The 115,343-nt window shown below is 70.8% G+C and carries 96 protein-coding genes, 2 pseudogenes and 1 riboswitch (1 of these 99 running past the window's edge); of the genes and pseudogenes, 50 read left to right on the forward strand and 48 right to left on the reverse strand.

Annotation, left to right across the window (positions count from 1 at the left end; genetic code table 11):
• Nucleotides 1–942: the end of a BTAD domain-containing putative transcriptional regulator gene (locus KBX00_RS05415; protein ID WP_210823866.1), read on the forward strand. It extends 2,157 nt beyond the left edge of the window; the window shows 942 of its 3,099 coding nt (coding positions 2,158–3,099); the start codon falls outside the window, past its left edge; its stop codon occupies nt 940–942.
• 35 nt (nt 943–977) lie between these two features.
• Here KBX00_RS05415 and KBX00_RS05420 read toward each other — a convergent pair whose 3' ends face one another.
• Together KBX00_RS05420 and KBX00_RS05425 are read right to left on the reverse strand one after the other, a co-directional pair.
• On the reverse strand, nt 978–1,964 hold the full coding sequence (locus KBX00_RS05420; RefSeq protein ID WP_210823868.1) for a hypothetical protein: 987 nt from the start codon (nt 1,962–1,964) through the stop codon (nt 978–980).
• A 155-nt stretch (nt 1,965–2,119) separates the two neighbouring features.
• Nucleotides 2,120–2,986: a hypothetical protein gene (locus tag KBX00_RS05425; RefSeq protein WP_210823870.1), complete on the reverse strand. Its 867-nt coding sequence runs from the start codon at nt 2,984–2,986 to the stop codon at nt 2,120–2,122.
• A 190-nt stretch (nt 2,987–3,176) separates the two neighbouring features.
• Here KBX00_RS05425 and KBX00_RS05430 point away from each other — a divergent pair, with 190 nt between their 5' ends.
• Complete coding sequence (locus KBX00_RS05430; RefSeq protein WP_210823872.1) at nt 3,177–3,980, forward strand: hypothetical protein; 804 nt, start codon at nt 3,177–3,179, stop codon at nt 3,978–3,980.
• Nucleotides 3,981–4,008: 28 nt separating this feature from the next.
• On the opposite strand, the gene KBX00_RS05435 is transcribed toward KBX00_RS05430, so the two are convergent.
• The 4 genes from KBX00_RS05435 to KBX00_RS05450 all read right to left on the reverse strand — a co-directional run bounded on the left by KBX00_RS05435 (nt 4,009) and on the right by KBX00_RS05450 (nt 8,469).
• Nucleotides 4,009–4,617, reverse strand: coding sequence for an LUD domain-containing protein (locus KBX00_RS05435; RefSeq protein ID WP_307868117.1), 609 nt, complete (start codon nt 4,615–4,617; stop codon nt 4,009–4,011).
• The gene (locus KBX00_RS05440; protein ID WP_210824183.1) at nt 4,602–6,011 is read right to left on the reverse strand and encodes a lactate utilization protein B; all 1,410 of its coding nucleotides are present in this window, start codon (nt 6,009–6,011) and stop codon (nt 4,602–4,604) included. The genes KBX00_RS05435 and KBX00_RS05440 overlap by 16 nt, the downstream gene beginning before the upstream one ends.
• 17 nt (nt 6,012–6,028) lie before the next feature.
• Entirely contained in the window at nt 6,029–6,802 is a 774-nt protein-coding gene (locus KBX00_RS05445; RefSeq protein WP_210823876.1) for a (Fe-S)-binding protein, read from the reverse strand.
• Between the two features lie 254 nt (nt 6,803–7,056).
• Entirely contained in the window at nt 7,057–8,469 is a 1,413-nt protein-coding gene (locus KBX00_RS05450; protein WP_210823878.1) for a PLP-dependent aminotransferase family protein, read from the reverse strand.
• Between the two features lie 231 nt (nt 8,470–8,700).
• On the opposite strand from KBX00_RS05450, the gene KBX00_RS05455 reads away from it, so the two are divergent.
• The 3 genes from KBX00_RS05455 to KBX00_RS05465 are packed head-to-tail and all read left to right on the forward strand — an operon-like array spanning nt 8,701 to nt 10,254.
• On the forward strand, nt 8,701–9,315 hold the full coding sequence (locus KBX00_RS05455) for a dihydrofolate reductase family protein (RefSeq protein WP_210823879.1): 615 nt from the start codon (nt 8,701–8,703) through the stop codon (nt 9,313–9,315).
• A 22-nt stretch (nt 9,316–9,337) separates the two neighbouring features.
• On the forward strand, nt 9,338–9,787 hold the full coding sequence (locus tag KBX00_RS05460; RefSeq protein ID WP_210823880.1) for a hypothetical protein: 450 nt from the start codon (nt 9,338–9,340) through the stop codon (nt 9,785–9,787).
• Nucleotides 9,781–10,254: a hypothetical protein gene (locus tag KBX00_RS05465; protein WP_210823881.1), complete on the forward strand. Its 474-nt coding sequence runs from the start codon at nt 9,781–9,783 to the stop codon at nt 10,252–10,254. Before KBX00_RS05460 ends, KBX00_RS05465 begins: the two co-directional genes overlap by 7 nt.
• Before the next feature lie 131 nt (nt 10,255–10,385).
• On the opposite strand, the gene metE is transcribed toward KBX00_RS05465, so the two are convergent.
• The 3 genes from metE to KBX00_RS05480 all read right to left on the reverse strand — a co-directional run bounded on the left by metE (nt 10,386) and on the right by KBX00_RS05480 (nt 15,084).
• Complete coding sequence (gene metE, locus KBX00_RS05470; RefSeq protein ID WP_210823882.1) at nt 10,386–12,623, reverse strand: 5-methyltetrahydropteroyltriglutamate--homocysteine S-methyltransferase; 2,238 nt, start codon at nt 12,621–12,623, stop codon at nt 10,386–10,388.
• A 111-nt stretch (nt 12,624–12,734) separates the two neighbouring features.
• A riboswitch (cobalamin riboswitch) is annotated at nt 12,735–12,946 on the reverse strand.
• Between the two features lie 154 nt (nt 12,947–13,100).
• Complete coding sequence (locus KBX00_RS05475; RefSeq protein ID WP_210823883.1) at nt 13,101–14,522, reverse strand: NAD(P)/FAD-dependent oxidoreductase; 1,422 nt, start codon at nt 14,520–14,522, stop codon at nt 13,101–13,103.
• 1 nt (nt 14,523) lies between these two features.
• The gene (locus KBX00_RS05480) at nt 14,524–15,084 is read right to left on the reverse strand and encodes a hypothetical protein (RefSeq protein WP_210823884.1); all 561 of its coding nucleotides are present in this window, start codon (nt 15,082–15,084) and stop codon (nt 14,524–14,526) included.
• 169 nt (nt 15,085–15,253) lie between these two features.
• On the opposite strand from KBX00_RS05480, the gene KBX00_RS05485 reads away from it, so the two are divergent.
• Nucleotides 15,254–15,838 (forward strand): TetR/AcrR family transcriptional regulator, encoded by a 585-nt coding sequence (locus KBX00_RS05485; protein ID WP_210823886.1) that lies wholly within the window; start codon nt 15,254–15,256, stop codon nt 15,836–15,838.
• On the opposite strand, the gene KBX00_RS05490 is transcribed toward KBX00_RS05485, so the two are convergent.
• Entirely contained in the window at nt 15,835–16,569 is a 735-nt protein-coding gene (locus KBX00_RS05490) for an alpha/beta hydrolase (RefSeq protein WP_210823889.1), read from the reverse strand. The genes KBX00_RS05485 and KBX00_RS05490 overlap by 4 nt on opposite strands.
• 190 nt (nt 16,570–16,759) lie before the next feature.
• Nucleotides 16,760–18,019 (reverse strand): MFS transporter, encoded by a 1,260-nt coding sequence (locus tag KBX00_RS05495; RefSeq protein WP_210823896.1) that lies wholly within the window; start codon nt 18,017–18,019, stop codon nt 16,760–16,762.
• 86 nt (nt 18,020–18,105) lie between these two features.
• On the opposite strand from KBX00_RS05495, the gene KBX00_RS05500 reads away from it, so the two are divergent.
• Entirely contained in the window at nt 18,106–21,138 is a 3,033-nt protein-coding gene (locus KBX00_RS05500; protein WP_210823898.1) for an AAA family ATPase, read from the forward strand.
• A gap of 3 nt (nt 21,139–21,141) precedes the next feature.
• Here the strand turns inward: KBX00_RS05500 and KBX00_RS05505 are convergent, their stop codons facing one another.
• The 3 genes from KBX00_RS05505 to KBX00_RS05515 are packed head-to-tail and all read right to left on the reverse strand — an operon-like array spanning nt 21,142 to nt 24,834.
• Nucleotides 21,142–22,497: a ferric reductase-like transmembrane domain-containing protein gene (locus KBX00_RS05505; RefSeq protein ID WP_210823901.1), complete on the reverse strand. Its 1,356-nt coding sequence runs from the start codon at nt 22,495–22,497 to the stop codon at nt 21,142–21,144.
• A gap of 55 nt (nt 22,498–22,552) precedes the next feature.
• Nucleotides 22,553–23,827: a hypothetical protein gene (locus tag KBX00_RS05510; RefSeq protein ID WP_210823903.1), complete on the reverse strand. Its 1,275-nt coding sequence runs from the start codon at nt 23,825–23,827 to the stop codon at nt 22,553–22,555.
• Nucleotides 23,824–24,834 (reverse strand): hypothetical protein, encoded by a 1,011-nt coding sequence (locus KBX00_RS05515; protein WP_210823905.1) that lies wholly within the window; start codon nt 24,832–24,834, stop codon nt 23,824–23,826. Before KBX00_RS05515 ends, KBX00_RS05510 begins: the two co-directional genes overlap by 4 nt.
• 127 nt (nt 24,835–24,961) lie before the next feature.
• Here KBX00_RS05515 and KBX00_RS05520 point away from each other — a divergent pair, with 127 nt between their 5' ends.
• Nucleotides 24,962–25,249, forward strand: a complete 288-nt coding sequence (locus tag KBX00_RS05520; protein ID WP_210823906.1) for a hypothetical protein — start codon at nt 24,962–24,964, stop codon at nt 25,247–25,249.
• Nucleotides 25,246–25,848 (forward strand): hypothetical protein, encoded by a 603-nt coding sequence (locus KBX00_RS05525; RefSeq protein WP_210823908.1) that lies wholly within the window; start codon nt 25,246–25,248, stop codon nt 25,846–25,848. The genes KBX00_RS05520 and KBX00_RS05525 overlap by 4 nt, the downstream gene beginning before the upstream one ends.
• A gap of 62 nt (nt 25,849–25,910) precedes the next feature.
• On the opposite strand, the gene KBX00_RS05530 is transcribed toward KBX00_RS05525, so the two are convergent.
• The 4 genes from KBX00_RS05530 to KBX00_RS05545 form a co-directional block, all read right to left on the reverse strand.
• Nucleotides 25,911–30,263, reverse strand: coding sequence for an FtsK/SpoIIIE domain-containing protein (locus KBX00_RS05530; protein WP_210823910.1), 4,353 nt, complete (start codon nt 30,261–30,263; stop codon nt 25,911–25,913).
• Between the two features lie 84 nt (nt 30,264–30,347).
• Nucleotides 30,348–30,641: a WXG100 family type VII secretion target gene (locus tag KBX00_RS05535; RefSeq protein WP_093402533.1), complete on the reverse strand. Its 294-nt coding sequence runs from the start codon at nt 30,639–30,641 to the stop codon at nt 30,348–30,350.
• A 52-nt stretch (nt 30,642–30,693) separates the two neighbouring features.
• Nucleotides 30,694–32,985 carry a hypothetical protein gene (locus tag KBX00_RS05540; RefSeq protein WP_210823912.1) on the reverse strand — a complete coding sequence of 764 codons (2,292 nt, stop codon included), beginning with the start codon at nt 32,983–32,985 and terminating at the stop codon, nt 30,694–30,696.
• On the reverse strand, nt 32,982–33,470 hold the full coding sequence (locus KBX00_RS05545; RefSeq protein ID WP_307868125.1) for a sigma-70 family RNA polymerase sigma factor: 489 nt from the start codon (nt 33,468–33,470) through the stop codon (nt 32,982–32,984). Before KBX00_RS05545 ends, KBX00_RS05540 begins: the two co-directional genes overlap by 4 nt.
• A 488-nt stretch (nt 33,471–33,958) precedes the next feature.
• On the opposite strand from KBX00_RS05545, the gene KBX00_RS05550 reads away from it, so the two are divergent.
• Genes KBX00_RS05550 through KBX00_RS05565 form a run of 4 tightly spaced genes read left to right on the forward strand, consistent with a single transcriptional unit; the run spans nt 33,959 to nt 41,576 of the window.
• Complete coding sequence (locus tag KBX00_RS05550; RefSeq protein ID WP_210823914.1) at nt 33,959–34,891, forward strand: ABC transporter ATP-binding protein; 933 nt, start codon at nt 33,959–33,961, stop codon at nt 34,889–34,891.
• 16 nt (nt 34,892–34,907) lie between these two features.
• A complete protein-coding gene (locus KBX00_RS05555; RefSeq protein ID WP_210823916.1) occupies nt 34,908–35,627 on the forward strand; it encodes an ABC transporter ATP-binding protein in 720 nt (239 codons plus the stop codon).
• 7 nt (nt 35,628–35,634) lie between these two features.
• Nucleotides 35,635–38,805, forward strand: coding sequence for an FtsX-like permease family protein (locus tag KBX00_RS05560; RefSeq protein WP_210823917.1), 3,171 nt, complete (start codon nt 35,635–35,637; stop codon nt 38,803–38,805).
• Nucleotides 38,802–41,576 carry an ABC transporter permease gene (locus KBX00_RS05565; protein ID WP_210823918.1) on the forward strand — a complete coding sequence of 925 codons (2,775 nt, stop codon included), beginning with the start codon at nt 38,802–38,804 and terminating at the stop codon, nt 41,574–41,576. The genes KBX00_RS05560 and KBX00_RS05565 overlap by 4 nt, the downstream gene beginning before the upstream one ends.
• Nucleotides 41,577–41,655: 79 nt before the next feature.
• Here the strand turns inward: KBX00_RS05565 and KBX00_RS05570 are convergent, their stop codons facing one another.
• Nucleotides 41,656–42,453 carry a hypothetical protein gene (locus tag KBX00_RS05570; RefSeq protein ID WP_210823919.1) on the reverse strand — a complete coding sequence of 266 codons (798 nt, stop codon included), beginning with the start codon at nt 42,451–42,453 and terminating at the stop codon, nt 41,656–41,658.
• Between the two features lie 191 nt (nt 42,454–42,644).
• Between KBX00_RS05570 and KBX00_RS05575 the strand changes: the two genes are divergently transcribed.
• The 3 genes from KBX00_RS05575 to KBX00_RS05585 all read left to right on the forward strand — a co-directional run bounded on the left by KBX00_RS05575 (nt 42,645) and on the right by KBX00_RS05585 (nt 47,432).
• Entirely contained in the window at nt 42,645–45,707 is a 3,063-nt protein-coding gene (locus KBX00_RS05575) for a tetratricopeptide repeat protein (RefSeq protein ID WP_210823920.1), read from the forward strand.
• 109 nt (nt 45,708–45,816) lie between these two features.
• Nucleotides 45,817–46,371 carry an RNA polymerase sigma factor gene (locus tag KBX00_RS05580; RefSeq protein WP_210823921.1) on the forward strand — a complete coding sequence of 185 codons (555 nt, stop codon included), beginning with the start codon at nt 45,817–45,819 and terminating at the stop codon, nt 46,369–46,371.
• Nucleotides 46,368–47,432 carry a hypothetical protein gene (locus KBX00_RS05585; RefSeq protein ID WP_210823923.1) on the forward strand — a complete coding sequence of 355 codons (1,065 nt, stop codon included), beginning with the start codon at nt 46,368–46,370 and terminating at the stop codon, nt 47,430–47,432. Before KBX00_RS05580 ends, KBX00_RS05585 begins: the two co-directional genes overlap by 4 nt.
• A gap of 209 nt (nt 47,433–47,641) precedes the next feature.
• Here KBX00_RS05585 and KBX00_RS05590 read toward each other — a convergent pair whose 3' ends face one another.
• Complete coding sequence (locus KBX00_RS05590; protein ID WP_210823925.1) at nt 47,642–48,853, reverse strand: hypothetical protein; 1,212 nt, start codon at nt 48,851–48,853, stop codon at nt 47,642–47,644.
• A 319-nt stretch (nt 48,854–49,172) separates the two neighbouring features.
• On the opposite strand from KBX00_RS05590, the gene KBX00_RS05595 reads away from it, so the two are divergent.
• Nucleotides 49,173–50,681, forward strand: coding sequence for an endo-1,4-beta-xylanase (locus KBX00_RS05595; RefSeq protein ID WP_210823927.1), 1,509 nt, complete (start codon nt 49,173–49,175; stop codon nt 50,679–50,681).
• Between the two features lie 209 nt (nt 50,682–50,890).
• Here the strand turns inward: KBX00_RS05595 and KBX00_RS05600 are convergent, their stop codons facing one another.
• Nucleotides 50,891–51,769 carry a hypothetical protein gene (locus KBX00_RS05600; RefSeq protein ID WP_210823929.1) on the reverse strand — a complete coding sequence of 293 codons (879 nt, stop codon included), beginning with the start codon at nt 51,767–51,769 and terminating at the stop codon, nt 50,891–50,893.
• Between the two features lie 182 nt (nt 51,770–51,951).
• Here KBX00_RS05600 and KBX00_RS05605 point away from each other — a divergent pair, with 182 nt between their 5' ends.
• From KBX00_RS05605 to KBX00_RS05615, 3 genes are all read left to right on the forward strand, one after another.
• On the forward strand, nt 51,952–56,556 hold the full coding sequence (locus tag KBX00_RS05605) for a hypothetical protein (protein ID WP_210823930.1): 4,605 nt from the start codon (nt 51,952–51,954) through the stop codon (nt 56,554–56,556).
• 90 nt (nt 56,557–56,646) lie between these two features.
• The gene (locus KBX00_RS05610) at nt 56,647–57,147 is read left to right on the forward strand and encodes a hypothetical protein (RefSeq protein ID WP_210823931.1); all 501 of its coding nucleotides are present in this window, start codon (nt 56,647–56,649) and stop codon (nt 57,145–57,147) included.
• A 91-nt stretch (nt 57,148–57,238) separates the two neighbouring features.
• A complete protein-coding gene (locus KBX00_RS05615) occupies nt 57,239–57,622 on the forward strand; it encodes a hypothetical protein (protein ID WP_210823932.1) in 384 nt (127 codons plus the stop codon).
• 66 nt (nt 57,623–57,688) lie between these two features.
• Here the strand turns inward: KBX00_RS05615 and KBX00_RS05620 are convergent, their stop codons facing one another.
• Entirely contained in the window at nt 57,689–58,582 is an 894-nt protein-coding gene (locus KBX00_RS05620; RefSeq protein WP_210823933.1) for an anti-sigma factor, read from the reverse strand.
• The gene (locus KBX00_RS05625) at nt 58,579–59,277 is read right to left on the reverse strand and encodes an RNA polymerase sigma factor (RefSeq protein ID WP_210823934.1); all 699 of its coding nucleotides are present in this window, start codon (nt 59,275–59,277) and stop codon (nt 58,579–58,581) included. Before KBX00_RS05625 ends, KBX00_RS05620 begins: the two co-directional genes overlap by 4 nt.
• A gap of 92 nt (nt 59,278–59,369) precedes the next feature.
• On the opposite strand from KBX00_RS05625, the gene KBX00_RS05630 reads away from it, so the two are divergent.
• The 4 genes from KBX00_RS05630 to KBX00_RS05645 all read left to right on the forward strand — a co-directional run bounded on the left by KBX00_RS05630 (nt 59,370) and on the right by KBX00_RS05645 (nt 66,670).
• Nucleotides 59,370–63,755 carry an FtsK/SpoIIIE domain-containing protein gene (locus KBX00_RS05630; RefSeq protein WP_210823935.1) on the forward strand — a complete coding sequence of 1,462 codons (4,386 nt, stop codon included), beginning with the start codon at nt 59,370–59,372 and terminating at the stop codon, nt 63,753–63,755.
• Entirely contained in the window at nt 63,752–64,399 is a 648-nt protein-coding gene (locus KBX00_RS05635; protein WP_210823936.1) for a hypothetical protein, read from the forward strand. Before KBX00_RS05630 ends, KBX00_RS05635 begins: the two co-directional genes overlap by 4 nt.
• Nucleotides 64,375–65,664 carry a hypothetical protein gene (locus KBX00_RS05640; protein WP_210823938.1) on the forward strand — a complete coding sequence of 430 codons (1,290 nt, stop codon included), beginning with the start codon at nt 64,375–64,377 and terminating at the stop codon, nt 65,662–65,664. The genes KBX00_RS05635 and KBX00_RS05640 overlap by 25 nt, the downstream gene beginning before the upstream one ends.
• Nucleotides 65,665–65,836: 172 nt before the next feature.
• Nucleotides 65,837–66,670, forward strand: coding sequence for an SAM-dependent methyltransferase (locus KBX00_RS05645; RefSeq protein WP_301547439.1), 834 nt, complete (start codon nt 65,837–65,839; stop codon nt 66,668–66,670).
• 16 nt (nt 66,671–66,686) lie between these two features.
• Here the strand turns inward: KBX00_RS05645 and KBX00_RS05650 are convergent, their stop codons facing one another.
• From KBX00_RS05650 to KBX00_RS05670, 5 genes are all read right to left on the reverse strand, one after another.
• Nucleotides 66,687–70,331 carry a CHAT domain-containing protein gene (locus tag KBX00_RS05650; protein ID WP_210823943.1) on the reverse strand — a complete coding sequence of 1,215 codons (3,645 nt, stop codon included), beginning with the start codon at nt 70,329–70,331 and terminating at the stop codon, nt 66,687–66,689.
• Nucleotides 70,332–70,335: 4 nt separating this feature from the next.
• Entirely contained in the window at nt 70,336–71,421 is a 1,086-nt protein-coding gene (locus tag KBX00_RS05655; RefSeq protein ID WP_210823945.1) for a hypothetical protein, read from the reverse strand.
• A gap of 190 nt (nt 71,422–71,611) precedes the next feature.
• Nucleotides 71,612–72,430 (reverse strand): ABC transporter ATP-binding protein, encoded by an 819-nt coding sequence (locus KBX00_RS05660; protein WP_210823947.1) that lies wholly within the window; start codon nt 72,428–72,430, stop codon nt 71,612–71,614.
• On the reverse strand, nt 72,427–73,290 hold the full coding sequence (locus tag KBX00_RS05665; protein WP_210823949.1) for an ABC transporter permease: 864 nt from the start codon (nt 73,288–73,290) through the stop codon (nt 72,427–72,429). The genes KBX00_RS05660 and KBX00_RS05665 overlap by 4 nt, the downstream gene beginning before the upstream one ends.
• The gene (locus tag KBX00_RS05670) at nt 73,287–74,291 is read right to left on the reverse strand and encodes an ABC transporter substrate-binding protein (RefSeq protein ID WP_210823952.1); all 1,005 of its coding nucleotides are present in this window, start codon (nt 74,289–74,291) and stop codon (nt 73,287–73,289) included. The genes KBX00_RS05665 and KBX00_RS05670 overlap by 4 nt, the downstream gene beginning before the upstream one ends.
• Nucleotides 74,292–74,443: 152 nt before the next feature.
• Between KBX00_RS05670 and KBX00_RS05675 the strand changes: the two genes are divergently transcribed.
• A complete protein-coding gene (locus KBX00_RS05675; RefSeq protein ID WP_210823954.1) occupies nt 74,444–75,148 on the forward strand; it encodes a GntR family transcriptional regulator in 705 nt (234 codons plus the stop codon).
• A gap of 92 nt (nt 75,149–75,240) precedes the next feature.
• Here the strand turns inward: KBX00_RS05675 and KBX00_RS05680 are convergent, their stop codons facing one another.
• The 4 genes from KBX00_RS05680 to KBX00_RS05695 form a co-directional block, all read right to left on the reverse strand.
• Complete coding sequence (locus KBX00_RS05680) at nt 75,241–75,636, reverse strand: VOC family protein (RefSeq protein WP_210823956.1); 396 nt, start codon at nt 75,634–75,636, stop codon at nt 75,241–75,243.
• 179 nt (nt 75,637–75,815) lie between these two features.
• Nucleotides 75,816–76,637, reverse strand: a complete 822-nt coding sequence (locus KBX00_RS05685) for an alpha/beta fold hydrolase (RefSeq protein ID WP_210823958.1) — start codon at nt 76,635–76,637, stop codon at nt 75,816–75,818.
• Between the two features lie 19 nt (nt 76,638–76,656).
• Complete coding sequence (locus KBX00_RS05690; protein ID WP_210823960.1) at nt 76,657–77,226, reverse strand: DJ-1/PfpI family protein; 570 nt, start codon at nt 77,224–77,226, stop codon at nt 76,657–76,659.
• A gap of 83 nt (nt 77,227–77,309) precedes the next feature.
• Nucleotides 77,310–78,053 carry a GntR family transcriptional regulator gene (locus tag KBX00_RS05695; RefSeq protein WP_210823961.1) on the reverse strand — a complete coding sequence of 248 codons (744 nt, stop codon included), beginning with the start codon at nt 78,051–78,053 and terminating at the stop codon, nt 77,310–77,312.
• Between the two features lie 446 nt (nt 78,054–78,499).
• On the opposite strand from KBX00_RS05695, the gene KBX00_RS05700 reads away from it, so the two are divergent.
• From KBX00_RS05700 to KBX00_RS05740, 9 genes are all read left to right on the forward strand, one after another.
• Nucleotides 78,500–79,861: an extracellular solute-binding protein gene (locus KBX00_RS05700; protein ID WP_301547397.1), complete on the forward strand. Its 1,362-nt coding sequence runs from the start codon at nt 78,500–78,502 to the stop codon at nt 79,859–79,861.
• Complete coding sequence (locus KBX00_RS05705) at nt 79,858–80,805, forward strand: carbohydrate ABC transporter permease (RefSeq protein ID WP_210823965.1); 948 nt, start codon at nt 79,858–79,860, stop codon at nt 80,803–80,805. The genes KBX00_RS05700 and KBX00_RS05705 overlap by 4 nt, the downstream gene beginning before the upstream one ends.
• On the forward strand, nt 80,805–81,716 hold the full coding sequence (locus KBX00_RS05710) for a carbohydrate ABC transporter permease (RefSeq protein WP_210823967.1): 912 nt from the start codon (nt 80,805–80,807) through the stop codon (nt 81,714–81,716). Before KBX00_RS05705 ends, KBX00_RS05710 begins: the two co-directional genes overlap by 1 nt.
• A complete protein-coding gene (locus tag KBX00_RS05715; protein WP_210823969.1) occupies nt 81,716–82,783 on the forward strand; it encodes an ABC transporter ATP-binding protein in 1,068 nt (355 codons plus the stop codon). Before KBX00_RS05710 ends, KBX00_RS05715 begins: the two co-directional genes overlap by 1 nt.
• Nucleotides 82,783–83,859, forward strand: a complete 1,077-nt coding sequence (locus tag KBX00_RS05720) for an ABC transporter ATP-binding protein (protein WP_210823970.1) — start codon at nt 82,783–82,785, stop codon at nt 83,857–83,859. The genes KBX00_RS05715 and KBX00_RS05720 overlap by 1 nt, the downstream gene beginning before the upstream one ends.
• A gap of 277 nt (nt 83,860–84,136) precedes the next feature.
• Nucleotides 84,137–85,597, forward strand: a complete 1,461-nt coding sequence (locus KBX00_RS05725) for an NAD-dependent succinate-semialdehyde dehydrogenase (RefSeq protein ID WP_210823971.1) — start codon at nt 84,137–84,139, stop codon at nt 85,595–85,597.
• Nucleotides 85,598–85,760: 163 nt separating this feature from the next.
• Nucleotides 85,761–86,987: an iron-containing alcohol dehydrogenase gene (locus KBX00_RS05730; RefSeq protein ID WP_210823972.1), complete on the forward strand. Its 1,227-nt coding sequence runs from the start codon at nt 85,761–85,763 to the stop codon at nt 86,985–86,987.
• A gap of 118 nt (nt 86,988–87,105) precedes the next feature.
• A complete protein-coding gene (locus tag KBX00_RS05735; protein WP_210823973.1) occupies nt 87,106–87,960 on the forward strand; it encodes a hypothetical protein in 855 nt (284 codons plus the stop codon).
• A 247-nt stretch (nt 87,961–88,207) separates the two neighbouring features.
• Nucleotides 88,208–88,735 carry a hypothetical protein gene (locus KBX00_RS05740; protein ID WP_210823974.1) on the forward strand — a complete coding sequence of 176 codons (528 nt, stop codon included), beginning with the start codon at nt 88,208–88,210 and terminating at the stop codon, nt 88,733–88,735.
• A gap of 73 nt (nt 88,736–88,808) precedes the next feature.
• Here KBX00_RS05740 and KBX00_RS05745 read toward each other — a convergent pair whose 3' ends face one another.
• A complete protein-coding gene (locus tag KBX00_RS05745) occupies nt 88,809–89,141 on the reverse strand; it encodes a helix-turn-helix domain-containing protein (RefSeq protein ID WP_210823975.1) in 333 nt (110 codons plus the stop codon).
• Between the two features lie 212 nt (nt 89,142–89,353).
• Between KBX00_RS05745 and KBX00_RS05750 the strand changes: the two genes are divergently transcribed.
• The gene (locus tag KBX00_RS05750; protein ID WP_307868133.1) at nt 89,354–90,259 is read left to right on the forward strand and encodes an alpha/beta hydrolase; all 906 of its coding nucleotides are present in this window, start codon (nt 89,354–89,356) and stop codon (nt 90,257–90,259) included.
• Between the two features lie 134 nt (nt 90,260–90,393).
• Here the strand turns inward: KBX00_RS05750 and KBX00_RS05755 are convergent, their stop codons facing one another.
• A complete protein-coding gene (locus tag KBX00_RS05755; RefSeq protein ID WP_210823978.1) occupies nt 90,394–91,299 on the reverse strand; it encodes an oxidoreductase in 906 nt (301 codons plus the stop codon).
• A gap of 131 nt (nt 91,300–91,430) precedes the next feature.
• Here KBX00_RS05755 and KBX00_RS05760 point away from each other — a divergent pair, with 131 nt between their 5' ends.
• Nucleotides 91,431–92,333, forward strand: a complete 903-nt coding sequence (locus KBX00_RS05760) for a helix-turn-helix domain-containing protein (protein ID WP_210823980.1) — start codon at nt 91,431–91,433, stop codon at nt 92,331–92,333.
• Nucleotides 92,334–92,509: 176 nt separating this feature from the next.
• Here the strand turns inward: KBX00_RS05760 and KBX00_RS05765 are convergent, their stop codons facing one another.
• Nucleotides 92,510–94,132: a bifunctional NAD(P)/FAD-dependent oxidoreductase/class I SAM-dependent methyltransferase gene (locus KBX00_RS05765; RefSeq protein WP_210823982.1), complete on the reverse strand. Its 1,623-nt coding sequence runs from the start codon at nt 94,130–94,132 to the stop codon at nt 92,510–92,512.
• Between the two features lie 76 nt (nt 94,133–94,208).
• Between KBX00_RS05765 and KBX00_RS05770 the strand changes: the two genes are divergently transcribed.
• Nucleotides 94,209–94,766: a helix-turn-helix domain-containing protein gene (locus KBX00_RS05770; RefSeq protein WP_210823983.1), complete on the forward strand. Its 558-nt coding sequence runs from the start codon at nt 94,209–94,211 to the stop codon at nt 94,764–94,766.
• Nucleotides 94,767–94,884: 118 nt separating this feature from the next.
• Here KBX00_RS05770 and KBX00_RS05775 read toward each other — a convergent pair whose 3' ends face one another.
• Nucleotides 94,885–95,412 (reverse strand): hypothetical protein, encoded by a 528-nt coding sequence (locus KBX00_RS05775; protein WP_210823985.1) that lies wholly within the window; start codon nt 95,410–95,412, stop codon nt 94,885–94,887.
• Nucleotides 95,413–95,546: 134 nt separating this feature from the next.
• Here KBX00_RS05775 and lepB point away from each other — a divergent pair, with 134 nt between their 5' ends.
• On the forward strand, nt 95,547–96,038 hold the full coding sequence (gene lepB, locus KBX00_RS05780; RefSeq protein ID WP_301547444.1) for a signal peptidase I: 492 nt from the start codon (nt 95,547–95,549) through the stop codon (nt 96,036–96,038).
• Between the two features lie 92 nt (nt 96,039–96,130).
• Here lepB and KBX00_RS05785 read toward each other — a convergent pair whose 3' ends face one another.
• Both KBX00_RS05785 and KBX00_RS05790 read right to left on the reverse strand, forming a co-directional pair.
• A complete protein-coding gene (locus KBX00_RS05785) occupies nt 96,131–96,541 on the reverse strand; it encodes an SMI1/KNR4 family protein (RefSeq protein ID WP_210823989.1) in 411 nt (136 codons plus the stop codon).
• Nucleotides 96,542–96,614: 73 nt separating this feature from the next.
• A complete protein-coding gene (locus tag KBX00_RS05790; protein WP_210823992.1) occupies nt 96,615–97,124 on the reverse strand; it encodes an O-acetyl-ADP-ribose deacetylase in 510 nt (169 codons plus the stop codon).
• 283 nt (nt 97,125–97,407) lie between these two features.
• On the opposite strand from KBX00_RS05790, the gene KBX00_RS05795 reads away from it, so the two are divergent.
• Complete coding sequence (locus KBX00_RS05795; protein WP_210823994.1) at nt 97,408–98,124, forward strand: hypothetical protein; 717 nt, start codon at nt 97,408–97,410, stop codon at nt 98,122–98,124.
• 172 nt (nt 98,125–98,296) lie between these two features.
• Complete coding sequence (locus KBX00_RS05800; RefSeq protein WP_307868135.1) at nt 98,297–99,292, forward strand: DUF1152 domain-containing protein; 996 nt, start codon at nt 98,297–98,299, stop codon at nt 99,290–99,292.
• Between the two features lie 127 nt (nt 99,293–99,419).
• Here KBX00_RS05800 and KBX00_RS05805 read toward each other — a convergent pair whose 3' ends face one another.
• Nucleotides 99,420–99,908, reverse strand: a complete 489-nt coding sequence (locus KBX00_RS05805) for an SRPBCC domain-containing protein (RefSeq protein ID WP_210823996.1) — start codon at nt 99,906–99,908, stop codon at nt 99,420–99,422.
• Nucleotides 99,909–100,052: 144 nt separating this feature from the next.
• Between KBX00_RS05805 and KBX00_RS05810 the strand changes: the two genes are divergently transcribed.
• A complete protein-coding gene (locus KBX00_RS05810; RefSeq protein WP_210823998.1) occupies nt 100,053–100,478 on the forward strand; it encodes a helix-turn-helix domain-containing protein in 426 nt (141 codons plus the stop codon).
• 121 nt (nt 100,479–100,599) lie between these two features.
• Nucleotides 100,600–101,358: an alpha/beta hydrolase gene (locus KBX00_RS05815; RefSeq protein WP_307868136.1), complete on the forward strand. Its 759-nt coding sequence runs from the start codon at nt 100,600–100,602 to the stop codon at nt 101,356–101,358.
• A 32-nt stretch (nt 101,359–101,390) separates the two neighbouring features.
• Here KBX00_RS05815 and KBX00_RS05820 read toward each other — a convergent pair whose 3' ends face one another.
• On the reverse strand, nt 101,391–101,585 hold the full coding sequence (locus KBX00_RS05820) for a DNA-binding protein (RefSeq protein ID WP_210823999.1): 195 nt from the start codon (nt 101,583–101,585) through the stop codon (nt 101,391–101,393).
• A 229-nt stretch (nt 101,586–101,814) separates the two neighbouring features.
• Between KBX00_RS05820 and KBX00_RS05825 the strand changes: the two genes are divergently transcribed.
• Nucleotides 101,815–102,087 (forward strand): hypothetical protein, encoded by a 273-nt coding sequence (locus KBX00_RS05825; RefSeq protein WP_210824000.1) that lies wholly within the window; start codon nt 101,815–101,817, stop codon nt 102,085–102,087.
• A 101-nt stretch (nt 102,088–102,188) separates the two neighbouring features.
• Here KBX00_RS05825 and KBX00_RS05830 read toward each other — a convergent pair whose 3' ends face one another.
• Nucleotides 102,189–103,190 carry a YafY family protein gene (locus KBX00_RS05830; protein WP_210824001.1) on the reverse strand — a complete coding sequence of 334 codons (1,002 nt, stop codon included), beginning with the start codon at nt 103,188–103,190 and terminating at the stop codon, nt 102,189–102,191.
• Between the two features lie 9 nt (nt 103,191–103,199).
• On the opposite strand from KBX00_RS05830, the gene KBX00_RS05835 reads away from it, so the two are divergent.
• Both KBX00_RS05835 and KBX00_RS05840 read left to right on the forward strand, forming a co-directional pair.
• Nucleotides 103,200–104,237, forward strand: a complete 1,038-nt coding sequence (locus KBX00_RS05835) for an alpha/beta fold hydrolase (protein ID WP_301547398.1) — start codon at nt 103,200–103,202, stop codon at nt 104,235–104,237.
• 117 nt (nt 104,238–104,354) lie between these two features.
• Nucleotides 104,355–104,981: a histidine phosphatase family protein gene (locus KBX00_RS05840; protein WP_210824002.1), complete on the forward strand. Its 627-nt coding sequence runs from the start codon at nt 104,355–104,357 to the stop codon at nt 104,979–104,981.
• Between the two features lie 113 nt (nt 104,982–105,094).
• Here KBX00_RS05840 and KBX00_RS05845 read toward each other — a convergent pair whose 3' ends face one another.
• Nucleotides 105,095–105,688 (reverse strand): TetR/AcrR family transcriptional regulator, encoded by a 594-nt coding sequence (locus tag KBX00_RS05845; protein WP_210824003.1) that lies wholly within the window; start codon nt 105,686–105,688, stop codon nt 105,095–105,097.
• A gap of 76 nt (nt 105,689–105,764) precedes the next feature.
• Here KBX00_RS05845 and KBX00_RS05850 point away from each other — a divergent pair, with 76 nt between their 5' ends.
• On the forward strand, nt 105,765–106,136 hold the full coding sequence (locus tag KBX00_RS05850; RefSeq protein ID WP_210824004.1) for a nuclear transport factor 2 family protein: 372 nt from the start codon (nt 105,765–105,767) through the stop codon (nt 106,134–106,136).
• Nucleotides 106,137–106,288: 152 nt separating this feature from the next.
• On the opposite strand, the pseudogene KBX00_RS05855 reads toward KBX00_RS05850, so the two are convergent.
• Together KBX00_RS05855 and KBX00_RS05860 are read right to left on the reverse strand one after the other, a co-directional pair.
• Nucleotides 106,289–107,164, reverse strand: a pseudogene (locus KBX00_RS05855) (NAD(P)-dependent oxidoreductase); the annotation flags it as partial.
• Between the two features lie 67 nt (nt 107,165–107,231).
• Nucleotides 107,232–107,357 (reverse strand): annotated as a pseudogene (locus KBX00_RS05860) (short-chain dehydrogenase); the annotation flags it as partial.
• A 108-nt stretch (nt 107,358–107,465) separates the two neighbouring features.
• Here KBX00_RS05860 and KBX00_RS05865 point away from each other — a divergent pair.
• Complete coding sequence (locus KBX00_RS05865; RefSeq protein ID WP_210824009.1) at nt 107,466–108,404, forward strand: AraC family transcriptional regulator; 939 nt, start codon at nt 107,466–107,468, stop codon at nt 108,402–108,404.
• A gap of 78 nt (nt 108,405–108,482) precedes the next feature.
• On the opposite strand, the gene KBX00_RS05870 is transcribed toward KBX00_RS05865, so the two are convergent.
• Nucleotides 108,483–109,313 (reverse strand): alpha/beta fold hydrolase, encoded by an 831-nt coding sequence (locus KBX00_RS05870; protein WP_210824011.1) that lies wholly within the window; start codon nt 109,311–109,313, stop codon nt 108,483–108,485.
• 77 nt (nt 109,314–109,390) lie between these two features.
• Between KBX00_RS05870 and KBX00_RS05875 the strand changes: the two genes are divergently transcribed.
• Nucleotides 109,391–110,446, forward strand: a complete 1,056-nt coding sequence (locus tag KBX00_RS05875; protein WP_307868137.1) for a sigma-70 family RNA polymerase sigma factor — start codon at nt 109,391–109,393, stop codon at nt 110,444–110,446.
• 153 nt (nt 110,447–110,599) lie between these two features.
• Here the strand turns inward: KBX00_RS05875 and cpt are convergent, their stop codons facing one another.
• Together cpt and KBX00_RS05885 are read right to left on the reverse strand one after the other, a co-directional pair.
• Nucleotides 110,600–111,127 carry a chloramphenicol phosphotransferase CPT gene (cpt, locus tag KBX00_RS05880; protein ID WP_210824013.1) on the reverse strand — a complete coding sequence of 176 codons (528 nt, stop codon included), beginning with the start codon at nt 111,125–111,127 and terminating at the stop codon, nt 110,600–110,602.
• 115 nt (nt 111,128–111,242) lie between these two features.
• Nucleotides 111,243–111,878: a TetR/AcrR family transcriptional regulator gene (locus KBX00_RS05885; protein WP_210824015.1), complete on the reverse strand. Its 636-nt coding sequence runs from the start codon at nt 111,876–111,878 to the stop codon at nt 111,243–111,245.
• Nucleotides 111,879–112,007: 129 nt separating this feature from the next.
• Between KBX00_RS05885 and KBX00_RS05890 the strand changes: the two genes are divergently transcribed.
• Both KBX00_RS05890 and KBX00_RS05895 read left to right on the forward strand, forming a co-directional pair.
• Nucleotides 112,008–112,787, forward strand: a complete 780-nt coding sequence (locus KBX00_RS05890; RefSeq protein ID WP_210824017.1) for an SDR family NAD(P)-dependent oxidoreductase — start codon at nt 112,008–112,010, stop codon at nt 112,785–112,787.
• Complete coding sequence (locus KBX00_RS05895; RefSeq protein ID WP_210824019.1) at nt 112,784–113,245, forward strand: nitroreductase/quinone reductase family protein; 462 nt, start codon at nt 112,784–112,786, stop codon at nt 113,243–113,245. The genes KBX00_RS05890 and KBX00_RS05895 overlap by 4 nt, the downstream gene beginning before the upstream one ends.
• Nucleotides 113,246–113,315: 70 nt before the next feature.
• Here the strand turns inward: KBX00_RS05895 and KBX00_RS05900 are convergent, their stop codons facing one another.
• Nucleotides 113,316–115,148: an ABC transporter permease gene (locus KBX00_RS05900; RefSeq protein ID WP_307868140.1), complete on the reverse strand. Its 1,833-nt coding sequence runs from the start codon at nt 115,146–115,148 to the stop codon at nt 113,316–113,318.
• Nucleotides 115,149–115,343 lie beyond the last annotated feature (195 nt).

The raw sequence follows: 115,343 nt of genomic DNA on the forward strand, positions 1-115,343 counted from the left end.
CTGGCACTGAGCCGGCTGCCGGGTGCCACCGCCGACGACCGCTTCGCCGCGCTGCTGGCCACCGAGCGCCTCGCCGCCGGCGGCGTCACGATCGACCCGGAGGAGACGTCGGCGGACCGACCGGCCGCCGGCCGACCGTCCACCGGTGTCGGTCGCGTCGGTGTCCTGGTTCGCACCCTCGGCCGGTTCGAGGTGCGGGTGGCCGGCGCCGCGGTGCCGCCGTCGGCCTGGCAGTCGCGACGGGCGCGGGACCTGCTGCGGATCCTGGTGGTACGCCGAGGTCGGCCGGTGCCCCGGGGCGAGCTGTGCGAACTGCTCTGGCCCGACGACGATCCGAGCCGGACCGGGCACCGGCTGTCGGTGTTGCTGTCGATCGTGCGTGGGGTGCTCGACCCGGACCGGGTCTTCGCCTCGGACCATTTCCTCGTCACCGACGCGGCGAGCGTCGCGCTGGACGTCACCCACCTGCGGGTCGACGTGATGGAGTTTCTCGGTGCGGTGACCCACGGCCGTCGGTTGCTGGCTCGCGGCGCTCGGGCGGAAGCCCGCACCATCCTCGCGGCGGCCGTTAGGGACTACCGGGCCGACGTGTTCTCCGACGAGCCGTACGCCGACTGGGCGTCGGCGCTGCGAGAACAGGCACGGGCCGCCTACGTCGCCGCGTTGCGGATGCTGGCCGAGGCGCACCGGTCGGCGGGAAGCGGCGGCGCCGCCGTGGACTGCCTGCTCCGCCTGCTGGAGCAGGACCCGTACGACGAGCCGGCGCACCGGATGCTGGTGCGCACCCTGGTGACGGGTGGGCAGCACGGCGAGGCGCGGCGGGCGTTCGCCCGCTACCGGGCGGCGATGCGCGCCATCGGAGTACGGCCGCCCGACGAGATCATCCTGGCACCACGGGCCGGGGTAGCGCCGCCGGCGACGGTCGTACCCCGGCCCGGGTGAGGGCGCGGGCGGTCCCGTTGCCCTCGCCCTGCTGCTCAGTAGATGTCGTGGTCGGTGCTGTACCCGGTGACCGACCACTTCGGGTCGTCGTCGGCCGAGTACCGGTTGATCGACCGCAGACCGCTGCCCGCCGCCGCAGCGCCACCGGCGACGGACCGGCCCGTCACGGTGCCGGCCCGTTGCACCGCCGCGACGGTCGCGCGGGTTCCGTCGTCGTTGGGCATCATCGCGTCGATGAAGATGTCGGTCCTGGCGATCGGGAACGGGTCGGCGGGGTCGGGCAGCACGGTGACCTCACCGCCGACGCCGGACAGTGACGGGACCTCCCACTCCCACTCGCTCTGCACGGTCACCGTCCTCGGCGACGAGGTACCTACCGGGCTGGTCGCGGCGAACCGCTTGTAGTGCGGTCCGACGCCGCCCCACGAGGCCCGGTAGCCGTCCACGCAGACCGCGTAGGCGACCGGGCTGGCGCCGATCAAGGTGAGGGCGGTGCGAACTGTCACGCTCGCGCCGTCGACGTCGGGGACGAGTCCGGCCAGCGGCACACCGGCGGGCAGGTCGAACCCGGTGCCGCTGAGCACCAGGCCGGCGGGGCAGCTCGCGGTTCGTGACCCGGCCGGGGAGACCTCGACGACCCGCGTCCGACCGTCGTCGGACTCGCAGATGGCGGCGGCGAGCACCGACCAGGGTTCCGCGTGGTCCGGGTACGCCTCGCCGCGTACCACCACCGAGGTCGCGCCCGGCACGATCGCGGCCAGCCGGACCCCACCGTTTCCGTTCCTGATCCGGCCACCGGCGCCGATGAGCACCTCGCCGGACCCGCACGTCGCGGTCACGCTCTTGGGCGACGTGGTGTCGTGGGCGCTCTCCGCCCGGTGCCGGTACGCGGCGTGGGCCGCTCCGGGTAGGACGAGGGTCGCCGCGACCGCGACCACCACGGCGGTTGCCGCGACGGCCCACCGCGCCCGGGTGCGGGTGCGGGTGCGGGTGCGGGTGCCGAGTGTCGTGCCTGTGCTCATGACAAGTGTCCTTTCCTGCTGGTGGGTTGCTGCCCGGTATCCTCGGCGCCCGCGTCACGGTGGCGTCATGGCGGCGCACGACACGTCGTGAAACAACCCCCGCGCCTGGTCACGCCGACCGACGTGACCAGGCGCTGCCCTCGGATGACAGACCGTCACGGACCCCAGCAGATGGCGTGGCTCTCCAGGTCCCACGGCGGCAGGTAGACACCGTCCTCTGTGGCGATCGCCTGGGCGTTGTTCTGGGCGACGGTCGCCGTGACCCGGGTGAGCAGGACGTTGCCGGTGGCGGTGGCGGCGACCGTGGCGCCGACGCCGGTGGCGAGCGCGCCGGCCGGGCAGCCGGCGGACGCCTGGCCCTTGGGGCTGGCGCTGTTGGCCGCCCCGGTCAGGCTGACCAGCGTGCCGGCGAGGTTGGCGGGCAGGGTGGCGCAGATGGCGTACCCGACGAGTTCCCACGGCCCGGCGAACCCGCCGGCCGCGCCCGCAGTCACCACCCCGGCGGTGAGCGCCGCGTTCGGCTCGATCCGCTGGTAGAACGCCTCCCCGTTGGCGGTGCGCAGCTCCGCGCCGAGCCCGAGCAGGTCGGTGCCGGCCGGACAGGCGGCCACCTGGTTCTTGATCGGGTCGCCGTTGCTGCCGCTGGCCGACGTGATCCGCTGGTAGTTGGCCGGAGGCGCGCCCGGCACGCAGATCGCCTGCGCCACGAGGGTGTACGCCCCGGCTGCCCCGCCCGGGTTGGTGTGCGCCCAGACCGTCACCGACTGGGTGGCCAGGTTCGGGATGATGTCGGTCAACGTGACGTCGCCGCCACCACCGTCGACGGAGCCACCGCCGCCGGCGAGAAACTCGCCGGCCGGGCAGGTGGCCACGGCGGACTGGTTGGGGAAGGCGCCCGCCACGCTGACGTTTACCACTGTCGCCTGCGCCGGCCCCGCACCGGTGGCCACGGCCACGGCGGTGCTGGCCAGCAGCAGGGTCGCTGCGCCCGAGAGTCGGGCGAGCCTGGATCGAGTTGGCATCGTGCACTCCACTTCGTACCTGCCGCGAGACCTTTACGCCCCGGCGGGACGGCGCGGCAGGTATCCCACGGTCCAGGGCGGCCTCATGGCTGCCTCAGCGCCGTGTCACGGTGGACGAACCGGCGCACCGGCGACGAGGACGCGCTCCGCGTCGCGCTCGACCGTGGCCGGCGCGGCGCAGAATGAGACAATGGAGACGACCCGGGTCATCCTCTACCGCTTCCAGATCCCGCTGCCGCGCGGCGACAAGATCGTCAGCCAGGAGGGCCGGACGACGGTCATCCGATGGGACAACGAGCCGGTCGCGCTGCTGACGGCCGTGTGGGTCGACGACGATTCCCGACACCGCTACTTCATCGACCGCGATCTGGCCCACCGGTTCGGCCTGCGCCCCGCCGAGCGGGACTGGCTGTTCCTGTCGGTGGACCTCGACCCGGCGACGGCCGAGCAGTGGCGGGCGGCGGCGGAGAGCTACCTGACCGCGATCCAGGCCGCCGAACGCGCCCGGCACGCGGCCCGCGATCACCCACCGTGGTTTCGGCGCAGAGCCGCCGCCGAGCGTGCCCGGGCCCGGCACCGCGCGGCGCTCGACGCCGCCGACGACGCCTACGCTCCGGTGCGGGAGGCGGCCTCGCGGTTGCTCGACGAGATGTACGCCCCGATCGCCGCCCGGGAGAAGGCCATCGCGGCAATCATCGGCAGACCGATCTGGCGGTACGTGCGCAAGGGCGAGATCGCTCATGTGCACGCGGCCGAGTCGCGCGGGTCAACTGCCGAGCAGCTCATCTCGGCGATCACACGGCAGAAGGGGATCACCGCGTTCCGGTGGGAACCCGACGCCGTGGCGAAGGCCGTGGAGTTGCTCGGTGAAGAAGGATTCGAGGTGTGGTGGCACCGGTTCGCCGGGAATTGGCAGTACCGGCTCCAGCAGAAGGAGGAACCACGGCGGGCCGGCGGCACCGGCCTCGCCGGCACCGGCGGCTTCGGAATCTGAGACTCCTGCTGGCGACCTGCTGGCGCACTCAGGGCAGCAGGATGAGGTGCAGGGTGCGGGGGCCGTGGACGCCTTCGACCCGGTTGAGCTCGATGTCGCTTGTGGCGGACGGGCCGCTGATCCAGGTCAGGGGTCGGTGCGGGGTGAGGCGGCTCAGCGCCTGGGGCACGTTGGCGACGACCTGGGCGGTGCGGATCACGCAGATGTGCAGATCGGGTAGGAGGCTGAGCACCCGCCGGCCCTGGTCGGGTGAGCCGTCGAGGATGACGGTGCCGGTGTCGGCGATGGCGACGGCAGCGGCGGTGATCACGCCGTCGGCGGCGGCGATCGTGGTGTGGTCGAGGTCGTCGTCGGATCGGGCGGTCACCGTCGCCGGTAGCCAGGCCGGTGGCAGTGCCGGTGGCACGACGACGGTCGCGCCGGCCGGCAGGATGGCGGCGACCGTGTCGGCGACGGCCGGCTCGGCGACCCGGTGCACGTGGGCGCGATAGTCGGTCAGCCGGTCGACCAACCGGTCGAGGTCGACAGGGGCGTCGCGCCGGTACTCGCGGGGCGCCTCGACCGGCGCCGGCGCGGGAGCGAGGGCGGCGCGGAGCCGGGCGAGGATGATCTCCCGGGTGGTCACCGGCTCGCCCACCACTGCCGGAAGGTCTGCGCCGGGGGCTCGGGCAGGTCACGGTCGGCGGTCCAGCCGGACAGCGGCGGTGGCAGGCCCCGACCACGCCGGCCGGTCAGCCGGCTCAGCCGGGTCGCGCGCTGCGCCGCCGCGTACAGCGCCGGGTGGTCCATGGCGTACGCGGCGGCGGCCATCGCGGCCGACTCACCGCGCGGATGCGGCGCCTGGTCGCGCAGGTGCACCAGCAGCTCCGGAATGTTGATTTTCACCGGGCAGGCGTCGTAGCAGGCTCCGCAGAGCGACGACGCGTACGGCAGCGACGCATTGTCGGCCACCCCGGTCAACTGCGGCGACAGCACCGCACCGATCGGACCCGGATACACCGACCCGTACGCGTGCCCACCGGTGCGCTCGTACACCGGACACACGTTGAGGCAGGCCGAGCAGCGGATGCAGTGCAACGCCTGCCGGCCCACCTCGTCGGCGAGCACCGCACTGCGACCGTTGTCCAACAACACCAGATGAAACTCCTGGGGCCCGTCACCCGGGCTCACCCCGGTCCACATCGACGTGTACGGGTTCATCCGCTCCCCGGTCGAGGCCCGGGGCAACAGTTGCAGGAACACCTCCAGGTCCCGCCACGTCGGCACCACCTTCTCCACACCCATCACCGTGATCAACGTGCGCGGCAGGGTCAGACACATCCGACCGTTGCCCTCGGACTCCACCACCGCCAGGGTGCCGGTCTCCGCCACCGCGAAGTTCGCCCCGGACACCGCCACCGGCGTGGACAGGAACGTCTGCCGCAGAAACCGACGCGCCGCCGCCGCCAGCACCGCGGGCTCGTCGGTCAACCCCGGATCCACCCCCGGCATCGCCCGCAGGAAGATCTCCCGAATCTCGGCCCGGTTGCGGTGGATCGCCGGCACCAGGATGTGACTCGGCCGATCCTCACCGAGCTGCACGATCAGCTCCGCCAGATCCGTCTCCACCGGCGCGATCCCGGCCGCCTCGAGGGCCTCGTTGAGGCCGATCTCCTGCGTCACCATCGACTTGACCTTGATCACCCGGTCGCTGCCGGTGGCCCGGACCAGGTCGACGACGATGGCGTTGGCCTCGTTGGCGTCGGCGGCCCAGTGCACCACTCCCCCGGCGTCCGTCACCCGCTGCTCAAGCTGCTCCAGCAGCTCCGGCAACCGGGCCATGGCATCGGCCTTGATCGCGCTACCGGCCGCCCGCAACTGCTCCCAGTCCGGCACCTCGGCGACCACGGCGCCGGACTTCGCCCGGATCGTCGCCGTGGCGTGCCCGAGGTTACGGCGCAACTGCGCATCGCTCAGCGCCCGCCGGGCAGCAGCCGGGAACGGCTCCGCACCCCGCAGGTGCCCGACGCCCTTCGGCGCGGTCGTCGGCATGCCGAGAAAGGTTCGACTCACGATCGCACCACCAGGTCGCTCCGCTCACCGCCGGCACGGTCGGGCTCGGTCGGGGCCAGGATCTCGGCCAGGTGCACCGTACGCACCGCAGACCCCGACCGGGACAGGCCGCCACCGATGTGCATCAGACACGACGCATCCCCCGCCGCACAGACATCAGCGCCGGTGGACAGCACATGGCGCAGCTTGTCCGCCAACATCGCCGACGAGGTGTCCGCGTTCTTCACCGCGAACGTCCCCCCGAACCCGCAACACTGCTCCGCCGCCGGCAACTCCACCAACTCCAGCCCCCGCACCGCCCGCAGCAACCGCACCGGCCGGTCGGCCACCCGCAGCATCCGCAACGAATGACACGTCGGGTGGTACGTCACCCGATGCGGGAAGAACGCTCCCACATCGGTCACCCCCAACACGTCCACCAACAGCTCCGACAACTCGAACGTCCGCGCCGCCACCGACTCCGCCCGCGACGCCAACCGGACATCACCGGCCCGCCGCGCCACCATCGCGTGCTGATGCCGCACCGACCCCACACACGACCCCGACGGCGCCACGACCACGTCGTAGGGATCGAACACCCGCACATGCCGGCGCACCAGCGAGACCGCCTGCGCCTGATAACCGGTGTTCACGTGCATCTGCCCACAACACGTCTGCCCCGCCGGGAACACCACCTCATGACCCAACCGCTCCAACAACCGCACCGTCGCCTTCGCCGCCTCCGGAAACACGGTGTCGGCCAGACACGTCACGAACAACGCGATCCGCACGTCACACCCCCAACCGCCCTTCGCCGGCCCGCGCCGCCAACGCCTCACACCAGGTGTAAGGCATGATCCGCTGAGTCTGCCCCACCAGCCGCCGCAGCGCAGCAAGGTCACCACCGACCATGCCGGCGGTCCCGGGGCCAGACGGCGGTGCCGGCAGGCGGTGGGAGGCGCAAACCGCGACGACCTCGCCGGGCGCGAGGCAGGACAGCCAGTCCTCGACACGGCCGCCGTCCGCTGCTGCCGGGCCTGACAGGTCAGCCCAGGCAACGGTCCAGCAGGCGGATCGCCTGCGCGATGTCGACGGTGTCGAGCGCTCCGAACCCCAGGACGATGCCGGCCTGCGGCTCACCGTGTTGGTAGGTCAGCCGGAGCGAGGACAGGCGCAGTCCACGCCTGGCCGCCCGTTCGATCAGTTCGTCGTCGTCTGGTGCATCCGGGGCGAGCAGTGTCATGTGCAGGCCGACCTGACTCGGGATAACGGTCAGGCGGGACCTGGACAGCGACGACAACGCCGTACGGATGGCGTGGTGGCGTTCGGCGTAGACCTTTCGGGACCGACGTAGGTGGCGGTCGAAATGCCCCTGCTCGATGAAGACGTTTAGCGCTTCGGTGATCAGCGGAGGCGGGCCGGCATCGACAACCTGCCGAACGGTGGTGATCGCCGGAACAAGCCCGGGTGGGACGACGGCGAAACCTGTCCGAAGTGTCGGGCTGAGGGTCTTGCTGAAGGTGCCGACGTAGATGACCCGACCGTCCCGGTCGAGTCGGTGCAACGGCTCCAACGGTCGGGTCGTGTAGCGGAACTCGCTGTCGTAGTCGTCCTCCATGACGGCAGCGCCGTGACGACTGGCCCAGTGCAACAGCGCCAGCCGGCGTTGCCTGCTGAGGACTACGCCGAGCGGATATTGGTGTGAGGGTGTCACGTGGACGAGCCGGGCGGTGGCGGGCAGCGCATCGACGATCAGACCGTGGTCGTCGACCGGGACGCCGACGACGGTGATGCCGAGCGAACGTAGCAGGTTCGTGACTGGCGGGTAGCCGGGCTCCTCGACGGCGGCGACGTCACCGGGCCGTAGCAGGACCCGCGCCAGGAGGTCGACCGCGTGTCCGGCGCCATGGGTCACCACGATGCTCTCCGGGGTTGCGGCGACTCCGCGTGACCGGGCCAGCCAGTGGGTCAGCGTACCGCGCAGTGCGATGCTTCCGGCGGGGTCGCCATAGTGCCCGTAGTGTCGGGCGAGTCTGGTGACGGCGCGGTTGCTGCTGCGCCGCCAGTCGGCGACCGGAAACAGGCGGGTGTCAACCTGTCCCGCCCGAAGGTCGAATCCCGCGTGTGGTTGCCAGTCGGTGCCGTAGCGGCGTACCGCGGCGGCTTGCGCGGTGGGCGTCAGCGCGGTCCGGGCGGCGGCCTGCGCCGGGCGGGGGAAGGCGTGACCGACGACGACGCTACCGCCGCCGCGGCGTCCCGCGATGTGTCCCTCGGCGGCCAACCTCGTATAGGCGTCCGTGACGGTGGATCGCGCGACACCGAGATCCTTCGCGGCGGCGCGGCTCGGCTGCAGGCGCCCGCCCGGCGGCAGCCGCCCGTCGGCGATCGCCTCCCTGATCTGGTCGTACAGCTGCATGCTCAGGCTGCGGTGGTCACTGGGGTCGAGGAACAACTCCATCGGCGATCCCGGATGACGACGATTTGGTCTGCTCATTTCACACAGAGTTGGACCTGTCGAGCCTACCAACGTGATGCGTAGCGTCGGAGACCGAGCGGGGACTTCCGAGAAGGCCGGCAAAGATCAGCTGTCACGGTCCTGGTGCGACAGCCGCCCTTCTGGTGGCGCCTTTCACGGCGCGGTGCCGCGCACCTGCGGCGCCGAATCAACGCGACGAGAAGAAGGAGAGCAGTGGGTACGGTAATCATGCACAGCGTGGTCTCGATCGACGGGTTCATCGCCGACGATGACGATGATGTCGGGCCTTTACACGACTGGTACTTCAGCGGCGACACCCCGATCAGGGAGTCCCGTACCTCAGCCTTCGATCATTCCGGCATCGGGGTTGCATTCAAGGCTTCCTCGACATCGGCCGAGTACGTACGGTCCATGTGGGAATCGGTCGGTGCCATAGTGATGGGGCGTCGCCTGTTCGACCTGGTGAACGGATGGGAAGGCGATCCACCCACCGGTGATCACGTGGTCGTGGTGTCCCACCGTCCAAAACCCGAGGGCTGGCACCCGGAGGCGTCCTACCACTTCGTCGACAACGTGACAGCCGCAATCGGCACGGCGCGGGAGCTGGCCGGTGACCGCACCGTCTCCGTGAACGCCGGCGAGGTTGGCGGGCAGATGCTCGCGGCCGGACTGGTGGACGAGGTGGCCATGGACGTGGTGCCTGTCGTCTTCGGATCAGGGAGACGGTTCTTCGGCAGCCTCTGCTCCCGGCACGTGCTCAAGGATCCGCACGTTGTCCTGCGCGGAGACCGGGTTCTGCATCTGCGGTTCAGCGTGGACCACGGTTGAATCGAATCACCCTGGAGGAACAATGAGACCCATTCGCTGGAGATCGCAAACGGTCGCGGCCGCAATCGCCGCCTTGCTGCTGGCCATGCCCGTCAGCGCCACAGCCGCCGAGATGGTTCCGCAGCCCACCGCCGCCGAGTCGTTGAAGGGCTACATCTACAACGCCGACAAGAACCGACTGGGCATCGGAATCGGCGTCATCTCTTCGTTTGACGGCGACTACACCCATGGGAGGTACGATGCGGTCCTTCCCGTATTCCGTCGCACGGACACTCTGTGGGGGTGGAACCGTGCGGAGGCCTTCTACATCGGGGCACCCTACTGTGGCAGAGCGGAGTACTACGCTGGGGGCAAATGGCGGCTCCTGCTCCGGAAGTTCTCGCCTGGTATCCACTACCTTCCGCCCATCGACGGTGAAAAGATCGCGCGCTATCAGGTGACCGTCTACCGGCAGGCGGGCGACGCATGCTGACAGCGCGAGACGGTCGACGGATCGAGACATGGCGGCTCGGGACCGCGATCGCTGCCCTCTCGGTGGTCGTCGCCGTGATGCTGCCGGCACCGGCGATGGCGACGTCGACGGAAGAAGCGGCGGCCAGCCAAGCGGCAGCAGATGAGCTGCGCAGCTACATCTACAACCGTGATGCCTGGATCCCCGGCGGGTACGGGATCGGGATCGGCGTCATCTCGGAGTTCGACGGGCGGTACGTGCACGGTAGCTACGACGCGGTGCTCCCCGCCAAGCGGCGGACCGACACCTGGTGGGGCTGGCCGCGTGCCGAGGGCGTCTACGTCGGCCCCGGCTGGTGCGTCAACGTAACGCAGTGGAAGGGCGGCCGATGGTCGATCGTGGGCACCAAGTACCCGGGTATCCACTACCTCGGGCCCATCGGCGGTGAAAAGGTCGCCCGGTACATGATCGACGCGCTCCGCTGCTGACGGTGCTCACCCCACTCGCCGTCCGGGGCGCTTGATCACCACGTACCCGGTCGGGCTGATCAGTGTTGCCGGGCGGTACCGACCACGAGCCGGGCGGTCGCGTGTGGTCGGTACCGCCCGGCTCGGTGCGGTCAGTTCCCGCGTACCTCGGCGGCGGCGGCGACCAGGTGCCGCAGGGACGCCTCGACCTCCGGATAGCCCCGCGTCTTCAGGCCGCAGTCCGGATTCACCCACAACCGGCGGGCCGGTACGGCCGCGACGGCCCGACGCAGCGCCTCGATCACCTCGTCGCGCGGCGGCACCCGGGGCGAGTGGATGTCCCACACCCCCGGGCCGACACCCCGGCCGTAGCCGATCGCGGCCAGGTCGTCGAGCACCTCCATCTTCGACCGGGACGCCTCGATGCTTGTGACGTCGGCGTCGAGGGCGTCGATGGATTCGATCACCTCACCGAACTCCGAATAGCACAGGTGGGTGTGGATCTGGGTGTCGTCGGCGACGCCGCCGGTGGCCAGCCGGAACGCCTTGACGGCCCAGTCCAGGTATGCCTTCTGGGCGGCCCGGCGCAGCGGCAGTGTCTCCCGTAGCGCCGGTTCGTCGACCTGGATGACCCGGATCCCGGCGGACTCCAGATCCCGGCACTCGTCACGCAACGCCAGCGCGACCTGGTCGGCGGTGTCCGCGAGGGTCTGGTCGGTACGGACGAACGACCAGGCCAGGATGGTGACCGGCCCGGTGAGCATGCCCTTGACCGGTTTGCTGGTCAGCGACTGCGCGTAGGTGGACCACTCGACGGTCATCGGTGCCTTGCGGGACACGTCGCCGTAGATGATCGGCGGGCGTACGCAGCGCGAGCCGTACGACTGCACCCAGCCGTGCCGCGTGGCGGCGAAGCCGTCGAGTTGCTCGCCGAAGTACTGCACCATGTCGTTGCGTTCCGGTTCCCCGTGCACCAGCACGTCCAGACCCAACTGTTCCTGCAACCGGATGACCTGCGCCACCTCCGCGCGCATCCGGTCGGCGTAGCCGGCGTTGTCGAGGCTGCCGGCCCGATGCGCGGCGCGGGCCCTACGCAGCTCGGCGGTCTGCGGGAACGACCCGATCGTGGTGGTCGGCAGCTCCGGCAGCCCCAGTCGCTCCTGCTGGCGGGTAGCCCGGGTGGAGTAGTCGCCGCGCTGCCGGTCGGTGGGGCGCAGCGCGGCGAGGCGGCCGCGTACGTCGTCGTGACGCCAGGCCGCCGGGGTGGCCGGCAGGGGCGCGGGCAGCGCGGTGGTGCCGTCACGCAGCGCCCGGCCGAGCAGGACGATCTCGTCGACCTTCTGCCGGGCGAACGCCAGCCGTTCGGACAACCGGGGATCGAGGTGCGTCTCGGCGGACAGGTCGACCGGGACGTGCAGCAGCGAGCAGGACGAGGAGACGGCGACGTGGTCGGCAAGCCCGGCGACCGTCGCGCCGGCCGCGACGGCGGCCCGCAGGTCGGTACGCCAGATGTTCCGGCCGTCGACCAGGCCGGCGACGATGGTCTTGCCACCGAGTGGTCCGGCGGCGGCGAGCCGGTCGAGGTTGCCCGGCCCGGCGACCAGGTCCAGACCGACGGCGTCGACCGGGGTGTCCAGCAGAGCCGGCAGCGCGTCGCCGAGATCACCGAAGTAGGTCGCCACGAAGATCCGCGGCCGGTGCGTGAGGTCACCGAGGCGGGTGTAGACGCGGCACAGGGCGTCGATCTCGGCCGGGCTGCGGTCGGCGACGTAGGCGGGCTCGTCCAGCTGCACCCAGCCGACGCCCGCGTCCGCCAGCTCGGCGAGAATCCGGGCGTACGTCTGGACCAGGTCGTCGAGCCGAGCGAACGGCTCGTCGCCCTTGGCCAGCAGCAGGAACGTGGCCGGTCCGACGAACACCGGCCGGGTGGTGATGCCCAGGTGCCGGGCCTCGGCGTACTCGGCCAGCGCCTTCGCCGGGTTGGCGGTGAAGACGGTGTCCGGTGCGATTTCCGGCACCAGGTAGTGGTAGTTGGTGTCGAACCACTTCGTCAGCTCCAACGCCGGCTCGGTGTCGACACCACGGGCCATGGCGAAGTAGGTGTCCAGCGCCGACAGGCCCAGCCGGGTGAACCGGGTCGGGACCGCGCCGACGGCGACGGCCGTGTCGAGCATCTGGTCGTAGTAGGAAAAGACGTTCGACGGGATCGCGTCGAGACGGCCGTCGCGTAGCGTCCGCCACACCTGCGCCCGCAGCCCGGCGCCGGTGCGCTCCAGAGTCTCGGCGTCGATGGTGCCGGCCCAGTACGCCTCGACGGCCTTCTTCAGCTCACGGTTGGCGCCGATGCGTGGGTAGCCGAGCACTGTGCTCTGCCCGAATGCGGTACTCACCAAGGGGGTCCTTCCCTCGAAGTGTCCGGCGGACACGGGAGGGAAGACGGGTACACCTCAGGCACCGGCTTCCGCCCTGGCCCTCCCGAGAGGCCGCCGGCGGCGCACACCGGCGGCGTGCGCAGCACTGGCAGGTCTTCGGACTCGCGGGCATGACACCAGGTCGCCTACTGGCCGTCGCTTCCCGGACCGCACGGTCCAGTGCTTCGTTGACGGCGGTCGTTCCCACTCACCGCTGCGGGGCAGTCCCGGACTCGCACCGGGTTCCCTCTTACGACGCCCCACCCACCCGGACGGGACGAACCAGCACCACCGGCCATCGTACGGGCCACACCGCCGGCCGCGTCCGGAGTGCCCGGCCTACGGGACGGCGAGCAGGCCGGGCACGGGTGACCGCGCCCGACCGCTGCGAGCCGTCGGAGGCGCGAGTCACGTCGATCCGACATGGACCGCGACAGAGGATCACCCGACCTGCGGTCAGCGGCCGTACGTCTCCAGCAGGCGCAACCAGACCTCACTTACCGTCGGGTACGCCGGCACCGCGTGCCACAGCCGGTCCAGCGGGACCTCACCGACGATGGCGATCGTCGCGGCGTGGATCAGTTCCGCGACGTCCGGACCGGCGAGGGTGAATCCGACGATCACCTTCCGGTCCTCGTCGACAACCATCCGGGCATGTCCCTGGTAGCCGTCGGCGTGCAGGCTGGCCCCGGCGACGGTTGCCAGGTCGTAGTCCACGACCCGGATCCGCAGTCCGGCCGCCTCTGCCGTAGCCGCGGTCAGCCCCACCGATGCGATCTCCGGGTCGCTGAACACCACCTGCGGCACCGCACGCTCATCGGCGGTCGCGGCGTGCCGGCCCCACCGGCCGTCATCGACCTTCTCACCCTTCGCCCGGGCAACGATCGCGTCGCCCACCGCGCGCGCCTGATACTTGCCCTGATGGGTCAGCAGCACCCGCCGGTTCACATCACCCACGGCATACAGCCACCCGCCGCCGCCGACCACGCGCAGCGTGTCGTCGACCGTCAGCCAGGCACCCGGCACCAGTCCCACGCGGTCGAGGCCGATGTCCTGGGTGTTCGGCGTCCGGCCGATCGCCACCAGCACCTCGTCCGCCTCGGCCCGCTCGCCGTCGGCGGTTGCGATGTGGACGATGCCGCTGTCGTCGCGATGGACGGACACCGCCTCCGCGCCGAGGCGTACCGACACACCGGACTCGCGCAGCGACTCCGTGACCAACTCGCCGGCGAACGGCTCCGCCGACGGCAGCAGACCGTCGCGGGCGAGCACCTCCACCGAAGACCCCAGAGCGGCGTACGCGGTCGCCATCTCGGTCGCCACCACGCCGCCACCGATGATGGCGAGTCGACGGGGCACCGACCCGGCCGAGGCGGCCTCGCGGCTGGACCACGGCGCCGCCGCGCGCAGACCCGGGATGTCGGGCAACAGGGCGCTGCTGCCGGTCGCCACGACCACCGCGTGCCGCGCGGTCAGCCGGGTCGTGACACCGTCCACGCCGGTCACCTCGACAACTCGGGCGGAAGCGATCCGCCCCTGGCCACGGTGCAGGGCGACACCAGCCGACTCCAGCCAGGAAACCTGCCCGTCGTCCCGCCAGTGGGACGCGAAGGAGTCGCGCCGGCCGAGCACCGCAGCGGCGTCCAGGTCGCCCGTCAACGCCTCACGCGCACCCGGCAGCCGACGAGCCGCCCGCAACGCGGACGCGCTGCGTAGCAACGCCTTGGTGGGCATGCAGGCCCAGTACGAGCACTCCCCACCGACCAGTTCCCGCTCGACGATGGCGGCGGTCAGCCCGCCCTGCACGACCCGGTCGGCAACGTTCTCCCCGACCGGACCGGCACCGATCACGACGACGTCGTACTCAGGTGAGGTCATGTCAGTTGCCCTTCGCGGCACGGCCGAGACGGACGGCCGCGATCAGGAAGAAGATGGCGCCGGGAATGGCGTAGCCGGCCGCGTTGATCAGCGACGGGTCATTCGCGGAGGCGGCGACGATGAAGGACCCACCAGCCAGCACCGAGATGCCACCGCTGATGATCATCGGCCACTGGCCGCCCATCCGCCGACGGGTGACACCGACGATCAACTGGATCAGACCGGCGACGATCGCCCAGGCACCCCAGACCCGCAGGACAGCGGGAACACCGGACGCGCCGGCGACACCCACCCCGACCGCCGTGACGAGGCTCACCGCGATGTTCACATACAGCAGGGCCGGCGAGCCGGTGGCCCTTGCCGAACGAAGATCGTAGATGGCGGCGCCCACGTCGAACAGCGGGTAGAGCACGAACAGCGCCACCGCGAGCGGTCCGATCTCCTTGGCGGAGGCGATCGTCACGCCGGCCCACACAATGGCGAACGCGAAGCGGATGAAGTACAACCGCCGCAAGGCGGAGGCAGCCGCGGAGATTCCGGGCGAAGCGGCAATGGTGGCCACGGGTGACCCTTTCAACGGAGGAGTGAGAGACCGAACGTTCTGTCTCTATCAGCATGCCAGGGGTGGCCCGTACCGTCAAGACCGAACGTTCTGCCCATGGCGACGGAGCGGAGCTGGACCCTGAGGTCGCTTCCATCAGACCGAACGTTCTGTTCGTTAGGATGGTGGTATGACCCGCGGCAAACCCGACACTCGGCCCTCTGAGGCGCGCCTCAGGCTTCTCGCCACGGCAACCAGGATCTTCTACGCGGAGGGCATCCACTCCGTCGGTGTCGACCGGATCATCGCCGAGGCGAAGGTGACCCGGGCGACCTTCTACCGGCACTTCCCGAGCAAGGACGACCTCATTCTCGCCTACCTGCGCGAGGTCCACGAGCTGGAGCGCGGCACGGTCGACGCGGCCATCGCCGACAATTCGTCACCGGTCGACCCGCTCCTGGCCATTGCCGGCTCCATCGCCAAGAACATCCAGTCCCCCGGTTTCCGTGGCTGCGCCTTTCTGAACGCGGCAGCGGAGTATCCCGACACGGAACATCCCGTCCGCCAGGAGATCATCGGCCACCGGCAGTGGTTCCTGGACACGCTCAGCAAGCTGATGTCGCAGGTTCACCCGGAAACGGCGGACCCGGCCGCGCGCCGTTTCGTCATGCTCCGCGACGGCGCCATGGCAGCCGGATGCCTCTTCGACCCCGCGTTGGTGTCCGAGACGTTCCTGCACGGCGTCGAGGACCTTCTTCAGACCGACGCCCACTAGCGTAGGTGCCGGGCGAAGAACTCGGCCGCGCCCTCCCCTGCGTACCAGGGAACACCCGTGTGTCCGCCCATGTTGGCGTGCAGCGTCTTCTCCTTGGAGCCGAAGGCGTCGAACAGATTCAGGGCCGCCTGTCGATCGTTCCCTTCGTCATCCCACTGCAACAGCACGTGCAGCGGAATGGTGACCTGTCGGGCCTGCTCGAACATGAGGCGCGGCACGAAACTCCCGGCGAAGAGGCCGGCCGCCACGATACGGGGCTCCACCACCGCGAGCCGGATGCCGACGGAGATCACTCCCCCCGAGTACCCGACCGGGCCGCCGATCTCGGGCAGCGACAGGAGGGCATCCAGAGCAGCCTGCGATTCCGGGACCGCCTTGTCGACGAGCGGCAGGACGAGGGCGTCGATGATGTCGTCGTTGACCGGTTCGCCGGCCTCCAGCGCCCGGCGCAGGTCGACCCGGGCCCGTTCGACAGCGGCCAGAGGAGGCCGATCGCCGCTGCCGGGCAACTCGATGGCAGCTGCGGCGAAACCGTCCGCCACGGCCCGCCGGGCCCGCGCCACCAGACGGGGATACATCCTGCCCAGCCCGAGTGGAGGGTGGCCGAGCAGGATCAGCGGGACGGGTGCTGTCGCAGAAGCGGGCGTCCACAGGACGCCGGGGATCTCGTCGAGAGCGAACTCGCGTTCGAGGAGGCCGTCATCGAGGTGTCGTTCAGAGGTGAATCGCATGGTGGTGCCCTTCGGGAGTGCTCGTGGACGGCGCTCCCGGACGATCTATCGCCCGACCGTGACACCAGGGAGAGCACCCATGTCGTAAACGTTCACGGGTATCACCTCCCTGGTCTTCCGCACGGCCGCCGGCCAAACTAGCAGCGGGCCGCCGCGGGCCGCCACGCAGTTTTCTGCGCCGGCTTCGCGATCACCGGATGCCGCGGATGCGTAGCATCAGCAGCCCGGATGCCACCGCGCACAGGGATCCGAAGGCGAACAGCGCCGGATAGCCGCCGAACCAGGTGATCAACGCACCGGCCACCGCCCCGGCCAGCAGCTGGGGCAGGCCGGTGGCCACCTGCAGGATGCCCAGGTCACGGCCCTCGCTGTCGGCATCGGGCAGGACCAGGGACATGACTGCCAGGTCGACCGCGAAGTAGGTGCCGATCGAGGCGCCCAGGCAGGCAGCGTAGATCAGCATTCCGGTCCAGGTCGGCATCGCCAGGGGGATGGCCATCGACGCGGCGACGCCCAGGGCGCTCACCCCGACGACCATCTTCCGGCGATCCACCTTGTCCGCGATCCAGCCGGTGAGGCCGGCCACCACCACCCACACCAAGATGCTCAGCGTCAGCATGGTGGTCACCGCCGCGGCCACATCGCCGCCGGGCACGTTCTCGGAGCCGATGTAGTCCTGCAATGTGTAGAAGAGGTAGCCGCTGACCACGTAGTAGGACGCGAAGAGCATGAACCGGCTCGCGAATGCCAGCCGAAAGTCACGGGCCGCGAAGGCGGTGAAGAACGACCGCAGCAGATCACCGAGACGCCTGCGCTCACGCACGACGAGCGGCAGGTCCCGCGCCGACTCCTCCCGGGCTCCGAACAACAGCAGCGCGGTGGTGACCAGCAGTACCCCGGCGATGACGGCATAGGCGGTCAGCTGGTTCACCCGGCTGGCGATCTGAACGCCCAGAACGACGCCGGCCGGCGTGCCCATCCCGATGACTCCGGCCGCCAGGCCACGGCGGTCGTCGGGAACCCGGTCGGGCAGGATCGCGGTGATCGCACCGGAGTAGAGGTTCGCCGCGAACCACAACACCATTGTGGTCGCGACCAGCCCCAGCAGGCTATCGGCCAGGCCCATGAGGATGCAGGCGACAGCCGAGACCACCGCGGCCCCGGCGATCCACGGCGTTCGACGTCCGAACCGGGAACGCGTGCGGTCGGACAGCGCACCACCAACGGGAATCGCGACCATGGTCGCGACGGCGGCGAGGGTGTTGAGCAGGGCGAGGTTGCCGACCTTCGACGCCGGGTCCACCGCCTCGACCTGCGCCGGGAGGATGACCGCCGAGATGCCGTTGAAAAGCGCGTACATGGCCGCCGTGGCCGGAAAGAGCAGGACCAGCAGGCGGCCGACACGTGGTCGTGACGCCGACACGTGCGAAGGGCGGCGTACGTCAGTCATGAGGTCTCCGGTCAGGTCGAGCGGAGTAAGGATCATGCCATCAGTCGCCTGGCCGGCTTCGACGGCGTGGATGGTATCGTCCGCCTGTGGAAGGAGCTCCGTACCGTTTCGACGGGTTCGAGCTTGACACCTCCCTCTACGAACTCCGGCTCGCGGGCAAGCGAGTCCCGCTGGAGCCACGGGCGTTCGACGTCCTTCTGCACCTGATGAGGAATCGTGACCGAGTCGTCTCCAAGGAGGAGCTTCTCGACTCGGTCTGGGGCGACCGTTTCGTGACCGACGCCGCGGTCACCACGGTGCTCCGGGCCGTCCGGCTGGCGATCGGCGACGCCGGCAAGGAACAGCGGCTGATCCGTACCGTCTATCGCCGGGGCTACCAGTTCATCGGGCCCGTCACACAGACGCCGGCCAGCTCGGCGGCAGGGGATGCCGCGGCGCTACCCGCTCGGTTGGCGATGTCGTCAGGTCTCGGATTCACCGGACGGCAGCACGAGCGTGCGGCACTCGCGGACGCGTGGAAGGAGGTACACGCCTCGCGGCAGCGTCGGTTGGTGCTGCTGAGCGGCGAGGCGGGGATAGGTAAGACGACGCTGTGTTCGGTGTTCGCGGCCTCGGTACAGCACGAGGCGGTGGTGCTGTACGGGCGTTGCGACGAGGAACTGTCGATTCCCTATCAGCCATGGCGGGAAGTGCTGACGAGTCTCGACCGCGACGCCCACGATGTCGTCGCCGGTCGCCGCGACGGGCTCGCACCGCTGCTGGGTGGTGCGAGCGCGGTGAGCCTGGAATCGGATTCGGCTCGGTTCGCGCTCTACAACTCGGTCCTCGACGTACTCGGTGCCGTCTCGGTGCGCGGTCGACCGGCGCTCATCGTGCTCGACGATCTGCACTGGGCGGACATGCAGACGCTCGCTCTGCTGCGGCACGTCGCCGAGCGGGCCTTGACGACACCGGTCCTGGTCGTCGCGACGTTCCGCGATTCCGACTTCGACGCGTCGCATCCGCTGAACGCGCTGCTGGCCGCCACCCATCGCGAGCCCGGGACGATCCGGCTGGCCCTACGTGGTCTCGACGACAGCGAGGTGCTCGGCCTGCTGGAGACGATCGCCGGCCACGAGATGGACCGCAACGGGCGCACACTGCGGGATCTGTTGCGCGCGGAGACGGAAGGCAACCCGTTCTTCGTCACCGAGATTCTGCGTCATCTCGCCGAGACCGGGGCGATCAGCCGCCAGCAGGATGGCCGCTGGACGGCTCCGACGCGGCTGCTGGCCCGGGGGCTGCCCGTCAGCGTCCGGGAGGTCGTGGGCCGCCGCGTCCAGCGACTCGGATCCGACACCCGCCGCGCGTTGGACATCGCGTCGGTCCTCGGCCGGGACTTCGAACTCGACCTGCTCTCGGAATTGCTCAGCGAAGGACCACTGCGAACGTTCGAGCGGCTGGCGCCGGCGGTCGACAACGCGCTCGTCACGGACGCCCTCGGACGGTTCGCCTTCACGCACGCCATCGTCGCCCACACGCTGTACGCCGAGTTGAACCCCACCGCGCGGGCGTTCATCCACCAGGCGATCGCGACGGCCATGGAGCGACGGATCGGCGATGACGCGGGCGAGCGGGCGGCCGAGATCGCCCACCACTGGATCCATGCCGTCGCACCGGCGAACCGCGCCAAGGCAGCGGAATATTCGCAGCAGGCGGGCAGCTACGCGCTGACCCACGTGGCACCCGACGAGGCGGTCATCTGGTATCGCCACGCCCTTGAGCTGATTCCCGCCGGTCCCACGGTGCAACGCTGTGAGTGCCTCGTCGGTCTCGGCACCGCGCAGCGTCAATCCGGTGACCCCGCGCACCGTGAGACGCTGCTCGAAGCCGGTCGCCTCGCGATCCAACTCCACCACGACGACCTTCTCGTCCGTGCCGCACTCGCCAACAACCGTGGCGACGTCAGCGGATTCGGGACGACAGACGACGACCGGGTCCAGATCCTGCGCCGGGCGATCGCCGCGCAGCCCGACCCGGCGGACGGTGCGCTGCTGCACGCGATTCTCGCCATCGAGATCCATGCCACCGCCGCCGAGGATCTGGAAGAGGCCGCCGCCCGGGCGGTGACGCTCGCCCACGAGGCCGGCGACGACCATGTCCTCGCGCACGTCGTGCGGCTCACCGAAAGCGCCCTGCGTACGCTGGACGCCCTTGATCGTCGCGAACAGTTGCTGCAGGCGGGCATCACGGCCGCAGAGCGAACCGGTGACGCGCGGTTGCGCGGCATCCTCTCGATGTCCCACCACGAGATCGCGCTCGAGCGCGGCGACCGCGAGGTGATGAACCGGGAGAAGGGCATCCGCGACGCGTTCGCCCAGCGCAGTCCGGAACCTTTCGTCCGCTGGACCAATGCGCAGACGTCGTCGATGCACCATTTCCTGGACGGCGACCTGGCCGGAGCCGAAGCCGCCGCGAACACAGCCCTCGAACTCGGCGTCGCAACCGGCCAGCCCGAGGCGTTCTTCGGCTACGCGGGCCAACTCTTTCAGATCCGCCGGGCCCAGGACCGACTGGCAGAGGTGGCCGAGGCCATGGAACAGGTTCTCGAAAAGAACCCCACGCTGCAGGTGTTCCAGGCGGGCATGGCCTACGTGTGGTGCGAGCTCGGCCGGGAAGCCGACGCCCGTACGCTCACCGACTCCCTCGACGTCTCCGCCGGGGGCGCGCCCCAGTTCTGGTCCACCGCCCTGATGCTGTGGGCCGAGGTCTGCCACCGGCTCGTCCTGCCCGCATCCGCCTCCCGCCTCGTGCCGCTCCTCGACGGTTGGCGCGACCGGGTCGCCAGCACCGGCGCGACCACCGAAGGTTCGATCGCCTACGGGCTCGGCCTCGCACTGGCCACGGTCGGCCGAAGCGATGATGCACGAGCCGCCTACGACCTGGCCCTGACCGTGAACCGGCGGCTGCGGTCCCCCCTGTTCGTCGCCCGCACCCAGGTCGCCTATGCCGAGCTGCTCGCCGGGACCGAACCCGATCGGGCGCACACGCTCGTCACCGACGCGCGAGCGGCTGCCAGGCACTTCGGTTTCGCATTCGTCGACCGGCGCGCCCAGCAACTCCTCGACCGTCTCGGATGAGGGTCACACGCCCAACCGAAACGCCTCGATGTGCCGCTGACGGGCCGGCACCCGCAGCGCGCGGAGGCTGCGCTGCACGGTGCTGGCCATTGCCGGAGGGCCGCACAGGTAGACGTCCCGCTCGGCGATGTCCGGAACCAGGCCCCGCAGGCTCTCCGGACTGAACGGCTGGCTGCCGTCGGTGGTGCGCCCGGTCAACAGATGCAGGCGGGCGCCGCGGGCCTGCACGAGATCACGCAGTTCACCGATGAGCACCGCGTCGGCGGGTGTGCGGGCCCGGTAGAGGACCACGACGTCTCCGGTCAGTTCCGGATCCTCGAGCAGCGCCCGGATCGGGGTGATGCCGATGCCGCCGGCGATCAGCAGGGTGTTCTCCCGGGTGCGGCGGGCGGTGGTGAGGGCACCGTACGGGCCCTCGGCGTACACCCGGGTGCCCACCGGCAACTGCCGCAGCCCGGCGCTGGTGGAACCGATCGCCTTTGCGGTCAGCCGCAGGGTGCGGCCGTCGGGTGCCGCCGACAGCGACCACGGGTTGACCTGCCACCAGGAGGTGTGTCCGGGGAAGCGCCACCAGAAGAATTGGCCGGGACGGGCGCGCAGCCGGTCGAGGCGGTTGCCGCCGATGTAGACGGACACGGCGTTGTCGGTCTCCGGCACCACCGCGACGACCCGAAGCCGGTGCCGGGCGTTGCGCACCAGCGGCACGAACAGGCGGTTGACCAGCAACGAACCGACCGCGAAGGCCCACAACCCCCACCAGTACGCCTTGGTGACGTCGCTGTTGGCGAACGAGGCGCCCTCGTAGATCTGGTGGATCACCGAGAGCACGATCACCACGTACACCACCAGGTGGATGGCGTGCCAGGTCTCGTACGGCATGCGGCGGCGGGCCATCCGTACCGAGGTGAGCGCCATGACGCCGATCAGGACTGCGGCGATCATGCCGAGTAGTACCGGCATCTGCTTGGCCAGGTTCGGGATCTCGGCGAAGAACGAGATCCGGTCGAGCTGTGCGTAGCCGAGCATCACGAAGGTCGGATGCAGCAGGACCAGCCAGAAGATCGCGAACCCGGTCCAGCGGTGCCAGTTGGTGAGTTTGTCCATGCCGATCCGCCGTTCCAGGAACGGCACCCGACCGATCAGCAGCAGTTGCAGCGCCATCACGAAACCCAGGTGCAGGCCGAGGAAACGGCCGATCCCGGTCAGGGTGTTGGGCACCGGCCGGCTCGGATGGGCGAACATGACCTGGAGGATCACCAGGTTGACCAGGAGAAAGGTCCAGAGCAGCAGGTACGCGACCCGGGCCTGGCTGCGGCGCACCGGTGCTGCTGCGGTGGCGGTGAATGTAGTGGTGGACATCGCGAGCCTTCCTGGAGCGGCCCCGGTCGGGCCGGCGTGCGATTTCATCGATGGCCTAGCGGGACGGCGCGGTCGCCGTCACACCGATCTCCGGCAGGCGGACCTTTCCGTCCGCCTCAGCGTGCCAGCGCCAGCGCGCGCCCGGAAGATCGCCGAGCACGATCGCGACCTGCCCGGTGCCGGGCCCGCAGGCGGCGAGCAGATGCGCTGCTTCCTCGGCCGACGGCGTCTCGCCGATCACCGCCACGGCGGTGAGAGCACGCCGGTGGGCGGCGAGGCGCACCATCCCGTCGTCGGTCTCCGGGCCGGAGTCACTTGTCCGCAGCTCAGTGATTGATCGCAGGCGTACCGCGGACTGCGGCAGGCCGGGTGGCCGGCCGCCGAGCCCCGGCAACGACAGCACCGGCAGTTCCGGACGGAAGCGGGTCAGGTCGGCCATGAGGTTGGCCAGGACGTCGATGGCGACCCCGGCCGATCCGCCGATCGCCAGCACGCCGTCGAGCCAGGTCAGATCCACGAACAGGGTTCCGTTGTCGTCGCCGCCGACCCGCACCAGGCACGGCGCGACTGTGTCATGCCGGGTGGGCCGTCCGGCGGCGGCGTCGGCGGGGCGCGTCCACACGCCGTCGGTCTCGGCCAGCCAGGGCGTTCGGGGGGTGTGATCGGCGGTGACCCAGGCGGTCACCGCCTGTGTGTCGACGCGCAGCGCGTACGCCTCGACCTCTTCGGCGGTCAGCTCGGCGGACGCCTGCCAGGCCAGCGCGGGACGATCCTGGTCGGCGGCGAACTCGGCGGACAGCTGCGCGCGCGTACGCATCCGTTCCTGGATCTGGCGGTGCCAGCGGGCGTTGTCGGCGTAGGCGCGGTAGCGGCCGCGAAGCCGAGCCGTGATCCGGCGGCGGAAGACCACCAGGAGGCTGAGCAGAGCCAGCATCACCGCGCCGAGCAGCGCGGCGGCGACCTTCCAGGTGAGCAGGGGCGCACTCTCGGCGGCGGCGGCAGAAATCCGTCCGAGCCGGACGTCGGGCCCCGTCGCGTCGGCCGGCAGCAGCAGCACCCAGCCAGGGCGCACCTCACCGGAGTTGGTGAGGGCGCCGCCGTCGCTCTGCGGGCGGCCCTGGTTCAGGTCGAGGATCTCGGCGGCGCGGGCCGGGTCACCGAGCGTTCGCTGAGCGATCTGGGCCAGGGAATCGGGGCGCCCGTCGTTCTGTCCGGGGCTTCGCACCACGGCTACCTTGACCACGTCGTCGGGAGCGGCCGAGGCGGTCACCGGCGCGGCCAGGACGGCGGTGAGCACCGCGAGCAGCAGCACGACGGCACGGCGGATCATCGGGCCGCCGTCCAGCCCTGGGTGGCGGCGCTGGCGATGATCGTGTCGGTGCTCTTGTCGGCGACGTTGCGGTAGAGCGGAGACCCGTCCAACGTCACCTGTTTGGTCCCGTCCTTGCGGCTCAGCCACCAGACCCGACCCTCGTCGATGCCCTTGAGCTTCACCTTGCCGCCGTTCCTGGCGACCACGGGCTGCCACAGAGCGGCGCACACGCCGGTGCAGTTGCTTGCCGGCGGGTCGGTGTCGTCCCCGTCGAAACGGTAGACCGTCGCGCCGTCGTCGTCGACGACGATCGGGCCGTCCCTGCCTTCCTTCGCGGTCAGCGTGCTGGTGCGGTCCGGCTTCGCGGCCTTCAGCTCCGCCGTCGTGATCAGTGCGTCGATGGCCTTTCCGTCGGACCCGAAGGCGAACCAGGCGTTGTCGACGCTCTGTCCATTGAGGTCGCCGGGCACCGTGTCGCCGCCGAAGCGGTAGGCCGGCCGGCCGGCGATGGTGACCTGCACACCGCCATCGGGTCGCCGGATCGCCCCGATGTCGTCGGTCTTCAACCCGTCGACGAAGACCCGGCCGCCGGCCTGGATCAGTACCGGTGGCCAGCTCTCGGCGCACGTGCCGGTGCATGCCGAGGCGGGCGGCTCGGCCGGGTCGTCGGCGAAGCTGTAGAGGGTGAACCCGGTCACGTCGGTCACCGTCTCCCCGATGGTGGCCTTGTTGGTGGAGAGCTGGACCCACTTGGCCGGTGCGGGCACGGCGGCGACCGTCGCACCCGGCGTCGGGGACTTCGTGCCGGCCGCCGGAGATGCCGTGCTGGCTGACGTAGCGGCGTCGTCACCGCGGCCGTCGCCGGTCAGGCCGGCGCTGGCGGCCGGCGCGTCCACCAACTGGATCTCTCCACCGGCGAGAACGGGCGCCGCCGCCGGCTCGGCGGTCTCGTTACCGGCGCAGCCCGCCAGGAGCAGGGCCGCGGCAAGTGGGGCGGTCAGAGCGCGGGCCGGGGTCCGGGCCACGATGACACCTCCGTTCGATCGGGCTCGACAGGTGCGGTCTTCACGACCCGGCCACCGATCCGGTTCGAGGCTTGTGTTCCAGGTCACATTCGCCGAACCGTTGCGGGATGTCCGGCGTGACGGGCTCATGGCCAGATCAGACATCGTCATCCCGGGCGAAGATCTTCAACAGGCAGCGGACGCGATGCGCCAGGTGCTGCGGACCATCAACATCAAACGCAGCTCGGCCGACTTCAACCGGACCGTCGGACCGCCGGTCCGCGACGCGGCGGAGAACTTCGAGGACCGCTGGGACGCCGGCCGCAAGCAGCTGCGCAACGAGTGCGACGACATCATTGAGGCGATCGACGTGATTCTCGACGCCTTCACCGCCGTCGACGACCAGAGTGGCAACAGCCTCGGTGGTGGCCGGTGACCGCCCCCGTACCCACCCCTGGATCATTCACCTTCGAGGTGCCGGAGGGGTGGCTCGACTACGACCTGGCGGGGCAGGACTTCAGCCGGCAACAACGCGAGCTACGGGCTGCGGTGACCACCGCCGAGCAGCGCAGCGCGGTCGACGACGCGCTGCGTCAGGCACGCCGCCTGCTGCGGGCGGCTCGTCAGCAGGGCGCTGCGGCCGCGGCCGGCATGATCGCCCGCGACGACGACGGCGGGCTGCTGATGGCGTTCGTGGCGGCCTTCGGGATCACCGTCCCGGACGGTACGCAACCGTCGGTGGCCGACATCGCCCAGCAACTGACTCGTCCCGCCGGGATCAACGGCCACGGGGACCGCACCGTCACCTCGGCCACCCTGCCCACGATCGGCACCGTCGCCCGGATCACCGGAACCGAGGTCGTCGAACTGACCGAGAGCACGTCCGCGGTGATGGTCGCCATGCACACGATCATTCCGGTGCCGGGACAGCCCGGTTCGTACCTCGTGGTCACCGGCATGAGTCCGAATCTGCCGCTCGCCGACGCGCTGTACGACGTCTTCGACGCGATCACCGGGACGCTGCGCTTCACCTGACCAGCCGCACGACCACCACGGGATCCGGCGACGCCGAGCCGGCGCCACCGGATCCCGCGCTGTCAATCCGTCGTCGGCACCTGCACAGCCGTCAGCACCCCGTCGCCCAGATGCAGGTAGGCACGCCCTGGCCGGGCGGCCTGCCCGACGATCCCCCGTGGGATCCGCATCCCGATCAACTCGCCGTCGGTGATGCTCTGCGGCGCGATCAACAGACCGGCCCGGTTGCGTTTGAGCTGGGTCAGCCAGCCCGCCAGGCCGAGACTGAGCGCCTCGGCGTTGCCCGCGACCACCAGGCCCCACCCATTGCCTGCCGCACCCCGGGCCAGGGTGTTGAGGTCCCCGTCGATGTCCGACTGGGCGAGCAGTTCGGCGTCGTCGATGACCACCGTCCCGGTGTCCTCCGGAATGCTCTTCAGGAGATTCCGGAAGTCCATCGCGGCGATGCCCGCGTCGGTCACCACCGCGGCCACCCCGGGCTGCCCGGCCAGGTCACGCAGTGGCGAGCGGCGCGGTGCCACCACGAGCAGCCCGGTGCCGTTGGCCAGCAGCGTCCGTGCCACCGACAGCAGCGCGGTGCTCCGGCCGGAACGCGGTGGCCCGCCGATGGCAAAGGTCGGAATGTCGGCGAGGTCCGGGCCGAGCGGGACGACCTCGTCGCCGCCGACCCCGACGATCGCGGTCAGCGCCCGGCCCGGCTGCGGCAGCATCCGGCGTACCTCGGCGTACCCGACCAGGTCGGGCAGCGCCGCGAACCGGCGCGGCCGGGCCGCCGCCGGCACCGCGGCGTCACGTACGGTGATCTGCCTGGCGACGTCGGTCAATGCCGCCGCCTGGCCCTGCCCGCTGAGGTCCGGGCCGAGGACCGCGATCTGCGCCTCCGCGTGGTCGGCCAGCCGGATCGCCCGGCCCGGTGCCTGCTCCGGTGGTACGTCGCGCAGGTTGAGACCCAGCAGGGAGTAGTCGCTGCGGTCGTTGAGGCGCAACACCAGCTTCTCCTCGGTGGCACCGGCGAACCGGCCCGAGCCGAGCACCTTGTCACCGGCCAGCACGACGTGGACGCCGACGCCGGCACCGTCACGCAGCAGGCGGGTCAGCCGTTCCAGATAGCTGCCGTTGTCGTACGTGGCGAAGTCACGCTCGAACACCTCGAAACGATCCACCAGCAGTACCACGTGTGGCAGTCGCCGATCCGCGGCGGCGGAGCGCCGCTGCTCCGGCAGGTCCGCGACGCCCTGCTCACCGAAGCGCGCCTGCCGTCTGGTCAACTCGGCGTTCAACCAGGTCAGCAGGCGATCCAGGCGCTCGGTCTGCAGCCGGTCCACCACCGCGCCGCAGTGCGGCAACCCGACCAGCGGCAGCAGCGCGCCGTTGCCGCAGTCGACGGCGTACAGGTGCAGGTCGGCGCTGGAGTGCCGGGTGGTCAACGCGACCGCCAGGGTGCGCAGCGCCTGCGAACGGCCGCTGCGGCCGGATCCGATGAAGAACACGTGCCCGGTACGGTCGGCGTCGAACAGCAGCGGCTCGCGGCTCTGCGAAGCGGGCAGATCGACGATGCCGTAGGCGACCGCGCCCACATCGCCCGGGATCGTGGCCGGGGGCGGCTGAGGAAGATCCGCCCACTGTGCCACCTCGGTGAGCGCCGGCAGCCACGGGCTCGGCTGCCGCGGCACCCCGAGCCTGTCGGTCGCCGCGACGACAGCCGCGACCAGTTCCCGCAGGTCGGTGTCGGCCGGGCCACCAGACGTGGCAGTCGACGAGCGGCGGGCCGGAACCGGGTCACCCAGCCGCGACCAGTTCACGTGGGTGACCTCGACGCGCACCTCGTCGGCCCGGTCCCCCAGCACCGGCCGTTTGCCGCCGATGCGGCCGGCCTGGAACGGCAGCAGCGCGGCGTACCCCAGCCGGGCGTACGCCCGACCCGGCGTGCGCGGCGACAGTTCACCCGCATCGGGTGCGTCGATGATGTCCCGACTCTCGCCCTGGTCGGTGGTGCGCAGAGCGATCCGCAGATTCGTGTTCGCCCGGATGTCCGGGGTCACCGCTCCGGACGGCCGCTGCGTGGCCAGGACCAGGTGGATCCCAAGAGATCTGCCCCGCTGCGCGATGTTGACCAGACCGGTGACGAAGTCCGGCAACTCGCGCACCATCGACGCGAACTCGTCGATGACAAGTACCAGCCGCGGCATCGCGGGCATGCTCGCGTCACGGGCGCGTCGCTCCTGATACCGGACGATGTCGGCGGCGCCGGCCGCGGCCAGCACGTGCTCGCGACGACGCAACTCCGCGCCGAGCGAGGTGAGCGCCCGCTCGACCAGGTGGGTGTCCAGGTCGGTCACCATGCCGACGGTGTGCGGCAGCTGTTCACACTCGGCGAAGGCACTACCGCCCTTGTAGTCGACAAGCACGAAGGTCATCTCGTCCGGCCGGTTCGCCACCGCCAACGTGGCCACCAGGGTCTGCAACAACTCCGACTTGCCGGCTCCGGTGGTGCCCGCGATCAGGGCGTGCGGCCCGTCGCGTACCAGGTCGATCGCGAACCGGCCGTCCAGCCCGACGCCGAGCACCGCCTCGGTGCTGCGCGGCCGGACCGCCCAGCCCGCCGCGATCCGGTCCGGCGTCGGCGGCTCCAGGTCGAGGACGTCGAGCAGGCGTGCCGACTGCGGCAGCACCATCTCGTCACCATCCCCGGACACACTCAACGGCGCCATCCGCCGGGCAGCCCGCTCGTACCATCCGGCGTCCGGTTCGTCGGCGCGGATACCGGCGACCAGCGGCGTCTTGGCGGTCCGCAACGACGCACCGCCCGCACCGGACACCACCACCGCCCGGCACTCCTCGGGCAGCAGCCGCTCCTGCGGCTCCAGGCACATCACGTACACGCCAACTGCGGGACCGTCACGCAACAGCGTGACCGCGCCGGGCATCGACCGCAGTCGCCGCGCGCCGTCGAACACCACCAGGATGTCCGGATCGCCGGCGGCACCGCCCCGTTCCGCCCCGCTCGACCGGTCACCGGCCGACCGCGCCGCGATCAACCGGTTGAGTTCGGCGATGCGCCGCGACACCGACTCGGCGCTGGTGCCGACGCGGATGTACGCCTCCTCACCGTCGGCACGGGCATGCGGCAGCCAGCGCAGCCACGACCAGCGCTTCTCACCGGCGGCATCGGTGAGCACACAGATGCGCAGATCGTCGGGGCTGTGCAGCACGGCCGCCTGTGCCACCAGCCAGGGAGCCAGCCGGTCCAGGCGGTCGCCGGCGACACCGACCACACCGTTGTCGCGCACATCCACGGCCACCGGCACCTGGCCCAGCTCGGGCACGGTGATCCGCCGGTGCTCGTCCAGCGCCGGATCCTCCACCCGCACCGCCGACGGCATCGAACAGGTGCCGACCCGCAATGCGAGAAAGTCCTCGTCACGCCAACGGCGCTCCCACAGTCGCTCGCCCGGAAGGGTCGCGATCCGGCCGGTGAACGCCGGATCCGGGTAGGCGTACCGGCGGGCCCGCTGCTCCTCCAGCACCGCTTCGTCGATGTCGGCACGGACCCGGCTGAGCTTCTCCTCGTACTCCTGCGTCCGCTCGGCCAGGCTCTTCCGGCCGCGTCGCTTGGCACCGAACTGGGTCAGCAACGCACCGAGCGGCGAGACAAGCGCGAGGAAGATGAACCGCCAGTTGCCCGTCGCGAGAATGCCCACCAGCGCCCCGATGGCCGGGGCCAACAGCAGCGTCACCAGCCCGATCGGGTTTCGGTCGGGTTCGGTCGGCGCGGTGGGAAGCCGGAACTGTCCACCCGGGACGTTCGGGAAGAACCGCGGCGGCCGGTTGAATTCCCAGGTGAAACCGTCCGCCGCACGGCTCAACGGAGCCCGTACCGGCACGCCGGTAGCCAATTCCAGCAGGATGCCGCCGAGCGCCAGTTGCCGGCCGGCCGGCCATTCAGCGCTGCCGTCCAGCGCAACGCCATCCAGCTCGGCAGCGGTCACCGCGGTCACCGTGACCGTACGATCCACGGTGACCAGCAGCCGGGCTGCGACCGGCGGCACGTCGCCGCCAAGGCGTACCCGGCACGTGGGCGCGCTGCCCACCTCGTACTCCCCGGGCGGGAGGAGCACGATCCCCCCGGCTCCCGGGCCGCCCACCAGGCGCACCTCCACCGCACCCGCCCGGCCGGCCATCGGCCGGGCCGGACGATTCAGGCCCAACTCGGCGCCGGCACCCAGCCGCGCCTCGGCCAGCGAGAGTCCCGGGTCCAGGGGCTGTGCACCGTGGAACAGCGTGCCGGGACGGCCGCCGACAGCCTCGGCCAGTTCGGTGGCGAACGTCCCCACCGACGTCCCCGGTTCAGCCTCCACGACCAGCGGCTCCGCCGCAGGTGAGGCGTCGGAGACCAGACTGACGTTGAGCCGCATCTCGACCCTCCTCCTTTCCTCTCAAGCGGACACGCCCGGCGCTTGCGCACGCCGGGCGGGTCCGGTTCGTTACTGGAACGCCTGTCAGCCGAGACGCGAGCCGAGGTCCTGGTCCGTGGAGGCGAACGCCTCACCGACCGAACGGACGTAGTTGCCGATGCCCTGCAAGCCCTGGTTCACCTGGTCGAACCCCTTGGCGAACTCGTCGAAGAACGGCTGGAACTTCTGCTGGGCCGCCGGGGTGCGATAGCCCTGCGCGAGCAGGTTCTGCACCTTGCCACGCACCTCGACCAGCTTGTCCTGAAGCTGGGAGAAGTCGTTGAGCAGCGCCGCCGAGGTCTGGGCCGTCTCTTCACTGTTGACCGCGAAATCGGGCATGGTGGTACTCCTTGATCTCTTGACCACCGCCGGCAGGCAGCCGGCGGACCCCTTACCTGCGGAACTTCCTGGTGATGCCGGTGTCGTCGGAGGCTGAGGCGTCCGTGGCCGCGTCGGCTGCACCCAACACGAAACCCGCCTTGACGGCCGCCTCGACAAGCGCGTCGGCCGGCGAATCCTCGGCTTCCTCCTTCTCGATGGCGGCCGATGTCGCATCGCTTGCCCCGCTGGCGACGATCCCCGTCACCGCCTCACCCGCGCGCTCCTCGACGGAGTCCTCGCGGGCCGACTCGTTGTCGGCCTTGCGAACGTCCGGTGCGTCCTCGCTCGTCGGGGGCGCGTCCGGCGGCTCCGTGAGGTGGTCCGATCCGTCATCGGCGTCCGGTCCCGGGCGGGCAGCGCTGGGACCGGCATCAGACGCGGATCCGGCATCGGCCGGCGTACGCGGCGGCGGGCCATCCGCGGCACCCACACCGGATGGGCTGGCGGCCGCCGGTGCGTCCGGATCCGCCTGCGCCGGACCGGCGCCCACCGGGCCTGGCTCCGGGTCGGTGACCGCCTCACGCTGATCCGTCCTGGGTGGCGCATCGGCCGAGTCACCGGCAGTCACCGGTCCCTGCGACGTCACTCCGCCGGCGGCCGGTCCACCTCCGGCGGGTGCCTGGGGCGCAGGTCCGCCGGTGCCCGAATTCGACGCCGTCGGGAAACCAGTCTCGGACCCGGAACCCTGCGTAGCCGGGCCCGACCCCGCCGGCGCACCCGACCCCGCCGACGCGCCCGACCCCACCGGCGCACCCGACCCCACCGGCGCACCCGACCCCACCGGCGCACCCGACCCCACCGGCGCACCCGACCCCACCGGCGCGCCCGACCCCACCGGCGCACCCGACCCCGCCGGCGGTGTCGGAGCAGTAGCAACGGTGGCCGGATCGGCAACGCCGGTGGAACCACCGGCCGCCGGTGCCTCACCGGCCAGCGGTGCGGAGGTTCCCTGTGGTGGAGCAGCGGGCGGTGCCGGGACGGTGCCGGCAGAGCCGTCGCCTCCTGGGGTCGGCGACGGTGCCGGGCTGGCCGGTGTGTCGGTGGACGTGGATCCGCCCGACGGCCCGTTGCCCACCGCGCCAGCGTCGACAGACACGTCGCCGGCGGGTGCCCCGTCACCACCACGGGCGGTGTTCGCCCCCGAAAAGCCGTCGGCGCCACCACCAGGGAGATCGAACTCGGTGCCGCCGGAGAAGCCCTTCCGGAAGCCGTCGACGGCTCCTCCGGCGGCGGCGCCCGCCGCCGCGCCGCCGAAGATCGAGGCGGCGTTGAATTCTGCGCCCTTGGCGTTTCCGAGCTTGTTGAGGCCGACGGTCGCGACCTCCTCCACCACACCCTTACCGAAGTCCGTGACGACCTGTTTGCCGAAGCCACCACCACGGCCACCGAACCGGAGCAGGCCACTGATCACGGTGTTGTTCCGGCCGAACTGGCCGAATGCCGCAGCTCCGCTGCCAACCGTCTTGACCAGGCCGGGCGCTACCGCTTTCGCCCCTCGCACGAACGGACCGAACAGCTTCGCTCCGGGCACGAGCGCCACCAGGCCCACCACGAGCGTGCCCAACTCGAAGTTCCCGTTCGCCGCCTGGACCGCCACCGTCACCACGAGGGCTACCGCGGCGAGCACGATGCCGACCACCGGCAGCAGCACCCCGACGACGGCGATCGCGATGTCGATGATCAGGCGGAGGATCGGGTTGTTCCTGAAGAAGTCGCCGATGCGCTGGAAGAAGTTGCGCCGTGGCGGTGGCTTGATGGCCTTCGAGGCGGCGTCGTCGAGCGCCCGATTGCATCGCGCGGACGCGGCCTCCCGCAGTCGGCGGGCGTCGGCGGCCAGCCGTTGCGCGGCCGAGAGCTGGTCCCGTGCGCCGGCGATCTGGTCTGCCGACGCCCTCGCCGCCGACGCCTGCTCCGGTGTGGCGTCGACGGCGACCCGCGGCGCGGCAAGCCGTACCACCTGCACGGCCTCGGTCGCCTGATCCATCGCGGTGTCGATGCGGGTCTGCTGCTCGCGCAGCGCCCGGCTGTAGCTGCGGTAGGCCTGGGCCGCCGTGTCGAAGGAGTCGACCGCCTGCTGCAACTTGCGCGGCAGGCTGTCGAGCATGTCCCGCAGCTTCTCCATCGATTCGCCGCGCGCTCTCGACAACGATCCGCCCCGACCGAGGACGCGCACGCCGGTCTGGGCGTCGTCGCGGATCTCCTCGTAGAAGCGGGCCAGCTGGTCGATCTGATCCGGATCTCCGGGGGTCGGATCCCGCTCCATGCCGAGGATGCCGAATCCGGAGGTGTGCCGCCGGCTCATGAAGGGCTTCCCGATCCGGACGAAGCCGCCGACACCAGCTCGGCCCGCAATGCCCGGACGGCATAGTGAGCCCGGGACTTGACTGTTCCCGGCGGTATGCCGATGGATCTCGCGGCCTCGGTCACCGTACTGCGACGGTAGTAGAGCTCGAAGATCACGTCACGGTGCTCCGCGGTCAGCCGGCGTAGCGCCGGCATGAGACAGGCAGCGGTCACGACGGCATCGGCATGGTCAGGAACCGGCTGCTGGATGCTGTCCCAGATCTCAGCGCCCACCGGCTGCGACCGTCGTCCCCGCAGCTGGTCCACGGCGGCGTTGTGCGCGACCGTGTACAGCCAACTCCTGATCGAGCCCTCCCGGCCGACCAACCTCTGCCGGTGACGCCACGCCCGCAGCAGGGTCTCCTGATAGACGTCCTCGGCGATCGTCTGGTTGCGGGTCAGACGGAGCAGGTACGCGCGAACGGACGCGCCGTTCTGTGCCACCAGGTCGGTGTAGACCTGCTCGGCCGTCGCTGACTGAGCCGGGGCACGCCCGACGTCCGGTGACCGACGTCCGCCCCGGCCCACCGTGTCACAGCTGTTCCGGACGGTCTCTCCGGATCTCTTTCGCCAGGCACGTCGGCCCTGTCCCTGCAGACCGCCCTGACCCATGCCAACGGCATCGGCGGTGCTATGACCCGTGGTCACTGCGGCAGCTCTCCCTCTGCTCCGGGGCCGCCGGTGCGGACCCGGTTCAGAGCCTGCGGGAAGAGCCGCGCCGAACCTTCTCGATTGTCTGAGGACTTTCTGAGGACACCGGAAGGATGCCGCCGATTGCGAAACTGCTTCAATTGCGTCAGCGTCGGCAATCAGGGCTCTTGACGCATCGGGCAACCATGCGTGCCGGCCAGGCGACACCACGTGCCCGATCGGTGGGCCGGGCCGCCACCGATGTCGGCTCGACGTCGACACGTCCTGGACGGAGGTGAGGAATGGCCAGCACACCGCTGTCCCTGCCGCAGCCGTCCGCGCGGGCGCCCGAGTTCGGCCGGGACGCCCTCATCGTCTGCGAGAACCTGGTGCGGATCTACCAGACCGGTTCGATCGAGGTGCAGGCCCTGCAGGGACTGGACCTGGCTGTGGCCGGCGGTGAGCTGGTCGCGGTCGTCGGCGCCTCCGGGTCGGGCAAGTCGACGCTGCTGTCCATCCTGGCTGGCATCGACGCCCCCACCGCCGGGCGGGTCCGGGTCGACCGGTGGAACCTGCTGGCGATGTCCCGCGCGGATCGGGTGGACTACCGGCGGCACACCGTCGGGTTCGTCCGGCAGCAGACGGCGAGCAACCTGATCCCCTACCTGACCGCACGGGAGATGGTGGACCTGCCGATGACGGCGGCCCGTACCGCGAAGCGGGAGCGCCGGGAGCGCGCCGCCGAGTTGCTGGACAGCCTCGGTGTCGCCGACTGCGCCGACCGGCGCCCCGGGCAACTGTCCGGAGGGCAGCAGATGCGGGTCGCGATCGCGGTGGCGCTGGCCAACCAGCCGCGGATCCTGCTCGCCGACGAGCCGACCGGCGAGTTGGACGCCGCCACGTCCGCGGAGGTCTTCGGCGTCCTGCGGGAGGTCAACCGGCGGTACGGCGTCACAGTTGTGGTGGTGACCCACGACCCGGCGGTCAGCGGCCAGGTCGAACGGACCGTCGCGATCCGGGACGGACGCACCAGCAGCGAGGTGCTGCGCCGCACCACCACCAACGCGCAGGGCGACACGCACGTGATCGCCGAGGAGTACGCCGTGATGGACCGGGCCGGGCGGGTGCAGGTGCCCCGCGACTTCCGTCAGGCGCTGGCGCTGACCCGACGGGTCCGGCTGGCCCTGGAACCCGACCACATCACGATCCGCCCCGACTCAGGAGCCGGCAAATGAACTCAGGAGCCGGCAAATGAGCAGTGGGCCGCTGCTGCGGGTACGCGGCGTGCACCGGCGGTTCCGCACCGGGCCGACCGTCGTGCACGCCCTGCGCGGCGTGTCGTTCGACGTGGCCGCCGGTGCCATGGTGGCGCTCGTCGGCCGGTCCGGCTCGGGCAAGACCACCCTGCTCAACATTATCGGCGGCCTCGATCGCCCGGACACCGGCACCGTGCACGTCGACGGCACCGACGTCACCGCCCTCGACGAGGACGGCCTGTCCCGGTTGCGGCGCGAGAAGGTGTCGTACGTCTTCCAGAGCTTCGGATTGATCCCGGTGCTGTCGGCCGCGGAGAACGTCGCCGCCCCGCTGCGGCTGGGCCGCGTCGCCCCGGCCGAGCGTGAGCGCCGGGTCGAGTTGCTGCTGGAGCTGGTCGGCCTGGCCGAGCACGCCGGGCAGCGGCCGGCAGAGCTGTCCGGCGGCCAGCAGCAGCGGGTGGCGATCGCCCGCGCGCTGGCCGCCTCGCCCCGGCTCCTGATCGCCGACGAGCCCACCGGGCAGCTGGACGCCGAGACCGGCCTGTCGGTGATGGCCCTGCTGCGCGGAGTGGTCGAATCCGAGGGCGTCACCGCACTCGTGTCCACCCACGATCCGGTGATGATGGCACTGGCCGACCGGGTGATCCGCATCGACGACGGGCAGCTCAGCGACGAGACAGCCGGACAAGCCGAACCCGGGCCGGAGGCCAGGTGACGCGCCGATGCTGAGGCTGGTCAGCCGGCGCGCCCGCGCGCAGTGGCCGTTGCTGGCGGCCCTCGTCGGAATCGTCGCGGTCGGCGCGACCCTGCTGGGCACCTGCACCCTGCTGAGCACCCGCACCGCCGAGCGGGCGCTGGAGGTCGCCATGGCCCACGCCGATCCCGCCGACGTCGAGGTGACCGTCTACACCGGCACCGTCGAGGGCCGGGACACCCGGTCCGTGGCCGCCGACACCCGTACCGCGGTGGTCGCCGCGCTCGCCCCGTTCCCGGTGACCACCACCGCTCGGGCGTCGACGGTGCTACGGGCGCTGCCGCCCGCGCTCGCCCCGGGCACCACCGTGCCGGCGCAGGCGTACCTGTCGGGGCTGGACGACCTGCCGACCCGAGCAGAGCTGGTCACCGGGCGTTGGCCGCGCGAGCGTGGCGACACCGTGGTGCTTGAGTCCACCGCGCAACTGCTCGGCCTCACCCCCGGTAGCCGGGTGCGCCTCGGCGCCGAGTTGGCCCACGCGCCGGTACCGGCCATCGACGTGACTGTCGTCGGTGTGGTCCGCCCGCTGCCGGAGCGCGGCTGGGACCGCGACCCGCTGGCCGCGGCCGGCTCCGCCACCGGCCACCGCGACGGCCGCTTCCGGCAGCCGGTAAACGCCTACGGCCCGTTCCTCGTCGACCTCGCCGACCTGGTCACCACGGGCGCCACCGTCGACCGGATGGAGATCACCGCCCATCCGGACCTGTCCCAGGCCAACCGCCGCGACCTGGCGACCGTGGCTCGGGCCGTCCGCGGCGCCGACCGCCGGCTGGCCGGCACCCTCGGCGACCGCGTCCGGCTCGCCCGGGTCGCCTCCGACCTGCCGCTGACCCTGCGCTCCTTCGACGACCAGCGGCACGTCACCGCCGCCGTCGTACTCTCCGTCGCCGTCCTCGGCGGCGTCCTGGCCGCGACGGCACTCGTCCTCGCCGGCCGACTGACCGCAGGGGTACGCGCCGACGAGACCGCGCTGCGGTCCGCCCTCGGCACCAGCCGCGGCCAACTCGCCGCCACCGCGACGCTCGACGCCGTTGTCGTCGCGGCCGTCGCCGCCGCGCTCGCGATACCGGCCTCGTCGGCCGTGCACGCCGGCCTGACCCACCTGCCGCCGCTGGAGGGCGCCGGCCTGACCGCCCAGCCGGCCATCACCGGTGCCCAGGTCCTCGCGGTCGCCGGCGGCGCGCTGGTACTCGCCGCCGTCCTCACCGTCCTGGCGGTCCGGCCCGCCCCGGCGGCCGACGACCGCCGCACCCGCCGCGACCTGCTGACCCGGTCCGGCACCGACCTGCTGCTCGCGGTGTTCGCCGCCGCCGGGTGGTGGCAGCTGTACGCGCAGCCCACCGCCGCCGGCCCACGCGCCGACGCGGTCCGGGTGCTCGTGCCGGCGCTGCTACTCACCGCGGGCGCCGCCCTGGCGCTGCGGGTGGTGCTGCCCGCCCTGCGCGGCGTCGACCGGCTGGCGTACCGAGCCCGTGGGCTGGCGCTTCCGCTGGCGGTCGCCGAGGCCGCCCGCCGGCCCCAGGCGCTCGCCGCCGGGCTGCTCGTCGGGCTGGCCAGCGCGGCCGGAACCTTCGGCCTCGCCTTCGACACCACCTGGCACCAGTCGCAGCGCGACCAGGCCGCGCTCTCCGTCGGCACCGACCTGGCACTCGCCCTCAGCACGGCACCGGCGGCCGGAGAGGGCGCGGTCGTCGGCGCAGCCACCGGGGGGACGGTGAGTCCAGCCCTCGACCGAGGTACCGCGGTCGGTCAGTGGCTCGGCACCGCCGGCGACGCGCCGCGCCTGGTCGCCGTCGACACCAGCCGCGCCGACGCGCTGCTGCGCGGGCGGCTCGACCGCGACCGCAGGTGGACAGAGGTGGCAGCGATGCTCGCCCCACCGACCCGCGTCACCGGCCTCGCCATTCCGGCTGGTGCCCGGCTCGTGCTGACCGGAACCGCGACCGGAGACACCCCCCTCGCCGTGACGCCCCGGCTGCTGCTGCAGGACGCCGCCGGCCTGCGCACACCCTGTACCGGTCCCGCCGTGCCACTCGACGGCCGGGCGCACCCGTTGCCCGAATGCGCGACCGCCGACGGACTGCGCCTCGTCGCGGTGTCCCTGCCGGTCGAGGCCGGGCCGGATGCCGGGTACGGCGTCGGTGGCCGCGCCGCCATTGCCGTCACCCTCACCGTGCCGCCCGCCGGATCGGCGGAGGGATCGGACTGGACCGCCACGTCGGTGTCGCAGGTGCCCAGCACGGTGCGCGACCCGACCGTCGTGCTCTCGGCCACGCCGACGGGGACCGCGTTGTGGATGGCGGCGACCGTCGACCTCGGCAGCGTCGCGTACGCCGCCCCCAACCTCGTCGCCACCGCCTTCCCGGCCCCCGGCCCGGTGCCCGTCGCCGTCTCCGCCCGCTTCGCCAGCGAGGTCGGTGCCGACACCGGCAGCCAGCTCAGCGTCACGGTCGGCACCACGCCCGTCCCGATCGTCGTCACCGAGGTGGTGCCGACCGTGCCGTCCGCACCCGGTGCCGTGGCCGTCCTGGCCGACCTGGACCTGCTGTCCCGCGCCCGCGCAGTCACCGGCGACCTGTCGTTCCCGGTCGACGCCTGGTGGGTCGGCAACCCGGCCGGAACCGGCGCCGCCGAACGGGCCGCCGCCCTGCACCTGGGCACCGTCACGACCCGCGAGGCGGAGACCGCCCGGCTCACCGGCGGCCCGCTGAACGCCGGGCTGCCGGCCGCGCTGCGGCTCGTCGTGCCGGCCGCGGCCCTGCTGCTGCTCGCCGGCGTCGTCCTGCACGTCACCTGCGACCTACAGGCCCGCGCCGTCGAGGTGGCGCGGCTACGCGGCGTGGGGATGTCCCGGCGCGGCATCCGGGCCGTGCTGCTCGGCCAACACGCCGGCGTTCTGCTGCCCCTGCTCGCGGCGGGCGCGGCCGTCGGTGCGCTCGCCACCCGCGTCGTCGCTCCCCTGCTCGTACGCTCCGACTCCGGCGCCGCGCCCGTGCCGGCCGCCCAACCACACTGGCCGTGGCCGGCCGAGGCCGCGCTGCTGGCCGTCCTGCTGGCCGGATCCCTGCTGGCGGTCGCCGTGGTGGTGGTCGTCCAGGTTCGCCGGGCCGACGCCGCGCACCTGCGGGTGGCGCCGTGAACCGGTGGCTGACCCGCCGCTGGCCGGCACCGCACTGGCCCAGCGTCCGCGCCCGTGGCCGCGCCGACGCGGGACCGTTGCTGCTCACCGCCGCCGTCATCGCGGCCGTCGCGCTGCTCGCCGGGGCCGTGCCGGCGTTGCTCCGTGCCGCCGCCGACGACGCCGTACAGGACACGGTCCGCCGCGCCGGAAACGACTCGAACGTCCTCGTCCATGCCAACTGGGAACGCGACGACGGCCCGACCGGCGGACGGATCCGGATACCCCGCCTCGCCGAGGATGTCGACGACTTCCGCGCCCGGGCGACGTACGCGCTCGGGACCGACCTGGACGCCGCGCTGCTTCCGCCCATCGCCGTCGTCAACAGCCCGAGTCTCAACATCGTCGACGGCGATCAGCCGCGTACCCTCCAGGTCACCTACCTGGCGGATGACCTTGGCGGCCCGGACGTGACCTGGATCGCCGGCAACGCGCCCGGCACCGCCGTCCCCGGGCGGTCAATCGAGATCCCCTTCAACGGACCGCCCTGGCCGATGCAGGTCGGCCTCTCCGAGGCGGACGCCGCCGCCCTCAACCTCGGTCCCGGCGACCGAATCCCGGTCCAGGACGGCCAGCGCCGCGACAAGGATGTCCGGATCAGTGGAATCTACCGCCCCGTGGACAGCGCCGACCCCGCCTGGCAACTCGCCCCGGCACTACTGCGGCCCGTGCCCGGCGCCGACGGTGTGGGCACCACCCGGTTCGCCGGACTGCTGTCGCGCGAGTCGCTGCCGGACGCCCGGCTCGCCTTCGACGAGGATCAACTGCGGCGCACCGTCCACTTCGCCCCCGAACCCGACGCGCTCGCCTGGGACGCCACCGCGACGCTCGCCCGGCGGGTGGTCACGCTCAAGGCAACCTCCGGCTCGTCAGGCGCCCGGGACCAGTCCCTGAAATGGGCATCACAGCTCGACACCGTCCTGCGCGACGCCCGTACCCAGATCGGGGCCGCCTCGGCACAGGCCGCCGTCCTGCTCGCCGGGGTGCTGACCGGCACGGTACTGGTCCTGCTGCTCGCCGCCGATCTGCTGGTCCGCCGCCGTACCGTGGTGCTGAGCGCCGCCCGGCAGCGTGGGGCGGCGCTACCCGACCTCGGTGCGGAACTGCTCATCGAGTCAGCCCTGGTGTCCTTCTCGGCCAGCGCCGTCGGGCTCGCGCTCGCCCGCGCGGTCGCTCCGGGTGTCTCCTGGACCTGGGCCGTTCCCGTGGTCCTGGCCGGTGCCGTCGCCGGGCCGGCGTTCGGCACCCTCGCCGCCGCCCGGGCCAGCCGCGACCGGCACCAACCCGCCAATCCGGCCGCGCGCCGCTGGATCCTGGCCACCGGCCGGCTGCGCCGCGCCGCCGTGGAGGCCACGGTGCTGATCGCCGCGGTCGCCGCCGTCGTCACCCTGCACCAGCGCGGGCTGCTGCCCGTCGCCGCCGACGGCGACGCCGCTGAGTTGACCGGCGACCTGGTGCTGCCGGTCAGCGCCGTCGCCCTGGGTGTGCTCGCCGGCACGCTGGTCCTGCTGCGGCTGCTACCCGTCGGAGTCCGGCTCGCGCTCCGACAGGCCCTGCGCTCGCGCCGCCCGCTTGCCGTGTTCGGCGCCGCCCGGGCGGCTACCACGGCCGGACGCGCGCTGCCGTTGCTGGCACTTGTCAGCGCCACGGCGCTCGCGTCGTTCGCGCTTGTCGTCGGCACCACCGTCGACCGTGGCCTGACCGACGGCGCGTGGAGCATTGTCGGCGCCGACGCCCGCCTCGACGTCGACACCGATGCCGAGGCCGCGACGCCCGCGCTCGCCGAGCACATCACCACCATGCCCGGGGTCGAGCAGGTCGTCGCCGCGCAGGTGACCGACTCGGCGCGCGTCTTCACCGAGTCGGCACTGCTCACCCCACGCCTGGTCGTCGTGGACGCCGCCGCCTTCCAGCGCCTGCTGGCCACCACCCCGCTGCCCGACGCGCCGGCGCTGGCCCGGCTCGCGGCACCCGGTCCCGCGCCCCTGGACGTCCCGGCGCTGGTCCGTTCGAGCGACGGCGAGCTGCGGACCGGTATGCGGCTGCAGTTGGCCCGGGACGACGCCCCGGCGATCCGTCTCGCCGCGGTCGGTACCGCTCCCGCCGTCGGCGGTGCCGGCGACCTCGTCATCGTGGACGCCGCAGCTCTCGCCGACGCGGGGCTGGCCGCCGTTCCCAACACCGTCTGGGTGACCGGCCCCGGCGCGGCGCGGGCCGTGTCCAACAGCGGCACCGCCGCCGACGTGGTGCTGCGCGCGGACGTCCAGCGGGCGCAACGAGTGGCTCCGCTGACCGCCGGGATCCTCCGGCTGGCGTGGACGGCCGCCGCGGTGTTGCTGGCGCTGGGGCTGCTCGGCCTCACGCTCGCCACCGCCGCCGGTGCGTCGGAACGATGGCAGACCCTGACCCGACTGCGGACCCTCGGCCTGCGGCCACGTGACGCCCGCTGGGTCGCCGCCGGTGAACTGCTGCCGCCGGTCGTGGTCGCCGCGTTCTGCGGCCCGCTACTCGGGGCCCTGCTCGCTCGGCTGACCCTCGGCCCGCTCGAGCTACGGCTGCTGACCGGTCAGGCCGCCGACCCGGCGGCGGCCCTGCCGTGGTGGCTGCTCGGCCTGGTGAGCATGGCGCTGCTGGCAACGACCGCCGCGGTCGTACCTGTCGAGTCGGCGCTGCGGCGCCGTGACCGGCTGAGCGAGGTGCTCCGCGTCGGAGGGACCAACGACCTCAGGTGAAGGTGCGACCCGGCCCGAGATCCTGGATCACATCCTGGCCGGCGGCGGCCGAGGCACGGCCGCCGCCGGCACCCGTCCGCTACCCGGTGTACTTGCCGTTGCGGGTGTCACCCGAGGTGGCGTCGTAGAGCACCTTGCGGTAGCGGTGCACCGAGCCCTTCTTCACCTTCTGCCAGTGCCACAACGGCACCGCCTGGTCGTGGTGCTTCTTGTACGAACCCGCCTGCTTGTAGTAGATCCGGTGGCGGGCGTGGCCACCGCAGTTGGCCAGGTAGCTGTGCGAGTACCTGGCCATGCCGCCGAAGTCGGACGAGTAGTAGGTCCGCTGCGGATGCGACACCGAGTCCGGTTGGGGGTAACCGGGCAGTTCGGCCCAGTGGTAGGAGTTCCAGTACAGGTCCCAGCAGGTCGACACCGCCGTCGTGGCCGCACCGACCGGCGACGGTACGGCGAGGTTCTCCGCGACCACCGGTGAGGCCACGATGGTGCGGTCACTCAGTTCCGGTGGAGTCGGCGTGCCCGGCCGTGGCTCCGACAACAACTCGCGCGGCACCGGCGTGTCCTTCGGGGTGATGCTCAGGTACGCCGCCAGCATGCTGGACGCGTCGTCGCGGACCAGCGGAGCGTTGCGGTCGATCTGGCCGTCCTCCCGCAGGCCCCAGTCGCCGGACTCCTCGTCCTGGGCGAACGTGACCCGTACCCCGTTGCGGTAGGTCAGCCGGGCCACCTCGATCTCCCGGTCCGCCGGCTCCTCGGCGTGCGCCCCGGGTTGCGGGTCAGTGGCGGCAGCCGGCGTGGCCGAAGCGGTCACCGCCACCACGGTCGGCAGGACGACAAGCACGGCGAGCACCGCACGGCCCGACAGCAGACTCCTCATGGCACCTCCTCGTTGTGCGTTGATCGGTACGCGGACCGGACGGCCCGCTGCGGCACCCATGCTCGGAGGCGGGGTTCACAGCGCCGTCAAGGTGACGTCAATCGGTGCTGTCGCAACGGCGACGCTGACGTACCCACAATGTCCCGGCAGGCGCCAAATGGAGGTGGACCAGTCTCACCGGAAGGTGTCGGATGGGCGGGCAAGGTCGGCTGCAGCAGCACAGGTGCACCCTCGTCGTGGCCGCCGCCGGCTACGGCAAGACCAGCGCGGTACGGGCCCGGCTGCGCGACCGGGCGGTGCACTGGTTCGACGGCGCGGACGCCGGCCCGCTGGTCGCCGACTGCCCCCAGCGGCTCGCCGACCTCGGTGCCCGGTGTGTGCAAGACCCGTCCGGCCGTGATCCGGTCTGGCTTGTCCTCGACGACGTGCCTCAGCTCTCCCACCGCCAGCTACGCGCTCTCGTGGACACCGTGGACGCGCTGCCGCACCGACTCCGGGTCGCGGTGCTGACCCGACATCCCCCGGCGATGCTCCGGCACCCGACGGGGATGCCGGCCGAACTCGGCCCGGCCGACCTGGCGCTCACCACCGAACAGGTGGCGGCCGTCCTCGTCGCGGACCACGGCACGGCCGACCCGACGCTCGCCGCACGGGTGCACGCCGCCACGGCCGGCTGGCCGGTGCTGGTCGCGCTGGCAGCGAAGTCGGCCGGGGTCAGCGGCGTCGACCTCGACGACCTGGCCGGGCCGGGTACCGCGGTGGAGTCCTACCTGATGCGGGAGGTGCTCGCCGGCCTGCCGGCCGAGGCTGACCGGCTGCTGCGGGACGCCGCTCACCTCGACCCTGTCCTACCCGACCTGTGTCGGCACCTCGGGCACCGGCGGGCCTGCCATCTGCTGACCTGGCTGACCCGCGCCGGCATCGTCGCGCCGGCGGCCGTCGGCGGGCAGGAATACCGTGTGGTCCCGGTCGTCGCCGACGTCGTCCGACGCTGTCTGCCGCTGACCGTAGCGCGGCGCACCCAGCTGTACGCACGTTCGGCCACGTGGTACGCCGACGGTGGACATCTCGTGCCGGCGCTGCGGTCGTACGGTCGCTGTGGTGCCGTCGAGGCCACCGTCCGGCTGCTCGCCGAGCACGGCGCGACGATGCTCGCCTCGGGTGGGGCCGCGACCATCGACGAAGCCTGCCGGTCACTGCCCGGGTGGGCGCTCACGCCGTCGCTGCGGCTGCTGCACGGAGAGGCCCTGCAGATCCGGGGCGACTTCGACGCCGCTCTCGCCGCGTACGACATGCTCGCCGCGCGGCAGTCACGGTTGGTCGCAGCGCTCGCCTGGCGGTACGGGCTCGTGCACTACCTGCGCGGCGAGCCGGACCGCGCCCTCGACATCTTCCGGCGTGGCCGACTCGATCCGCTCCCGACCACCGACAACGTGCGCCTGCTCGCCTGGACCGCGGCGGCGTACTGGACCACCGGAGATGCCACCGCCTGCCGGGATCACGCCCGCCGGGCCTTGACAGCGGCGGTCGCGGTCGGTGGCGACGACGCGCTCGCCGCCGCGCACGCGGCGCTGGCGTTGGCGGCGAAACTGACTGGGGACCGCTGCGCCGCGGACGAGCACCACGAGAAGGCGCTGCGATCCGCCGAGGCGGCCCGCGACACCGTGCAGGTGACCCGGATCCGCGCCAATCGCGCCTCGGCGCTCGTGGGCGAGAGCCGCTACGCCGAGGCGCTGGCCCAGCTGCGGCCGGCGGTGGAACTGGCCGAGTCCAACGGTTACGCGGCGATGCTCGCGCTGACTCTGTGCAACGAGGGCACCGCGTACTTCCATCTCGGACAACCGGCACAGGCTCTCGCCTGCTACGAGCGGGCCGTGCCGATCCTGCAGCGGATGGGGTCGCACAAGGTCGCGTACGCCCTGGTGGGAATCGGTGAGGTCCACGCCCTGCGGGGCCGCGGGAGCCTGGCGCGAGCGGCCTTCGAAGAGGCGCTGCGGGCCAGCGAGCCGGTCAACGATCTCCAGGCTCTGGTGCCGGCCCTCGCCGGGCTCGCCCGGGTGCTGGCCGCTGAGGACGGTGCCACGGCGATCACCATGGCGCAACGGGCGGTGGCCCTGGAACGCGGACCCGATTCCGCGGCCGCCCGGCTGGCCCTCGGCTGGGTGGCACTGGAGACGGGCGACCGGGATCGGGCGGTCAAGGTCGCGTCGACGGCCGCCGAGGCTGCCCGTCGGCACCGTGACCACGCCGCGCTGGCCGAGGCGCTGGAACTCCGCGGTGCCGCCACCACCGATCTCGACGATACGCGCCGGGCCTGGCGGGAGGCGGCGGTGATCCTGCGGGACATCCAGGCACAGGTGGCGGCGGACCGGCTGGCGGTGCTGCTCGGTCGGCTGCCCAGGACAGGGCCGCAGGAGCGTGCCGCCGGTCACCTGGCCGCCGCGCGGCTGACTGCGGTCGGCGTACCTCCGCCGGGCGTCGGCGGCCGGCACCATGCCGCCCGGGTCCGCATCCGCACCCTCGGCGGATTCGAGCTGCGGGTGAACGGGGAGCCGGTGCCGGCCACGGCGTGGCAGTCACGCAAGGCGCAGGATCTGCTGCGGATCCTCGCCGCTCGACGCGGCCGACCGGTGCCGCGCGAGCAACTCGGCGAGTTGCTCTGGCCCGACCAGGATCCGGGCCGGGTCAGCCACCGGCTGTCCGTGGCCCTGTCCACCCTCCGCTCGGTGCTCGATCCCGACCGTCGCGCACCGACGGACCACTTCGTCGTCGCGGCGCACGCCAGCCTGACCCTCGATCTCGGTCACGTGGAACTCGACATCGAGCAGTTCGTGACCGATGCCGCGCACGGGCTCCGGCTCGTCGAACAGGGAGCGGTCGAGGACGCCCGTACGGTGCTGCTGCTCACCGAACAGCTCTACCGGGGTGATTTCCTGGAGGACACCGCGTACGAGGACTGGGCGACGCCGACCCGGGACGAGGCGCGTCGCGTCTACCTCCGGGTGGTGCGCACCCTGGCATCGCTGGCGCGGCAGCGGTGTCAGCTCGACGAGACCGTGCGGCTGCTCAGCCGCGCCCTGGAGGTGGAGCCCCACGACGAGCGGGTGCACGGTGAGTTCGTCGGTACGTTGGTGGCAGCAGGTCGGCACGGTGAGGCCGACCTGGCGTACCGGCGCTACGCCGACGCGATGTCCGCCATCGGGGTGCGCCCGCGCACTCGCGGCCAGTTGGACGGCGTGCCGCTGCGACCGTGACCTCGGGCCGCATGATCGTTGTGCGGGCCGACGGCTCGCGGGTTCGTGACCCGGTCGGCCGACGATATCGTGGTGTCACGATGCGCCTGGTGCCGGACATACAGAAGACGTGAGCTCTGAGGACCGGTTCCGGCGCGTCTACGCCGGCAACTTCGAAGCGCTTCTCGCGTACGCCGCACGTCGGGTGCAGCAACCGGAGGACGCCGCCGACGTGGTCGCGGAAACCTTCCTGGTGGCGTGGCGGCGCAGCGCAGACCTGCCCTCCGACGATGAGATCCGGCTCTGGCTGTACGGAGTGGCCCGCCGGGTGTTGGCGAACCACCACCGCAGCGGGATCCGCCGAGAGCGGCTGGGCGAGCGGCTCCGGCAGTGCCTGGCCGCGGTCGCCACACCCGATCCCGGCAACGAGGTGCCGCAGCGACTCGCGGTGCAGGCCGCGCTGCGCCGACTGAACGACACGGACCGGGAGATGGTGCTGCTCGTCGCGTGGGAGGGCCTGCAGCCCCGGGAGGCGGCGCAGGTGGTCGGGGTGAGCGCGACCGCGGCCCGGACCCGCCTGTCGCGAGCGCGGGCCCGGCTGCGCGAACTCGTCGGTGACGACCCTGACGCGCCCGGACATGTACTCGATGTCCTGGCCGTACCCGTCCCGGAGGAGGGCAGATGACCGACGAGCACCTCGACCGCCTGGTCCGCGACGTCGACCCCTATCGACCTGAGATCATCCGGCGCCTCGCCGGGGCGGATGAGCAACTCCTGGAGGAGATCATGTCCACCCCGAAGCTCGACTCGGTGCCGGCGAGACCGGTACGCCGTACCCTCGTCCGTCGACTCGCCGGCCCCGTGGCCGCCGCGGCGGCCGTGGCCGGTGTCGTCGCCGCCACGGTCTGGTCCACACCGCCCGACGACCGGTACGCCGGACCGACCGGCCTGCCCAGCGTGGGCACCGCCGCGATCAGCGGATGGGAACTCGACCTGAAGGCCGCGCAGGCGCACCCGCGCCTGCTGATCGACGAGCCGGGCTGGAACGCGACAAGCGTCTACGGGTTCGCCGAGGAGACCGGCACCATCGAATTCCGCAACGGCGACCGCAGCCTCCAGATGAACTGGTACCCGGACGAGCAGTACCAGGACTACTACGACGACCGGCTGCACGTCAGCAGACCGGAGGCGACCACCGTGGCGGACCGACCGGCAAGCATCTTCACCTACCGCGAGAACGACATGTCGGCAATGCTCAGGCCGCAGGACGGCACCTTCGTCGAGCTGCGCACCGGGGGCAACTGGACGCGGCCTACCTTCGACGGGATCCTCACCCTCGTGATCAAGGTGGACGCCGAGGCGTTCCTCGATGCGCTGCCTCCGGAGATCGTCACGCCGGGCGACGTCCGGGAGGAAGCCGCCAGGATTCTCGCCGACCTGCCGTCCCCGCCGGGCTTCGACGTGTCGGTACTGGACAACGCCGGGGCCAACGACCCGTACCAGTTCGGCGCCGCAGTGGCCGGCAGGGTCACCTGCGACTGGATCGCCGAGTGGATCCGGGCCGACTCCGCCGGCGACGAACAAGCGGTCAAGCAGGCAGCAGCCGCGTTGCGCAGCAGCCACCAGTGGCAGGTGCTGCACGACATGAACGACGAGGGCGACTACCCGGAGGTCGTCTGGGAAATCGCCGACCAGGTCGCCGACGGCGACGTTCCCAGCTGGTACGAGGAGGGCCTGGGCTGCTGACGCCGCCACCAGCAGCGGCTCGGCAACCGAGCCTCGACCGACTGCGTGCCCCGGCCGCCTGGTTCCGCCACGGCGTACCTGCCTGACCCACTAACGTCCGTGCAGCGCCCTGCCGGTCGTGGCCCCCTTGCCGATCAGCTGGCCAGCTTCTCGAAGCCGGGGCTTCGGTCGACAGCGGAACCGGCATCCACATCGCGCCAGGTCCGCCGTCACTGCGGGGCGGCGTTCTCCGCCTCCCTGAGCACGGCCAGGCTCAGCCATGAGGTGAACTGCTGGTCGATGACGTGGCGTACGCGCAACGCATTCAGCACTGCCTGCGGCTGGGTGACCTGCCACACCCTGACGTCGAAGCACGGCAGCCCGTCGTCGTTGAAGTGCTGTTGCGGCAGGAACGGCAACGCCCGCCAGGCGATGCCGGCGTTGCGCAACTGGTCGACCTCCATGAAGGTGCACAGGTTGGCCAGCAGGGTGGGCAACGGCACTGCCCGACCACCGCCGTAGGTGGTGCGCAGGTTCCGCAACGTGCTCAGCTCGTTGCCGCCGATGGTGACCTCACCCCGGTCGAACTCGGCCCACCATAAGGCGTCGTACGCGCCGATGTACCCCTGGAACAGGGCAGCCGTACCGTCGGTGGCCCGCTCCAGGACGAACTCGTGGATGGCGTCGTTCACCACATTGATCAGTACCGGATTCGGATAGTTTGCCTGGACCAGCTGGGTCAGCTTCGCGGCGCCGTTGGTGCCGTACAGCCCCTTCTCCTCGGCCACCAGCTCCACCTGGCCGCCGAGGTCCTGGACACGGCCGATGAGGTACTTGGCGGTGGGGCCACAGGCGCCGAAGAAGTTGCGGAACTGAGAACGGCTGAACGTCGTGTGCACCGGGTCATACCAGGCAAGCACGCTCTCCGGACGCCGGATCACGCGGTGCGCGGTCAACTGCTGTGGGTATGCGGTGCCCGGCACCCAACCCTGCAACGCAGTGGCCACCTCGCTCCAGTCGGCAAACCGCCAGCGTTCGGCCACCGTGTCCGCGGCCAGCGCGGCGAATCCGGGGCTGCCCAACCACGCCGCGCCCTGGACCAGCGCCTGGTACACCTCGGCCTGCTGCAGGTCGAGCAGGGCGGAGTACTCGACGACCGCCTGGCCCCGGCCGATGCGCACCGTGCCAGGCTTCTCCGCGCCGGACGGAGCAGCGTAGTTCAGCGCGACTGCGCCGGGCGTCGCGGCCAATCCGCCGACCCACTTCGCTTGCAGCAGCACTGCCAGCGCCTTGACCAGCGCGTCGGCGTCGACGAACTTCCACAGCTTCGTCGAGCTGCCGAACAGCAGCGCCGGTATTCCGGCTGACACAGCCTGCACCGCAGCGGCGTGCTGGGGCAGGTTCTTCTCCCGGTAGACGAGCGAGCCGACCTGTACCGTCACGTTGTCCCTCCTCCGTCAGCGCTCACAAGAGCTGCCGGAGAACACGATGGGCCACAGCATCGTGCCGATGCAGTCACCAGGGCGACACGCTGAGCAACCATCGGCCATCCGTCAGCTATCGCTCGTCGGACCAGTTCCTCGGTCACCGACGACCCCGGGGTGAACGCCTGAGATCGTCGATCCGGCGACCTCCCGACCTCACGATCATTTCCGGAGCATTTCCGGAAGTTGTTGACAGTGCGGCGGGACGGTATCGAGACTGACCGTTCGGGGACATGTATATACGTCGATAGACGACGTCCAGCACCAAGGAGGTCCCGTGAACAGCGACCTGCGGCACCGTAGAAAGGTTGCTCGAACAGCTTTGCCGACGGCGGTGCTGTTGCTGCTGGGCGGCGCTGTGGTGGTTCAGTCCAGCGCTCCGGCCGCGGCCGCCGAGACCACGCTGCGGGCCGCAGCCGCCAACGCCGGGTTGTTCTTCGGCGTCGCCGCCTCGCCCAACCGGCTCTACCCGATCGTCGGGCAGGAGTTCAGCCAACTGACGCCCGAGAACGACATGAAGCCGGACCGGATCGCCACCTCCAGCGGCGGGCTGCAGAACACCAGCGGCGCGGACACCCTGGTCAACCACGCCCAGAGCAACAACATGCTGGTCCGTGGCCACACGCTGGTCTGGCACTCGCAGGCCGGGGCGTTGCAGGGTGCCAGCCAGGCGACACTGAACACCTTCATCGGCAACGCCATCAACCGCTGGGGCAGCAGGATCGCGTACTGGGACGTGGTCAACGAGGCGTTGGAGGACAACAACACCGGCCGGCGCCGCAACCAGTGGCCGCACAGCATGAACCGGGACGCCAACGGCGACGGTGACTTCTTCGACGCCGGTGACACCGATGTCATCCGGGACTCGTTCATCCGGGCCAAGCAGGTCGTCCAGGCGGGCGGACTGACCACCAAGCTGTGCATCAACGACTACGACGTCGATGGCCTGACGGTCCAGGGTGGCACCCCGAACCGCAAGGCCAACGCGCTGTACGACATCGTCCGCAACTACCGGCAGTACATCGACTGCGTCGGGTTCCAGGCGCACTTCAACGACAACCCGAACAGCATCATCACCGACGATCTACAGGCCAACATCCAGCGCTTCGCCGACCTCGGCGTCGAGGTGCACATCACCGAGCTGGACATCGACGACGACCTGAGCAACAACGACATCGGAGCGGGCCAGGCGGAGAACTACCGCAAGGTCGTCCGGGCCTGCCTCAACGTCGAGCGGTGCACCGGCATCACCGTCTGGGGCATCTCCGACAGCGAGTCGTGGCGCTCCTCGGAACGGGGCCTGCTGTTCACCGGCGGCAACGGGAGCTACCAGAAGAAGGCCGCCTACCACGCGGTCCTCGACGAGCTGAACAAGGGCCGCAACCCCACACCCCCGTCGACCACGCCGCCGGTGACGCCGTCCGTCCCGCCGACCACGCCACCGGTCGACCCGACCACTCCCCCGCCGCCGACCACCCCGCCCCCGCCGACCACCGGGTGCTCCGCGACGGTCTCGCTGAACTCCTGGACCGGTGGCTTCGTCGCCACGGTGCGGGTCACCGCCGGTGCCGCGCCGATCAGCGGATGGAGCGTCCAACTCACCCTGCCCTCCGGAGCCAGCGTCACCAACGCCTGGAACGCCAACCGCTCCGGCAGCAGCGGCACCGTGCAGTTCAGCAACGTCAGCTACAACGGCTCGGTGAACGCCGGCCAGACCACCGAGTTCGGCTTCCAGGGCGTCGGGACCGCCACCGGCCTTGCTGCCCCGGTGTGCACCGCCGCCTGAGTACCAGCTGTCCTGGGCGGCCGTCATGGGGTACGACCGTGCCGCCCGGGCAGCTGTTGCGGAGGTTCGCTGCCGTATCGGCGACGTGCCGGTGGGCTTGTGGGGCTGGAGCCAGGTGGCCCGCGTTCAGTCGCTGACTCTGCCTCGGGACTGGTACCCCAGGTCCTGGTACTCGGGGTGCCGGGCGATCCACCCGCGAAGAGCTCAGCTCAGCCCAGCTGATCCGCCACCTCCAGCGCCGCCCGGTAGCCCACGTGCTGCACCACGATGTCCACGTCGAGTGCGGACTGCACCGCCCGGGCGACGTCCTCCCGGACCTTCGCGAGTGCCTTGGTGCCCAGGTCGGTCAGCCAGGCACGCAGCAGCAGCAGGCGAAGTTCCGAGGCGGCCAGTTCGGCCGCCTCCAGGCGACCTGCCTGCTCGGCCCGGGCCGTCAGGCGCTCGGCGAGCAGGGTCGGCGCGTCGAGTTCGCGGCCGATGAGGCACAGCACCAGCCGGTGCTGTTCCATCCGTGCGGCCAACGCGTCGGCAACCAGCACCACGCCCGCCGACGCCCAGTGCCGTACCACCGGATTGTGCCGGCTCACCACCGCCATCAGCGGGCTCAGCTCGTGCCCGTCGGCTTGGCGGCGCAGTTCGAGCAGGTAGCTGGCGGTGAGTGCCTGAAGCCGGCGTTGCGCACGCTGCACCTGGTTGAGGGCGGCCACCCGTCGCACCCCGCCGGACAGTGGACGCAGGGACTGCAGCGCGCGCTTGGGCGAGTCCTCGAACGCGTCCACCACGTCCTGCTCCAGTTCGGTGCGCTCCTCGGCGGTGAGCGCCTCGCCAGCGAGGAACTCGGCGAACGCGACCGTCTCCGCCAGGTGGCCACGGGTCAACCGGTATCCCCGGGAGGCCGCGACGACCGTGGCCGCCACCGCGGGGTCGATCGACACGTCGCCACGCGGGAAGCCGCTCGACTGCTCCAGCCAGTGCTCGGTGGCCAGCGGCGTACCGGCCCACCGGCGAGCGGCGTCACCGCGGGCCTGCTCGGCGTCGAACAACGGTGTGGCGGCACCTGCGGGCGCGGCGCTGACCTGTATGGACATGGTGACCTCCGAAGCTGGTGACGCGGAATGTGCCGGACCGGGCGGCCCGCACAACCCACATTCGCCGGCCAGCCGCGTCGCGGTTCCCCGACCCGGCTGGGGAACCGGTCCGCACCGTCACGGCGAACCCTGGCTGTCGCGAGCCTCGCCAAGGGACGCGCGTTGGGGGAAGGAGCCGGACGATGGCGTACGTCGGTATCGACAGTCAGGGCGCGCGGGGGTTGGGCGGGGTGCTCCGCGACACCGCAACCCGCGCGGAGGCGGTGCGGCGTCAGGTGGTCGGCGCGCTCAACCTCGCCGAGTTGACCAGCCAGGCGCCCCTGCAACTCGCCCTCGTCCAGGACGGGTTCGCCACCCTGGGTGCCGGGGTCATCGACAAGGCCGACCTCGCCGAGCAGTTCGCGATCGATCCCCAGAGGTTAGCCACCAGCCTCGGCGCGACCACCGCCGAACTCGGCAGTGTGCTCGGCGCGCTGCTCGGCTTCGCCGGCCCACGGGATCTGCGGGCCGTCCTCGTCGGCCTCGCCCCGGCCGGCAAGGACGCAGCGCTGGACGCGGCACTCGCTCGCCTGTCGCCGGTGCTGGTGCCGGCGCTGCTGGCCGGGCAGCGACCCGACCTCCCCGCCGAACTGCTGCCCGACCTACGAGTGCTGGCCCTCGCGCTGGGCATCGAACACGTCGGACCACCGGTGTCGCAGGTGGACGGGGAGCAGACCGGCGGTGGCTTCCTCGGCCTGTTCCGGCGCCGGGCCGAGCAACGCACCACCGAGGTGTTCTGGCAGGACTTCTGGTCCGACGGACGGTCCGTCGACGACGTGCTGGCCGACCCGCAGCGACTGCTGGACTGGGTCGCCGGCACCGTCGACCTGGACCACCGCCTCGCCCGCGCGGCAGATCTCCCGCGACTGGGCGACGTGCTGGCCACGCACGACTTCGCCACCGCCGAGAGCGCACCGGCAGAGCTGGCCGCGAAGATCGCCGCCGCCGAGGTCGAGTTCGCGGCGATCGCCGACTGGCTGCCCGCCCACCTCGTGGGCCGGGACACCACCGCGCCCGATGACACTCAACTCGGGCAGACGCTGGCCTTCGCCGCCCGGGTCGGCTGGACCGACCCCAGTGCCACGGCGGCGACCCTGACGGCCCGGTTCGCGGCGGCGGTGGCGTTCCTGCGCGCCAACCGGATGGTGCAGAGCGCGCTGCTGCCCACCGGGTTCGAGGGCGACACCGACCCGACGGCGTTCTTCAACGAGGCGGGCATCGACGTCGTCCTGCGGTTCGGCCGCGCGGCAGGGGCCATCGACGAGTCGTACACGGTCGGCCTGGCCGGGCTCGTGGACCAGGCGATGACCGCCGCCGGGGTTGATCTGAGCAGCGCGACACCCGTCGAGCTGACCGAACCGATCCAGCAGCGGCTCTTCGCGCTCGTCGCGAGTCAGATCCCCCGCTCGATGGCCGAGTCGCCGGCTGTCCAGGCGCAGTTCGTGGGGGCGTTGAGCTACCTGCGGGGCGCGACCGACGGGCCGCAGTTGCGCGAGCGCATCAACCGGGTCGTCGCGGCCTTCCGGTCCCTGGCCGTCGTCGGGGCTCCGGCGCTCACCGAACGCGAGCTGACCGCCGTGGTGGGCGCCAACGTGGTGGACGCGCTGGGCCGGGGTCGACTGCGGCTGCGCAGCCGGGACGCGGTCGAGCGCAGCCCCGAGTTCCTGATTCTCGCCCGCCAGTGGGGCATCCCCGGTAGCCGCAGTCAGGATCTCGGCAAGCACAAGCTCAACGTCACCTTCGACGACCTCGGGGTGCTGACCGACATCAGCCGGCGGAAAAAGAAGAAGAAGGGTTTCCTGTCCCGGATCTTCGACACCGTCAAGTCGATCGGCAAGGCCATCGTGACCGCCTGGAAGGACAACCCGTTCAAGGCGATCTTCCAGATCGGCAAGATCGCGCTCGGGGTCGCCAGTCTCGTCGTACCCGGTCTGCAGGCCGTCGGGATCGCCACCCTGGCGGTCAACGCGGTCGAGGCGGTGAGCCACGCCATCGACGGCAACTGGCTGGGCGCCATCGGTGCGGGACTGTCCGCCTTCACCGCCGGCGCCGACCTGCTGGGTGCGGCGGCCGGGGCGGCGAAGCTGGTCGGTCAGAGCACCATCGTGGGTGATCTCTTCGACGCCGGCAGCACCCTGGACGTGCTGCGCAACGCCAAGCGCGCCTTCGACATCGGTGCGTCGGTGTTCCAGGCGTCCCAGGCGAAGACGGTGGTCGGTGCGATAACCGCGGGGCTCGGCGCGGCCGGCAGCGTCCTGGGCAACGGCGGGCCGCTGCTGGCGAGCCTCGACCTGATCGACAGGAACCTGGCGCTCGACCTGGTGCGACTCGGTACGTCCGTCCGGGACGTCGCCCGACTCGTGACCCCGGCCGCCGGTGTGATCCAGGCTCTCGACCGAGGCGACGCGCTGGCCGCGTTCGGCAACGGACTCTCGGTGGTCTCCGCCGGGGCGGCGGCGCTGCTCAATCCCAGGGGCGTCCTCGGCGACCCGAAGACCGTCGCCGGAACGGCGTTCGACTTCGATGCCAGGACCCGGACCGACCTGGCCGACCTGGCCAAGGGCACCGGGGTCGCGGCGAACCTGGCGCAGGCCATCTCCGCGGTCGACGCGGGGCGTCCGTTCGCCGCCGGACAGGCACTTGCCCAGGCGCTGCGGATCGCCCGTACCTCGCCGCCGGACGGGCCGGACGCGGCCCTGGTCGCGCAGCGCGTCGCCGAGGTGGGCGTCGTGCTGGAAGGGGTGTTCCGGGGCGCCGACCCGAGGCTGGCCGCCCCCTTGGTCATGCAGCGGCTCAGCGACGTACTCGGTGCGCTGCGGCCGACCGGCGTACCCGGCAGTCCCGCCACCGGGCGCGAGTCGCTCGCCCTGTTCACCGGCGCAGCCACGACGTCCGCGGCGACCGCCACGTTCGACCCGCTCCCGGGATCGGCCGGCACGGCTCCGCCGAGCGGCCCCGCGGTGATCGGCACCCTGGCCGAAACGGCCGGGCAGAGCAACCTGCCGGGCGGGGCCGGAGCAGACGTCCTGGCGGGCGGGGCCGGGGCAAACGTCTTGGCGGGCGGGGCCGGGGCAGACACGCTCGGCGGCGAATTCGTCCTGGCACAGGCCACCGGCGGGCCGGGCGCCCGCCGGCCGACCATGACCCTGCCCGGCTCCGCGACACCTATACCGCTGCAACCGGGAATGCAGTTCATTCCGCCCGGTGCCACGGTCGTGGGGCCTGACGGCAGCGTGTACGGCGGCGACAGCGGATCGGTACCGGACTCGGCACGCGGCTCGATGAGCCTCCTCGGCGGGATGCGGTCGGCTCCCGGACAGCTCAAGGAACTCCCCGGCGGTTACCTGCTCTTCTTCCTCGACCGCTCCGAGGACATGCCGCAGAGCCGGCTGGACGACCCGGACGACACGGGCATCGCTGGCGGTGGGACTCGTCTCGCCGGTTTCGCCGGCGCGTCGCTGCTCGGCGGCCCCACCAGCGATCTGCTGCTTGGCGGGGCGTCCAGCGACCTGCGCCGCACCGGCGCCGCCGGCCCCCAGGACGAGTTGGGACGGATCGCCCTTCCCGACGGCCTCGGTCGCCACCCGGATTCGCCGTTCTACGTTCCGCTGCCGGCCGAGCCACCGTTGCATCCCATCGGGCAGTTGTTCCTGCCGCCGGCTGACGGGCCGTCCCACGTCTGGGCGGCGCCGCAGAACCCGGCGTTCGTCGCCAACCATGTCCTCGACGGCGGCGCGCGGACCAAGGAGTCCATCCTCAACATCGTGGGCTGGGGCGCCTCCGCCCAGGGGCCGCACCACGCGTCCGAGTCGGTCTACGTGGGTGTCCGCAACGGCGTGCTGCTGATCGACAACGACACGGCACCGGTGGACGGTCTCACCATCGGCGGCATGGCCGGATTCTCCTACCAGGGCGACCGCTACGGCCTGGTCACCTCGATTGCCGGCGAGGTGAATCTCGGTCCGATCCTGGACCTGCGGCTACCCACAGTTGCTCTCGACGGGATGGCAGCGGTGAACATCCCCTTCATCGGGGCCGTCGGGTTCCGGGCCAACGGCGACGGGTTCCGGCTCGCCGAGCAGAGCGACTTCGCCGAAGGCCTGGCTACCGGCGGGGGCGCACTGGTCAGCGTCAAGTACCCGGTCGGCGGCGATCTCGCGGTGGAGCGCATCGCCGAACTCGCCGAGGTGTCCACGGCGGACGTGCTCGTCGCACAACAGGCACCGCCGGGCAGCCTGCTGGCGTTCGACGTACGCGACGAGTTCCGGTCACCGTTCGACCCCACGTTCGCGGGCCGGCCCGGTCTCCCGGCCCCGGACATCGGGCCTGCCGCCGCCCGCGACCTCGATGGCGGCCTGCCTGACGGCTTCTCCGTCGATCCGGGCGATGCGTACGCGCCACCGCCTGACGACCTGTACCGCTACGGCAGCCTGGGGTCAACGGAGCTGGTCAGCTGGGACGACGTAGCCGAGCACGAGCTGCCCGACCTCTACCACACCGCCTACGACACCATGATCGGCCTCGGGGCACCCGAGGGCACCACCGTCGACTTCGGACTCGACGACGACTTCTGGGCCCAGACGCAGCTCTCAGCGGCCTACGACGACGGTACGCCGCCGCTGCTGGGATCGGCGCTCGACACGTCGACCTGGGATCCCCAACTGGAGTCGTTGCCCGGGATCGACATCAGCTACGACGAGTTCACGCCGCTCGACCTGGAGGCCGACGGCGGCTGGTCGGACTGGTGAGCGAGGGAACCGAAACGGTACCCGGCAGCGAATGCAGACGACCGAGGCGACACCGGTCGCCCGGGAAGAACACATCGGGAGGAAGCAGTCATGAACGTCGGAATGCTCGGCGGCGACGTCGCCCAGATCCAGCAGCACGCCAGCGCGTACCGCAGCCTCGGTGACAGCCTCGCCGCCTGTGGTGGCAACGTCGTCTCGACGACGGACAGCGCGGTCGCCGGTCTTCAGGAGCAGATCACCAACGCCCAGACCGCCGTGGTCTCGGCGCTGCTGGCGGTCAGCCAGGAGTCCCGCTCGGTGACCACGAGCTTCGGCGGCGTCCAGTGGACCGGCGCCAACCGGGCCCAGGCCGAGGAGGTCGGCGTGGAACTCGACGCGCGGGTCAACGAGACGACGGTGCGCGTACAGGAGATCTTCGAGACCTTCCGGGCCGACCTCGCCCGCCTCGGTGGGGAACTGAACGACGTGGCCACCCAGTTCAACGCCGTCGCCGTGGCGGCCGGCGAGTCGGCCGGATCGCTGGGGCAGGCGATGGACGCGCAGGCCGTCCAGCTCGACGAGATCATGAACACCGGGATCACCCGCGCCTGAGTGATGGGTCGCCGTACCCGGGGCCGGGGTTGGTCCTGACACCCCGGCCCCGCACAGGTGACCCGGCACCGCGCCGGAAAGGAGCGTCGAAGTGCCATTCGCGGAGGACTACGAGGCCGCAGCGACCGTCCTGGACACGGCGGCCCAGATGGCCGGCACGCTCATGGAGCCGGCGCGGGCGGCGATCGGCAACGGATCCATGATCGGCGGCCAGTTGACAGACATCGTGACCGACGAACTGGACGCCGCGGCCACCATCCTCGATCAGGTCGCCACGGAGCTGACCCAGCTCGCCGTCACCTGCCGCGAGCGCGCGGAGACCTGTCGCGAGGCCGTGGCGGCCGAACGCGATTACACCGCCGCGTACGAGGAGTACCGCACCGAGCTGCGGGACCGGCAGGGGCAGCCGGAGCCGGGCGACCCGCCCACCGCGCCCCAGCCCCCGCCGGCACCGCCGCCGTGGGCCAACAACTGAACGAGCGCCGAAGCTTGCCCGCTGGCGCGGTCACCGGTGACGGTGGACCGCGCCAGCCTGCTGAGGTCAAGAGTCCAGCGCCGCCGTCATCACCACCAGGCCGGACGGGGTCGGCGGCGCCCCCTCCGTCTGGAGGGTGACGCTGAAGGTGGTGTAGTCGGCGATGTCCACGCCACTCCACAGCTCGATCGGTACGCCGGTCCGGCGCTCGTGGAACGACCCGATCGGTACGGTGCCGCGCGGCCCCTTGAGCCACGCCGCGTAGTAGGAGCCCGGTGCCGCGGCGGGCAGGCCGACCGGTTCCAGCACGACGGACGCCCCCGACGGGGTGTCCACGACGGACACCTTGCCACGCGCCTGCGGAGCCAGATCCGTTCCGGCGGCGACGTAGACGTCGGCGTGCGGCTGTGGGTCGAGCATCCGGTCGACGGCCAGCACACCGGCGGTGAACACCGCGGCACCGAGGGCGGCGGCGGGCAACGCCCAGGTGAGCCGGCCCATCCGAGGACGCCACTGCGCCGGATGCCACCACCGCGGGCCGGGGTCCGCCGGCGGGACCGGGGTGGCCGGGCCGGTGGTCGGCGGCGCGGGCGCGGGCACCGCCTCGGGCGCGGGCACCGCCTCGGGCGCGGGCACCGCCTCGGGCGCGGGCAGCCGCTCAGGCGCGGACAGCGGCTCGGACGCCGGTTCGACAACGCGCTGCTCGGCAACGCGCTGCTCGGCGGCTTGCGTCCGCACCCGGCTGAGGATGCTGTCCCGAAGGGCCGGCGGTGGACCGGACGCCCAGGTGGTCTCGGCGCGCAACTCGGTGGCCACGGCGGCCAGCAGGGCGGGGTCGGCGCTCTGCGCCGCCGCCTTCTTCCGCCCCGGGGTGCGCCTCGCGTGCCGGTCGAGGTGCCCGGTCAGCAGGTCCACGAGCTGATCGTCTGCGCCCCCGTCGGTCTGTGGTGCGGTGCTCACCCGTCGCTCCTCCCCTCGCTGCCCGCTCTACCGATTGTTGTTCGTCCCCCGGTGCCGGTCTGGTTCGCTCCGTCGTCCAGCTGCGGTGGATCCCTGACGTGGGCCAGCAGTTCGGCCAGCCGCCGGTGCGCCCGGTGCGAGCGCGACTTGACCGTACCCAGTGGCAGTTCCAGCCGTTGGGCGATCTGCGCGTGAGTCAGGTCGTCGAAGAACGACAGCCGGATGATCTCCCGCTCGTGGTCGGCGAGCTGACGCAACGCCTCCTGCACCGTCCAGGACAACCATGCCACGTCCAGGTCGGGTGCCTCCACCACCGCGTCCTGCTCGGCCTCGTGGCCACCCCGGGTGGGACGCAGCTCGCGGCGGATCAGGTCCAGCGCCGTGTACCGCGCGATGGTCAACAGCCACGGGCCGAGATCCCGCTCCGGGTCGTACGTCGACGCGGATTTCCACGCCCGGATGAACGTCTCCTGGAGTGCTTCCTGCGCGAGGTGGTCGGCGCGGGTGACCGTCATGGCGACAGCCCACACCGAACGCGAGTACCGGTCGTAGACCTCGCCGAGCGCATCGGCGTCCCCCGCCCGAAACCGCACGAGTACGGCGGACGGCAGCTCGCGCCGCCCATCCCCCGTGTCCGCTGGTTCCGCCGACGAGCCGGACACGGCTGTCGCACCCGGCGCAGATCTTTCGGCCACCGATCCACGATACGCAACTGATCGCCCCACGTGAATCTGCCGAATTCCGTGTCGGCGGGAACCATCGGCAGGCTCGGCGACGAACCGTGGTCATGAGGCTCAGCGTCCGCATCGAAGAGCAGCAGCCGGCCCACGACCCCGCCGGCCCACGGTCGCGCACTCAGGACGTCTGCCTGCTCACGGCCGCCCCGGACGTCACCGTCAGTGACCTGCTCGACCACCTGGTCGGACCGCTCACCACCCGGATCGTCGCCGGTGAGCTGGACATCGAGGTGGACGGCGTGGGAGTTCCCGGCGACGCCCTGCTCGCGGACCTGCCGCTGTGGGCCGGTTCGGAGCTGAGTGTGCGGCCGGTGGCACCGGGTCCGTCGGCCGACCGGTCGGGCGGTGGGCCGGCTGGGCGGATCGTCGTCGAGCTGAGCCGGGTGGCCGGGCCCGACAGTGGCCAGACCATCGAACTCGACCACGGCACGTTCGCGATCGGACGCCGCCGACAGGCCGGAGTGGACTTCGGCACCGTGACCCGACCGTTGGTGCACATCGATACGACCAACCAGCTACGGGTCACCGCCACCGCCGTCGACGACAGCTGCCCGATCCGGGCGGACGGACGGGACCTCACCGACGACGAATCCGACGCCGACCTGCACGACGGAACCTACCTCCGGCTCGGCGACACCGCCTTCCGAGTGGCGGCCGCGGCGCAGGCGCCGTCGCCCCCACCATGGCCCGCGCCGTCGACCGGCGAGGCGACGGGGGGCCGTGAGCCGCTGATCCGTACGCCCCGGGTGGCCACCACCGCGCCGGCGGAACAGGTGTCCGTGCCGGCCGCGCCGGCACCCGTCGCCGCCCCCGCACCGTTGTCCTGGCTGCTGCTCATCGCGCCGTTGCCCATCGGCGTGGTGATGGCCTTCGTGTTCAGCCCGTTCTTCCTGGTCATGGTCGCGATGACGCCGTTGATGGCGCTGGCCCGCTGGGTCGAGTCCCGGCATCGCGCCAAGAAGGACACGATCCGGTTGGCCCGGGAGTCGGCGGCGGCCGTCCAGCGGTTCAGCACCGACCTGGACGCCACCCGCACCGAGGTGGCCGCAGCCGCCCGCGCCGCCTATCCGGGGCTGGCCGGTCTGGCACGTCGAGCGGTGTCGGGTCGCGGCCTCTGGGAGGTGCGCCCGGGCGACCCGGACCAGCTGCGGGTGGTGGTCGGTGTAGGCGCCCGACCCTGGCTGCCGGAGCTGGGCCGACGCGGGGCCGAGGAACTGGCCGGGCGGCCGGAGCTGAGCGAGGCGCTCGCCGAACGGTCCCGGTTGCCCGACGTACCGATCCACGTCAGCCTGCGGGACCGTTCCGGACTGGGCATCGTCGGCACCGGCACCGCCGCGCGCAGCGCGGCCGCCGCGGTCGTGCTGGATCTGGTCACCCGGCACGGACCGGCCGACCTGGCGCTGGCCCTGGTGGTGCAGCCGGACCGGCTGGCCGGGTGGGACTGGCTGAAGTGGCTGCCGCACCTCAGCGGCGACGACGGTACGCTGCGGGTCGCCGCCGACCCGGCCGGCACCGAACAACTGCTCACCCGGCTGGCCGCCGACACCGCACCGCCGTCGCGCACCGCCCTCGTGGCGCACGGTGGGGCCGGCACGGAACGGGCGGGCGCCACGCACACCATCGTCGTGGTCGACGGTGATGACCTGTTGACCGGGCGCGTCGCCTCGATGCTGGGCCGGCTCGCCCGCGGCAGTGGCCGAACACTTGTGGTGAGCGGACGCACCGAACGCCTGCCGTCGGTGTGCCAGTGCTTCCTCGAACTGGCGCCGGACGGCACCGCCGAGCTGACCGACGCGGTCACCGGTGAGCGGACGCCGGACCTGCTCGCCGTGCGGGCCGCCGAGCAGGTGTGCGCTCCGGCATCCCGGGCACTCGCCCGCTGGACCGACCCGGAGCAGGCGGTCGCGGCGGCCCTGCTACCGGCCCACGCCCGCCTGGTGGACCTGCTGCGGACCGTGTTGTCCGGCCCCGACGGGCTGGGACAGCCGGTCGAGGAACTCGACCCGCTGTCGATCGGTGAGTGGTGGCGACGCGGGAACTGCGGCATGCGGGCCACCATCGGGATGACCGAACACGGCCCGTTGACCGTGGACCTGCACCGCGACGGACCGCACGGTCTGGTGGTGGGCACCACGGGCGCGGGCAAGAGCGAGTTCCTGCGGACCGTGGTGGCGTCGCTGGCGTGCGCCCACTCACCGGACGCGCTCACCTTCCTTCTCGTGGACTTCAAGGGCGGCGGCGCCTTCGACGCCTGCGCCGCACTGCCGCACACCGTCGGGCTGGTCACCGATCTCGACGAACACCTCGCCGCGCGGGCACTGCGCTGCCTGCGGGCCGAGTTGCGGCACCGGGAGCGACGTCTACGGGAGGCTGGTGTCAGCGACATCGACGACCTGATGGCCCCAGACCCGCCGCTACCGCGGCTGCTCATCGTGATCGACGAGTTCGCCACCCTCGCGGTGGAGCTACCCGGCTTCCTCGGCGCGCTTGTCGACGTGGCGCAGCGGGGCCGCAGTCTCGGCATCCACCTGCTGCTCGCGACGCAGCGACCACAAGGGGTGGTCGACGGCAAGATCCGGGCGAACACGAACCTGCGGGTGGCGTTGCGGGTCCAGGACGAGGCCGACTCCCGTGACGTGCTGGGCACCCGCCAGGCGGCCGACATCGACCGGCACCGGCCCGGCCGCGCCTACGTCCGGCTCGGCGCGGGCGAGGTGGTGGGGGTGCAGACCGCGTTGGTGTCCGCGGCGACCCGACGAGGACAACGCGAACGAATCGAGGTCGCCCCGTTCGCACTGCTGACCGACCAGGAGACGAGCGTGCGGGAGGAGCAGCCGGACGGCGTACCGACTGATCTTGAGAGGCTGGTGACCGCGATGGCGGAGGCCGCCGAGCGGGGTGGTTACCCCCGGCCCCGGGTGCCCTGCCCGCCACCGCTGCCGCCGGAGGTCGACGCCTGGGGCCTGTCGGCCGACGTCGACGCCGCAACGGATGGTCCTCCCCCGGTGCCGCTCGGCCTCGTGGACCTGCCCGACGAGCAGCGCTCCGACGTGTGGTGCTGGGCGCCGGAGACGGGCGGGACGTTGGTGCTCGGCGCCGAGGCGGCCGCCACCGGCGCGGTCCTCGCCACCGCCTGCCTCTCCCTCGCCCGCCACCGTGCCCCCGACCGGCAGCGGATCTTCGTGCTGGAGGGCCTCGGCACCGGGCTGGCGGCGCTGGCCGGTCTGCCGCACGTGAGCGCGGCAGTCGGCGTCGACGACAGCGAGCGCCTCGCCCGGGTACTCGACCAGTTGGATGCCGAGATCGCCCACCGGCGCACGAGCCGGATGGCAGGGCCCGACGTCCTGCTCGTCGTGGCCGGCTGGGACGCGCTTGTCGAAGGGGCCGAGCGGGTCGGCGTCGGTGAGGTCGGCGCACGACTGGAGCGTCTGCTGCGCGACGGCGCACCCGTCGGGATCCGGTTGCTCATCTCGGCGTCGCACGACCGCGGCGTACCCGGTCGGGTGCTCGCCCAACTGCCCACGAAACTGTGTCTGCGGTTGGCGGACTCCAACTCGTACACCGGGCTGGGTCTGCGGGCCCGGGACGTGCCCGAGCTGACCGGGCTGCGGGCCGTCGACCTCCAGACCCGGCGCGAGATCCAGATCGGGCGGCACTGCGACGGGCGGCCGGGAGCGCTCGCCGGCGCGGTGGCCCGGGTCGCCGCCGACCACCCGGACGCGGTTCCCGCGCCCACCGTCACGGTGCTGCCCGAACTGGTGCCCGCCGGTGAGGTGCTGTCCTCGTCCGCAGCGGGCGGGCCGGTCTGGCGGCTCGGCATCGGCCGGCACTACCGCGATCTCAGCGTCGCCACGCTCGCACTCGGTCCGGGCATGCACGCGGTGGTGGCCGGCCCCGCCGGCAGCGGCCGCACGGCTGCGCTGCGGCTGCTCGCCGCCGCCGCCCGCGCCAGCGCACCCGAGGCCCGCGTCCTCGTGGTGGCCGCCGACCCGGACGCCTGGACCGGTACCCAGGGCGCCGAGGTGGCCGGCTCCTTCGCTGGGTTGACCAGCCAGCCGAGCACGGGACGAGGCCTGCTGCTCGTCGACGGGATCGAGTCGCTGCCCGACGCCGGGCCGGCCCTGGACCGGCTCCTGCCGGGCCTGCCGGCCGGCGTCCACGTTGTCGTCGCCGGCCGGGCCGACGCCTTCCGCGGCATGCAACCGTGGCAGCGGGCGGTGACCATGTCGCGAACCGGGCTGCTGCTGCGCCCGACGCCGGACGACGGCGAGGTGCTCCGGGTCCGGCTGCCGCGCGAGGCCCCGCCCCGGCCGCTACCGGGACGCGGCTATCTGGTGGAGGCCGGCGGGTTGGCTCAGGTCCAGGTCGCGTTCCTGGATCAGCCGGCCGTACGGCTGGCAATGCCGGTCGGGGTGTTCGCAGGGGAGGCACGATGAACCGCCAGCCCGCCTACGGGGTAGGGGTCTGCCTGACCGCGCACGGTGCCGTGGTCGCGGTGGTCCGCGCCGATCCGCTGCGGCTGGCCGCGGTCGCCGAGGTCACCGGCGGCCCGACGGGGACGAGACCGCTGTCGCGGCGGCTGGCCCGCGCACGGCGGCAACTCGGCCTGCCCCGCTGGTGCACGACGTCCATGGTGGACGTACCCGGTCTCCCCGACGATCCGGGTGGGCCCGGCGGTCGGCACGCTCCGGACCGGCCGACGGCGTCGTGGCCGGAGTTTGCCGCCCTACTCGCCCGCGCGGGGTTCCTGCCGACCGCGGTGCGGGCACCGGCGCAGCTCGCCCACCTGCGGCGCCACGTCGAGCTGGGTGTCGGGGCGATCGTCGACCGACGACTCGTCGAGGCGATCGCGGACGAGGCCCACGGGTGGGCGACGGCTGCGGCCCTCAGCGCCTTCCCGGAGCCGAACAGCTCCGGGTACGGGGATCGACAGATCGCCGGTGACGACCCCGACAGTGATGTCGGACAATGGGAAAGCAGCACAGCGGAGAACGGATGGGCCGTGCAGCGCGTCGGCGCGTCCGGTGAGCGCGAGCAGCAGACGGAGGAAACGCCATGCGTATCCCGACGCGAGGTGTGAAGGTCACCGTGGCCACCGGCGAGCGGCGGCCCTTGTCACCGGTTTTCCGCTGGCTCGTCATCGCGCTGGCCTGGGTCCTCGCCTCCGCCACCGTGCTGGTGGGTTCGAGGTACGCGGTGAGCGCCTGGGTCGGCGACCCAGGGACCATCCCGGCCACCGCGCTTGACGCCCGATCGTTCGGCGACGCCTCGGCACCTCCCGCGGACCGGGCGGTCGCCGGCTCCACCCGCCTGATCCCGGTGCAGCCACAGGTGCTGCTCGACTCACGCGAGGTCGGCGCGCTGCCCGCCGGCGTGGACGTGACGGTGCCGGTGCCCGAGACCGCCCCCGGCACCAGTGCTGTGCTTGTCGAGATCTCGATCCTGGCCGCCAAGGGGCCCGGCGAGGTCACCGTCGGTCAGGGCACCGACCGGACGGTCGTGCTGCGGGTACCGAAGGCCGGCGCACAGACGTCCGCCACCGTGGTGGCCCGTCTCTCCCCCGACGGCGACCTGCGGGCCAGCGCCACCGGCGGCGGCGACCTGCTGGTACGCCTGGTCGGCGTGTTCGAACCGGCGCAACGGTCCGACGCCGGTCGCATCGTGGCGGTGCCACCGGCCCGGGTGGTGACCCTGGTGCCCAGGACCGACGGGAAGAAGGCCAGGGTTCCGCTCGCCGAGGTCCGGCAACTCGCCGACGCGGGCCCGATCTCGGCGGTGATCCTGCAGGTCTCCGCCGACGTCGGCGGCAACGGCGGGTTCGTCTCCGCGGGAACGCGCGCCGGTGACCTGAACCAGACCGTCTACTGGTCGGCCACCAGCGGCGACGACCGCACCCGCGGCGGGCTCATGGTCGTCCCGATAAGCGACGGATCGCTCCACCTACGGTACGAAGCGGGCACGGAGATGCGAGCGGACCTGGTCGGCTACGTCACCGGCACCGGCGCACCCGAATCCACCGAAGGACTTGTGGTGCCCGTTGCACCAGCCACCCCCGAGCCGGTACGCGCCACCGAACAGTCCGATGTCGAGATCACTCTGGGCACCACCGAAACGCTGGCGACCGTGCCGGTGGACCGCATCGCGGCGGCGCTGCTGACCGTCACCGCCACGGGCGACGCCGCAGGCGGTGTCGAGGTGGGCGGCAAACCGATCCTGACCGCCTCGAAGGGCGTGGCACGCTCGGCGCTCACCCTCGTCGAGACGCCACAGGCGACGGTACGCGTCCGAAGCGCGGTGGCCGCCACCGTGGCCGTCACGCCACACGCCCTGGTGCTGACCGGCTGACGGCGACGAACCCGAAAGACATCCGCCGTTCGGCATGTCTGCTGGTCGTGGGACCGGTCCACTGGGAGCGATACCAGCGGGGCGACAATCCGCACCGTTCGATCGCTACACTTCCGGACAGAGGTCCGGGGCCGCCCACAGCGCCCGGTGCGCCGATCAGATTCGGATGGAGATGCCGTTGACCCGCGACGAGGCCGCACCCGCCGGAATCGACCTCACTGTGCCCAGCGTGGCCCGGGTCTACGACTACTTCCTGGGCGGCAAGGACAACTTCGAGGTCGACCGGAAAGTCGCCGAGCACGCCCTGCGGATCACTCCGGACGGGCCGGCCGCCGGCCAGGCCAACCGGGCCTTCCTGCGCCGGGTGATCCGTTACCTGGTCACCGAGGCTGGCATCGACCAGTTCCTCGACCTCGGGTCGGGGCTGCCCACCCAGGGCAACGTGCACGAGGTCGCCACCGAGCACAACCCGAACGCCCGGGTGGTGTACGTGGACAACGACCCGATCGTCCTGGCCCACGGGCGGGCCCTGCTCGCCACACAGGACACGTCGACGGTGATCCAGGCCGACATCCGGCGACCGCAGGAGATCCTCAACGATCCGGACGTCCGCCGGTTCCTCGACCTCGACCGGCCGATCGGGTTGCTGCTCTTCGCGATCCTGCACCACCTCGGCGACGACGAGGAGCCGCGAGCGGTGTCGGCAGAGTTGATCGAAGCGCTGCCGTCGGGCAGTTACGTGGCGATCTCACACTTCCGTGATCCGGGCGAGCGGGACCCGGAAGGCTCCCGCAAGGCCCGTGAGGTCGAGCGGGTCTTCAACGAGTCGCTGGGCACCGGCCGCTGGCGCACCGACGAGGAGATCCTCTCCTTCGCCGACGGGCTGACGCTGCTGGAGCCGGGGCTGGTGCCGCTGGCCGAGTGGCGTCCAGATCCGGGCACGCCCGCGCCGAGCCAGACCGACACCTACCACACCTTCGTCGGACTACTCGCCCACAAACCGTAGCTTTCGCGACGTGGACCTAACGTCCGAGTGGTGCCGCGCCGTAGACGGTGAACGAGGCCCAGTCGGCCAGTCCGGCGAACGGCCGGACCGTCCGGTACGCCGGAGCACTCGTGGACACCTGCCGGGACATCGCCCCCGCCGGTAGCGGCTGACCCTCGACGAGCCTGCTCAGATGGCGCTGCCAGGTCACGAACGCCTCCATCTCGCCTGCCGTCCGGTGCGCCACCGCAATGGTGCGGCAGCCCAGCACGGCCTGGTCCCCGCCCGCCGCCACCAGGTGGACACCCCGCTCCACCAGGTCGGCCGCACTCGCCCCGCGCAACTGCTGCTGTGCCTGCCCGAGGACCGCGCCGGCCTGCGCCAGTCCGAGCTGCCCCGAAGGGTCCAGCCCGTCGTAGAACCAGCCCATCAGCAGCGCCGTCGCCAGGTCCGGGACCGGCCGGACCGCCGTCACCAGGCCGCTGGCGCCGGCCGCCAGCAGGGTCCGGCCCAGCCCGACTAGTTCGTCTCCGTCGCGCACCTCGTGCCGACCGCTGTCGCAGGCGCTCAGGACGACCAGCACCCCGCTCCAGTTCCACTGCGCCAGCCGGGCCAGGCTCACCAGGTCGGCACCCGGTCCCTGGGCAGCGGCTCGCGGATCCAGCGGGTCGCCGCGCCGCTGGTCCCCGTCGAGATGCCGGCCCACCCGCGCACCCTCATCCAGGTTCGTCGGTGCAGCGGATGTCGGTGCAGCGGCCAGCACCAGTCCGCTGCGCTCCGGGCGCCGCCGATCGAAGACAGCGTGACAGGCCAGATGCACCAACCGGGGGCGTACGGGGCCGGCGAGCGCCTCGGCGAGCCAGGCCGAGGTGACCGCCGCGCCGGTCCGCCCCGTGCCGCCGAGCCGGGCCGCCACGTAGGCGGACTCGGCACGCGCATACGGCAGGTCACCGAGGGGGTCGCCACACACGATGACGTCGCCGGCTGCCGCGGAGCGCGGGTCGGGCGCACCCCCGAGCGGGTTGGTGCGGGCGCGGGCTGACCGGTGTGCCCGCAGCAGTGAAGCGCTCGGCAGCAGGTACGTCCGGGGCCGGACCCTGACCTCTGCGGTGTCGAACTGCCCGATTTCACCGGCCGGACCGGCGTCGCCGGCGGTCCTGACCGGTGGGAGCACATGCAGGGGAACCATGTGCAGGGTGCCGTGTGGCACCACATAGACGGGCCGGCTCGGCGGCACCTCGGCGATGGGCGCGGTCAGCGCGGTGTGCACCGGATGCTCGACCAGCCGGCGCATCCCGTCGTCGTCCGCCGATGCGAGCAGGTCCTCCCAGCCCTCGACGTCGGTGCCGGCCACAGCGCCGGGACCGGCCGGCCCCAGCAGGCGTCGGGCGGTGAGGTCGGTGCCGTCCAACGTGAACGCCCACACGCCGAACGGGCCGGTCAGGTACTCCACCAGGACGGCGTCCCCCGCGTCGGCCAGCAACGGGGCAGCCTCGCCGGCAGTGATCGGCTCGGCCATCCGGTGGGCGCGCATCGTCGGGTGGGTGGCGGCCATCCGCTGCCACAGGTCATGCAGCTCACCGCGTACCTTCAGCTGCTCCTCGGCGGCCGACACCCGACTCGCCAGCAGCCGTCGACGCCGCTCGACCTCGACGGCCCCGCCGACATCCATGCCCGAGGCGCGCAGCCGCCGCAGCTCGGCCCAGAGTGCGGCCTCCCGAGCCACCAGCGGATCGGCCGGATCGACGGCGGTCTCCCGGTCCCGCATCGCGTCCAGCAGCGCCCGCGACTTCGCCCGTTCCAGCAGTGCGAACGCCTCCTCGACCCGGCCCAGGTCCAACGCCAGGTCCGCGGCCTCGACAAATGGCGGGGTGAAGATCGCACCGAAGCCGGCCGCCCCGCTCAGGTCGGCGATCCCCTGACGCAGCTCGTCGTAACCGTCGCAGGCGTCGCGGAGCACCCGCAGCGTCTCTTCGGTGCGCTCACCGGCGGCCAGGGCGGCGAGGCCCAGCGCCGCGTCCGCCGGGTAGCGCACCGCCGCCGCTGTCGCCTCGCCGCGCAGCGCGACAAGTCGGTCCCGGAAGGGCGCGGCCTGCTCCGTCCGGCCCGAGCGCGACCAGTCCAGCACCAGTGTGCCGAGTCGAAGCGCCAACCGGTCCAGGCCGGCGAAGGGCAGCTCCGTACCCTGCCGCTCGTGTGTGCGCTGGAGTGTGTCGATCGAGGCCAGCAGGTAGCGGTCGGCGAGCGCGTTCGCGCCGTGGTCGCGGGCCACCCCCGCCATGATCGAGTCAAGGATGCCCAAGTCGCCGGTGGTTTCGGCGGGGAACTGCGCGGTCAGGAAGGTGAAGAGCGCCCTGGCCTGCGCGGCCAGCTCCAGCAGGTTCATCCCGGTCCGGCTCGGGTCGCGGGAGAGCAGCGTACCCAGGTTGATCAGCGCGGTGAACTCGGCGCGGGCGTCGCCGATCTCGTTCGCCGTCCGTCGGGCCTGTTCCAGCAGCACCAACGCCTCGTCGTGGCGACCGACCGTCGTGTAGAGCAGGCCGAGGGACGACCAGACCGCCGGCAGCGCGTGCGCGGCGCCGAGTTGGGTCCAGAGCTCCTCGGCCGTGCGCAGCGAGCGCTCCGCCTCGCCGTAACGGTGCTCCATCAGGTGCCGCTGGCCCTCCTCGCTCGCCCGCTGGGCGAGGTAGGCCGGCGCACCGAGCGCGAGATTCTGCCGCATCCGGGGATCGGCCAGACCCGCGATCTTCTCCCGGAACGCCGGGTGGGCCAGGGCGAGCAGGTCATCGTCCGCCCGCTCCCGGGTCGCCGCCTCGATGCGCTCCACGCGGGCCCGGAAGCCGGTCGTGTAGTGCGAGGAGTCCACCTCGGAGTGCAGCTCGTGAATGAGGTCGTGCGCCGCGGTGAACGCCTCACCGGCACGGCCGCGGTCCACCTCCCGGCACATCGTGGCCAGGTTGATCATGGCTTTGTAGGTGTCGTACCGCGCCGGCGAGTCGGCAAGCAAACGTACGGCCTCCGCCGCTGCCTCGACCGCCTCGTCGTGCCGGCCCTGCCGGAACAGCTCCCGGGCCATGTTGTCCAGCAGGATCCCGCGTCGAGGCCCCACCACGCCAGGCTGGGCCAGCGCCCGCCGGTAGAGCTCCTCGGCACCGGGCTTGCCCTGCCGGTGCACCACCTCCGCGTGCCCCGAGAGCGCCGAGACCAGGCCGGTCTTGTCGGTGACCAGCTCCGCGAGTTGGGTCGCCATGCCGTACAACTTGGCCGCCTGCTCCAGCCGATCATCGGCGATCTCCACGGTGGCCAACCCGGTGATCGCCGCGACCCGCAGGTCCACAGCCCGCTCCCCGCCGCTGTCCGGCAGAGCCGCGGCCACCTCGAAGGCCATCACGTACGCCCTGCGGGCGTCGTCGAGCCGACCGGCGACCCGCGCGCACTGGCCGAGCAGCCGGAAGACCATGAAGCTGGCCGGGCTGGGCGAAAGGGCCTGTGCGTGGCCGACCAGCCCCCGCAGCACCCGGTCCGCCTCCACCAGTTGGCCGGTGTTGACGAGCCCGTGCACGAAGTCGGTGGCGCCCAGCAACATTTCCTCGGTGACCTCGTCACCGCCGCCCGGCCCGGTCGGCCGGCCCTTGTCGACCGGGGCATCGGAGCCGGATCTGCGGCGACGGAACAACGGCATGACCTCAACGCCCCAATCGTCGCAGCAGGATCTCCGGGTCGTCCTCGAACTCCGTCGCGCCGGCGTCGCCGGGGTGATCCCCGCCGCGTACCGTGCCCGCCGGGGCGGCGGCGCGCTCCACCAGCGCGACGTACTGGCGTTGGTATTCCTCGAACAGGGCCTCCTGCTGTGGGCGGATCAACTCGTCGGTGCAGAGCGCACCGGCGGTCTGCCGCCACAGCACCTGGGCCGCCCCCAGGTCGCCGTCCGCGAGATGCTGGCGGGTCCGCCGCCAGAGCTGGAAGAAGGCCAGCTGGCGGTAGTCGTCACGGTGCCGGGTCGCCTCGACCCGAACCAGGATGAAGTCGTGCTCCGTATAGGGCGCGGTCGTGCCGTCGGCAGCCACCCGGCAGAGCCGGCCACCGACCACCCCGAGCGAAGCCAACTCCCCTTGAGTCGCCTTCCCCGCCGGCCGACGGATGATCGCGAAGTGAGTGGACGTCAGCTCCATCGGGTCACGGGCCATGCCGCCCGGACCGGTCGGAGCGGACCAGGATTGGTGCACTCCCACGCGCAGCTCCAGCGCCGCCGAGTCTACGAAGGACTCGATGCCGTCGATGAGCGCCTTGGCGACCCTGGTGGAACCCAGCAGCCCGGCGAAACCGATGGCGCTGCTCACGTTCTCGATCAGGTTCAGCGATCGCTGCAACGTGTCCGACGTCTTCGCTCGGTACAGCGCCAGCAACAGACTGACGTCGTCGCCCTCGTAGGGCACTGGGCCGGCCACCCGCAGGTTCGAGATCTCCACCGCGTCGTGCTCGCCGGTGACCTGCAGCCGCCGACTCAGCTCGCTCGCACCGATCAGGTACGGCACCGCGACCCGGTCGCCGTCGCGCAGGAACTCGGTCACCACGGCACCGAAGGGCAGGAACTCGCGCCACAACTCGCGCTCGTTGGCCAGCCACAGCTGGCTGACTCGGATCACCAGATAGACCTCGTCGGCCACGAACGGCGTGGTGTCGGTCGGTCCGTCCAGGGTGGGCACCGGCCGTGCGATGACCCCCTCCGACTGCCGCGCGAGCACCCGGCGCACAAGATCGCGCAACGCCATGGACCACTCCCCACTCCAGACCGACCCCGCCACGTTAGCGCGCGATCGCAAAGCGCGGCGTACCCCGCGACCGAGCAGGTCGTCGTCGCGGCTGCGGACGGCCAGGGACGATGGGACGGCTCGGGGCGGGTGGTCGGTTGTCGCGGCGGATGCGCCAGCCCATCCGCGTACGACACCGACCGGCCTGGCCCTAACCCGACGCGACGGATGCGACGGCGAAGTCCGGTAACTGGGCGTGGATGGCGTCGAGCAGGCGCCGCTTGATGGTGTTGAACTCCGGTGCCGTCACGTCGCGGGGGCGGGCGAGGGTCACCCGCTCCTCGTGGACGATGTGGCCGGGAACACCGTGGTTCGGTCCACCGCTCATGACGATCACCCGGTCGGCGAGGAAGAGAGCTTCCTCGACGCTGTGGGTAACGAACAGCACTGTCGGTCGGACCTGCTGCCAGATCTCGGTGAGGGAGTACTGGAGGCGTTCGCGGGTCAGCGAGTCCAGGGCGCCGAACGGCTCGTCCATCAGCAGCACCGCAGGATCGTTGGCGAGAACACGAGCTATGGCCACACGTTGCTGCATGCCTCCGGACAGCTCGCTGGGATATCGGTCCGCGAAGCTGTCCAGTTGAACCATGGTGAGATAGCGGGCGGTCCTAGCGGCGATCTCTGCGCTCGGCAGGCCGCGCTGTCTCGGGCCGTATGCGATGTTCCCCGCGACGGTCAGCCAGGGGAACAGGCCGTAGTCCTGGAAGACCACGCCCCGGTCGGGCCCCGGGCCGCAGACCGGCCCGTTGCGGGCGTCGAGTTGCCCGCTGGAAATGTCCTCGAAGCCGGCGACCAGGCGCAGCAGGGTGCTCTTGCCACACCCGCTGGCACCGACGAGGCAGACGAACTCGCCTTCGGCGACATCGAGGTTGATGCCACGCAACGCCTCGACGGAGTTGCCACGATGGCCGGTGTAGGTCTTCCCGACGTCCTTGATGCGCAGGGCGAGCGTGGTGACGGCGTCGGTCATCGATGGCCTCCGAGGAGAGGACGGCCGCGCAGCAGCAGGCGCAGCGTAAGCGTCATGAAGCGGTCCGAGAGGTAGCCGGCCAGCCCGATCGTCAGCATCCCGACGATGATGAGTTCGGTACGGCTCACCTGCCACGCCTGGGTGATGAGGGCACCGAGGCCGGTCTCCACACCCACGGTCTCACCCACCACGAGGACGACCCAGCAGAAGCCGAGCCCGATGCGCATGCCAGCGAACACGTTCGGGGCGGCCGCCGGGAGAACGACCTTCCACAGGGCGCGGTGCCGGCCCGTACCCAGCATCGCCGCCGCTTCGAGAAGCCGTGGTGGTACGGCCTTCACCCCGGCGATGGTGTTCAGCAGCACCGGAAAGAAACCGGCGATGACGATCAGGACGATTGCCGACTTCGAGCCGATGCCGACGATGACGACCATGAGTGGCGCCCAGGCGGTGACCGGGATCGGGCGGAGCAGGGAGATCATCAGATCGAGCATCCGCGACACCAGCGCGGACCGGCCCATCAGCACCCCGAGCGGCACGGCGACCAGGCATGCGATGCCAAACCCGATGCCGACCCGCTCGGCCGAGGCGAGAATGTGCAGGCCGAGGGTCGAGCCGAACGCCGAGCCACCCTGGAGCAGGTCGAGCGCGCTCTCGCCGACGTCGCCCGGCGCGGGCAGGTTCGCCACCCATCCTTGTCTCACCGCGACGTGCCACAGCGCCAGCGCCAGCACCGGTACCGGGACCGCAAGGGCAGCCCGTCCGAGCCGGCCGACGTGACGCCGCACCGGGGCGGCTGCGGTCGTGGTGCGAACTGTGGTGCGAGCAGCGGCCGGCGGCGAGTTCAGCACCTCGGTCATGGCATCGCCTTCCCGACGAACGACGCATCGACAAAGGCGGTGTAGTCGGGTTCCTGTTGCAGGGAACCGACGGAGAGCATCTGCCCGCCGAGCACCTTGATCTGGGCAAGATACGAGTCGTCCATGAGCCAGCGCAGGGAGATGTTCTCGACCGCGATACTGAGCGACTCCTCCCGGAACCCGTACTGGTCAACGACCGCCCGGATCCAGTCGCTCTTGGAGGCAGCCATGTGCTCCGTGGCCTTGGCGTGTACGGCGACCATCGCCGTCACGAGGGCCGGCGACTTCTCGATCACGTCGGCGTTGGTGACGAAGGCAATGTTGATCTTTCCCATGTCGGTGTCGTACGGGTGGGTCACCAGGACCGCGTCCCCCTTGGCCAGCGCGTCGGACGGCCCGACCTCGGCACCGGAGAAGGCGTCGATGTCACCTCGGCTCAACGCGGCCGCCATGTCGGCGAACTGGACGTTCACCAGGCTCACGTCGTCCACTGCCAGACCGGCGTCGCGCAGCGTCAACCGCAGCAGGATGTCCTGCGCCGATCCCGGCACGTAGCCGATCCGCTTGCCGCGCAGATCCGCCACCACGGTGATGCCGGCATCCTTGCCCGCCACGATCGCCGAGCCACCGTCGGCCGCGGCGGCCACCACCACGACCCGCTCCCCGGCCGCCGCGCCCTGCAGTGCCGAGGTGATGCCGGTGACGCCGAACTCAAGGTCACCACTCACGACCGCGTTCTTGATCTCGGTCGAGTTGGCGAACGGAACAACCTTCAGAGTCACGCCCTCGGGCAGATAACGTTCGTAGAACAGCGCATGGGACAGGTGCGGTTGCCGTAGCACACCCACCCGAACCTCGTGCCGTGGCCCGTCATAGGCCACCCGGTCTGCAGGATCGGCAGCTTCGCCGGTGCCGCCGGCGACTCCGCCGCAGCCGGCCAGAACCATTACGCCCGCCAGCCCGGCTGTCAGCACCCGTGGCGTGGTCATCCGTCGTTTCACGAGACCTCCCATTGGCTTGGGCTTCCTATAGGACGCAGGGCTTGTTTCTGAGCCGTCACTAGACGGTCAGGGGTAAGTAAACTCACTGCTGGCCAAGGGTTTGGCCGGCCGCGGGCAGCTTCGCCGTGCGGGTCCAAGGTTATGATCCGACCATGGTTCCTATAGGTCACCTCACTCCGGCGAAGCAGTTCGTCCTCGCACCACTCGAACGCACCGGCCGGGCCGGGGGCACGGCAGACCGGGTGAGCGCAGTGCTGACCGAGGCGATCCTGTGCGGCGGCTTCAGACCCGGCGCACACCTCAACGCCGACACGCTCGCCCGCCAACTCGGGCTCAGCCACATCCCGGTCCGGGAGGCGCTGCGCTCACTGCACGCCGAAGGGTGGGTGGAGATGCGACCACACTCCGGCGCCTTCGTTCGCAGTCGCACCCAGCAGGAACTGGCCGACCTGTTCGAAATGCGACTCCTGCTGGAGTCGCAGGCCGCCGCCCTCGCCGCCGAGCGCCGCTCCGCGGCCCAACTCGACGAACTCGCCCGCATCCTCGATGCTCAGGCAGCCGCGACCGGCGCGCCCGATCTCGCCAGCGCGAACGAACAGTTCCACTACGCCGTGGCCGCGTGCTCACACAACGGCATCCTCGCCGACGCGATCCGCCGGCTCGGCCGCCGGGCCAGGTTCTACTTCCTCACCGTCGCACCGAAACGGCGCACGGAGTCGCTGCGGGAACACCGGCAGCTCGCCGACGCCATCCGACGCCGAGACGTCGACGCCGCCGCGACAATCGCCCGTGATCACATCGCCAACACCCGTACGGACGTGCACGACGCCCTGCGCGGCAACGACGACGTCGGCTGATCGTGCACGTCCGGTTCCGAGGGGCGGCGCAGCAGTGCGCCGACGCTACCCGGCCAACTGACGCACCGTTGGATCAGCCGAGAGCATGCGGGCTACTGCGGCGACCGGGTCCAGGCGAAGAGATCCACGATGTTGCCGTCCGGATCGCTGACCTGTGCATAACGCTGCCCCCACGGTGCGTCCCAGGGCGCGTTGACCGAGGAGTATCCGGCGGCGACCAGGTCGGTGTGGCACCGGTCCACCTCGTCGGCATCGGAGCAGAGAAAGGCCCAGCCACCGGAGGGGGGCGCCGGCTGGTAACCCGGATCGAGGGACTGCAACGAGGCGTGTGTGTCCCACATGAGACGAATTCCGCCCGCGACCGTCGTCTCGACGTGCGGCTCCTGCTCGGCGCCGGCCGGAAACTTCAGGCCCAGCCGCCGGTAGAAGGAGAGGGACGCTGCCATGTCGGCCACCGCGAGGCCGATCGCATTGAAGGTGGGTGCCATGACCTCGACCTTACGAGCCCGCGTGGCGCCGGAGGTGACCTGCTCAGCCACGGATCGCCGATCCCCCGCTGCCCGCGAAAGAGGTCGGGCCACCGCAGGACATGGCTTCAACGGTCGCAGGGCTCATCGCAGGGATGCGCGCGGCGGCAGTGCGCTGCCTGTGGACCCGCCGCAGCAATTCAGCGAGGGCGATCCTGGCGGAGGAAGTCCGAGAGCAGTTGCCGGAACTCGTGCGGGTGCTCGATGGCCGGCACGTGCCCGCAGCTGTCGAGCACGTGCAGACGGACGTCGGCCAGGTGGTCGAGCAGGGGCCGGGCTGCCTTCTCGAGCGGGGTGATCCGGTCCTCGGCGCCGTGCACGAGCAGCACGGGCACCCGGACGGCGGCCAGCGTCTGCCGCGAGAGGGTGAGGTCGTCGACCCACCGTGCCCTGGGTGGAGGGAACAGCGAAGCGTACGCGGCCGCCCCCGCTCGCATCGCGGCTGCCCGGGCATCGACGGCCGAGTCGGTCACGAGCGCCTGGTCGTGGACGAGGCGACTCAGCATGTCCCGTGCGCCGACGGGGCCGGCGGGGGCGGCCCAGAGCGCGTCGAGATCGGCGGACAGCGGCGCCCCGGGCGCGCCCATCGTCGAGACCGCCACGACCCGGGTGACCTGCCGGGGGCGCGCGGCCGCCACCGCCAGCGCCACGGCACCGCCCATCGAGTGACCCACCACGGCGTAGTGATCGACCCCGAGGGCATCCATCAGGCCCGCGGCCTGCTCCGACCACAGCCGAAGCCCACCGGCGGAGCCCGCCGGCACAGGTGTACGACCGAACCCCGCCTGGTCCGGGGCCACCAGATGCCAGGACGTGCCCAGCGCCTGCGCCGTCGTTGCCCAGGCGCCGGACCCGGTCGTGCCAGGTCCGGAGCCGTGCAGCATCAGGACCGCCGGCCCGGTGCCGCACTCCATGACGCGGACCGGGGAGCCGTCGACCGTGACGGTCCGAAGTGTCGTCACCGGGGCGGGCCGGGCGTGCTCATGCCGATGCGGAGCTGACGGACTTCGAGAAGAGTTCCATCATCGCCCTGCCGAACTGCGGCATGTCGGGCCACCCGCGGCACGAGACGAGGTTGCCGTCCACCACGTCGGGAGCGTCGATGACCGTCGCGCCCGCGTTCTCCATGTCCCCGGTGATGGGTGGGAAGCACGCCGTCTTGCGGCCTTTCAGTAGCCCGTACACCGCTGGCACCTGCGCGCCGTGGCACACCATCGCGATGGGGAGGTTGCGCGCGAAGAAGTGCTCGGTGATGCGCCGGACGTCGGCGTCGACCCGGATCCACTCCGGGGCCCGTCCCCCGGGGATGATGAGGGCGTCGTAGCGCTCGACGTCTACCTCGGCCCAGGTCACGTCGACCGGCAGCTTCCGGCCGTTCTTCTCCACGTAGGCGTCGGAGTTGGGGTCGAACTCGTGAATGACAAGTTGCACGTCACGCCTCGTCCGTGACGTGACGTCGACGTCCCAGCCGCCCTCCTGCACGCGATAGTAGGGGTACATGGTGTCGAGTTCCTCGGCGGCGTCGCCGGTCAGGAGCAGCGCTCTGGGCACCTGCTTCTCCTCGCATCCGGGGTGGTGGTGGGTAGATCCAATCCGATCCGATTTAGTTAGCATTCCCCGGCCCGGCCCGCCCGTCAAGCCTTCACCGTCACCGCGTCCGCGTCCCTGGCCTCGTCGAACAATCGCCGGAAACGCTCGCCGGACCGCAAGATGTGCCGACGCATCGCGTAGGCGGCGGCGTCGGGATCACGCGCGGCGATCGCGGCCACGATCTCCTCGTGCTCGGCCATGGCCAGGTGAGTGACCTGGGTGTCGTGATGCAGCCGGAAGAGGTGCACGTGGCTGTGCAGGCGCGCGAGCGCTTCCCGGATGACCTGGTTCTCCGCGCTCAGGGCGACGAGATCGTGAAAAGCGGCGTCGCGTAGACCGAAGGCCCCGTAGGCCGTGGGCCCGCTGCCCCCCTCCAGCTCCGCCATCTCCTCCAGCATTCCGCGCAGGCCGGCCACCTGCTCCGAGGAAGCGCGTTCGGCGGATCTGCGCGCCGCCGCCGGCTCGAGGAGCAGGCGGACCTCGAGCATGTCCTCGAATCGACGGCGGGTGATCTGGGGTGGAATGCGGTAGCCGGCATGAGGCACCCGCACGACCAGGCCCTCGGCCTCCATACGGTTCAGCGCGTCTCGGATCGGCGTCTGCGAGACCCCCAGCTCGCGCGCCAGGACGTCGATCGTGACCCGGGAGCCAGGCTCGATCCGAAGCGACATCAGCTGTCCGAGCAGCGTGTCGTACACCTCGTCGGCGAGCCGGCCGCCAGATCTTCCCGACGACGTTGCGCCGGTCACGGCCCGACGGCCCCGCGCGATCGTTCCTTCGTCGTCCATCGTGACGTGAGGCCCTTCTTTGCGTCTTCCGGAACCTGTTGACATCAGTCACAACTCTGCGACATGCTGACGCCCCAGCCGGATCGTATAGGAAAGATGGCGTACAACCGCCATCCTGCACCGTCGCGGAGCCACCCGCGATCGTTCTACTTCGATCACCTGGAGCTCTCATGAGCGTGCCCGACGTCCCGCTCGATCCACTCCCGGACCGCAGCCGGGCCGAAGGACCGCTCGACGAAACGAAGATCCAGTACATCACGGCGTGATCGTGACGCCGGCCCGCAGGTCGGCCCCGCGACAGCCCGCCAACACGTGAGACAAGCCGGCGAAGCACAGAGCGAGGTTCTAGAAGCTCCCACCGGAAAGCAGGCGAGAAGATGCGATATCAACAGCGAATAGGACGAATGTCCGTTCCTGGCCGAAAGGTACGGCTGGCGACGGCCGCCATGCTGGTGGCCACGACCATGGCAGCTTGCGGCGATGGTCAGGACGACGGCGCACAGGTGAGCGCCCCCAAGGCGCCGGCGACCATCCCGGAGCTCACCACGGACCCGCTGACCCTCAGCTTCATCTGGTTCGACTGGCCCCCCGCCCAGGCGCTCGAAGACTTCGCGAACGCGGAGTACAAGAAGGAGCGACCAAACGCGACGATCAAGGTCAACACCGTGCCGAACGCGAACTGGCACGACGCGATGTTCACCCAGTTCGCCGCCCGCAAGACCGACTTCGACATCGCGATCCTGGACTCGCAGCACATCGGCGAGGCCGTGACGAACGGCAACATCCTCGACATCACCGACTTCGTCAAGAACAACATCGACGTCACGGCCTACAACCCTTATCTCCTGGCAGCGTACGGCCAGTTCCCCCAGGCGGAGACCGGCCAGCGCGACGAGAACGCCCGCCTGTACGGACTGCCGCTGCTCGGCGACACCTGGACGATGATCTATCGCAAGGACCTGATCGGCGACCAGCCACCGCAGACCTGGGATGAGATGATCTCGGTCGCCGAGAAGTGCCAGGCGGACAACCCTGGCGTCAGCGGGCTGGCTTTCCACCAGGCCAACGGCTCCGACGCCGCGGCCGTAACCTACAACACGGTGAACGGCGTCTACGGCGGCAACCTGTGGGACCCCAAGACGCGCAAGATCGAGGGCGTCCTCAACGACGCCGCCGGCCAGGAGGCGATGGACGTCCTGGTCAACAGGATGAAGCCGCTGACCGCCAAAGGGTCCGGCAACTGGTTCATCGACGAGGTGAACGCGGCGGTCGCCCAGGGCAAGGCGTGCATCGCGTTCAACTGGATCGCCGCCAGCGGCGGGCTGCTCGATCCGAAGCAGTCGACGCTCGGCACCACCCGCGAGCAGATTCTCGACAAGCTGGGTTTTGCCACCCTGCCGAGCCAGAAGACCAACCTGGTCCCGCTCGGCGGCATGGGGATGCACGTGTCCGCCTACTCCGCCGAGGCCAACCAGGCTGAGGCGCTGAACTTCATGAAGTGGTTCGAGCGGGCCGACATCCAGAAGAAGTGGGCCGCGGCCGGTGGTGTGCCAGCGCGTACGGACGCCCTGGAATCGCCCGAGTTCCTCAATGCCGGCCCGTTCAACCAGGTGTACGCCGACTCGGTGCCACGGATGCGGGACATGTGGAACGTGCCCGAGTACGCGCGCCTCGTCGACATCGAGAACACCAACGTGAACGCGGCTCTGAACGGCGCGAAGAGTCCGAAGGATGCGCTCGACGACATCGCCAAGGAGCAACAGGCCGTGCTCGACTCCAGCAACCGCAGGGGCGGCGGCGGACTGTGAGTGACCCCGTACCGCTGACGACCGACCCCGGGCAGGTGGCGTCCGCGACGCCGCCTGCACCGGGTCGGTCCCGCCGGCTGAGCGACCGCGGGCTCGCCGTGGCCTTCATCTCCCCCGCGCTGCTGCTGTTGCTCGCCATGTCCGTGTTCCCGCTGCTGTGGGCGTTGTACCTGTCGTTCACCGACTACTCGGCCACCCGCGGCGGACCCGCCCGTTTCGTCGGGTTCGGCAACTACACCGCCATCCTGACGTCGGCGCAGGTCCACCAGCGGGCCCTGACGACGTTGATCTACGTGGTCGGCGCGGTAACCCTGCAGACCGTGCTCGGCTTCGCCATCGCCTACCTCATCTCCCGACGCACGCACGGGCGAGGAGTGCTCACCACCCTGTTCCTGGTGCCGATGATGCTGTCGCCGGTGGTGGTCGGTCTGTTCTGGCGATTCATGCTCGACGCGCAGTTCGGCGTGATCAACAGCCTGCTCGGCTCGATCGGCCTGGGGCAGGTGGAGTGGCTCACCCGGCAGCGTACGGCCTTGATCTCCCTGATCGTGGTCGACACCTGGCAATGGACGCCGTTCATCATGCTCATCGCCCTTGCCGGCCTCACCGCGGTGCCCAAGTACCTGTACGAGGCCGCCTCGATCGACCGGGCGTCCGAGTGGTTCCGGTTCCGCACCATCACTCTTCCGCTGGTGTGGCCGCTGCTCCTCATCGCCGTGCTGTTCCGGGCCATCGAGGCCTTCCGACTGTTCGACCTCGTCTACATCCTCACCAACGGTGGCCCAGGTGTCTCCACCGAGACGCTGTCGTTCCACGTCTACAAGGTCGCGTTCCTGGGCTTCAACACCGGAACCGCCTCGGCGTACGGAATCCTCATGGTCCTCGTCGTCATCGTCCTCACGCAGCTCTACCTGCGCTACCTGAACAAGCTCAAGGAGGGCTGATGGCCGTCTCCGTCGACGAGGCCGTGTCCACGGTTCCGGCCCGGGATCGTCCGCGCCCCACCCGCCGCCTCGGCGGTCGGGGCCGCTCCCTGGTGGAGGTCGCGCTGCTGACCGTGCTGGCCGTCCTGATGCTCTTCCCGGTGCTGTGGATGATCGAGACGTCCATCAAGGAGAACCGGGACGTCTACGCCGTCCCAGCCGAATTCTTCGGCTTCACGGTCACCATGGAGCACTTCAAGGACGTGTTCGTCGGCCCCGACGGCGGTCGTTCGGCCTTGTCCGTCGCGTTTCTCAACTCCGCCGTCGTCGCCGGGGTCTCTACGCTGCTGGCCACCGTGCTGGGAGTGCCCGCGGCCTGGGCATACTCACGCTTCGCCGTGAAGGCCAGGAAGGACCAGCTGTTCTTCATCCTGTCCACCCGCTTCATGCCGCCCGTGGTGGTGGTGATCCCGATCTTCCTCATGTACCGCCAGGTCGGACTCATCGACAGCAAGCTCGGCCTGATCCTCATCTACACCGCGTTCAACGTGCCGTTCACGATCTGGATGATGAAGGGGTTCGTCGACGAGGTGCCCGCGGAGTACGAGGACGCCGCCATGCTCGACGGCTACACCCGCCTGCAGGCGTTCCGGCGATTCACCCTTCCCCTGCTCGTACCCGGCATCGCCGCGACGGCGGTCTTCGCTCTCATCTTCTCGTGGAACGAGTTCGTGTTCGCCATCTTCCTCACCTCCAGCGACAGCGTGCGGACAGCGCCACCTGCCATCGCCGGTCTCATCGGTGGCACCACCACGGACTGGGGTCTCGTGGCCGCCGCCTCCGTCGTCTTCGCCCTACCGGTGCTCGTCTTCGCCTACCTGGTGCGCAAGCACCTCGTCGCCGGCGTGACGCTCGGGGCGGTGCGACGCTGATGGCGGGTATCGAGGTGACGGCCCTGCACAAGCGCTACCCGGACGGCACGGTCGCGGTCGACCACGTGGACCTGTCCATCGGCGACGGCGAGCTGTTCGTGATGCTCGGCCCGTCGGGTTGTGGCAAGACGACCACGCTGCGGGCCATAGCCGGCCTGGAGCGGCAGACGACGGGCGACATCCGCATCGGCGACACGCTCGTCAACGACCTGCCGCCCGCCGAGCGTGACATCGCCATGGTGTTCCAGTTCTACGCTCTCTACCCACATCTGCGCACCCGGGACAACCTGGCATTCCCACTGCGGGCCGAGGGACTGCCCAAGGCGGAGGTACGCGAGCGGGTCGCCGAGGCCGCCCGGTTGATGCGGCTCGATCAGCTGCTCGACCGGCGACCGCGCCAACTGTCCGGCGGGGAGCAGCAACGGGTCGCGCTGGCTCGCGCCCTGGTGCGGCGACCGCGCGCATTCCTCATGGACGAACCGCTCACCAATCTGGACGCGGAACTGCGGGCGGACATGCGCACGGAGATCAAGCACCTGCAGGGGGAACTGGGCACGACGATGGTCTACGTCACCCACGACCAGGTCGAGGCGATGTCGCTCGGGCACCGGATCGCCATCCTCAACAAGGGCCGCGTCGAGCAGATCGGTACGCCGCTGGAGGTCTACGACCGTCCGGCGAGTCTCTTCTGCGCCGCGTTCATCGGCTCACCACCGATGAACCTGATCGAGGTGGCGGTGGCCGACGAGAAGCTGCGCAGTCAGGGCGGACTGGTCCTCACGCCACCGCCCGGCCTACCGCGCGACCGTCGTCTGGTCGCCGGCGTCCGGCCGGAGGCGCTGGAAGTCACCACACCAGGGGCGGAAGGTTCGGTCCCCGCCCGGGTGGTCTCGGCGGAGTGGCTGGGCGACGAGATCATCTACGTGGTGGACCACAGCGGCCAACACGACGTACGGGTACGGATGCCCCCGACTGTCCGGTTCGCCGCCGACACACCCGTCGGGCTGCGGCACACCGGCGGAACCCCGACGGTCTACGACGTGCACACGGAAGAACTGGTGGCCTGATGGGAACCGTGGCAGCGCACGGGCTGTGCAAGTCCTTCGGCAAGGTCCAGGCCCTGGACGGGGTGACGCTCGACGTGCCGGACGGCTCGTTCTTCGTCGTGCTCGGGCCCTCCGGGGCGGGCAAGACGACGACCCTCCGAGCGATCGCCGGCCTTGAGAAGCTCGACGCCGGATCGGTGCATCTGGACGGCAGGGACGCGACCGGTGACGCCCCGGCCGCCCGCGACCTGGCCATGGTCTTCCAGAACTACGCCCTCTACCCGCGACACACGGCGTACGAGAACATCGCTTCCCCGCTGCGGGCCCGCCGCCGTTCGTCGAGCGAGATCGCCGCCGCCGTCGAGCGGATGTCGAACCTGTTGCACATCGATCGGCTGCTGCAGCGTCGTCCCGCACAGTTGTCGGGTGGTGAGATGCAGCGGGTCGCCCTGGCCCGGGCGCTGGTTCGTAGCCCGCGCGCGTTTCTCATGGACGAGCCGCTGACAAACCTCGATCTCAAGCTCCGCGTCGAGATGCGCACCGAACTCACCCGCATCCACCGCAGCCTCGGAGCGACCTTCGTCTACGTGACGAACGACCAGGTCGAGGCCCTGTCCATGGCCGACCAGGTCGCGGTCCTCAAGGAGGGAACGGTGCAGCAGGTCGGGACCCCGACCGAGGTGTACGAGCGTCCCGCCAACCGATGGGTCGCCGGATTCGTCGGAAGCCCGCCGATCAGCCTGCTCGCCTGCCGCGCCGAGGGAGACCGTCTGGTCGGTGCGCAGGGCTGGACGCTGCCGCGACCCCGTTGGAGCACGGCTGAGAACGGTCGCGAGCTGCTGCTGGGCCTGCGCGCGGAGGATCTGTCCGTCGAGCAGCGTGGGAACACGTCGTTGTCGGGGGAACTCTACGGGCTTGAGCCGCTCGGTGACCGCACGGTGGTCGACGTCCGAGTGGGGACAGAGATGCTCAAGGTCAAGGCACGGCCCACCGTCGCCGGCACCCCGGGCGAACGGCTGCACGTCACGGTCGACCTGGACCGTGCGCACCTGTTCGACGCGGACACCGGGCTGTCGCTGTCCCGGGCTGGGCGGTAACCGCGCCGGGCGGCGACGGCACCATGCGCCCGCACGCGGCAATCGAACCCCGGCGGACCGTCACCATCGCGCACGACCTGACGGCGCGGAGACGGCCGTGGCCCGAGAAGGCGACCGGTCGCGCGGGGCGTCGCCCTGGAGACCAGGCAACGCCATGTCCGACCCGCTCGGCGACCTCGCCCCGGCGGCGAGGGCGGGTGACCCCGTCGGGCCGCGCGCACGGCGTGATCGTCGAGGCACGCCGGACATCACCAGGAAGATCCGAGGAGGCGGCGCAATGAGTGACCCGATGAACGTCCTGGCACCCGAGCATCGGCGGCTCCGGATCGGCGACGCCTGGCGCGACGCCGCGAGCGGAGCCACCTTCGCCGTCGAGGACCCGGCCACCGGCAGGACCATCGCCGAGGTGGCGGACGCCGGCGTCGTGGATGGACTCGCGGCTCTGGACGCGGCGAGCACCGCAATGGGGCAGTGGGCGACGACCCCGCCGCGGCGACGGTCAGAGCTGTTGACCGCGACGTACCTGGCATTGACCGAGCGAGCCGAGGAGATCGCCCGGCTGATAACGCTCGAGATGGGCAAGCCGCTCGCCGAGGCTCGGGCAGAGGTGGCCTACGGCGCCGAGTTCTTCCGCTGGTTCGCCGAGGAGGCGGTACGCGTCGAAGGTCGCTACAGCACCGCCCCCGCGGGCGGATACCGCATCCTCACGGTGCCGAAGCCGGTCGGCCCGTGCGTCTTCGTGACGCCCTGGAACTTTCCGCTGGCCATGGGCGCCCGCAAGATCGCTCCTGCGCTGGCCGCAGGTTGCACGACGGTCACCAAGCCGGCAGCCCAGACGCCACTGACCATGCTGGTCCTGGCCCGCATCATGGAGCAGGTCGGCGTTCCCCCGGGCGTGGTCAACGTGGTGACCACCAGGCGGGCCGGCGAGGTGGTCGCCGCGCTGCTGGCCGACGGCCGCACCCGCAAGCTGTCGTTCACCGGGTCGACCGAGGTCGGACGGGTGCTGCTACGGCAGGCTGCGGACAACGTGCTGCGCACCTCCATGGAACTGGGCGGCAACGCGGCCTTGATCGTGTGTGCCGACGCGGACCTGGACGTCGCGGTCGACGGTGCCATGGTGGCCAAGATGCGCAACATCGGGGAGTCCTGCATCGCGGCCAACCGGATCTACGTCGAGGAGCCGGTGCGCGAGGAGTTCACCGCGCGTTTCGCCGAGCGGATGGGCGCGCTGTCGGTGGGCCATGGTCTCGACGACGGCGTGAACGTCGGAGCACTGATCGACGAGACCTCGGTAGCCAGGATCGACGAACTCGTCGTCGACGCGGTCGATCGCGGCGCCCGGGTCCTGGTGGGCGGCAAGCGTCCGGATGGGCCGGGTCACTTCTATCCGCCCACGGTCCTGGTCGACGTGCCCGACGACGCGCAGATGCTCAGGGCGGAAATCTTCGGCCCGGTCGCGCCGATCATCTCGTTCACGTCCGACGACGAGGTGCTGGCGAAGGCCAACGACACCGAGCACGGCCTGGTCGGATACGTCTTCACCCGTGACCTCCAGCGGGCGCTGCGGTTCACCGAGGGGCTGGACACGGGGATGATCGGCATCAACCGAGGGCTGATATCGGACCCGTCAGCTCCGTTCGGCGGCGTCAAACAGTCCGGGGTCGGCAAGGAGGGGTCGCACGAGGGCATCCTCGAGTACCTCGACGTCACCTACGCGGCGATCGACCTACCATGACCGGCCTACTGCCCCGGGTGCCCGCCGAAAAACCCGGCGCCCTGCGTCCACCCGATCTGACCGGGCTCCACCCGGCCGACCTCACCGACGCCGTCCCGGTCTCGCAGGTGACCCGGACGTCCGCCCAGCACATCGCCGCCGTCGTTTCGAAAGAGGCACCGACATGCTTGAGACCGTCCGCGGACCACGCCAGCTGATCGTGGGCGAAGGTGTCGCACAGAACATCCCACGAGTGGTGGCCGAGAGCGGCTCGCGCGTCCTCATCGTGACCGACCAGGTTCTCCTGCGCCAGCCGGGCGTGGCCGAGATCGTGGCCGCCGTGCGGGAGAAGGTCGGTGTCGTCGAGGTGTTCGCCGACGCGGCTCCAGACGTGCCACTCACCGATGTCGCCCTGGCCGTCTCGGCCGCCGCCGAGGTGGACGCCGACGTGATCCTCGCCATCGGCGGTGGCACGGTGATCGACCTTGCCAAGATCGTCGGAGTCATCCGGCGCCACGGTGGAACGCCGCGCGACTTCTACGGCGAGTCGAAGGTGCCGGGGCCGACGTTTCCTCTCGTCGCGGTCCCGACGACGTCGGGCACCGGCTCCGAACTCACCCCCGTCTCGGTGTTGACCGACCCGGACCGCGAGCTGAAGGTGGGCATCTCCAGCGTCCACATCGTGCCCGACTTCGCGATCGTCGACCCCGAACTCACGTACACCTGCCCGGCGACCGTCACCGCCCACTCCGGCATCGACGCGTTCTGTCACGCGGTGGAGAGCTACACCGCGCGACCCCGGGCCCACGGGCCGCGCGACCCGGTGGAGCAGGTGTTCCTCGGCCGCAACCCGATCACCGACCACTACGCGCTCCTGGCGGCGGAGCGGATCGCCCGTAGCCTGCGTCGTGCGGTCCGGGACGGCGGTGACACCGACGCGCGCGCGGACATGTCCTACGGGTCCATGCTCGCCGGGCTCGCCTTCTCCCACGCGGGCAACGCGGCTCCGCACGCGCTCCAGTACCCCATCGGCGCAGCCACGCACACGCCGCACGGCCTGGGCGTCGGGTTGCTACTGCCCTATGCACTGGACGCGGCCAGGGACGCCATCGCCGACCGGTTGGCCATCCTCGCCGGGGTGTGCGGGCTCGACGTGACCGACGCCTCCGACGCCGAGGCCGCAGGCGCGTTCCTCACCTGGCTCGACGGACTCCTTGCCGACATCGGCATCCCGCCCACCTTGGCGGACATCGGCGTGGCCCGCACCGACCTCCCGCGCTTCGCGGAGATGGCCAGTGGCGTCACCCGCCTGATCCAGAACCATCCGGGCCCGACCGACACCGCCAGCCTGACCGCCATCCTCGAAGCGGCCTGGACGGGGGATAGGACCCGACACGTCCTGAGACAGTGACCGAACCCTCACATGACTCCGAGTCTCCCCGGTCAGCCAGACCGGTTGCGTGTAGCGACACGATCGGCCATCATCTAGCGATGATCTCCAACCGGAAGGGCGGCCACGCCCTGGCGCGTTGACCGCGCCCACGCGGCACGACGAGGCCGCGACCCTCTCCCCGGACTCCCGCGAACTGTGGCGGCAGGCCGAAGTGATCCGGCAGGAGTGGCTGGGGTACGCCCTCTCCACCGAACCCGCCGACCGAGCCACCACGCAACAGTGCCTCACGGCGATCTACGCCCGGGCCGGCCGCCGCGAGCCCCGGTTCGCCTGGGTGGACTCCCCCGCCGCGGCCCTGCCGCTGATCCAGCGACTGCCCACCCTCGACCAGCTCCTCCAGTGGGTCCGTGACCCCGCCCCGGCCGGCCCACCGGCCCCGGCCAGCGACATCGCGACCGTGGCGTCCCGGCTGAGGGCAGCGCTCAGCGACGGCGTCCGGCACACCGACCCCGAACTGTCTCCCGTCCGACGAGGCAGAGCACGCGAACCTTGGCCGGAGCTGCCACCGCCGGATGCCCTCGACCGGCAGGTGCCACTCGGCGTCGTGCTGCACCGAGGCGTCCGCAACGCCCTGCACCGCAGCCTGATCCCCGGCTTCACGCAACCGGTCCGCGCGGGGCTGCCCGGCGGCGACCGGCAGACCCCGGTCTGCTGGTACGGCCAGCAGGACGCATTCTGGGTCGGCTACTACGACACGCTGCACCGGCTCGGGCTGGCCGCGTACCCCGCCGAGGCGAGCGACCACCTGCGGACCTGGACCGACCTGACACGATCCGGCGGCTGGTGGTGGCCCGGCTCGACCGTCTGCGTCGTGGTGGAGCGGCCGGCAATGATCCGCACCGAACCCGTGCCCGGCTCGTGGTACGACGAGGTCCGGCTCCGGCCGGACGGTGTCCGGTACCGCGACGGCTGGCGACCGCCGCCGTGCTGACCGACCACTGAACACCGACACGAGGACGAGGCAGGCTTGGCGGGCGGCCGTTGCGGCAGCCAACGGCGCCGGAAGGCCGGAGGGCCGGGAACCACGCACCGGTCGCCGCCCGCCAAGCCGCTCACGTCCGCCATCGTCGTTCGATCTCGGCCCGGGCGCCGGTGACCAGGGCAGGTCCAGTGTCGAACGATGTCAGTACCCTGCGGGCATGGGTTGGTTAGCCCGCAGCGGCTTCAGGAGCCAAACGGTGCATGGTCTCCCGGCCGTCGCCTACGGCGGCTTGGTGCTCGTCTTCGGGGCGGTCCTCATGGTCATGGGGGCCGAGCGAAGCTACGCGTACGTCGCCGGGGTGCCAGGGCAGGTCATGGCCAGTGACTGCCACTTCGAGTCGGGCAGCAAGCGGGACGGCTGGGCGTGTTCGGGTCCCTTCACCGCAGACGACGGCAGCGTCCGCATCGACCGGGTACACATCCGCCCCTTGCTCTACGAACGGCCCGACGGCGCGATCGATGCCAAGGTGGCGGGCCCGAACGCCACCTCCGCCTGGGAGCCGGACCCCTGGTTGCTGCTGCCAGCCGGCGGAGGTCTGGTCCTTTTCATACTCAGCGTTCTCGGTCTGTGGCCGACGCTGCGCCCCGACCAGGACGGTCCGGACGTTGCGGAGGACGCCGAACTGGCGGAGGTGCGACGGCAACTCGCCGCACGACGCGCCGAGCTCGCGCGGCTACGCGAGGAAATCTTCTCCGACTCGCCGCCGGAACCGCCCCGGCGATGAATCCGTTAGCGCCAGTTGCACGGCTCGCGGAGATCCGGATGTCATTCGTCGAAACCGGCGGCACAGCAACTGATCAGACGGGATTGTTCTCCGTCGCCCAGGCACAGATGGCGGCGAGTGGTTCCTGCAGGGTCTTGCCGAGAGCGGTCAACGCGTACTCGACGTGCTGCGGCGGTGCTTCCCTGAGCACCCGTCGCTGCACCAGCCCGTCACGCTCCATCTCGCGAAGTGTTTCGGTCAGGACCTTCTGAGTGATCCCCGCGACGCGGCGACGCAGCTCGGCGTGCCGCTGGGGACCGGCGAGCAGCGCGTAGATGATCAGAATCCGCCACTTCGAGGCGAGCCGCTCGATCGCCTGCCGTGTCGTGCAGCCCTCTTCGAGCACGTCCGGAACCACCAGCGACATGAGCACCCCCGAGGATCGGACAGCGCCACTCGCGAAGGTCGAAGGGCACCACAAGGTGCCTTCTGTTCGACGAGCACCGCGCGACCTAGCGTCGAGTCAACAGTAGACGCCGAAGGGAACATCGCCGCCATGTCCGAGTACCGCATCCACACCTACACCGCCGCCGAGGTGACCGGTGGCGCCGGCACGGCGCCGACCGAGGCGGTGGCAGTGTGAACATCGAGCGTGTCAGCTTCACCGCCGACGGTCTCACGCTGGTCGGCAACCTCGCCGTGGCCGCCGACGGCGCGCCTGCTGTCGTGCTGACCGGTCCGTTCACCGGCGTCAAGGAACAAGTCGTCGGCACGTACGCCGCTCGGCTGCACGAGCACGGTCTGACCACACTCGCCTTCGACCACCGCGGCTTCGGCGAGAGCGGCGGACGCCGCGCCCACGAGGACAGCCAGGGCAAGCTCGCCGACCTGCGGGCAGCGGTGAGCCTGCTCGCCGCGCACCCAGCCGTGGACGCCGCCCGGGTGGCCGCCGTCGGGATCTGTCTCGGTGGCGGGTACGCGGTCCGCGCGGCCGCCACCGACCCGAGAATCCGCGCGGTCGTGGGCATCGCCGGTGGTTACAACAGCCCCGTCCGCTTCAGCGCAGGCGATCCCGAGGGATACCGTCGGGCGCTGGGCTCCTTCCTGGAGCGCTACGACGAGGAGTTGCCGGCGGTCGCGGCCGACGGGGCACTCGCGGCGATGGGCGGCGACGAGCCGTTCGCCTACTACGGCACCGCGCGGTCGACGGCGGCGCGCTGGGAGAACCGGGTCACCTACGGCTCGCTACACGCTCTCATGACCTTCGACGCGCTTGGCGCGGCGCCGTTGCTCTCCGCCACCCCGCTGCTTGTCGTACACGGCCGGGCCGACGCCTACTGCGCACCAGAACTCGCCGAGGCGCTGCACACCGACGCGACCGGACCGAAGGAGATCCGCTGGCTCGACGCCAAGCAGCACATCGACCTCTACGACGTGGAGCCGTACGTCCGGCAGGCCGCTGACGCCACCGCGGCCTTCCTGCACCGGCACCTCGGCGGCGCTACCGCGGTGCCTACCGATCCCAGTTCCGCCGCGACGGCCTGATCGCGGTGACAACCGGAACCCGGGCCGGCTCGGCGGACGCTGCGACCCACCCACCGGATGCCCGCCCACGCAGCGGTGCACGGCCCCAGGGCGGTACGCGGCGGTGCCGCCGAACGGCCGGTGGCCGTCGCAGGTCAGAGGTAGCTGACGCCGGTCAGAGCCTCGGCCGCCGCCCACAGCCGCTTACCGACGGCCGGGTCGGTGGCCTCCGGGCTCAGCCGGGCCTCGGTGACCCTGCCCCGCGTCTCCCAGAGTCCGGATGGTCCGAAGAACTGGCCGCCGCGTACACCGGGCTCGGTCGCGGCGCGCAACTGTGGCAGTGCGCCCTGCTCCACCGGCTGGGTCGCCAACAGCCCGGCCCAGGCGATCAGTCGCCCGAACCGGCCGCGGTGCTCCCAGGCACGCGGAGTCAGGTTGGTGCGGGTGAGACCGGGGTGGGCCAGCACGCTGACGATCGGCGCTCCGGCGGCCCGCAGGCGCCGGTCCAGTTCGATACCGAAGATCGTGGTGGCGAGCTTGGACCGGCCGTAGGCGGTGGCTGCCCGGTAGTCGCGCTCGAACATCAGGTCAGCGACGTCCAGGTGCGCGCTCTTGTGAGTGATCGAGCTGAGGCTGACCACGCGGGCTTCCCGCGCCGCGGCCAGGTTCCCGAGCAGCAGGCCGGTGAGCGCGAAGTGGCCCAGCATGTTGGTGGCGAGGTGCAGTTCGAATCCGTCGGCGGAGGTGCGGCGCGGGCCGAGCAGTACCACACCGGCATTGTTGACCAGCAGGTCGATCGCCGGGTGATCGGCGGCCAGCTTCGCCGCGAAGGCCCGCACGGAGGCGAGGGAGGCCAGGTCCATCTCGCGTACCTCGACGTCGCCGCCGATCCGGCGGGCGGCCTCCTCGCCGGCGGGGGTATGGCGGACGGCGAGCACGACGTGGGCGCCGTGTCGGGCCAGTTCGGTGGCGGTGACCAGGCCGAGGCCCGAGTTCGCGCCGGTCACCACGGCGACCCGCCCGCGCTGGTCGGGCATCCGGTCGGCGGTCCATCCGGTCATCTGCTGCTCCTGAGGTGTCGGTGCGCCGGGGCCACCGACGTTAGGAGCGATCCGGACCGGTTCGGTCGTTCCCGGTTGCCTAGGTCTGCGTGACCTACCTTCGGCGGTCCGGGCCGCGGCACACTTGCGGCATGAACGGTCCTCATCCGTACGCTCGGGAGCTCGGCGACTTCCTACGCGCCCGGCGTGGCCGGCTGCGTCCTCGCGACGTCGGCCTGGAGCCGGGCGACCGGCGCAAGGTCACCGGGCTGCGGCGCGAGGAGTTGGCCCTGCTGGCCGGGCTGAGCACCGACTACTACCAGCGGATCGAGCAGGGCCGGGAGGTACGCCCGTCCGACGACGTCCTGGACGCGCTTGCCGGCGCGCTCGGCCTCGACGACAAGGAAAGCCGGCACCTGTTCACCTTGGCCCGCGCCGCCCGCCGACCCACGCCCGCCCGCGTGAACCGCGATCCGGAGCGGGTCCCGGAAAGCACCCGGCGCCTGCTGCGGGTGATGGACACCCCTGCGGTCATCCTCGGCCGGCATCTCGACCTGCTCGACTGGAACCCGATGGCCCAGGCACTGCTCGGCGACCCGGACACCTACCCGAGCGACCGGCTCAACATGCTCCTGCTGCTGTTCGACGACACGCTGACCGGCCAGCGGAGCTGCCCGGACTGGGAGCAGCAGGCTCTGGACTACATCGGCATGATGCGCGCCGCCGTCGCCACCGACCCCACCCACCCACGCGCCACCGCGATCGTCGGTGAACTGAGCATCCGCAGCGCCCACTTCCGGCGGTTGTGGGCCCAGCACGACGTACGCGAGTCGGTGAGCGGCACCAAGACCTTCCGGATTCCCGAGGTGGGCGACATCGTCCTGGACTGGGACACCTATCCCCTACCGGGAAACCCCGGCCCCATCATGCTCGTCTTCACCGCCGAGCCGGGCAGCGCCGACGCGGACCGGCTACAACTCCTGGCGTCATTGCACGCGACCCGAGCAGAACAGGGCGGGCCGGCGGGCCGACCCAGGCGTACGACCATCGGGTAGCGGGTGACCGGACGCGCCGCTAACCGTCGACATCGCCCTCGGCGCAGGCCCCGGACACCTCGCCCGCCAGAAGACTGACGGCCGCCGGTCACGGCGCATCAACCGGATCTGCGCCGTCGCGCCCGTCGCGCTCGGACTACTACGACTGGCCGCCGGCTGACCCCTTCGGCGTGGCCTTACCACTGCTTGCGGTGGTCGAGTCGGACGGCGCGCAGCACGACGTCGTCGACGTGGTGCGTGCTGATCGCCCCCGGGGGACGCGGGCGGGTCTCGTTCACGTCGATGCGCCAGTCGTCCGAAGCCGCGATCTCGGCGGCGATCTCGTCGATGCCGACGTACGCCTCCGGGTCGTACATGCGGGTCTGCTCGCCGGGATCCGACGGCTGCTGCAGCCAGGTCAGGTCGTGACCGACGACGAGCAGCGTCCCACCGACGGCCACGGCGTCGAGCAGGTTGCGCAGTCCGCGACGCTCGGGGGTGCGCTGGAACGAACCGTACTGCAGGGAGACGAGGTCGTAGGTCTCGCCCGCGAAGGCGGCGGAGTCGTTGGCGTCGCGGTGCAGCGTACGCACGTCGAGCCCGCGACGGTCCGCTTCGGCCCGAATGCGGTCGAGTGCCCTGCTGGAGACGTCGGAGGCGGTCACCCGCCAGCCCCGTTCGGCCAGCCAGAGCGCGTCGGCTCCCTCACCCGCGCCGACGTCGAGCGCCCGCCCGGGGGGTAGGTCCGTCGCCTCCGCCACGAGGGTGCCGTTCGGGTTGGCACTCCAGATGCGTTCCTGGTCCCCGTAGCGGCTGTCCCACTCGATCTCGACGCCGGAGGGACGAGCACCCGCCGTGGTGTCCTCGGCGGCGAGGCTGAAGGCGATCTGGGCGCCGATCCAGCTACCGTTGGCGGCGGACTGCAGGACCTGGGCGCTCGGATCGGTCAGGTTCCCGGCGGCGAAGACGCCCGCCACACTGGTACGTCCGGTGGCGTCGACCGCGACGAGGTCACCGAGTCCGCTGGGGTGCGCGGTGGTGTCGATGCCGAGCCCGGCGAGCATCTCGACCCGGGGACGGAACCGGCCCCCGGTGAGGATCGCGTCGGCTGGCAGGCTGCGGCCGTCGGCCAGCTCGACGATGAGTGACCCGGCCGGGTCGCCGTCGGCCACCCGGCGCACCGCACCCTCGGCCACCGGGACCCCGGAGGCGACGAGGGCCTGCACCGCGGCCGGGTCGATCCCCGTCGCGTCGTGCAGCACCACGGTCAACCGGTCGGTCAGGTGCCGCATCAGCTGGGTCGGGTGCAGTCCCATCGGCGTCGTGACGATCTGCACGACCCGCAGGTCACGAACCTCCCAACCATGACAGAACGGACAGTTGAACACCTGACGGCCCCAACGCTCGCCGAGTCCCTCGATGTCGGGAAGCTCATCGACGATGCCGGTCGCGACCAGCACCCGGCGGGCGACGAGACCGTGGCCGCCCGAGAGCGCGAGGTGGAACCCGTCGTCCTCCTTCCGCACCGTCAGGACACGGCCGGTGAGGACGTTGCCACCATAGCTACGGACCTCTGCCCGCCCGATGGCCCGCATCGCCTCGGGCGGGGTGCCCTCGCGTCCGAGGTAGCCGTGCATGTGCGCGGCCGGCGCGTTCCGCGGCGTGCCGTCGTCGACGACGATGACCGAGCGTCGCTGACGAGCGAGTTGCAGCGCGGCCGCGAGACCGGCCGCCGATCCGCCGATGACGGCGACATCGCACCTGCGGACGATGCTCTGGTGCGGTGCGTGGTCGGAGGCCCCGTGGGCATGATCTGTCATGAGACCAGCGTAGGAACACCTGGCGGCAGGTGAAAGGCAGGTTGCGAAATTCGCAAGACACCCGCATGCTGGAAAGATGAACGACCGCAGCGACGTAGAGCGTCTGGCGCGCACCCGGCTGCGAAGCATCCGCACCACGCTCGGCTATTCCCTCGACGAACTCGCCGAACGCACCAACCTCAGCCCGTCGACGATCAGCCGGGTCGAAACGGGCAAACGCACACTCAGCCTCGACGTGCTCGTCCCCTTGGCCAACGCGCTACAGGTAAGCCTCGACGTCCTCTTCGAGGCAACCAGCGACGAGGACGTGGTGATCCGCCCCGTGCAGCACCGTTCGGGTTCGCGCACCACGTGGCCCCTGAGCCGCCTCGACGGGCGCACCATGGCCATGAAGGTCCGCTTGGAGCCTGAGGCGACGATGCCGACCCAGCGGGTCCATCCGGGGTACGACTGGCTTCTGGTGCTCGAAGGCAGAGTGCTGCTGTGGCTCGGCGAGCGGCACATCGAGGTCGAAAAGGGCGAAGCAGCCGAATTCTCGACCATGACACCACACTCGATGACAGCACTTGACGGACCGGCCGAACTGATCATGATTTTCGACCGCGAGGGGCAGCGCGCACATCTGCACCAGTGAGCGTGAATCGTGGCGCTGGCCGTGACAGCCGTTGGGCGGCGGCCGACGGACCCTGAAGTCCGAACCGCACCCGACATCCGGTGTCCGCTGCCTGCGGCGAAGGGTATGCCTGAACGGTTCAGTTACGGCTGGCATAGAGGTATACGGTGACCGCACCGGGTGCGTCGAGGTCGACCAGGAGCGCTCGATGTGTGCCGTCTGCTAGTGGCTGCTCCTCGTCGAGGCCGGCGATGGTCGTGGCGGTTTCGGGATCCCACGTGTTCCCGCCACCGACGTTGTGCGTGGCGTCGACTGCCCGAAGCCCTGGTACGAGAGCCGTCGTGAAATTCGCCGTGGCGACGAAGGCGTCGAGTTCGGAGCGGGGCATGCGGAACTTGGCCGAGAGTTGGGTTTCCAGGCCGTTGCGGTACACCGCGACGAGCAGCACGCTGCCGGGTGGCAGGGTCACCTGAGCGATGGCTTCCACCTGGGCCGCGCTGGCGATCTCCGGCCCGGACTGCACGGGGAGCAGGTCTACGCCGTCGCTGCCGACGGACAGCCCCACCACACCGCAGGCGATCAACGACAGGAGCAGACTCACGCACGCGAACACGAGGGCGATCGTGCCTCTCCGATCATGCGTCCGCGGCGCAGTGGTCTCGATCACGGCCAACACGATACGGCGCACGCTACGTCGGTACGCCGGTAGCCAGACTGGAGTCGGCGTCCGGCGGACCGCATGGCGCCGCCGCTTCTGGCAGGATCCGTCGGATGCGCAGACTGATGGTGCTCCTTCTCGTGATGGCTGTTGCCGGCTGCGGCGACGGTGACTCGACCGAGACGGGAGCCACCGAACAGTTCACCCAGGGCGGCGTCAGTATGGAGCCGACGGTCAAGGCCGGCCAGGTTGTCACCGCACGGACAGTCACCGGCACGTACGAGGCACGGCGCGGCGATGTCGTGCTGTTCCGCTCCCCCGGCGATCTCTGGGGTGACCGTCAGGCGCCGCTGCTCAAACGCGTCGTCGCGGCCGGCGGCGAAACCATCGCCTGCTGCGACACCTCGGGCAAGGTGACGGTCGACGGTAAGCCGTTGGCCGAGCCATACGTGACTGAGGACGCATCGCTCGACGAGCCGCCGAACCCGAACTACTGCGGGCCGCGCCGGTTCGCCGCGGTTACCGTGCCGGCCGACTCCGTCTTTCTCATGGGCGATAGTCGCGCCCGGTCGAACGACTCCCGGTGTGCCGGTCCGGTGCCGGTGTCGTCGGTCTTCGCCGTAATGGTCGACTGACAGCGCACCCGACACCAGCCACGAACGTACCGAGGTGGCCGACGGTAAGCGCTCGGACGGCGGCAGAAGAGAGCGCGGACCCCTCGGCACAGTCAGATCCTGAGGCGTTCGATCAACGTCTCGATGTTGGGCGCAACCTCGATCCAGTCCGCCGTTGTGCTGAGGTAGATCACCGACGGGTCGGCCAAGGAAGGTCTGTAGTCCAACGCGAACGGCTGGTCGGGGCCGAGGTCACCGATCAGGAGAGACTGGTCAGGATCCACGTCGCCAGGCGGGCGCTGCCGGTCCGGCTGACCGAGATAGAACCCGCGATAGTCCTCCGGCATGTCGTCGAGCCAGCGCCTGTTGGCCGTCATCCGACTCAAGGGAAGGAATTGTGGGACTACCGCGTCATCGCCGAAGACTTCGCGGTACATCGAGGACGAGCGGTCTGGAGCTACCCACCGACCCTGCTGCACCGCACGGAGGAGCACAGACGGGACCGGCAAGCCGTCGATGATCATGTCGCCATCGTCGGCGCGCCGTACGGTCCCCACAAGTCTTCGACGCACACCATCAGCGGCAGACCCGGATGGGTCAGCCTGTGGCGGTCACTGCGGCTTGTAAGTGCTTTCGGGTGTCTTCGTTGAAGGCGACGAGTCGTACCCGTTGGACGTTTGTCGGCGTGGATCTGATCGTGGCTATGGCGATTCGGGCGGCCTGGTCGGCGGGGAAGCCGTACACGCCGGTGGCGATTGCCGGGAAGGCGACGCTGCGGGCGCCGAGTTCGTCGGCGACCTGCAGGCTCCGGCGGTAGCAGGAGGCCAGCACGTCGGCCTCGCCGTGGTCGCCGCCTTCCCAGACCGGTCCGACAGCATGGATGATGTGCCGCACCGGTGGGTCGAGGTCGAACGCCGGGGTGGCCATCGCGTCGCCCGGCTCGCAGGGGCCGATCGCACCCCCGGCCTGCGCCAGCCGAGGCCCGGCAGCGCGGTGGACCGCGCCGTCGACACCGCCGCCGCCGAGCAGTGACTCGTTCGCGGCCGTGACGATGGCGTCCACGTCCTCCCGGGTGATGTCACCCAGCACAGTCTCGATCACGGCCACAGCAGGATCCTGGCACACCCGACGAGGGGCCGGCCCAACGGTCCCCAAGCGGCTACCCGATTCTGACAAGGCGGACGCACTCGCCGGGGCCAGTCTCCTCGCTGCTCCAACGGCCTCGAGCTGAGCCGAAGTGCCGCAAGGACACGGTCGCGATCGCTGGCAGCCGTCACACAGGGAGTCTGACCGACGGTCGATGGCCCCGCCTCCTCCGTTCGGCGGTGCACAGGCTTGCGGCCACCCCCCTCTCTGGGCCGGAGGGCGCTTCGGTGACGACAATGTCCGCGTGTCCAGGAGCAAGGAGATCAACCGGTCGATCACGGCGGCGGCCGGGTCTGCTTTACGTCCGCTCGGCCTTCTGCAGAAGGGGCGGTCGCGGACGTGGTACGACGATCGCGCCTGGTGGTTGATCATCGCGGAGTTCCAGCCGAGTCACAACCCGGGCACCTACCTCAACGTGAGTGCCATGTGGCTCTGGGTGGAGCGCGACCATTGGGCATTCGATGAAGGCTCACGGTTGTACTGGCGCGACGATGGATCCTTCGTCACCCGGCCGCCCGTCGGTGAACCTGGCTGGAGCGAACACGTCGGCTTTGTGAAACCTGACCAGTTCTTCCGGGACATCACCGTGACCGCCGGAGTTGCTGCCGCTCGGATCGCCGAACTCCGCGCGCAGTTTCCCCACGTCGGCGCCGTTGCCGAAAGCTTGACGTCCCGTACCACCAGGCCGGACGAGTCGCCCTTGTGGCACGCCTACCACGCCGGCGTGGCAGCCGCCATCTGTGGTGATGTGACGCAGGCCAGGCGCCAGCTCACGCGCGTGGTGCCAGCCGACCCGGCAGCAGGTTGGCAACGATCTCTGGCTGCACAGGCGTCGGAGCTACTGGGCCTCCTGGACGATCGCGTCGCACTACGCGAACGCCTGATCCAGACGGTCAGCCAGACCAGGCAACGGCTGAAGCTGCCAGTAGCAGCATCCGGTTGGGACGAGACTGGATTCTGAGCCGGCACGCGGCTCTCGGCGGTCCGAGACGCTCGTGCACCGCCAGCAAGCGCGACCGTCTCCCGGTCAGCCGGCGCCCACGAACGGCGGCACGTGCGTACACCCGGTCGCTGTTGCCCGTCGCGGTGGGCCAGGTGGCTCGGACAGCGCGGGCTTGGTTGATCATTGAGCGGTGCTGAACCCTGCCGTGCCACCGGCCGACCCGGGTGCGTTCTCGTTGGCCGTTCCGCCGCTGTTTGCCGCCCTGGCTCCGGCGCGGAGCATCCTCATCGCCGGTGCGGGCGGTGGGTTCGACGTGTACGCCGGCCTGCCCTTGGCGTTCGCCCTGTGGCACCGCGGCGCGCAGGTGCACCTGGCCAACCTGTCCTTCTCCCAGCTGGAGTTGATCGACCGTGCCGCGTGGGTAGCGGAGCACGTCGCGGCAGTGCAGCCGGACACCACCAGCCCGGACTGGTACTTCCCCGAACGGACGCTCGCCCGGTGGCTGGCGGCTCAGCAGCTGCCGTCGACCGTGTACGCCTTTGCGCCGCTCGGTGTCCAGCCGGTGCGGGCGGCGTACCGGTACCTGGTCGAACAGCTCGACATCGACGCGGTGGTGCTGGTCGATGGCGGCACCGATGTCCTGCTGCGCGGCGACGAGGGCGATCTCGGCACCCCGGTGGAGGACATCACCAGTCTGGCCGCCGTGGCCGCGCTGGACGTGCCAGTCAAGCTGGTGACCAGTCTCGGCTTCGGTATCGACGCCTACGACGGCGTCAACCACGTTCAGGTGCTGGAGAACCTCGCCGCACTCGACCGTGACGGCGGCTACCTCGGTGCCCTGTCCATCCCCGGATCGAGCCGGGAGGCGGCGCTGTACCGCGATGCCGTCGCCGACGCCCAAGCCGCCACCCCGGACCGGCCCAGCATCGTCCAAGGACAGATCGCCGCCGCCACCAGCGGCAAGTTCGGAGACGTCCGCTTCACCCGGCGCACCGGCGGCGGCGACCTGTTCGTCAACCCGCTGATGGCGATCTACTTCACCGTCAGCCTCGACAAACTCGCCGCCCGATGCCTCTACCTCGACCGCATCGAGAACACCGTCGGCAGACGACAGGTCATCACGCGCATCCAAACGTTCCGCGACGAACTCCTCAACGCCCGCGTCCCCCGCGCATTCCCCCACTGAACACCCGAAGGGTCGGCCGCCGGTACGACAGGTGGCACCGGAAGACCGGAGTTGCTGTGGACGACCAGCACGGGCCTCCCGCGTCCATCATCCACGGACCCGTCGGGCCGGAATCCAGTACGCGCTTTCACCGCCGGTGCTGACGGGGGCGTCCGGGTCGCAGGGCCGCGTCAAGGCCGTTCAGTCGCAGTACGCTCCCGCCGCGCAGGTGCGCCAGGTCCGCACTGCCGTCCCCCGTGCATTTGACAAAGGTCACCTGCTCGGTCCAGTCCAGGCGGGTTCCGTCCGCCTCGGCGTCGAGTCGGACGGTGACCAGCGAGGTCCATCGCAGTTCGTCGTCGACGACGGCCTCGTAGCCGTAGACGATCCGGTGGGTACCCGCGATGTCGATGTACCGCGACCGGTACGCCAACCGCTCGGGCGCCGTGTCCAGCCCGGTGAAGGTGCTGCGCGCCGTCTCGCCGCCGCCCACCCGGAAGTCGTGCTCGTACGAGGCTCCGCTGCCGGGGAGCCGGAACCACCGTTGTCTGATCGTGGTGTCGGCGAACGCCCTGAAGACCTCGCCCGGCGGCACGTCGAGGTGCCGCGAGATCGTGAACGTGTCGTGCCGGACCATGCCGTTCCTCCCGCTGTCACGGCCACACAGGAGATGGCCGCACGCCAGTTACGATCAGTAAGAAACGTACGTCCACCGGACTTAATCCGGCTTTCCAATACGCACTTTGAAGTCAGCTACTGACAGAAGAGGAACCAAAGAGCCATGACAAGCTCCCTTGGTGCCGGACTCGCACGGCGCGGAGTCGCGCCGGACTGCGTACAGACGATCGAACTCGTCCGTGACGTACTGGCGCGGGTCGGCGACAAGTGGACGTTACTGACCATCACGGCCCTGACCCCCGGTCCGCTGCGCTTCACCGCACTACACGAGCACGTAGCCGGCATCTCCCAACGGATGCTCAGCCAGACGCTGCGCGCCCTCACCCGCGACGGGTTGGTTACCCGATCCGCATACCCGCAAGTACCTCCACGGGTGGAATATGCCCTGACGCCACTCGGCCGCTCAATGAGCGAGGCCGTGGACGAACTCGTGCGCTGGGTCCGCGACCACCAGCGCGACATCACCCGGAACCGCGACGAATTCGACCAGGCATCCACCGCAAAAACGACCAACCCGCCGTACGCGTAGCCGGGCACGGTCCGCGACTACGGGTGGTGCGCTGTCGGCGGTGCCAGATGCGGATGACGTTGGGTGCCGTCTAGACGGCGGCTGGTGTGCGAGATCGAACCTTGCGTGACAGACTGCGATCGTGGAAGAGACGCCGAGCTTCCTTCGCCCTTTCGTACTGGCCCCATCCGACCGCCACGCGGAGCGGGAGCTGAACCTCGACTGGTACCTGCCGGATGGCGACGTGCCATGCCCCGCGGTGATCCTCGTTCATGGTGGCCCGTTGCCGCCCGGCATGAGCCCGACCCCGCGTGACTGGCCGGTCTACCGCGGCTACGGCTCGCTCCTCGCCTCCCTCGGCCCGGTCGCGGTGACCGCCGAGCATCGTCTCAGGATGGTTGTCGGCCCGGACGGACCCTGCGCGGACTACCCCTTGGCCGCACAGGACGTCGCCGGGGCGGTAGAGCGGGTACGTGCCGACCCGCGCGTCGACCCGGAGCGGATCGCACTCTGGTTCTTCTCCGGCGGAGGGCTGCTGAGCACCGACTGGCTCCGCGAGCGGCCGGAGTGGCTGCGGGCAGTCGCCCTGACGTACCCGCTGCTGGCGCCGTTAACGGAGTGGGGCATCGATCCTCGGTTCGCACCGGCTGCGGCGATCGGCGAGGCCGGACGGCCCGTACCGCCGATCCTGCTCACCCGGGTGGGCCTGGAGCGCCACCTGTTGGCCGAGCCGGTCGCGATGTTTCTGCAGACGGCGGGTGACAACGGGGTACCGGTCGACGTGCTCGACGTACCGAACGGGCAGCACGGGTTCGACATGCTCGACCACACCGACGAGTCCCGGCAGGCGGTCGAGAAAGCGGCAGCCTGGATCACCGAGCGGCTCAGCGGGCAGCGGTAACCGATCCCGGCGTGACGTTCGACCACGCAGCGTCAGCTCAGCCCCAGATCGTGCTGTTCGAGGGCAGCCTCAATGATGTCCAGTGCTTTCGGCCCCATGCCGTGCAACCTGGCAAGCTCTGCGCGCGGCACACCCGCGAGCTGGCGTAGGGCCGTGTAGCCGGCGGCGTTCAGCGCCCGCGTCGCGGGTGCGCTGATCTTCGGCAAAGTATCAAGGGACGAATCCACCGCTCGATGGTAGACCGCCGATCCCCCACCCGATGGTCTCGTCGCGGCTTAGAAGAACACCGGGATGTCGCCTACCACCAGCCGAGGCGGCTCTCGGCACCACGCCATGGCAGCTCTGGGGGTACGCAGGAGGTTGGCGGCCCGACCACGTAGCGACGGACCACGACGCGCGACGGCGGCAGCACAAGGCCCGCTCACGACTGATGCTCCGTCTCGTACCGTAGATCCGATGTGTGAAATGCGGATCGAGGACGCCTTCGTGGATCCGGACGGCACCATCGTGGTGACCGGCCGGATCCAGGGCGGCCCAGTAGTCCGCGGGAGTCGCCTGTGGCTCGTTGACGGCAGCGTGCGATATCCCGTCGTGGCGGCCCGATTCCTCCGCATCTGCGCCCGGCACGATTCGGAGACGGCGCGAGCGGGAGAGAACACCGCAATGATCCTCGACGGCGTACCACCCCACCTCCAGCTTCGGGGCCTGCTGCTCATCACCGCGGAATGACACGTGCAACTCCACGCACTGACATCCGCGACGGCCGACCCCCTCCGGTTATCGGCCGGTGATCTCGGTTGTTGTCCTGCCGTACGTCCGGGCGGTCGGTGTCAGCCGTATCGCTCGACGAGCGCGTTGCCGATCGAGGCCAGGTGGTCTCGTACACCCGGAGGGCCGGTCACCTCGATCCACTCGACCAGCCCGGCAAGCTCGCCGGCGAGTGTGTGTTCGTCGTTGCCGCGGATCACGACCTCGATGCGGCCGTCGGTCGTGGCGCCTCCCACCTCGAGCCGGCCCCCGAATCCGATCCGGAGCACGCCTATCCCCGGGGGCGCGCACACCGCCCGGGCTTCGAGGGGCGTTCGTTTGCGGTCGACTTCGTCGGCGATCGCGCGCCAACTCTCGGCGAGGTCGAAATCCTCGGGCCGGTGTGCGGGATCGCAGGTCGGGTCGGCGGACGAGACGCGGTCGATCCGGAAGGTCCGCCGTCCGGCCTCGGTGTTGGCGACGAGGTACCACGAGGGGCCCTTGGCCACGATTCCCAGCGGGTGCACGGTTCGCTCGGTTTCGGTGCCTTCGCGATCGACGTAGCCGAGCCGGACCTGGACCCCGCGGATCACCGCGTCCTGGAGCGCGTCGAGGAAGCGAGGCGGTCGCGGCTCTTCCCGGCTCGCCCCCCATCGCTGCGGGTCCATGACGAGCGATGACGCTGCCGCCTCGGCCTGCGCCCGGAAAGGTTCCGGCAGGGCTTGGACGAGCTTGCGCAGCGCCGCTTTCACGGCCGGCGTCGCAGCCGACGCCGGGCCGGCGACCAGGAAAAGAGCGCGGGCCTCACTCGCGGTCAATCCGGACAGGTCGGTGCGGGCACCACCCACGAGGCGCCAGCCGCCGCCTCGGCCCTGGATGGAGTACACCGGGACCCCGGCCATACCCAGGGCGTCGAGGTCGCGGCGGGCGGTGCGCTCGGAGATCTCCAACTCCCGGGCAACCTCCGCTGCGGTCACCTGCTCGCGCTGTTGCAGCAGTAGGAGGATGGCCATCAACCGGTCGGCTCGCACCTCGACAACACTTCCACGAAAACCGGTCAGGAGCTGACCGGTATCGGTCGGCATGATGCCGACATGACAACCGACTTTCCCGAGCCGACCCGCATCCCGGTCAACGGTGTAGAGCTCGAAGTCTTCGAAGCTGGCCGGCAGAACGCGGGGAAACCCATCGTGCTCTGTCACGGCTGGCCGGAGCACGCCTTCTCCTGGCGCCACCAGATGCCTGCCCTCGCCGCAGCGGGCTACCACGTCATCGTTCCGAACCAGCGCGGTTACGGCAACTCGTCCCGCCCGACCGAAGTCACCGACTACGACATCGCACACCTGTCGGGTGACCTCGTCGCACTGCTCGATCACTACGGGTACGACGATGCCACCTTCGTCGGTCATGACTGGGGTGCGGCCGTCGTCTGGGGCCTGACCCTGTTGCACCGGAGCCGGGTCAACAAGGTGATCAACCTGAGCCTGCCGTACCTCGAGCGCGGGGACCGGCCCTGGATCGAGTTCATGGCGGATGTGCTCGGTAGCGACTTCTACTTCGTCCACTTCAACCGACAGCCGGGCGTCGCGGACGCCGTGTTCGAGGAGCACACGTTCCAGTTCCTTCGGAACCTGTACCGGAAGGACGTGCCCGTCACAGAGCCGCAGCCGGGCAACGTGTGGATCAACCTCGCCCGAATGGAAACCCCACTCGGTGAGCCCATCATGAGTGACGACGAACTGGCCGTCTTCGTGTCCGCCTTCGAATCGACAGGTTTCACGGGCGGAATCAACTGGTACCGGAACCTGGACCGCAACTGGCGTCTGCTCGCCGACGTGGACCCGATCATCCAACAGCCCACCCTCATGATCTACGGAGACCGCGACCCGGTCGCGAGGTCTGCAAGACTGACAGACTTCGTGCCCAATGTGGAGATAGTCAGTCTCGACTGCGGTCACTGGATCCAGCAGGAAAAGCCGGAAGAAACGAACCAGGCGATTCTCAAGTGGCTGGACCAGCGCGATGCCGTCCCTTGCCTGAGCGATCCATCTCACGAAACCACCACGGACCATCAACCTTCTCGGCGACATCGGTCGGCTCACCGGCACAGCTTTCCGGCCGGCCCACGGTAGGCCTCACGGGCGGACGCGCGCAGCCCAGCCCGCCACCCGCCGAAGGCCGCCATCGCCGCGCAGTACGCGGAGAACGCGCCGCCCTCGGGACGACCAGGGGCATGGCATCCTGCACCAATGAGGAACCTGTACGTCGTCACGCACCCGGAGGCGACGCACCACGTCGATGGACTGGTCGGCGGATGGTTCGACTCCGACCTGACTGCCCGCGGCCGTGCGCACGCTGAGCTGGTCGCGCAGGCGTTCGCCGACCGGTTGTCGTCTGCTGCTGGCGTCGAGGTGTTCTCGTCCGACTTGCTACGTGCCCGGCGGACAGCAGAGGTGATCGGCAAGCGGCTCGCGGTGCGCGTGGTGCTGGACGCCGGCCTACGCGAGAAGTCGTACGGCGAGGCAGGCGGACGCCCGCAGGCGTGGCTGGACGAACGGTTCATACCGCCGCCGGCCACCGGTGAGCGGATGCGTCATGACGAGGGCGTATCCGGCGCTGAGACGAAATGGGAGCTGGCCGTACGCGCCTACGCCGCGCTGGAGCGAATCTTACGGTCCACGGTCGAGCATCAGGTCGTGGTGGCCCACGGGGGAACGGCCACGTTTCTGATCGCGGCCTGGATTGGCATGCCGATCGACGCGGCCGGTCTGGTAGGCATCCGCTTCTCCCCCGGAGGCATCACCCACCTGCGCGAGGACGACTTTTTTCACAACCGCTGGATCGTCCAGCTCAATGACACCCACCACCTGGCCTGACGGATCTCCCGGAACTCGCTCGGGTTACCCGGCTCATGGCGGGGCGACTTGCCAGCAGTGCGAATGCGTTCGGGAGGCGACCGTGGAAAGCGGGCGCGTCGATGTCACCCATGTCACCGCGAAGCGCGGCATACCCTGAGCACGCTCTCCCGGAATGCCGCGCCGGCCTCGGCCCGGGTCATCCGGCCTGCGGTGACCTCCCGACCTGCGGCGTGGCCGAGGCCGATGATCGCGGCGACGTACCAGGTCGTCGGCATCGCCCGGTCGAACTCGCGGCAACGGTGCCCCCGCTCGATCAGCCGCAGCAGTCCGTCGACGACCGGCTCGTGGCGCTCCCGTTCGTCGTCGTCCCCCGATGCGGCAATCGCCGGAGTGAGCAGCACCGGGTAACGCTCCAACAGTGCCCAACTGGCGTCGACCCAGCGTCCCAGGGCGTCAAGGGCGCTGCCTCGGTCGAGGTCGACGCCGCCGAGTTCCCGCGCGACCTCAGCTGTGATGTGCTGCGTCACAGCCTCCAGCAGCGCGCTGCGCGACGGGTAGTGCGCATAGATCGTCTGGCGCGAGACCCCGGCGGCCCTTGCGATCTCCTCCATCGACGCGTCTGGTTGCTGCCCCAACAACGCGACCGAGGCGTCCAAGACCGCGGCGATGCTGCGCCGCGCGTCGGCCCGCTGCCGTCGTTGCCTCGACTCCCGTAGCTCAGACACGGTTGTCAAGTCTACCAAGTGTCGCTAACTTGGACGGTGCTGTCAGAGCTAAGTTGATCGCCAAGGAGGCGAACACATGGATGCCAAGATCACCGCCTATCTCATGCACTATCCGCAGGAGGTCACCTTCGGGGAGGAGGACGCGGGAACGGTGTTCGACCGATACCACACGCCAGACTTCGTCATGTGTAACGACGGCATCCATCTCGATCGGGAGAAGCTCCTCGCGCACGTCCGACCGGCCCGCAAGCGTGCCAAAAGCGTCCGCGTCGAGGTGCATGAGACGGTGAGCTCGGCTGAACGGGTGGCCGCGCGATACACCCTGACCGCAGACATGGCCACCGGGAAGACGATCGCGACGGAGATCTACATGTTCGGGCAGCTCTCGACGGACGGGCGGCTTCGGCGGGTCGACCAGGTCACCCGCGATGTGTCACCCGGACGATGACCCGGGCCCGGCCCTGCCTACTCTGGCGGGAAGCGCTCACACTCGGACCCGGTGGTGATTTCGGCCGACCGCACACAGCCGCGAACCTATCGACACCCCGGATGAGGGCGCTGCTGGTGGGCATCAGCGCCGAAGCGCGTCGCCGCCTGTCAGGCGGGCCGCGGTGCTCGGAAGAGTTGGACGACTCCGGTGATGTTGTCCTGGCCATGTCCGCGGTCGATCGCCTGCTGGTAGGTGTCGGCGGCCGTGTTGGTCAGCGCGACGGTGGCGTGACGGGAGGCGGCGTCTGCGGCGGCGTATCGCAGATCCTTGGCGACCAGATCGATGGGGAAGGACGCCGGGAAGGTGTGGCCGAGCATGGCGGTGGCGGCGGTGGCGGCGGCCGGGCTTGCCACCGGAGTGGCCGCGAGGACTTCGACGGCACGGGCGGTGTCCAGTTCGGTGCCGTGCAGCGCGCCGAGCTGCTCGGCGACGGCGGCGACCTGGACGGCGAAGAGAGAGTTGAGGAGCAGCTTCATCCGTACGCCGGTCCCGGTCGGTCCCATCTGGTGCGCGGCGCCGCCGATCTGTCGCAGCACCGGCTCCACCCGGTGCGCAACCGCCGGTCGGCCGCCGACGAGGAAGATGAGTGTGCCGGCGTCCGCTTGGGGGCGCGAGCCGAGCACCGGGGCGTCGAGGAAGTCCACCCCGCGCTGGGTGCACCGGGCCGCGAGTTCGGCGGAGAACGCCGGGGTCACGGTGGAACAATCGACGGCGACCGTCCCAGGTGCCATCGCTGTCAGCGCGCCGGTCTCCGGCGCCAGCCACACCTCGCGGCCGGCGTCGTCGTCACGCAGCATGCTGAGCACGAGGTCACACTGCTCGGCGGCGGCCGCCGGCGTCGTCGCCGCAGCGGCACCCGCCTCGGTCAGGGGCCGCGTCGCCTCGGCCGTGCGGTTCCATACGGTGAGGTCGTGTTCGCCCGTGGCGAGCAGTCGGCCGGCCATCCGCGAGCCCATCGCACCGAGTCCCAGCACAGTGATCTTCATCATTCTCCTTCGTCGGTGGGTGGCGGTGCGGTGGTCAGGAACCCATGGCGGCGAACTCGGCGGTGAAGGCCCGCGGGTCGCGGGCACCGAAGTAAACACGCTCGGCGCCGCACTCCAGCAGTGCGTCGATGAGGGCGCGGCCCAGACCCCGGTTGACTCCGGTGACGAGGGCCGTGCTTCCGGTGATCTCCATGCCGACCACCCTGCCGCTCGCCGGTGAGGACATGAATGCCTGCGCTACTCGATTGTTTGCCCGTCCGTCTCATCCGGTCCGCTGCTGTCCCTGCTACGGACCTACGCTGTGCGGGTGGATGTTCTGGGTGACGTACTGGCGCTGGCCCGGGTCGACGCGAGCCTCATGGCGACCTTCGACGCGCGAGCACCCTGGGCGATCGAGCTGCCGGCCCGCCACGGTGCCGCATTTCACGCCGTAGTTGCCGGCACCTGCTGGTTCACCACCGACACCGCGCCGCCTCGCCAGCTGTCCCCGGGCGACCTCGTGCTGCTGCCCGCCGGGATCCGCCACCGACTGGCCACCGATCCGGGCCTACCGACACGCCGCTTCGACGAGGACCTCAAGCGCAGCCTCATCCGTCCCGACGGTGAACTGGTCCTCGACGGGCCAGGCGCACGGACCCGGATCCTGTGCGCCGGCTACCAGTACGCCACCGACATCACCCATCCCGTGCTGGGGCTGCTGCCGCCGGTGCTGCACGTGGCCACCGCCCAGCCGGACAGCGGACCCTGGCTGCGCTCGGTGCTGGACCTGTTGGCCCACGAGACCCGCAGCCACACCGCCACCGGCTCCGGTACCGCCGCGATCCGCCTGCTCGACCTGCTGCTGATCCACGTCGTCCGGGCCTGGCTCGATACCGAAGGTGACACCATGGACCCCTCGTGGCTACGCGGCCTGCGCGACCCGGTCACCGCACGTGCCCTCGCCGTGCTACACGAGCGCCCCGGCCACCACTGGACTCTGGACACCCTCGCCACAGTGGTCAACGTCTCCCGCGCCACCCTCGCCCGACGGTTCGCCCACCACGTCGGCGAACCCCCGCTGACCTACCTCACCCGTTGGCGCCTCGACGTAGCCGCCCGCAGGCTCCGCGAGACCGCCCTGCCTGTCGCCGCCATCGCCCACGAGGTCGGCTACGCCTCCGAATTCGCCTTCAACCGCGCCTTCACCCGCACCCACGGCCAGCCACCCGGCCGTTACCGCCGACACACCACCACCGGGTAACACACGCGACGACCACGGCCGACGCCGCCGGGCCACAGCCGTATCCCTCGCTGCATCTCTTCGGCGTCCGGTGTCGCGTCAGCCCTCTTGCAGGGCGACGCGCAGCCGGGTGGCGAACCGCTCAGGGTCCTCGACGAAGCCGATGTGGTCGCCGGGAAACATGGTCGGGTCCACACCGAGCGCTGCGGCGAGGGCCGTTGAGGTGCGGTCGCAGAGCTGGCCGCTTGACTCCTCGCCGATGCCGACGACGATCCGGGTCGGGGCGGAGCGCAGGACCGCTACGTCCGGCTGCCAGCCGGTGGTCGCACGGAGCATGTGGGCGAATTGGAAGTGTTCGTCCGCGGCCGTCTGCGCGTCCCGCTCGCCGAACATCGCCTCGAACACCTCGTCCGGCAGCTGGATGTTCGCCGTAGCCAGGAACTTCGTCCAGGCACCTCGCACATCGCCGGAGAGGTACGTGGCGATCATGTCCTCGGTCTGCTCGCGCAGTTCCTGGCGGTCGTCCAGCAACTCGTCCAGCGGTGGCTCGTGGGCGATCACCGTGTGAACCTGCTCGGGGTGGGTCTGGGCAAGGGCGAGTGCGCTGACCGCGCCGCCGCTGGACCCCAGCACGGCGGCCGGGCCGCGGCCAAGATGGGACAGGAGCCGGGAAAGGTCATCGGCGCGCATCTCCGGAGTGGAGTCCCGGTCGCGGTCGTCGACGGGGCTGCGGTTGATGCCGCGAGGGTCGGTGGTGAGCACGGTGTAATCGGCAGCGAGCAGGTCCGCCAGGGGCGCGAACGACCTGGCGTCCATCGGGGCGCCGACGAGCACCACGAGTGGCCCCTGGCCGCGGACCTCGTAGTACAGCCGCGCGCCGGGGACCTCCAGGGTCGCGGCGGTGACGGGAACGGTCGATGTGGTGTTCATCGTGATCCTCCTGGGAACAGGACTGTGTTGCTCCTTCGCAAGTAGGTGACCCTCGTGGTGGGGCAGAATCGTCGCTCGTGAGCGATCTTTTTCTCAGGCGTACGCCGGATGCGGCGACCGCGGACGGTGCCGACGCTGACCTGGCCCGTGCACGTGCCGGCGACAACGCCGCGTTCACGCGCCTGGTCGAGTCGCTGCGTCGGGAACTGCACGCCCATTGTTACCGCATGCTCGGCTCCACCCACGACGCCGACGATGCGCTGCAGGAAGCGCTGCTTCGTGCGTGGCGAGGACTCGCCCGGTTCGAGGGGCGCAGTTCGTTGCGTTCGTGGCTCTACACGGTGGCCACCCGCACCTGCCTGGATCTCATGGAAGCCCGGCAGCGGAGAGCCGTGCCTGTCGATCTTGGCCCGTCCAGCCGACACGCCGTGCTCGACGCGGCCCCCCGCACCGACGTCGCCTGGCTCGAGCCATACCCGGACGCGGGTCTCGGTGATGGCCGGGCAAGCCCGCACGCCCGGTACGAACAGCGCGAAGCCGTCGAACTCGCGATGGTGGCCGCCCTACAGCACCTACCGGGCAACCAGCGGGCTGCGCTGCTCCTCTTCGACGTTCTGGGCTTCACCGCCGCCGAGATCTCCACCATGATGAACACGTCGACAACATCGGTGAACTCCGCGCTGGCGCGCGCCCGCAAGGTCATCGCGCAACGGACTCCCTCCCGCTCGCAACAGCAGACACTGCGCAAGATCGACGACAGCCGCCTGCGAGAGATCGTCGTCGCGTTCTCCGCCGCGCTGGAGAACGGTGATGCCGACGGCCTCGTCACCTTGCTGACCAGAGACGTGACCTGGTCGATGCCGCCACTGCCCCACTGGTACCAGGGCGTCGATGCGGTCATGGACTTCGCGGTGCGCGTCCCACTGACCGGATGCGGCTCCTGGCGGCACCTGCCGACCAGCGCCAACGGCCAGCCCACCGTCGGGTGCTACCTGTGGAACGCCGACGCCGGCAGGTACCTCGCCTGGTCGATCAACGTCCTGACCATGGACGGCGAGAAGATCGCTGCAGTTACCTCCTTCATCGGCTCGGACCACTTCGCGCACCTCCGGCTACCGGACACCCTTGCCTGATCCCAGGCGCTGACACCGTTGCCCACCGGGCTGCAAGCCATCGCCGACGAGAAACTCCGCCTCGCAAGAGCCGCAACCCGGGCTACAACACCGCCACGCCCACACGCGATAGCAACCCGCACAACACCGTTACATGGCAGGTTCCAGCCCCCTTTACAGCCGAGCCGCGATCGTTTTGGCGCACACGATCGACTCGGTGTGGGTGGTGTCGACCTCCACGTCGTACACCACACCCCGGTGCACCAGGTCGGCTTGTGCGGTGGCCATCCCGCGGACCCGGTCGCCGCGGGCGATCTCTCGACCGGCGGCGACCTCCGCATCGCAGCGGACGCCGACCCACAGCACGTCCAGCCCGTCGAGCACATCCCGCCATCGCTGCTGAGATCCAGCGCCGCCGAGGAAGACGTCGTCGATGATGACGTGGGCACCGGCTCGGACAGTGGCAGCGACCCCAGCCATCCACGCGTCCTGCAGCCGGTCGAACTCCGGCCCGACGATGACGGTGCCGTCGGCGGCGACGTCGATGCTCTCCGGCGAGCGCATGGTTACAGGGATCGCCTCGATAAGCCGGTCGACCCCAACGGCGAGCCACGGATCCGACAGGATCGCCTGCAGGCACCGAACGATTCCCGACTTCCCCGCACTCGATCCGCCGTTGAGCACGATCACCTGCTTTGGCATGTGATCACGGTACGACTCCGGACCGCAGGTGTTCTTGGCCCCTGCGCCGAGCGACGGGAACTCCTCCTGTCTGTGGCAACGGCACGCCGCTGCGTACCTGCTCACACCCCCTTCATCACGGTGAATATGGCTTATCGGTGCCATACCGGGCGACCATGGTGCGGACGGCTTCGTCCACGACCGCAGTCGTGCGGTCAGAGGTCACCGTCCAGTCCGGGAGCACAAGGCTCGGCCAGAGCAGGTAGTTGGAGATCATCCCGAGGAACTGCGTAGCGGCCATCTCCGGATCAGCCACGTCTGCGGCTCCCGCTTCGCGCTCGGTCACGAGGTAGATCCGGACGGACTCGAAGTACGGCAGTTTGCCGCGCGAGAAGTGGGCCTTGGCAAGTCCGGGAAAGCGTGGCAGTTCGGCGATGACGATGCGGAACAGGTCGGTCATCGCCGGCTGGCTCAACAGCGTCGCGTAGCGCCGGCCGAGCACCGTCAGGCCGGCCGTCAGGTCACCGGCGGGCGGCACCTCGGCGACGTCGTTCTCGGCCCACGAGTCGATGACGATGGCATCGAACAATGCCGCCTTGGTCGGGAACTGCTTGAACAGCGTCGCTTTCGAAACACCAGCACGGTCGGCAACACGCGCTAGTGATGCCCGGTCGTAGCCCAATTCGAGGAAAAGTTCAGTAGCGGCCTGCACGATGAGCGCACGCTTCTCCTGCGCCACGCGCTGGTGATAGGCCGACGGCGCTGGGGTCATGCGCCCATCATAGCGAGGTGAGTGGGTTGACTCACCACTCGCCCCAGGTGTACGTTCGGCAAGGCGAGTCAATCGACTCACCACGCGGCCCTACGGGTTGTCGTCTCTCGCTCGTACTCGGAGGATCAGATGCCCCGCTTCACCAATCAGACCGTGCTCGTCACCGGCGGCACCGGTGGACAGGGAGCCAGTCACGTTCGCGCCTTGCACGCCGAAGGCGCCAACGTCGTCATCGGCGACATCGATGCCCAACGCGGCGCCGGCCTCGCCGCCGAACTGGGAGGCGGGGCGCGTTTCGTCCACCTCGACGTCTCCCAGGAGGAGTCGTGGGCCGCCGCCATCGCGGAGACGGAGAAGGCCTTCGGTGCGCTCACGATCCTGGTCAACAACGCCGGAGTGCAGAACCCGCCGGCCCTCATCGAGTCAACGGACCGGGCTACCTGGGCCCGCATCCTCGACATCAACCTCACCGGCACCTTCCTCGGCATCAAGACAGCCGCACCGGCGCTGCGGCGCGCGGGAGGAGGAGCAATCGTCAACGTCGCCTCCACTGTGGGCATCGGCGGCACTGCCCTCTACGCGCCCTATGTCGCCAGCAAATGGGCGGTCCGAGGGCTCACTCGGACCGCTGCCCTTGAGTTGGGCCGCGACAACATCCGCGTCAATGCCATCCACCCCGGCGTCGTCGCCACCCCGTTCATCACCGAGCCGGCGGCCGGCAGCGACGCCCCGATCGCCGACTTCTACTCGCCCGAGCCGTTTGCCGTCCCGCGACTCGGGCAGCCCGCCGACATCACTGCGCTGCTGCTGTTCCTCATCTCGCCCCACGCGGCCTTCATCACCGGCGCCGAGTACGTCATCGACGGCGGACTGCTCCTCGGCCCCGCACTGCAAAAGGAAGCCGCATGAACCCCGCAGCGCAGCATGGTCAACGCCGCACGCTTGACCCGCTGGCACACCTGCCGCACGCGATCCGGCGCGCCATCGAGATCACACCCGCAGCCGGAACCCGCGAACGAATCGTGGACATCACCACCACCGGTCGACGTACTGGACGACCCCGTCGCATCGAGATCTTCTTCTATCGCGCCAACGGCGCAACCTACCTGTGCAGCGGAGCGGGTGCCGGTCCGACCGACTGGTACGCGAACCTCCGAGCAAACCCCGCCTTCACCTTCCACCTCAAGAACGGCATCAGAGCGGACCTGCCGGCGTACGCGACCACCGTCACCGACCCCACGGAACGGTCCGCAGTCATCGCAGCCATCGTCGACGACCTCAACCAGCCTCACGACCCTGGCACCGTCAGGCCGACCCATCCAGACGACTGGGCCGCCAGCAGGCTGATGCGAATCGACTTCGACTGAGCCGTCCCGCATCCTGTGACGCGACGCCGCGACGTCGTCAGCCAGCGCCACATAACGACGGACCCGCGCATCAGCGGTCCCGGCCCACCAGCTCGAGCACGGGCACCCGGGAGACCCGGAACGCGGGCCACGCTGCAGCGACGACGCCGGCTACGACCGCAACGACGAGCGTCACCGCGAGGCGGGACCACGGTACGACGACGGATGGGATCTCCGTACCACCGGTGACGTCGATCAGCGCCCAGCCGAAGCCGACTGCGACGGCGATACCGATCGATGCTGCCACGAACGACAGGAGTGCCACCTCGAGCCGCACGATTCGACGCAGCTCTCGACGAGTCGCGCCGACCGCTCGCAGCAGCCCGAGTTCTCCAGATCGTTCATTGATTGCGAGCGCCGTGGTGTTGGCGACTCCGAGAAGCGCGATGAAGCTCGCGAGGAGGAGCATTCCGTCGATGAAGTTCCGGAACGCGGCGATCTCGCTCCCGCTGTTGGCGACGTGTTCTGCCCGGGTTTCGAGGAACGACCCGGGCGTGGCTCGGACCAGCGCCCTGACGTCCTCCTCGGCGTCTGCGACCACTCCGTCGGCAAGGTCGACGAACAACGTGGCGTCGAGCAGGCGACCGACCGAGGCGTCGAGTGTCGCGCGGTCGACGAAGTACAAAGGGGCTTCGAAGCCGCCGGTGCTCCTCGCGACCACGGCAGCGATCGGCGCCTCGAGTGTCGAGCCTTCGAACCCGATCTCGAGGGTGCCGCCGAGCAGCCTCGGGTCGTCGCCGACCACGGCCACGCCCCCCTCTCTCAGATCGGCGAGGTCGCCGGCGATCGGGGCGAGGTCGAACATGGTGGGCAGTGCGGTCGGGTCGATGCCGCCGATCGCCTCGGCCTTACCTGCCACGATCCCTTCGGCGATCGACAGCGCAGCGACCGCGTCGACGTCGGGCAGCGCCCCGATCCGGCCGGCCAGGGTGGGGTCGACCGTCGGGAAGTCGGCGGTCGCCGACGTGACCACCAGGTCGGCCTGCAGTCCTTTACGAACGTCCGTCCCGACCGCGCTCGTCAGTGAGCTCGCGAGGATCGCGAACATCGTCACCATCGCGGTGCCGAGCATGAGCGCGAGCGCCGTCGACGCCGATCGACGGGGGCTGGCGGCCAGGTTGCCCGCTGCGATCGAGCCGGACACACCGGCGGCGCGGCGGGCGACCCGAGCGCTCCCACGCGCTGCGGCGGTCACGATCGCCGGGCCGCACAGCACGAGCGCCGGTACGATGGCAGCGACGAACACGACCCACGTCGCGCTCGAGCGCACCACAGCCACCGCTGCTCCAGCGATCGCCGCCGCGGCGAGCACGAGCCCGCTCGCAGTTCGCGCCGGGCTCACGACCCGGGGTTCCGCCGCGCTCTCGCGCAACGCCTCGATCGGCGGTGTCGCCGCCGCGCGGCGAGCCGGGATCCATGCCGACAGGATCGTTGCGCCGATACCGACGGCCGCGGCGACCGCGATCGAGGTCGTGCTCACGATCGACGGGCCGGTGAGCAACGTGATCCCGGCGAGTCCGACGAGCCAGCGCAGCGCGCCCACTCCCGCGACCCCGCACACGAGGCCGGCGAGCGTGGCGATCGTCCCGACGAGCGCCGCCTCGATCACCACTCCGCCGAGCAGTTGGCGTCGTTCCGCACCGATCGCACGCAACAGCCCCGACTCCCGGCGGCGGCGGGCGACGGTGAGTGCGAACGTGTTGAAGATGATCGTCACACCGATCAACACCGCGACCACGGCGAAGGCCAGGAGGAACACGGTCAGGAACTGCAGCGGTGACGTCGCGGCGTCCTGCATCGTCCGAATGTGGTCGGACCCGTCGATGACCTCGGCATCGGTCAGCGCCGACAGTCGGCCGAGCACCTCGGCGCGGTCAGCGGCCTCGGCGACGTCGACGAGCACCTCCGTCGGCGCCGCGGTGTCGAGCCAGGCGGACACCGCTCCGTCGGGCAACAGCACCGTTCGCTGCAGCGGTGCCGCGTCCGCCGACGCGAACGTCGCGACACCGGTGATCGTCGCGTCGTGCATCCCCGTCGTGGTCAGGACCTGTACGACGTC

Source organism: Micromonospora sp. C95 (assembly GCF_018070465.1).
Lineage (GTDB): Bacteria > Actinomycetota > Actinomycetes > Mycobacteriales > Micromonosporaceae > Micromonospora.

Coding starts and splice junctions, on each gene's coding strand:
- lepB (WP_301547444.1), top strand. CDS start 95,547: ATGGCTGTTGCCGGCTGCGGCGACGGTGACTCGACCGAGACGGGAGCC.
- KBX00_RS05420 (WP_210823868.1), bottom strand. CDS start 1,964: ATGAGCACAGGCACGACACTCGGCACCCGCACCCGCACCCGCACCCGC.
- KBX00_RS05540 (WP_210823912.1), bottom strand. CDS start 32,985: ATGAGCCGGCGGCACACCTCCGGATTCGGCATCCTCGGCATGGAGCGG.
- KBX00_RS05600 (WP_210823929.1), bottom strand. CDS start 51,769: ATGTCCATACAGGTCAGCGCCGCGCCCGCAGGTGCCGCCACACCGTTG.
- KBX00_RS05430 (WP_210823872.1), top strand. CDS start 3,177: ATGGAGACGACCCGGGTCATCCTCTACCGCTTCCAGATCCCGCTGCCG.
- KBX00_RS05605 (WP_210823930.1), top strand. CDS start 51,952: ATGGCGTACGTCGGTATCGACAGTCAGGGCGCGCGGGGGTTGGGCGGG.
- KBX00_RS05535 (WP_093402533.1), bottom strand. CDS start 30,641: ATGCCCGATTTCGCGGTCAACAGTGAAGAGACGGCCCAGACCTCGGCG.
- KBX00_RS05885 (WP_210824015.1), bottom strand. CDS start 111,878: ATGACCCCAGCGCCGTCGGCCTATCACCAGCGCGTGGCGCAGGAGAAG.
- KBX00_RS05450 (WP_210823878.1), bottom strand. CDS start 8,469: ATGGAGTTGTTCCTCGACCCCAGTGACCACCGCAGCCTGAGCATGCAG.
- KBX00_RS05725 (WP_210823971.1), top strand. CDS start 84,137: ATGAGTGACCCGATGAACGTCCTGGCACCCGAGCATCGGCGGCTCCGG.
- KBX00_RS05560 (WP_210823917.1), top strand. CDS start 35,635: ATGCTGAGGCTGGTCAGCCGGCGCGCCCGCGCGCAGTGGCCGTTGCTG.
- KBX00_RS05505 (WP_210823901.1), bottom strand. CDS start 22,497: ATGTCCACCACTACATTCACCGCCACCGCAGCAGCACCGGTGCGCCGC.
- KBX00_RS05630 (WP_210823935.1), top strand. CDS start 59,370: ATGAGGCTCAGCGTCCGCATCGAAGAGCAGCAGCCGGCCCACGACCCC.
- KBX00_RS05835 (WP_301547398.1), top strand. CDS start 103,200: ATGACAACCGACTTTCCCGAGCCGACCCGCATCCCGGTCAACGGTGTA.
- KBX00_RS05650 (WP_210823943.1), bottom strand. CDS start 70,331: ATGCCGTTGTTCCGTCGCCGCAGATCCGGCTCCGATGCCCCGGTCGAC.
- KBX00_RS05485 (WP_210823886.1), top strand. CDS start 15,254: ATGACCCGCGGCAAACCCGACACTCGGCCCTCTGAGGCGCGCCTCAGG.
- cpt (WP_210824013.1), bottom strand. CDS start 111,127: ATGCCAAAGCAGGTGATCGTGCTCAACGGCGGATCGAGTGCGGGGAAG.
- KBX00_RS05720 (WP_210823970.1), top strand. CDS start 82,783: ATGGGAACCGTGGCAGCGCACGGGCTGTGCAAGTCCTTCGGCAAGGTC.
- KBX00_RS05635 (WP_210823936.1), top strand. CDS start 63,752: ATGAACCGCCAGCCCGCCTACGGGGTAGGGGTCTGCCTGACCGCGCAC.
- KBX00_RS05825 (WP_210824000.1), top strand. CDS start 101,815: ATGTGTGAAATGCGGATCGAGGACGCCTTCGTGGATCCGGACGGCACC.
- KBX00_RS05695 (WP_210823961.1), bottom strand. CDS start 78,053: ATGGACGACGAAGGAACGATCGCGCGGGGCCGTCGGGCCGTGACCGGC.
- KBX00_RS05655 (WP_210823945.1), bottom strand. CDS start 71,421: ATGGCGTTGCGCGATCTTGTGCGCCGGGTGCTCGCGCGGCAGTCGGAG.
- KBX00_RS05530 (WP_210823910.1), bottom strand. CDS start 30,263: ATGCGGCTCAACGTCAGTCTGGTCTCCGACGCCTCACCTGCGGCGGAG.
- KBX00_RS05785 (WP_210823989.1), bottom strand. CDS start 96,541: ATGATCATCGACGGCTTGCCGGTCCCGTCTGTGCTCCTCCGTGCGGTG.
- KBX00_RS05575 (WP_210823920.1), top strand. CDS start 42,645: ATGGGCGGGCAAGGTCGGCTGCAGCAGCACAGGTGCACCCTCGTCGTG.
- KBX00_RS05460 (WP_210823880.1), top strand. CDS start 9,338: ATGAGACCCATTCGCTGGAGATCGCAAACGGTCGCGGCCGCAATCGCC.
- KBX00_RS05465 (WP_210823881.1), top strand. CDS start 9,781: ATGCTGACAGCGCGAGACGGTCGACGGATCGAGACATGGCGGCTCGGG.
- KBX00_RS05665 (WP_210823949.1), bottom strand. CDS start 73,290: ATGACCGAGGTGCTGAACTCGCCGCCGGCCGCTGCTCGCACCACAGTT.
- KBX00_RS05425 (WP_210823870.1), bottom strand. CDS start 2,986: ATGCCAACTCGATCCAGGCTCGCCCGACTCTCGGGCGCAGCGACCCTG.
- KBX00_RS05730 (WP_210823972.1), top strand. CDS start 85,761: ATGCTTGAGACCGTCCGCGGACCACGCCAGCTGATCGTGGGCGAAGGT.
- KBX00_RS05570 (WP_210823919.1), bottom strand. CDS start 42,453: ATGAGGAGTCTGCTGTCGGGCCGTGCGGTGCTCGCCGTGCTTGTCGTC.
- KBX00_RS05850 (WP_210824004.1), top strand. CDS start 105,765: ATGGATGCCAAGATCACCGCCTATCTCATGCACTATCCGCAGGAGGTC.
- KBX00_RS05520 (WP_210823906.1), top strand. CDS start 24,962: ATGGCCAGATCAGACATCGTCATCCCGGGCGAAGATCTTCAACAGGCA.
- KBX00_RS05895 (WP_210824019.1), top strand. CDS start 112,784: ATGAACCCCGCAGCGCAGCATGGTCAACGCCGCACGCTTGACCCGCTG.
- KBX00_RS05760 (WP_210823980.1), top strand. CDS start 91,431: ATGAACGGTCCTCATCCGTACGCTCGGGAGCTCGGCGACTTCCTACGC.
- KBX00_RS05810 (WP_210823998.1), top strand. CDS start 100,053: ATGACAAGCTCCCTTGGTGCCGGACTCGCACGGCGCGGAGTCGCGCCG.
- KBX00_RS05890 (WP_210824017.1), top strand. CDS start 112,008: ATGCCCCGCTTCACCAATCAGACCGTGCTCGTCACCGGCGGCACCGGT.
- KBX00_RS05765 (WP_210823982.1), bottom strand. CDS start 94,132: ATGACAGATCATGCCCACGGGGCCTCCGACCACGCACCGCACCAGAGC.
- KBX00_RS05745 (WP_210823975.1), bottom strand. CDS start 89,141: ATGTCGCTGGTGGTTCCGGACGTGCTCGAAGAGGGCTGCACGACACGG.
- KBX00_RS05495 (WP_210823896.1), bottom strand. CDS start 18,019: ATGACTGACGTACGCCGCCCTTCGCACGTGTCGGCGTCACGACCACGT.
- KBX00_RS05555 (WP_210823916.1), top strand. CDS start 34,908: ATGAGCAGTGGGCCGCTGCTGCGGGTACGCGGCGTGCACCGGCGGTTC.
- KBX00_RS05770 (WP_210823983.1), top strand. CDS start 94,209: ATGAACGACCGCAGCGACGTAGAGCGTCTGGCGCGCACCCGGCTGCGA.
- KBX00_RS05550 (WP_210823914.1), top strand. CDS start 33,959: ATGGCCAGCACACCGCTGTCCCTGCCGCAGCCGTCCGCGCGGGCGCCC.
- KBX00_RS05715 (WP_210823969.1), top strand. CDS start 81,716: ATGGCGGGTATCGAGGTGACGGCCCTGCACAAGCGCTACCCGGACGGC.
- KBX00_RS05645 (WP_301547439.1), top strand. CDS start 65,837: ATGCCGTTGACCCGCGACGAGGCCGCACCCGCCGGAATCGACCTCACT.
- KBX00_RS05440 (WP_210824183.1), bottom strand. CDS start 6,011: ATGCCGACGACCGCGCCGAAGGGCGTCGGGCACCTGCGGGGTGCGGAG.
- KBX00_RS05680 (WP_210823956.1), bottom strand. CDS start 75,636: ATGGCACCCACCTTCAATGCGATCGGCCTCGCGGTGGCCGACATGGCA.
- KBX00_RS05840 (WP_210824002.1), top strand. CDS start 104,355: ATGAGGAACCTGTACGTCGTCACGCACCCGGAGGCGACGCACCACGTC.
- KBX00_RS05870 (WP_210824011.1), bottom strand. CDS start 109,313: ATGAACACCACATCGACCGTTCCCGTCACCGCCGCGACCCTGGAGGTC.
- KBX00_RS05475 (WP_210823883.1), bottom strand. CDS start 14,522: ATGACCTCACCTGAGTACGACGTCGTCGTGATCGGTGCCGGTCCGGTC.
- KBX00_RS05640 (WP_210823938.1), top strand. CDS start 64,375: ATGCGTATCCCGACGCGAGGTGTGAAGGTCACCGTGGCCACCGGCGAG.
- KBX00_RS05755 (WP_210823978.1), bottom strand. CDS start 91,299: ATGACCGGATGGACCGCCGACCGGATGCCCGACCAGCGCGGGCGGGTC.
- KBX00_RS05585 (WP_210823923.1), top strand. CDS start 46,368: ATGACCGACGAGCACCTCGACCGCCTGGTCCGCGACGTCGACCCCTAT.
- KBX00_RS05805 (WP_210823996.1), bottom strand. CDS start 99,908: ATGGTCCGGCACGACACGTTCACGATCTCGCGGCACCTCGACGTGCCG.
- KBX00_RS05660 (WP_210823947.1), bottom strand. CDS start 72,430: ATGACCGACGCCGTCACCACGCTCGCCCTGCGCATCAAGGACGTCGGG.
- KBX00_RS05700 (WP_301547397.1), top strand. CDS start 78,500: ATGCTGGTGGCCACGACCATGGCAGCTTGCGGCGATGGTCAGGACGAC.
- KBX00_RS05710 (WP_210823967.1), top strand. CDS start 80,805: ATGGCCGTCTCCGTCGACGAGGCCGTGTCCACGGTTCCGGCCCGGGAT.
- KBX00_RS05610 (WP_210823931.1), top strand. CDS start 56,647: ATGAACGTCGGAATGCTCGGCGGCGACGTCGCCCAGATCCAGCAGCAC.
- KBX00_RS05675 (WP_210823954.1), top strand. CDS start 74,444: ATGGTTCCTATAGGTCACCTCACTCCGGCGAAGCAGTTCGTCCTCGCA.
- KBX00_RS05830 (WP_210824001.1), bottom strand. CDS start 103,190: ATGCCGACCGATACCGGTCAGCTCCTGACCGGTTTTCGTGGAAGTGTT.
- KBX00_RS05490 (WP_210823889.1), bottom strand. CDS start 16,569: ATGCGATTCACCTCTGAACGACACCTCGATGACGGCCTCCTCGAACGC.
- KBX00_RS05510 (WP_210823903.1), bottom strand. CDS start 23,827: ATGATCCGCCGTGCCGTCGTGCTGCTGCTCGCGGTGCTCACCGCCGTC.